The sequence below is a fragment of the Massilia sp. PAMC28688 genome, from assembly GCF_019443445.1.
GTDB lineage: Bacteria > Pseudomonadota > Gammaproteobacteria > Burkholderiales > Burkholderiaceae_D > Telluria_A.
On record NZ_CP080378.1, the window covers coordinates 3150884 to 3266226 of the forward strand.

Annotated in this window: 104 protein-coding genes and 2 tRNA genes (2 of these 106 running past the window's edge); 59 read left to right on the forward strand and 47 right to left on the reverse strand. The window is 61.5% G+C overall.

The annotated features are described in order from the left end of the window. The 5 genes from KY495_RS14040 to KY495_RS14060 form a co-directional block, all read right to left on the reverse strand. On the reverse strand, positions 1-679 hold the 5' portion of the coding sequence (locus tag KY495_RS14040) for a hypothetical protein (RefSeq protein WP_219880029.1). It extends 605 nt beyond the left edge of the window; the window shows 679 of its 1284 coding nt (coding positions 1-679); its start codon is at positions 677-679; its stop codon lies beyond the left edge, outside the window. Positions 680-834: 155 nt separating this feature from the next. After that, positions 835-910, reverse strand: a tRNA-Lys gene (locus KY495_RS14045). A gap of 82 nt (positions 911-992) precedes the next feature. Beyond that, positions 993-2819, reverse strand: coding sequence for a GspE/PulE family protein (locus KY495_RS14050; RefSeq protein WP_219880030.1), 1827 nt, complete (start codon positions 2817-2819; stop codon positions 993-995). Between the two features lie 17 nt (positions 2820-2836). Further along, positions 2837-3631, reverse strand: a complete 795-nt coding sequence (locus KY495_RS14055) for a spermidine synthase (RefSeq protein ID WP_219880031.1) — start codon at positions 3629-3631, stop codon at positions 2837-2839. A 118-nt stretch (positions 3632-3749) separates the two neighbouring features. Further along, the gene (locus KY495_RS14060; RefSeq protein ID WP_219880032.1) at positions 3750-4313 is read right to left on the reverse strand and encodes a glycine zipper 2TM domain-containing protein; all 564 of its coding nucleotides are present in this window, start codon (positions 4311-4313) and stop codon (positions 3750-3752) included. A 352-nt stretch (positions 4314-4665) separates the two neighbouring features. Between KY495_RS14060 and KY495_RS14065 the strand changes: the two genes are divergently transcribed. The 6 genes from KY495_RS14065 to KY495_RS14090 all read left to right on the forward strand — a co-directional run bounded on the left by KY495_RS14065 (position 4666) and on the right by KY495_RS14090 (position 11388). Next, positions 4666-5064 carry a barstar family protein gene (locus tag KY495_RS14065; RefSeq protein WP_219880033.1) on the forward strand — a complete coding sequence of 133 codons (399 nt, stop codon included), beginning with the start codon at positions 4666-4668 and terminating at the stop codon, positions 5062-5064. Positions 5065-5156: 92 nt separating this feature from the next. After that, positions 5157-5792, forward strand: coding sequence for a phosphoribosylglycinamide formyltransferase (gene purN / locus KY495_RS14070; RefSeq protein WP_219880034.1), 636 nt, complete (start codon positions 5157-5159; stop codon positions 5790-5792). A gap of 57 nt (positions 5793-5849) precedes the next feature. Next, positions 5850-7178, forward strand: a complete 1329-nt coding sequence (locus KY495_RS14075; RefSeq protein WP_219880035.1) for an RsmB/NOP family class I SAM-dependent RNA methyltransferase — start codon at positions 5850-5852, stop codon at positions 7176-7178. A gap of 8 nt (positions 7179-7186) precedes the next feature. Further along, on the forward strand, positions 7187-8428 hold the full coding sequence (locus KY495_RS14080) for a mechanosensitive ion channel family protein (RefSeq protein WP_219880036.1): 1242 nt from the start codon (positions 7187-7189) through the stop codon (positions 8426-8428). Between the two features lie 182 nt (positions 8429-8610). Continuing rightward, on the forward strand, positions 8611-9810 hold the full coding sequence (locus tag KY495_RS14085; RefSeq protein WP_219880037.1) for a fatty acid desaturase: 1200 nt from the start codon (positions 8611-8613) through the stop codon (positions 9808-9810). A 468-nt stretch (positions 9811-10278) separates the two neighbouring features. Continuing rightward, a complete protein-coding gene (locus KY495_RS14090; RefSeq protein ID WP_219880038.1) occupies positions 10279-11388 on the forward strand; it encodes a C1 family peptidase in 1110 nt (369 codons plus the stop codon). 78 nt (positions 11389-11466) lie between these two features. Here KY495_RS14090 and rpmG read toward each other — a convergent pair whose 3' ends face one another. Both rpmG and rpmB read right to left on the reverse strand, forming a co-directional pair. Continuing rightward, complete coding sequence (gene rpmG, locus KY495_RS14095) at positions 11467-11637, reverse strand: 50S ribosomal protein L33 (RefSeq protein ID WP_197422130.1); 171 nt, start codon at positions 11635-11637, stop codon at positions 11467-11469. A gap of 10 nt (positions 11638-11647) precedes the next feature. After that, complete coding sequence (rpmB, locus tag KY495_RS14100; protein WP_054264245.1) at positions 11648-11884, reverse strand: 50S ribosomal protein L28; 237 nt, start codon at positions 11882-11884, stop codon at positions 11648-11650. 256 nt (positions 11885-12140) lie between these two features. Here rpmB and KY495_RS14105 point away from each other — a divergent pair, with 256 nt between their 5' ends. Next, positions 12141-12641: an MgtC/SapB family protein gene (locus KY495_RS14105; RefSeq protein ID WP_219880039.1), complete on the forward strand. Its 501-nt coding sequence runs from the start codon at positions 12141-12143 to the stop codon at positions 12639-12641. On the opposite strand, the gene radC is transcribed toward KY495_RS14105, so the two are convergent. After that, positions 12589-13266: a DNA repair protein RadC gene (gene radC / locus KY495_RS14110; RefSeq protein WP_219880040.1), complete on the reverse strand. Its 678-nt coding sequence runs from the start codon at positions 13264-13266 to the stop codon at positions 12589-12591. The genes KY495_RS14105 and radC overlap by 53 nt on opposite strands. A 69-nt stretch (positions 13267-13335) precedes the next feature. Here radC and KY495_RS14115 point away from each other — a divergent pair, with 69 nt between their 5' ends. From KY495_RS14115 to KY495_RS14140, 6 genes are all read left to right on the forward strand, one after another. After that, positions 13336-13791 (forward strand): peptidylprolyl isomerase, encoded by a 456-nt coding sequence (locus KY495_RS14115; protein WP_219880041.1) that lies wholly within the window; start codon positions 13336-13338, stop codon positions 13789-13791. 11 nt (positions 13792-13802) lie between these two features. Beyond that, on the forward strand, positions 13803-14777 hold the full coding sequence (gene ispH, locus KY495_RS14120; protein WP_219880042.1) for a 4-hydroxy-3-methylbut-2-enyl diphosphate reductase: 975 nt from the start codon (positions 13803-13805) through the stop codon (positions 14775-14777). Between the two features lie 234 nt (positions 14778-15011). Continuing rightward, a complete protein-coding gene (locus KY495_RS14125) occupies positions 15012-15941 on the forward strand; it encodes a branched-chain amino acid ABC transporter permease (protein WP_219880043.1) in 930 nt (309 codons plus the stop codon). A gap of 17 nt (positions 15942-15958) precedes the next feature. Further along, on the forward strand, positions 15959-17161 hold the full coding sequence (locus tag KY495_RS14130; RefSeq protein WP_219880044.1) for an ABC transporter ATP-binding protein: 1203 nt from the start codon (positions 15959-15961) through the stop codon (positions 17159-17161). A gap of 10 nt (positions 17162-17171) precedes the next feature. Continuing rightward, positions 17172-17939: an ABC transporter ATP-binding protein gene (locus tag KY495_RS14135; RefSeq protein WP_219880045.1), complete on the forward strand. Its 768-nt coding sequence runs from the start codon at positions 17172-17174 to the stop codon at positions 17937-17939. Continuing rightward, entirely contained in the window at positions 17939-18661 is a 723-nt protein-coding gene (locus KY495_RS14140; RefSeq protein WP_219880046.1) for an ABC transporter ATP-binding protein, read from the forward strand. The genes KY495_RS14135 and KY495_RS14140 overlap by 1 nt, the downstream gene beginning before the upstream one ends. A gap of 654 nt (positions 18662-19315) precedes the next feature. On the opposite strand, the gene KY495_RS14145 is transcribed toward KY495_RS14140, so the two are convergent. Continuing rightward, positions 19316-19882, reverse strand: a complete 567-nt coding sequence (locus KY495_RS14145; RefSeq protein ID WP_219880047.1) for a phasin family protein — start codon at positions 19880-19882, stop codon at positions 19316-19318. 357 nt (positions 19883-20239) lie between these two features. On the opposite strand from KY495_RS14145, the gene KY495_RS14150 reads away from it, so the two are divergent. The 3 genes from KY495_RS14150 (at position 20240) to KY495_RS14160 (ending at position 23196) form a co-directional block, all read left to right on the forward strand. Further along, complete coding sequence (locus KY495_RS14150) at positions 20240-21145, forward strand: DMT family transporter (protein ID WP_219880048.1); 906 nt, start codon at positions 20240-20242, stop codon at positions 21143-21145. A gap of 8 nt (positions 21146-21153) precedes the next feature. Beyond that, complete coding sequence (locus KY495_RS14155) at positions 21154-21849, forward strand: nitroreductase (protein WP_219880049.1); 696 nt, start codon at positions 21154-21156, stop codon at positions 21847-21849. Between the two features lie 234 nt (positions 21850-22083). Further along, positions 22084-23196 carry a serine hydrolase gene (locus KY495_RS14160; RefSeq protein WP_219880050.1) on the forward strand — a complete coding sequence of 371 codons (1113 nt, stop codon included), beginning with the start codon at positions 22084-22086 and terminating at the stop codon, positions 23194-23196. On the opposite strand, the gene KY495_RS14165 is transcribed toward KY495_RS14160, so the two are convergent. Then, complete coding sequence (locus tag KY495_RS14165) at positions 23161-23943, reverse strand: IclR family transcriptional regulator (RefSeq protein ID WP_219880051.1); 783 nt, start codon at positions 23941-23943, stop codon at positions 23161-23163. The genes KY495_RS14160 and KY495_RS14165 overlap by 36 nt on opposite strands. A gap of 163 nt (positions 23944-24106) precedes the next feature. Here KY495_RS14165 and KY495_RS14170 point away from each other — a divergent pair, with 163 nt between their 5' ends. From KY495_RS14170 to KY495_RS14200, 7 genes are all read left to right on the forward strand, one after another. Beyond that, entirely contained in the window at positions 24107-24490 is a 384-nt protein-coding gene (locus tag KY495_RS14170) for a diacylglycerol kinase (protein WP_219880052.1), read from the forward strand. A gap of 184 nt (positions 24491-24674) precedes the next feature. Then, positions 24675-25313, forward strand: coding sequence for a peroxiredoxin (locus KY495_RS14175; RefSeq protein ID WP_219880053.1), 639 nt, complete (start codon positions 24675-24677; stop codon positions 25311-25313). 138 nt (positions 25314-25451) lie between these two features. Next, positions 25452-26225 carry a sulfite exporter TauE/SafE family protein gene (locus KY495_RS14180; RefSeq protein ID WP_219880054.1) on the forward strand — a complete coding sequence of 258 codons (774 nt, stop codon included), beginning with the start codon at positions 25452-25454 and terminating at the stop codon, positions 26223-26225. 122 nt (positions 26226-26347) lie between these two features. Next, a complete protein-coding gene (gene cysT, locus KY495_RS14185) occupies positions 26348-27187 on the forward strand; it encodes a sulfate ABC transporter permease subunit CysT (RefSeq protein WP_219880055.1) in 840 nt (279 codons plus the stop codon). Positions 27188-27195: 8 nt separating this feature from the next. Then, complete coding sequence (gene cysW, locus KY495_RS14190; protein WP_229518301.1) at positions 27196-28062, forward strand: sulfate ABC transporter permease subunit CysW; 867 nt, start codon at positions 27196-27198, stop codon at positions 28060-28062. Beyond that, positions 28059-29132: a sulfate/molybdate ABC transporter ATP-binding protein gene (locus tag KY495_RS14195; protein ID WP_219880057.1), complete on the forward strand. Its 1074-nt coding sequence runs from the start codon at positions 28059-28061 to the stop codon at positions 29130-29132. The genes cysW and KY495_RS14195 overlap by 4 nt, the downstream gene beginning before the upstream one ends. Next, the gene (locus KY495_RS14200) at positions 29129-30070 is read left to right on the forward strand and encodes a CysB family HTH-type transcriptional regulator (RefSeq protein ID WP_219880058.1); all 942 of its coding nucleotides are present in this window, start codon (positions 29129-29131) and stop codon (positions 30068-30070) included. Before KY495_RS14195 ends, KY495_RS14200 begins: the two co-directional genes overlap by 4 nt. Positions 30071-30104: 34 nt before the next feature. Here the strand turns inward: KY495_RS14200 and KY495_RS14205 are convergent, their stop codons facing one another. The 5 genes from KY495_RS14205 to KY495_RS14225 all read right to left on the reverse strand — a co-directional run bounded on the left by KY495_RS14205 (position 30105) and on the right by KY495_RS14225 (position 34384). Next, positions 30105-31151, reverse strand: coding sequence for an aldo/keto reductase (locus tag KY495_RS14205; RefSeq protein ID WP_219880059.1), 1047 nt, complete (start codon positions 31149-31151; stop codon positions 30105-30107). Beyond that, the gene (locus tag KY495_RS14210) at positions 31138-32190 is read right to left on the reverse strand and encodes a quinone-dependent dihydroorotate dehydrogenase (protein ID WP_219880060.1); all 1053 of its coding nucleotides are present in this window, start codon (positions 32188-32190) and stop codon (positions 31138-31140) included. Before KY495_RS14210 ends, KY495_RS14205 begins: the two co-directional genes overlap by 14 nt. Positions 32191-32262: 72 nt before the next feature. Then, complete coding sequence (locus tag KY495_RS14215; RefSeq protein WP_219880061.1) at positions 32263-32991, reverse strand: arginyltransferase; 729 nt, start codon at positions 32989-32991, stop codon at positions 32263-32265. Positions 32992-33071: 80 nt separating this feature from the next. Then, positions 33072-33800 carry a leucyl/phenylalanyl-tRNA--protein transferase gene (aat, locus tag KY495_RS14220; protein ID WP_219880062.1) on the reverse strand — a complete coding sequence of 243 codons (729 nt, stop codon included), beginning with the start codon at positions 33798-33800 and terminating at the stop codon, positions 33072-33074. Next, positions 33797-34384, reverse strand: a complete 588-nt coding sequence (locus tag KY495_RS14225; RefSeq protein ID WP_219880063.1) for an NUDIX hydrolase — start codon at positions 34382-34384, stop codon at positions 33797-33799. The genes aat and KY495_RS14225 overlap by 4 nt, the downstream gene beginning before the upstream one ends. A gap of 163 nt (positions 34385-34547) precedes the next feature. On the opposite strand from KY495_RS14225, the gene KY495_RS14230 reads away from it, so the two are divergent. Continuing rightward, positions 34548-34624: transfer RNA gene (locus tag KY495_RS14230), tRNA-Met, on the forward strand. Positions 34625-34690: 66 nt separating this feature from the next. On the opposite strand, the gene KY495_RS14235 is transcribed toward KY495_RS14230, so the two are convergent. The 17 genes from KY495_RS14235 to KY495_RS14315 form a co-directional block, all read right to left on the reverse strand. Next, positions 34691-35257 (reverse strand): manganese efflux pump MntP family protein, encoded by a 567-nt coding sequence (locus tag KY495_RS14235; RefSeq protein ID WP_219880064.1) that lies wholly within the window; start codon positions 35255-35257, stop codon positions 34691-34693. 154 nt (positions 35258-35411) lie between these two features. Beyond that, positions 35412-36290 (reverse strand): DNA-3-methyladenine glycosylase, encoded by an 879-nt coding sequence (locus KY495_RS14240; RefSeq protein ID WP_219880065.1) that lies wholly within the window; start codon positions 36288-36290, stop codon positions 35412-35414. A 7-nt stretch (positions 36291-36297) separates the two neighbouring features. After that, complete coding sequence (locus KY495_RS14245; protein ID WP_229518302.1) at positions 36298-37197, reverse strand: DMT family transporter; 900 nt, start codon at positions 37195-37197, stop codon at positions 36298-36300. A gap of 151 nt (positions 37198-37348) precedes the next feature. Then, positions 37349-38359 carry a M48 family metallopeptidase gene (locus KY495_RS14250; RefSeq protein WP_219880066.1) on the reverse strand — a complete coding sequence of 337 codons (1011 nt, stop codon included), beginning with the start codon at positions 38357-38359 and terminating at the stop codon, positions 37349-37351. Between the two features lie 16 nt (positions 38360-38375). Then, positions 38376-38825 carry a dUTP diphosphatase gene (gene dut / locus KY495_RS14255; protein WP_219880067.1) on the reverse strand — a complete coding sequence of 150 codons (450 nt, stop codon included), beginning with the start codon at positions 38823-38825 and terminating at the stop codon, positions 38376-38378. 23 nt (positions 38826-38848) lie between these two features. Beyond that, positions 38849-40066 (reverse strand): bifunctional phosphopantothenoylcysteine decarboxylase/phosphopantothenate--cysteine ligase CoaBC, encoded by a 1218-nt coding sequence (coaBC, locus tag KY495_RS14260; protein ID WP_219884250.1) that lies wholly within the window; start codon positions 40064-40066, stop codon positions 38849-38851. Between the two features lie 26 nt (positions 40067-40092). Continuing rightward, positions 40093-40605: a signal peptidase II gene (gene lspA, locus KY495_RS14265; RefSeq protein WP_219880068.1), complete on the reverse strand. Its 513-nt coding sequence runs from the start codon at positions 40603-40605 to the stop codon at positions 40093-40095. 17 nt (positions 40606-40622) lie between these two features. Further along, positions 40623-43550, reverse strand: coding sequence for an isoleucine--tRNA ligase (gene ileS / locus KY495_RS14270; protein WP_219880069.1), 2928 nt, complete (start codon positions 43548-43550; stop codon positions 40623-40625). Between the two features lie 73 nt (positions 43551-43623). Further along, positions 43624-44595 (reverse strand): bifunctional riboflavin kinase/FAD synthetase, encoded by a 972-nt coding sequence (locus KY495_RS14275; protein WP_219880070.1) that lies wholly within the window; start codon positions 44593-44595, stop codon positions 43624-43626. A 129-nt stretch (positions 44596-44724) separates the two neighbouring features. After that, complete coding sequence (locus KY495_RS14280; RefSeq protein WP_229518303.1) at positions 44725-45969, reverse strand: lipopolysaccharide assembly protein LapB; 1245 nt, start codon at positions 45967-45969, stop codon at positions 44725-44727. 67 nt (positions 45970-46036) lie between these two features. Next, entirely contained in the window at positions 46037-46468 is a 432-nt protein-coding gene (locus KY495_RS14285) for a biopolymer transporter ExbD (RefSeq protein ID WP_219880071.1), read from the reverse strand. Between the two features lie 73 nt (positions 46469-46541). After that, positions 46542-46979, reverse strand: a complete 438-nt coding sequence (locus KY495_RS14290; protein ID WP_219880072.1) for a biopolymer transporter ExbD — start codon at positions 46977-46979, stop codon at positions 46542-46544. Between the two features lie 5 nt (positions 46980-46984). Continuing rightward, entirely contained in the window at positions 46985-47941 is a 957-nt protein-coding gene (locus KY495_RS14295) for a MotA/TolQ/ExbB proton channel family protein (RefSeq protein ID WP_219880073.1), read from the reverse strand. A gap of 86 nt (positions 47942-48027) precedes the next feature. Beyond that, complete coding sequence (locus KY495_RS14300) at positions 48028-48693, reverse strand: energy transducer TonB (protein WP_219880074.1); 666 nt, start codon at positions 48691-48693, stop codon at positions 48028-48030. A 778-nt stretch (positions 48694-49471) separates the two neighbouring features. Next, a complete protein-coding gene (locus KY495_RS14305; protein WP_219880075.1) occupies positions 49472-50998 on the reverse strand; it encodes a SpoVR family protein in 1527 nt (508 codons plus the stop codon). 37 nt (positions 50999-51035) lie between these two features. Then, positions 51036-52304, reverse strand: a complete 1269-nt coding sequence (locus KY495_RS14310) for a YeaH/YhbH family protein (RefSeq protein ID WP_219880076.1) — start codon at positions 52302-52304, stop codon at positions 51036-51038. Between the two features lie 65 nt (positions 52305-52369). After that, positions 52370-54292, reverse strand: a complete 1923-nt coding sequence (locus tag KY495_RS14315; RefSeq protein WP_219880077.1) for a PrkA family serine protein kinase — start codon at positions 54290-54292, stop codon at positions 52370-52372. A 581-nt stretch (positions 54293-54873) separates the two neighbouring features. Between KY495_RS14315 and KY495_RS14320 the strand changes: the two genes are divergently transcribed. Both KY495_RS14320 and KY495_RS14325 read left to right on the forward strand, forming a co-directional pair. Continuing rightward, the gene (locus tag KY495_RS14320; protein WP_219880078.1) at positions 54874-55905 is read left to right on the forward strand and encodes an adenosine deaminase; all 1032 of its coding nucleotides are present in this window, start codon (positions 54874-54876) and stop codon (positions 55903-55905) included. After that, positions 55905-58436: an ABC transporter permease gene (locus tag KY495_RS14325; RefSeq protein WP_219880079.1), complete on the forward strand. Its 2532-nt coding sequence runs from the start codon at positions 55905-55907 to the stop codon at positions 58434-58436. Before KY495_RS14320 ends, KY495_RS14325 begins: the two co-directional genes overlap by 1 nt. 6 nt (positions 58437-58442) lie before the next feature. Here the strand turns inward: KY495_RS14325 and KY495_RS14330 are convergent, their stop codons facing one another. Both KY495_RS14330 and KY495_RS14335 read right to left on the reverse strand, forming a co-directional pair. Continuing rightward, positions 58443-59435: a response regulator gene (locus tag KY495_RS14330; protein ID WP_219880080.1), complete on the reverse strand. Its 993-nt coding sequence runs from the start codon at positions 59433-59435 to the stop codon at positions 58443-58445. Further along, positions 59432-60757 (reverse strand): HAMP domain-containing sensor histidine kinase, encoded by a 1326-nt coding sequence (locus KY495_RS14335; RefSeq protein WP_219880081.1) that lies wholly within the window; start codon positions 60755-60757, stop codon positions 59432-59434. Before KY495_RS14335 ends, KY495_RS14330 begins: the two co-directional genes overlap by 4 nt. Positions 60758-60920: 163 nt before the next feature. On the opposite strand from KY495_RS14335, the gene cqsA reads away from it, so the two are divergent. From cqsA to KY495_RS14350, 3 genes are read left to right on the forward strand one after another with little or no spacing between them, the layout of a single operon-like run. Continuing rightward, entirely contained in the window at positions 60921-62168 is a 1248-nt protein-coding gene (cqsA, locus tag KY495_RS14340; RefSeq protein ID WP_219880082.1) for an alpha-hydroxyketone-type quorum-sensing autoinducer synthase, read from the forward strand. 7 nt (positions 62169-62175) lie between these two features. Continuing rightward, the gene (locus KY495_RS14345) at positions 62176-62574 is read left to right on the forward strand and encodes a group II truncated hemoglobin (RefSeq protein WP_219880083.1); all 399 of its coding nucleotides are present in this window, start codon (positions 62176-62178) and stop codon (positions 62572-62574) included. Between the two features lies 1 nt (position 62575). Then, positions 62576-63883 carry a DNA recombination protein RmuC gene (locus KY495_RS14350; RefSeq protein WP_219880084.1) on the forward strand — a complete coding sequence of 436 codons (1308 nt, stop codon included), beginning with the start codon at positions 62576-62578 and terminating at the stop codon, positions 63881-63883. Here the strand turns inward: KY495_RS14350 and KY495_RS14355 are convergent. The 9 genes from KY495_RS14355 to KY495_RS14395 form a co-directional block, all read right to left on the reverse strand. Further along, the gene (locus tag KY495_RS14355) at positions 63813-64874 is read right to left on the reverse strand and encodes an SRPBCC domain-containing protein (RefSeq protein ID WP_219880085.1); all 1062 of its coding nucleotides are present in this window, start codon (positions 64872-64874) and stop codon (positions 63813-63815) included. The genes KY495_RS14350 and KY495_RS14355 overlap by 71 nt on opposite strands. Continuing rightward, positions 64871-65755, reverse strand: coding sequence for an acyl-CoA desaturase (locus KY495_RS14360; protein ID WP_229518304.1), 885 nt, complete (start codon positions 65753-65755; stop codon positions 64871-64873). The genes KY495_RS14355 and KY495_RS14360 overlap by 4 nt, the downstream gene beginning before the upstream one ends. 6 nt (positions 65756-65761) lie before the next feature. Continuing rightward, on the reverse strand, positions 65762-67042 hold the full coding sequence (gene glp / locus KY495_RS14365; RefSeq protein WP_219880086.1) for a gephyrin-like molybdotransferase Glp: 1281 nt from the start codon (positions 67040-67042) through the stop codon (positions 65762-65764). Beyond that, the gene (gene mobA / locus KY495_RS14370) at positions 67039-67641 is read right to left on the reverse strand and encodes a molybdenum cofactor guanylyltransferase MobA (RefSeq protein ID WP_229518305.1); all 603 of its coding nucleotides are present in this window, start codon (positions 67639-67641) and stop codon (positions 67039-67041) included. Before mobA ends, glp begins: the two co-directional genes overlap by 4 nt. Further along, positions 67638-68030: a type II toxin-antitoxin system VapC family toxin gene (locus tag KY495_RS14375; protein ID WP_219880087.1), complete on the reverse strand. Its 393-nt coding sequence runs from the start codon at positions 68028-68030 to the stop codon at positions 67638-67640. Before KY495_RS14375 ends, mobA begins: the two co-directional genes overlap by 4 nt. Before the next feature lie 13 nt (positions 68031-68043). Next, positions 68044-68271 (reverse strand): antitoxin, encoded by a 228-nt coding sequence (locus KY495_RS14380; RefSeq protein ID WP_219880088.1) that lies wholly within the window; start codon positions 68269-68271, stop codon positions 68044-68046. A gap of 53 nt (positions 68272-68324) precedes the next feature. After that, complete coding sequence (moaA, locus tag KY495_RS14385; protein WP_219880089.1) at positions 68325-69425, reverse strand: GTP 3',8-cyclase MoaA; 1101 nt, start codon at positions 69423-69425, stop codon at positions 68325-68327. After that, the gene (gene chrA / locus KY495_RS14390) at positions 69418-70755 is read right to left on the reverse strand and encodes a chromate efflux transporter (RefSeq protein ID WP_219880090.1); all 1338 of its coding nucleotides are present in this window, start codon (positions 70753-70755) and stop codon (positions 69418-69420) included. Before chrA ends, moaA begins: the two co-directional genes overlap by 8 nt. 63 nt (positions 70756-70818) lie before the next feature. After that, on the reverse strand, positions 70819-73986 hold the full coding sequence (locus tag KY495_RS14395; RefSeq protein WP_219880091.1) for an Rne/Rng family ribonuclease: 3168 nt from the start codon (positions 73984-73986) through the stop codon (positions 70819-70821). Between the two features lie 675 nt (positions 73987-74661). On the opposite strand from KY495_RS14395, the gene KY495_RS14400 reads away from it, so the two are divergent. The 4 genes from KY495_RS14400 to KY495_RS14415 are packed head-to-tail and all read left to right on the forward strand — an operon-like array spanning position 74662 to position 77734. Continuing rightward, entirely contained in the window at positions 74662-75678 is a 1017-nt protein-coding gene (locus KY495_RS14400; RefSeq protein ID WP_219880092.1) for an RluA family pseudouridine synthase, read from the forward strand. A gap of 1 nt (position 75679) precedes the next feature. Beyond that, positions 75680-76339: an HAD-IIIA family hydrolase gene (locus tag KY495_RS14405; protein WP_219880093.1), complete on the forward strand. Its 660-nt coding sequence runs from the start codon at positions 75680-75682 to the stop codon at positions 76337-76339. Next, on the forward strand, positions 76336-76713 hold the full coding sequence (locus KY495_RS14410; RefSeq protein ID WP_219880094.1) for a Rieske 2Fe-2S domain-containing protein: 378 nt from the start codon (positions 76336-76338) through the stop codon (positions 76711-76713). Before KY495_RS14405 ends, KY495_RS14410 begins: the two co-directional genes overlap by 4 nt. Positions 76714-76732: 19 nt before the next feature. Then, entirely contained in the window at positions 76733-77734 is a 1002-nt protein-coding gene (locus KY495_RS14415) for a S49 family peptidase (RefSeq protein ID WP_219880095.1), read from the forward strand. A gap of 343 nt (positions 77735-78077) precedes the next feature. Here KY495_RS14415 and KY495_RS14420 read toward each other — a convergent pair whose 3' ends face one another. Further along, positions 78078-78401 (reverse strand): hypothetical protein, encoded by a 324-nt coding sequence (locus tag KY495_RS14420; RefSeq protein ID WP_219880096.1) that lies wholly within the window; start codon positions 78399-78401, stop codon positions 78078-78080. Between the two features lie 252 nt (positions 78402-78653). On the opposite strand from KY495_RS14420, the gene KY495_RS14425 reads away from it, so the two are divergent. Continuing rightward, positions 78654-79382 carry a pseudouridine synthase gene (locus tag KY495_RS14425; protein ID WP_219880097.1) on the forward strand — a complete coding sequence of 243 codons (729 nt, stop codon included), beginning with the start codon at positions 78654-78656 and terminating at the stop codon, positions 79380-79382. Next, positions 79379-80386 (forward strand): fumarylacetoacetate hydrolase family protein, encoded by a 1008-nt coding sequence (locus KY495_RS14430; protein ID WP_219880098.1) that lies wholly within the window; start codon positions 79379-79381, stop codon positions 80384-80386. Before KY495_RS14425 ends, KY495_RS14430 begins: the two co-directional genes overlap by 4 nt. 1 nt (position 80387) lies before the next feature. On the opposite strand, the gene KY495_RS14435 is transcribed toward KY495_RS14430, so the two are convergent. Then, entirely contained in the window at positions 80388-80876 is a 489-nt protein-coding gene (locus KY495_RS14435) for a DUF6328 family protein (protein ID WP_219880099.1), read from the reverse strand. 210 nt (positions 80877-81086) lie between these two features. Here KY495_RS14435 and KY495_RS14440 point away from each other — a divergent pair, with 210 nt between their 5' ends. The 20 genes from KY495_RS14440 to KY495_RS14535 all read left to right on the forward strand — a co-directional run bounded on the left by KY495_RS14440 (position 81087) and on the right by KY495_RS14535 (position 109388). After that, the gene (locus tag KY495_RS14440) at positions 81087-83558 is read left to right on the forward strand and encodes an SLBB domain-containing protein (protein ID WP_229518306.1); all 2472 of its coding nucleotides are present in this window, start codon (positions 81087-81089) and stop codon (positions 83556-83558) included. Between the two features lie 63 nt (positions 83559-83621). After that, the gene (locus KY495_RS14445) at positions 83622-84812 is read left to right on the forward strand and encodes a GNVR domain-containing protein (RefSeq protein ID WP_219880100.1); all 1191 of its coding nucleotides are present in this window, start codon (positions 83622-83624) and stop codon (positions 84810-84812) included. Positions 84813-84877: 65 nt separating this feature from the next. Next, the gene (locus KY495_RS14450; RefSeq protein WP_219880101.1) at positions 84878-85921 is read left to right on the forward strand and encodes a polysaccharide biosynthesis protein; all 1044 of its coding nucleotides are present in this window, start codon (positions 84878-84880) and stop codon (positions 85919-85921) included. Next, on the forward strand, positions 85914-87011 hold the full coding sequence (locus KY495_RS14455) for a DegT/DnrJ/EryC1/StrS aminotransferase family protein (protein WP_219880102.1): 1098 nt from the start codon (positions 85914-85916) through the stop codon (positions 87009-87011). Before KY495_RS14450 ends, KY495_RS14455 begins: the two co-directional genes overlap by 8 nt. A 21-nt stretch (positions 87012-87032) precedes the next feature. After that, positions 87033-88169 carry a DegT/DnrJ/EryC1/StrS aminotransferase family protein gene (locus KY495_RS14460; RefSeq protein WP_219880103.1) on the forward strand — a complete coding sequence of 379 codons (1137 nt, stop codon included), beginning with the start codon at positions 87033-87035 and terminating at the stop codon, positions 88167-88169. Beyond that, a complete protein-coding gene (locus KY495_RS14465) occupies positions 88123-89031 on the forward strand; it encodes a hypothetical protein (RefSeq protein ID WP_219880104.1) in 909 nt (302 codons plus the stop codon). The genes KY495_RS14460 and KY495_RS14465 overlap by 47 nt, the downstream gene beginning before the upstream one ends. A gap of 72 nt (positions 89032-89103) precedes the next feature. After that, positions 89104-90609, forward strand: coding sequence for an oligosaccharide flippase family protein (locus KY495_RS14470; RefSeq protein WP_219880105.1), 1506 nt, complete (start codon positions 89104-89106; stop codon positions 90607-90609). Then, positions 90606-91910, forward strand: a complete 1305-nt coding sequence (locus KY495_RS14475; RefSeq protein ID WP_219880106.1) for a glycosyltransferase family 2 protein — start codon at positions 90606-90608, stop codon at positions 91908-91910. Before KY495_RS14470 ends, KY495_RS14475 begins: the two co-directional genes overlap by 4 nt. Next, the gene (locus KY495_RS14480) at positions 91897-93027 is read left to right on the forward strand and encodes a glycosyltransferase (protein ID WP_267876157.1); all 1131 of its coding nucleotides are present in this window, start codon (positions 91897-91899) and stop codon (positions 93025-93027) included. Before KY495_RS14475 ends, KY495_RS14480 begins: the two co-directional genes overlap by 14 nt. A gap of 7 nt (positions 93028-93034) precedes the next feature. Beyond that, the gene (locus tag KY495_RS14485) at positions 93035-94201 is read left to right on the forward strand and encodes a hypothetical protein (RefSeq protein WP_219880108.1); all 1167 of its coding nucleotides are present in this window, start codon (positions 93035-93037) and stop codon (positions 94199-94201) included. A gap of 1116 nt (positions 94202-95317) precedes the next feature. Then, positions 95318-96274: a polysaccharide deacetylase family protein gene (locus KY495_RS14490; protein ID WP_219880109.1), complete on the forward strand. Its 957-nt coding sequence runs from the start codon at positions 95318-95320 to the stop codon at positions 96272-96274. Continuing rightward, complete coding sequence (locus KY495_RS14495; RefSeq protein WP_219880110.1) at positions 96271-97029, forward strand: formyl transferase; 759 nt, start codon at positions 96271-96273, stop codon at positions 97027-97029. The genes KY495_RS14490 and KY495_RS14495 overlap by 4 nt, the downstream gene beginning before the upstream one ends. Next, positions 97029-98153 carry a glycosyltransferase gene (locus KY495_RS14500; protein WP_219880111.1) on the forward strand — a complete coding sequence of 375 codons (1125 nt, stop codon included), beginning with the start codon at positions 97029-97031 and terminating at the stop codon, positions 98151-98153. The genes KY495_RS14495 and KY495_RS14500 overlap by 1 nt, the downstream gene beginning before the upstream one ends. Positions 98154-98158: 5 nt before the next feature. Then, the gene (gene asnB, locus KY495_RS14505) at positions 98159-100120 is read left to right on the forward strand and encodes an asparagine synthase (glutamine-hydrolyzing) (RefSeq protein WP_219880112.1); all 1962 of its coding nucleotides are present in this window, start codon (positions 98159-98161) and stop codon (positions 100118-100120) included. Positions 100121-100527: 407 nt separating this feature from the next. Then, positions 100528-101466, forward strand: a complete 939-nt coding sequence (locus KY495_RS14510) for an NAD-dependent epimerase/dehydratase family protein (protein WP_219880113.1) — start codon at positions 100528-100530, stop codon at positions 101464-101466. A 9-nt stretch (positions 101467-101475) separates the two neighbouring features. Beyond that, positions 101476-102036 (forward strand): sugar transferase, encoded by a 561-nt coding sequence (locus KY495_RS14515; protein WP_219884255.1) that lies wholly within the window; start codon positions 101476-101478, stop codon positions 102034-102036. Between the two features lie 424 nt (positions 102037-102460). After that, on the forward strand, positions 102461-103492 hold the full coding sequence (locus tag KY495_RS14520) for an NAD-dependent epimerase/dehydratase family protein (RefSeq protein WP_219880114.1): 1032 nt from the start codon (positions 102461-102463) through the stop codon (positions 103490-103492). Further along, positions 103492-104673 (forward strand): glycosyltransferase family 4 protein, encoded by a 1182-nt coding sequence (locus tag KY495_RS14525; RefSeq protein WP_229518307.1) that lies wholly within the window; start codon positions 103492-103494, stop codon positions 104671-104673. Before KY495_RS14520 ends, KY495_RS14525 begins: the two co-directional genes overlap by 1 nt. Positions 104674-105208: 535 nt before the next feature. Further along, positions 105209-106372 carry a glycosyltransferase gene (locus KY495_RS14530; protein ID WP_219880116.1) on the forward strand — a complete coding sequence of 388 codons (1164 nt, stop codon included), beginning with the start codon at positions 105209-105211 and terminating at the stop codon, positions 106370-106372. A gap of 166 nt (positions 106373-106538) precedes the next feature. Further along, the gene (locus tag KY495_RS14535) at positions 106539-109388 is read left to right on the forward strand and encodes a YjbH domain-containing protein (RefSeq protein ID WP_229518308.1); all 2850 of its coding nucleotides are present in this window, start codon (positions 106539-106541) and stop codon (positions 109386-109388) included. 135 nt (positions 109389-109523) lie between these two features. Here KY495_RS14535 and KY495_RS14540 read toward each other — a convergent pair whose 3' ends face one another. Then, positions 109524-109808: a hypothetical protein gene (locus KY495_RS14540; protein WP_219884410.1), complete on the reverse strand. Its 285-nt coding sequence runs from the start codon at positions 109806-109808 to the stop codon at positions 109524-109526. Positions 109809-110117: 309 nt separating this feature from the next. Between KY495_RS14540 and flhB the strand changes: the two genes are divergently transcribed. Together flhB and flhA are read left to right on the forward strand one after the other, a co-directional pair. Beyond that, on the forward strand, positions 110118-111308 hold the full coding sequence (gene flhB / locus KY495_RS14545) for a flagellar biosynthesis protein FlhB (protein ID WP_219880117.1): 1191 nt from the start codon (positions 110118-110120) through the stop codon (positions 111306-111308). Then, positions 111305-113392 carry a flagellar biosynthesis protein FlhA gene (gene flhA / locus KY495_RS14550; protein ID WP_219880118.1) on the forward strand — a complete coding sequence of 696 codons (2088 nt, stop codon included), beginning with the start codon at positions 111305-111307 and terminating at the stop codon, positions 113390-113392. The genes flhB and flhA overlap by 4 nt, the downstream gene beginning before the upstream one ends. 29 nt (positions 113393-113421) lie before the next feature. Here the strand turns inward: flhA and KY495_RS14555 are convergent, their stop codons facing one another. Then, the gene (locus tag KY495_RS14555) at positions 113422-113682 is read right to left on the reverse strand and encodes a GIY-YIG nuclease family protein (RefSeq protein ID WP_219880119.1); all 261 of its coding nucleotides are present in this window, start codon (positions 113680-113682) and stop codon (positions 113422-113424) included. 234 nt (positions 113683-113916) lie between these two features. Here KY495_RS14555 and flhF point away from each other — a divergent pair, with 234 nt between their 5' ends. Further along, positions 113917-115251 (forward strand): flagellar biosynthesis protein FlhF, encoded by a 1335-nt coding sequence (gene flhF / locus KY495_RS14560; protein ID WP_219880120.1) that lies wholly within the window; start codon positions 113917-113919, stop codon positions 115249-115251. Beyond that, positions 115244-115343 carry the beginning of an antiactivator of flagellar biosynthesis FleN protein gene (locus KY495_RS14565; protein ID WP_219880121.1) on the forward strand. Its footprint extends 722 nt past the window's final position, so only the first 100 of its 822 coding nucleotides appear in the window; its start codon is at positions 115244-115246; the stop codon falls past the right edge of the window. The genes flhF and KY495_RS14565 overlap by 8 nt, the downstream gene beginning before the upstream one ends.

The following is a 115343-nucleotide window of genomic DNA, read 5'->3' on the forward strand; positions in this document are numbered from 1 at the left end:
CGGTGTTTATCTGAATCAGGCTCTGGGAATTGCCCTTGTACCAGTTGTAGCCGCTCCATGGTTTGTTGGTGACAAATTCAAGCGCAAAGTTTTCATTGGCCGGCAGCGTGATGTACCTGGCCGTGCGTTCGCGGCACGCCTTGATGGCCGCATCGAACACGGGCTTGAGCTTATCCTTTGGAATGACGAACTTGCTGCGGTACGCCGCCAGCCGCTCGCTGACCGTGCCACTGCCGGGCAGCATCTGGTCGATCTGCCTGACGATACGCTGATAGTAGGCGCGTTCGTGGTGCGGCGACACCGCGTCATACAGCTGCCTGCTTTCTTCGTCAAACTTGAACTTTTTGCCGCTCAACATGTCGATGCGGGTGAGCATGGACTGCAACTGCTTTGTCAAAAAAGCGATGCGCAGGGCCTCGTCGGCATTGGCCGGGCGCTGTGGCGCCAGTTCCTTCAGGGCCAGTGCGATCTGCGCGCGAATTGCCGGCAAACCCTGGCGCTCCTTCGTTACTTGCTCCTGTAATTGCGGCGGGCCGTAATACGCGTCCACGTAGGCCGGATCATGCACGCCGATGGCGAGAACCAGCTTGGTGTAGCGCTCAGCAATATCCTGAACAGTTGCGGCAAAAGCGCTGCCGGCAAATGCCATGGCGACGACGGCAAACAAGGATTTTTTCATGGACAAATCTCGAGTGGAGGTTGCGCCATTATGCATGAGGTTTTGGCAGGCGCTCTCGAAACTCGGGCGATGGCAGTCTTGGAACATGGCCGCCAGAGAGCGGGCAGAATGCAAAAAGCCCACGAACCGAAATTCGTGGGCTTCTTGTGTATTCGTGGTAGGCCGTGCGGGATTCGAACCTGCGACCAACGGATTAAAAGTCCGCTGCTCTACCAGCTGAGCTAACGACCCGAAGAGGCAGCATTATAGCCGACGTTTTCGATTTCCGCTAGGCAGTTTTTTTGCGCGTGCTGGGGCGCTCCCGCTCTGCCACTTAATTGGTCAGCTTGGCCGTGACCTTCAAGACTTCTTCGGCCGTGGTCACCCCTTCCATGATCTTGTAGGCACCGGCAATGCGCAGCGGCTTCATGCCGTCTTCCACGGCGCGGGCCCGCAGCGCGTTCAGGTCGGTCTGCGCGCCGATCATGCTGGTAAAGCCTTCCGAGACGGTCAGCAGCTCGTACAAGCCGGTACGCCCGCGGTAACCCGTCTGGCGGCATTCGGGGCAGCCGATTGGCCGGTACACTTTCTCCGGCTTGGGCAGCTTCCAGGCGCCGCCAATGCTGTCCCACACATCGTCCTTGACCTCGCCGTCATCCTTCTTGCAATGCGGGCACAGGGTGCGTACCAGGCGCTGCGCCATGATGCCGATCAGCGTCGCTTCCAGCAGGTAGTGCGGCACACCCAGTTCAAGCAGGCGCATCACGGCCGCCGGCGCATCATTGGTGTGCAGGGTGGACAGCACCAGGTGGCCGGTCAGCGCGGCCTGGATTGCCATCTCGGCCGTCGCCAGGTCGCGGATCTCGCCCACCATGATGATGTCCGGATCTTGCCGCATGAGCGCCTTGACGCCATCGGCAAACGAGAGGTCAATGCCCGGCTGCACCTGCATCTGGTTAAAGCTCGGCTCCACCATCTCGATCGGGTCTTCCACCGTGCACACGTTCACCTCCGACGTGGCCAGGGCCTTGAGCGTGGTGTACAGGGTGGTGGTCTTGCCCGAACCGGTAGGGCCGGTGACCAGGATGATGCCGTGCGGGCGCACCGTCAGGCTGTCCCAGCGCATCGCATCGTCTGTTGGAAAGCCCAGTTCCGGCAAGGTCTTGACCACGACTTCCGGGTCAAAAATACGCATTACCAGCTTTTCGCCAAAGGCGGTCGGCATGGTGGCCAGGCGCAGTTCCACTTCCTGCCCGCCCAGCGTGCGCGTCTTGATGCGGCCATCCTGGGGGCGCCGCTTTTCAATCACGTCCATGCGCCCCAGCAGCTTGATGCGGGCCGTCATGGCAATCATGACCACGGCCGGCACCTGGTAGACCTGGTGCAGCACGCCGTCGATGCGAAAGCGGATCGAGGCAATCTCGCGCTTCGGCTCCAGGTGAATGTCGGAAGCGCGCTGCTCGAAGGCATACTGCCAGAGCCAGTCAACAATGTTGACGATGTGCTGGTCGTTGGCGTCGAGCTTGTTCGACTTGCCCAATTCCACCAGCTGCTCGAAGTTGTTGCGCAGCGCCAGGTCCTGGCCCTTGGACTTGTTGGCGTCGCGGATCGACTTGGCCAGGCTGAAAAACTGGGAAATATACTGCGAAATGTCGAGCGGGTTGGCAATGACCAGTTCCACATCGCGCCGCGCGACCTTGGCAATCTCGCGTTCCCATTCGATGGCGAAGGGGTCGGCCGTGGCGACCACCAGCTTGGTCGGCGTCATTTCCACCGGCAAGATGTTAAAGCGCGCCGCGTAACTGGCTGACATCACGTCGGCCACCTTGGTGAAGTCGATCTTGAGCGGGTCGATCCGGATAAAGGTCAGCTTGACCTTGCCGGCAAACCATTCGGTGAGCACGTCCAGCGTCATCAAGCGGCCCGGCTCGCGTTCCGATACCAGCTTGCAGTGCGCCACGGCCGCCAGCGGGTGCATATTGCCCACCGCTGTCTTGAGGATGCCCTGGGCATGGGTGTAATGGGCCTTGACGGTGGACTTCTGGACGATGCCGTCTTCCAGCAGCCAGGTGAAGATGGTGTGCAGGTCGGTGGCCTTCGGGCGCGCCGGCCGCGCTTGCGGGGCAGCGCCAGGTGCAGCGGCGTGTGTGTCGACAGTCAAGCCAGTTCCTCCGGTTGTCACTGCATGGCGTCAAGCGCCGCCTTGATGCCCTTGACCCAGGTTTTCGCGGGCAATTTGGTGGCTGCGTGAATCTGCGCCGCGCGCGCGGCCAGGGCGTCCAGGTCCAGCACGGGACGCGACTGGAAGCAGATGGCCACTACATTACCATCATGCACCTCGGGCAGGCACAGCACATAGTCAAACGCGAATTTCATGGCCTTGATGTTGCGTGCAAAGCTGGGATGGTCGCCAAACAGGTTGACCGTCATGATCCCGCCCGGTGCCAGGCAGGCATGGCAGGCGCTGTAGAACTCGGGCGTGTCGAGCACCGGCCCGCGCGCGGTGGCGTCGTACAGGTCGCACTGCAGCACGTCAAAGGCGGCAAGGTTGGCCGGATCGCTGACAAAGTCAAGCGCATCCATTTCCAGCACATGTAGCCGCTCGTCGTTGGGCGGCAGCTTGAACATGGAGGCGCAGATGGCCAGCACGGACGGGTTCAGTTCCACAGCGCTCACGCGCGCTTGCGGAAACTGGCGGTAGCAGAATTTGGTGAGGGCGGCGGTGCCCAGGCCCAGCTGGGCGATGGCGCGCGGCTGCGCGATGAACAGCATCCACGCCATCATTTGCTGGGCATATTCCAGCTCGGGCCAGTCCGGTTTGCGGATGCGCATGGCGCCTTGCACCCATTCGGTGCCGAAGTGCAGGTAGCGCACGCCATCCTGTTCCGACAGGGTGACCGGGGCAAACTTGGGCTTGCGCGCCGGGCGGCGCGAGGATTCGACTTGTTCGATGGATTTACGTTTGATGAGCATAGAGTGACCTGGTTCGATCATCTATTATCCGGTGGGGGTTGCGTGCGTGCAAGCGAAAGCGCACGGCGCCTCCGCTCCTGCATGCCAAGGCCCCCGGCCAGCCAGCGCCTTGCCCGGATCAGTACACGTCCGGCTCGACCGTCACGCGCAGGCGGATGCGCTCGCCCGGATCGCGCTGGGTAAAGGTGGTGTAGCTGCGGCCGCGGTAGTCGTACGTCACGTCATAGCCGGTGGTGCGCGACTCCCACGCGTCCACCGTGCGGCACTGGCGGATTGCCTGTTCTTGCGGATAATCGTTGTAGCGCTCATCCTGGCGCCCATACCGGCGGTCATCGACGGGCTGGCCATTGTTGCTGATGCGGTCGCCCGCCATGGCACCGGCCACCGCGCCGATGGCCGTGGCGGCCGCGCGGCCGCTGCCGCCGCCCACCTGGTTGCCGATCACGCCGCCGGCAATGGCGCCAAGGATGGCGCCGCCGGCGTTGCGCTGGGGCTGCTGGTAGCCGCGCTGCTGATGCGGCACCGGAACGTATTCGGTGCGGCATTCCTCGCGCGGCTGGCGGATCTGTTCCACCCGCGGCTGGGCGCGGATGACGCGGCCATACTCTTCAAACTGGGCCGCCTGCGAGGGCAGGGCGGTGGCGCCAAGGGAGCAGAGAATCAATGCAGTGTGCAGTTTCATGGTGTGCCTTTCAGTCAGGACGGCGTGTGGGACATCTGGCTTTTCGCCATGGTGATATGGTATCGCTGCCGCCGCTGTTGTCACGATCTCCCTAGCAACAAGATGTAACAGCTGGCATGCATATGGGGAGGGCACCGCAAAATGGCGGGGCTTGTTCGTTTTCTGCCGCTAGTTTTAGGTAAAACCTTCTGATTATTAACAAATATTGCGTTTGAAATCACATTCGGGTTGATTCACGTTACACAAAACGTTACCCTTATACGCGTAGGGGGTATATTGGCGCGTGGCAACCATAAGTCACGGCATTCGCATCTTGAAAGCTGGCTCGACACACAGGACGACTGAGGGAATAATGAGTTTGTTGATAACAGTGCCGCCCAACCTAGTGCAGTCCATCCGTGCTTTCCGTGTCGTGGAATTGCAGGAGGAAGCCGTGCGCCTTGGCCAGCACTTTCTCTACGCTCATTGCGCCAATACCCTGACCAAGCAGCAAGTGTGCGCCCGCATTGGCGAAAGCTTTTACTTTCCCAAGCCGGCAGGCAAGAATTTTGATGCCCTGCGCGAGTCCCTGACCGAGACCATCAACAAGGCCGGTCCTCAGCCCGGTTTCATTGTCGTGATCGAGCAGTTACCCAACACCCAAAAGTTCGACAAGGAAGCGCGCGAAACCCTGCTCGACGTATTTCGCGATGCTGCCGATTTCTGGGCCGAAAAGAAGGTCCCGTTTCGCGTCTTTTACTCGTTCGAGTAAGGTCTCGCCCGGCGCGGCGCGCTCTGCTGCGCTGCAACATATTTAGTTCCTGAGGTTGGATCGGTCCGCTGCTCGGGGTACAATGCCGCCTTATGAAAAATATTGTCATCCTCATTTCCGGTCGCGGAAGCAATATGGAAGCCGTCGTGCATGCCGCGCGCAATGAGCAGTGGCCGGCCCGCATTGCCGCCGTGATCAGCAACAGGGCCGATGCCAAGGGCCTGGCGTTTGCCGCCGCCCATGGCATTCCGACTGCGGTGGTGGCCAATAAGGCGTACCCGAGCCGCGAACAGTTCGACGCCGCGCTGCAGCAGGTCATCGACGGCTTTGCGCCCGACCTGGTGGTACTGGCCGGTTTCATGCGCATCCTGACGCCGGCCTTTGTGGAACACTATGCCGGTCGGATGCTCAATATCCATCCCTCGCTGCTGCCCCTGTTTCCTGGCCTGCATACACACCAGCAGGCACTGGACGCGGGCGAGACGGTCCACGGCGCCACGGTCCATTTCGTGACGGCCGAACTCGATCATGGTCCCGTGGTGGACCAGGCGGTGGTGCCGGTGCTGCCGGGCGACACGGAAGCATCGCTGGCCGCGCGCGTGCTGGTACAGGAGCATGTGCTGTATCCGCGCGCCATCCGCATGTTTATCGAGGGCCGGCTCACGATTGACAATGGCACCGTGCAGATTGCAGCGGCGCCCGGGGTACCGGCCACGGCGAGCGCCTGAAGCACGGCTCACTACCGCAGATACAGCAAATACAGTACTACTAACCGAAGGAATTCCATGAGATTGCCACCAGCAATACTCGGCAATACAGAAGAAGTATTGCGCGAGATCTTGCGTTTCACGGCCCCGGCCGACACGACCTTGTCGCGCTACTTCAAGGACCACCCGCGCCTGGGCGCCCGTGAGCGCGGCGCTGTTGCCGAGGGCATCTACGCGATCCTGCGCAACAAGTCCTTCTTTACCGATTTTGCCGAAGCAGGGCAGAGCCCGACCATGCGCCGCCTGACCATCATGGGCCTGGCCGAAGCCGTGGGTGCCGAGTCGCTGGGCGGGCTGACGGAAGAAGAAGCTGCCTTCCTGGAACGCATCAAGGGCATCGACCGCAGCCTGATGCCGCCGCAAATGCGGGCCAACCTGCCCAAGTGGCTGTTCGACAAGTTCGTGGCCCAGTACGGCGAAGCCGAGACGCTGGCCCTGGCCGACGCCCTCAACAAGCCGGCGCCGCTGGACTTGCGCGTCAATTCCATCAAGGCCACGCGCGACGAGGTCGTGGCGGGACTGGGCGAAGCGCCGATTCTGGCCGAACCCATGCCGTATGCCCCGTTGGGCCTGCGCGTGCACAAGAAGCCCTCGCTGCAAAACCTGCCGCTGTTTAAAAGCGGCGCGATTGAAGTGCAGGATGAAGGCAGCCAAGTGCTGTCGCAGATCGTCGGCGCCAAGCGCGGCGAGATGGTGGTGGACTTTTGCGCCGGCGCCGGCGGCAAGACGCTGGCTCTGGGCGCGCTGATGCGCAACACGGGCCGCCTGTACGCTTTCGACGTGTCCGAAAAGCGCCTGGCCAAGCTCAAGCCGCGCCTGGCGCGCAGCGGCCTGTCGAATGTGCATCCGGTCCAGATTGCCCACGAGCGCGACGCCAAGATCAAGCGCCTGGCCGGCAAGATCGACCGCGTGCTGGTGGACGCACCCTGCAGCGGCCTGGGCACCCTGCGCCGCAATCCTGACGTCAAGTGGCGCCAGAAGCCCGACGCCGTGGGCGAGATGCAGCTCAAGCAGGCGGCCATCCTGGACGGCGCCGCGCGCCTGCTCAAGGGCGGCGGACGCCTGGTGTATGCCACCTGCAGCCTGCTTGATGAAGAGAATGATTTCATCGTGCAGCAATTCCTGGCTGCGCATCCCGAGTTCGAGCTGGTGCCGATGCACCAGGTGCTGGCCGAGCAAAAGATCGCGCTGGACATGGGCGACTACCTCAAGCTGCTGCCGCACAAGCACCAGACCGATGGCTTCTTCGCTGCCGTGCTGCAGCGCAAGGCGATCGAGAAGAAGGCCAAGGCAGTGCCGGCAGACGAGGCTGACGCCGACGCCGACGCCAGCAACGCAAGCAACTGAAGCGGTCCATGGCGTTCTCGAACCTGTTGGCCGACCTCATCAGCGACTTCAACAAGCCGAAAATTGTTTGGCAGGCGGGCATCATTGCTGCGTGCGCGCTGATAGGCTGGTTGCTGGCGCGCGTGGTGCGTGGCGCCTATGCCGATCCCAATGGCCGCACCATGGTGCATCTGGGTGTCAGCAGCTTCGGCGACGTCTTGAGTCCGGCCTTCATTGCCGGCCTCATTGCTGGTTCGCAGTGGTTTGCCAAGCCGTATATCGGCAACGCCCATCTCCTCAAGGCGGCCTTGCCCGTGTTCGGCTCGCTGGCCGTGATCCGCCTCGCGTTCTACCTGCTACGCGGTCCGGTGGCGCGCCGGGGCGCGGTGGGCGCTGCCCTGGTCACGTTTGAAAAAATCTTCGCCATGCTGGTCTGGTTCGGCGTTGCCTTGTATCTGACCGGTTTGTGGGTCGATGTGGTTGACTTCCTCGACAACACCACGCTGCCGCTGGGGAAGAACAAGGTGGCGCTGTCGACCATCCTGCAGGCCGCGGTCTCGGTGGGCGTGTTGCTGATGGTCGCCATGTGGGCAGGCGCGGCCATCGAATCCCGCCTGATGGGCATGGCCGGCCTGCACACCTCGCTGCGGGTGGTGATGGCGCGCATGAGCAAGGGCGTGCTGATCGTAGTGGCGGTGCTGGTGAGCCTGTCACTGGTGGGCATCGATCTCACCGTGCTGTCCGTATTCGGCGGCGCCCTGGGTGTGGGCCTCGGTCTGGGCATGCAAAAGATCGCCAGCAATTATGTGTCCGGCTTTGTCATCCTGATCGAGCGCAGCCTGACCATTGGCGACATGATTTCGGTGGACAAGTACACCGGCAAGGTGACCCGCATCAATACCCGCTATACCGTGCTGCAGGGCCAGGACGGGGTGGAAACGGTGCTGCCCAATGAAATGCTCATTTCCGGCGCCGTGCAAAACCAATCCTTGTCCCATTCGACCGTGCAGCTGTCGACCACGCTGACGGTGGCGTCCGATTGCGACCTTGACGCCGTCCTGGCGCTGCTCGAATCAGTACCGCGTGGCATGCCCCGCGTGTTGGAGCAGCCCGCCCCCAGCGTGACCATCAAGAAGCTCAGCGCTGCCGGCCATGAACTGGAACTGGGGTTTTGGATTGGGGATCCCAACAACGGCCGCGGCAGTGTGGTGTCTGAAGTCAACAAGGCCATTTACGGCCTGATCCGCGCTGGCCGCATCACCCTCGCTTAAGCGCCTCCATTGCCTGATGATTAAGGCACGCTCGTATTGCCCGCCATGATGATGTAAGGAACGGTAAATCATTCGGTCCATCGTGCCGTGCGTCACTGTATGCGCGTAAAATAGAGGCTGCCTTCGGTTTTGTCGGAGAAGGATGTTCCGGGTGCTTGCAGCGCCCCTATCTTGGAGTACTAATGGATTTGTTAAGTTCGATTGTTGATTTCCTCTCGAATGGACTGGTTGGCCTGACCGCCTGGCAGGTTGTCGGCTATACGCTGGTGGTGACGCACATCACCATCGCCAGCGTGACCATTTATCTGCACCGCCACCAGGCCCACCGCGCGCTCGACTTGCACGCGATTCCGAGTCATTTTTTCCGCTTCTGGCTGTGGCTGACCACGGGCCAGGTGACCAAGGAGTGGGCCGCCGTCCACCGTAAGCACCACGCCAAATGCGATACCGAAGAAGATCCGCACAGCCCGGTCACGCGCGGCATCCGCAAGGTCTTGTTTGAAGGCGCCGAGCTGTATCGGATCGAGTCGAAAAACCAGGAAACCATGGCCAAGTACGGCCACGGCACGCCGGATGACTGGATGGAGCGCAATGTCTACACCCGCTTCAGCTGGCAGGGCATTGTGCTGCTGGCAATCATCAATGTCGCCCTGTTTGGCGTGATTGGCATTACCATCTGGGCGATCCAGATGATGTGGATTCCCATTACCGCTGCCGGCATCATCAATGGCATTGGGCACTACTGGGGCTATCGCAATTATGATTGCGCTGATGCTGCGACCAACATCATCCCGTTTGGCATCTTGATTGGCGGCGAAGAGCTGCATAACAACCATCACACCTTTGCCACTTCGGCCAAGCTGTCGTCGAAATGGTATGAATTCGATATTGGCTGGTTCTACATCCGTGTGCTGGAAACGCTGGGCCTGGCCAAGGTCAAGAAAGTCGCGCCCAAGCCAAGCTTTGAGCACGGCAAGCTGGTGGCCGACCTGGACACGCTGCAGTCGGTGATTGCCAATCGCTACGACGTCATGGCCAAGTATGCCAAATCGGTCAAGGCAGCCTGGCACGAAGAACTTGAACACCTCAAGACCAAGGCGCAGCTCGAGTCGCGCTTCCTGAAGTCGTCGCGCAAGCTGCTCCAGCGCGAGCCTGCCAAGCTGGAGGCATCGCACCAGCAGCAGCTGGTGGAGCTGTTCCAGCATAGCAAGGCGTTGGAAACCATGCATCAGATGCGGGTCGAGCTGGGCGCCATCTGGGAGCGCTCGCATTGCACCCGCGACCAGTTGCTGCAGCAATTGCAGGACTGGTGTGCCCGCGCGGAAGCGTCGGGTATCAAGTCGCTGCAAGAGTTTTCCATGCGCCTGCGCAGCTACGCATAAGCTGTCAAATTTGCTGATCAACGGCTCCCGCGGGAGCCGTTTTCACGATCAACGGCTCCTGCGGGAGCCGTTTGCACATCTGTCTGCCGCAGGAGAAACGGGCGCGCGTTCTGCCGACAGCCGATCAATGGGCCACGCCGCATTGCGCCGCCTTGCCGGAAAGGTCTTGTTGTTTTTATGATCTCTTTTTTGACGATGTGACAATCCGCGAGTATTTACGGCAGAAATCGGCGCAGTATAGATTGGCTCGACCGTAGAACTTTCAACCTGACACTTGACGAGGGAGCGGACATGAAGAGACGTGACTTTCTTACGATAGCAGGGCGCATTGCTGCGACTGGATTGGCCGTACCCCTGGTCGGATGTCCCGGCCCGACGCCGACACCCACCCCGGCGCCGGGTCCAGCGCCGGCGCCCACCCCGGCTCCAACCCCGACGCCAGCGCCCAGAACAGCCAGTTACGGTGCCTTGCTGCGCACCCCCACGGAGCTGGCGGCAGTGCCCGCGGTGTACGGGAAACTGTCGGCCGCCGCGACGCTGCCGCCCGTGGTCGACTTGCGCTCCTCCGGCTTCCTTCCCCCTGTCGGCGATCAGCGCAGCCAGCCTTCGTGCGTGGCCTGGGCCGTCGCCTACACCACGGCGACATATTTGTCCGCGCAAATTTCCTCTGTGGCGCCCAGCGCGGCGTCGCAGCAGGCCAGTCCGGCCGACCTTTACGCAAAATTGCAGCGGCTCAGGCCAACTGCTTGCCGGGAAGGGACCCTGATAACGGATGCCTTTGACATCATGATCCGGGATAAAGTTGCCAGCCTTGTGGCAGCCCCGTACAGCGATGCGGTCTGCAGGGCACCGCTGGACGTGCGCCAGTTTGGCCTGGCCGGCTACCGGCGTATTGAAATAAGCAATCCTCAGGGGATCAAATCCGCGCTGGCAAACAATAAGGTTCTGGTGATCGGCGCCAGGATCTACTCGGATTTCGAAGCATTCGGCTACGGGCCGGCGAAAACATCGGTCTACCAGATTCGGGGAGCGGCCACCAATGGTGGCCACGCCATGGCCCTGGTGGGCTACGACGATGCGAAACAGGCTTACCTCGTCATGAACAGCTGGGGTAGCGAATTTGGTGATCGCGGCTATTTCTGGATGGATTACCAGTCATTCAATGCATCGGTGGCCGAAGTCTATGAAACGGATGGCATCGGATCCGGTCCCGTTAACCCGACCCCGGCGCCCAGTCCGACCCCGCCGGCAAGCGTGGCCATTACCAGCCTGATTGCAACGACACAAACCAATCCGTTTTATAACGTCGAGCTCATTTTCATGAACTTCGCCCTGACCGAACCCTTGTTCGTCACCAGCGTGGCCTTCATGTATGAAGACGTCACCGGACTGGGCATTCCTCCGTTCCAGAGCCAGTCCTTTCCCGTCGGCGTGTGGATGCTGCAGTCGTATGTGCAATTTTGGTACGGTCTTCCATACCGCTGGCCGCCTGGCCGCTACACGCTGGTGGTCGATGGGACCCGGCAATCCGGTCAGGCAGTGCGCGTTGCAGGTACTACCCTGTACGGAACCCGTTAGCACACGCTGAACGGGAGGCCATAACAAAAAAGCCGCTCACTGACGTGGCGGCTTTTTTGGTACTAACGCAAGACCGAATTACTTGATCTTGGTTTCTTTGTACATGACGTGCTTGCGTGCCTTGGGATCGAACTTCATGATCTCCATTTTGGCAGGCATGGTGCGCTTGTTCTTGTCGGTGGTGTAGAAGTGACCCGTGCCTGCAGTCGATTCCAGCTTGATTTTGTCGCGGCCAGTTTTTGCCATGATAGCTCCCTAATTAAACTTTTTCGCCGCGGGCACGCATGTCGACCAGCACGGCATCGATGCCGACTTTATCGATTACGCGCAGACCGGCGTTGGACAGGCGCAGGGAGACCCAGCGGTTTTCCGATTCTACGAAAATACGGCGATTCTGCAGGTTAGGCAAAAAACGACGCTTCGTTTTGTTGTTAGCGTGGGAGACGTTGTTACCAACCATCGGACCCTTGCCAGTTACTTGGCAAACACGTGCCATAGCGCACTCCTTGAAATAGTTCCAAACTTGGAAAAGAAAGAGTATAGCGTGAAAAGCGTCACCGAATCAATGACTTGTGAAAAACAATTGTGTCACAGGAATTTACGATATTTTACATTGTCCATGGTGCCGATTGCCGTGCATCACCATCGCGCCCATCGTTGACGGCCTCGCTTCCTTGCTCGCCAGCGGTGCCGCGGGTCCGCGCTCCGCTGCACTACAATTGACTGGGTAGCAACAATGACTGGAGGGCGCGATGTGGGAACAGGTATGGGCAACGATAGTGAAGGAATTTTCCGATCTCGGCGACGTGGGGGACATCACTCAGGTGTGCGTGCGCCTGACCATGGCGGTCCTGCTCGGCGCCGTACTGGGCTATGAACGGGAATCGGTCGGTGCCTCGGCCGGCCTGCGCACCCATATGCTGGTGTCACTGGGCTCGGCCTTGTTTGTCCTGATCCCTTTGCAGGCCGGCATGGAGCTGATCGATATCTCACGTGTCCTGCAAGGGATCACCGCCGGCGTTGGTTTCCTGGGCGCAGGCGCCATCTTGAAGTCGCATAGCGAAAACCAGATTACCGGCCTGACGACGGCGGCCGGCGTGTGGCTCACGGCTGCTGTCGGGGTGGCGGCCGGCATGGGCCGCGAAGGCACGGCCGTGCTCAGCGCGCTGTTTGCCCTGTTCATCCTCTCGTTGCTGCGTTTTAGCAAAGTTGACCATGATCAGCAAAAGAGTGAACATGAGGACCAGCGATGACGAAATGATCAACCACGCGCACGTCCACCAGGGCCAGGGCCTGCATCAGCGCGCGCGTGAGCTGCATGTCGGCCGCGCTCGGCTCGGCCACGCCGGACGGGTGGTTATGGGCCAGGATGACGCTGGCGGCGTTATGGCGCAGGGCAGCCTTGACGATTTCGCGCGGGTAGACGCTGGTGTGGGTGAGCGTGCCGCGCGACATTTCCTCGCTGGCGATCAAGCGGTTCTTGACGTCCAAAAACAACACAACAAACGATTCATGGGGTTGCCTTCCAATGCTCATACGCAAATAGGTGCTGGCCGCGTCGGGCGACGCCAGCGTGCTGCCTGCCTGGAGCTGTTCGGCAATGGCGCGCCGCGCCAGTTCCATGACTGCCTGCAGCTGCGCGTATTTGGCCGGTCCCATGCCGTGCACGCCGGCCAGCGCCGGCAGGCTGGCGCCAAACAGGCCCTGGATGGAGCCGAAATGCCCCAGCAGATCGCGCCCGAGCTCAACGGCGCTCTTGCCGGCCACCCCCACGCGCAGGAACAGGGCCAGCAACTCTGCATCCGACAGCGCCGCCGCCCCCTCCTTGATGAGCCGCTCGCGGGGGCGCTGCTGCGCCGGCCAATCCTTGATTGCCATTCCACCTCCCGATGAAAGCGCCAGCCCGCGACGCGGTACAATATCGGTTTGCACGCGCGAACCATCATCATGTCCATTGATTCCCCGGCCGTTGTCACGCCCACGGCCTACCTCACGCTTCATTATCGGCTTGCCACGGCCGACGGCACTGATCTTGTCACGACATTTGGCGGGAACCCGGCCACGCTGATGCTGGGCCAGGGCCAGCTCGCACCGTTTCTCGAGGAAGCGCTGCTGGGCATGCCCGAGGGCAGCCACCAGACCTTCCAGCTCGCGCCCGAGCGTGCCTTTGGCCAGCGCAACAATGAGCTGGTGCGCGATGTCTCGCGCGCCACGCTGGACGAGAATTCCGCGCCCGGGGCCGAGTATCGGGTGGGCGACCTGGTCGACTTTGCCGCCCCGGGTGGCGGCCGCTTTGCCGGCATCCTGCGCCAGTTGCGCGATGACGGCGCCACCTTCGACTTCAATCATCCGCTCGCCGGCCAGGCGCTGACCTTTGAAGTCAAACTGATCTCGGTGTTGTAAAGGAATTAGCCATGAATGAAGTCATTTTCGAGCGGCCCGGCGCGGCCACCTCGTCGAGCGAGATCCTGCTGGCCCAGCCGCGCGGCTTTTGCGCCGGGGTCGACCGTGCCATTGAAATCGTCGAGCGTGCCCTGCAGCAGTTTGGCGCGCCAATTTATGTGCGCCACGAAATCGTGCACAACGCGTACGTGGTGGACGACTTGCGCAGCAAGGGCGCCATCTTCATAGAAGACCTTGACGACGTCCCGGCCGGCAATACGCTGGTGTTTTCGGCCCATGGGGTGTCGAAGGCGGTGCGGGCCGAGGCGGAAGCGCGCGGCTTGACCATTTTCGACGCCACCTGTCCGCTCGTGACCAAGGTCCACGTGGAAGTGGCCAAGATGCGCCGCCAGGGGGCCGAGATCATCATGATCGGCCACGACGGGCACCCGGAAGTGGAAGGCACCATGGGCCAGACGGAAGAGGGCATGTACCTGGTGGAAACCGTGGCCGACGTGGCCCGGCTGCAAGTGCGCAATCCCGACAACCTGGCCTACGTTTCCCAGACCACGCTGTCGGTGGACGACACGGCCGACATCATTGCGGCCATCAAGGCGCGCTACCCGAATGTGATCGAGCCGAAAAAGGGCGACATCTGCTATGCCACCACCAACCGCCAGGAAGCGGTCAAATTCATGGCACCGCAGGTGGAAGTGGTGGTGGTCGTGGGTAGCCCCAACAGTTCCAATTCCAACCGGCTGCGCGAAGTGGCGGAAAAAATGGGGACGCCGGCTTACATGGTCGACAATGCCACCCTGATCCAGCCCCAGTGGATCGACGGCAAGCTGCGGGTGGGCGTGACGGCCGGGGCCTCGGCGCCGGAAGTGCTGGTCCAGGCCGTGATTGACCGCCTCAAGGAATTGGGCGCGCGCAGCGTACGCGTGCTCGAGGGCGTGGAAGAGAATGTCACCTTTCCCCTGCCCAAGGGCCTGACCGGGGCAGCTTAAGCCAAAAAGCGTGCTGTTTGGTAAATTAAATTTGGAACAGTTGTAATTTTCCGATATTACTTTTTACCAAACCTCGCTATCATGATGGCGCTCGGATTTATTGTCGCCGCAGAACTGTAAATATCTGCGGCGGTGCGCGGTTTGTTGTAGAACCATGAAACAAGGAGCGGCACCTCGGGGATATTTCCTCGGGTGCCGTTTTTGTTAGAACGACATAAAAGAGGCGCCTTCAACATGGATACCTTTATCCAACAGATTATCAACGGCCTGGTGCTGGGCAGCATGTATGCCCTGGTCGCACTGGGCTACACCATGGTCTACGGTGTACTGAACCTCATCAACTTTGCCCACGGCGACGTGCTGATGGTTGGCGCCATGGTGGGCCTGTCCATTCTCAAGCTGCTGGAAATGGTAGCGCCCGGCATGCCCGGCTATGTCAACCTGGCCATTGCCATCATCGGCGCCATACCGGTGTGCATGATCGTCAACGTCATCATCGAGCGCGTCGCTTACCGCCGCCTGCGCAATGCGCCGCGTCTGGCGCCGCTCATTACCGCCATCGGCGTGTCCTACCTGCTCATGACGTTTGCCCAGATGATCTGGGGCCGCGCACCGCTGTCGTTCCCGCAACTGCTCTCACCCGAGCCGATCGCCATCGGCGGCGCCCTCATTTCGCAAACCCAGGTCTTGCTGCTGTCCCTGGCCCTGCTGTCGATGGGCGCGCTGGCGCTGCTGGTCGAGCGCACCAAGCTGGGCCGGGCGATGCGGGCCACGGCGGAAAACCCGCGCGTGGCCGGCCTGATGGGAGTGGACGCCAACAAGGTCATCGTCGCCACCTTTGCCATCGGCGCCGCCCTGGCCGCCATTGCGGGGGTGATGTGGGGCGCGAACTATTCCTCGATCCAATACGCCATGGGTGCCCTGCCGGGCATGAAAGCCTTTTCGGCCGCCGTGCTGGGCGGGATTGGCAACATCTATGGCGCCATGATCGGCGGCATCGTGCTGGGCCTGATCGAAGCGCTCGGCGCCGGCTATATCGGCGACCTGACCGGCGGCTTCCTCGGCAGCCATTACCAGGACATCTTTGCCTTCGTCGTGCTGATCATTGTGCTGACCATTCGTCCATCCGGCATCATGGGTGAGCGTGTTGCCGACCGCGCCTGATTCATTAGAGGAATAACATGCTCACTTTCGACGTCGAACATAACCGGAAGAAGGCCTTTATCAGCATGGGTGTCGTGCTGGTCGTTGCCCTGATCTTCCCCTTCATTGCCCAGCTGTTCGGTAACGCCTGGGTCCGCATCATCGACATGGCCCTGCTGTACATCATGCTGGCGCTGGGCCTGAACATCGTGGTCGGCTTTGCCGGCCTGCTCGACCTTGGCTATATCGCCTTTTACGCGGTGGGCGCCTACCTGACCGGACTGCTGGCCTCGCCCCAGTTCGCGGCGCTGCTCGAATCGGTGATCTACCTCAATCCCGAACTCGGTGACGCCCTGGTGGCGGTGCTGGGCGAAGACATCCGCGACAACGGCATCCATCTGTCGGTATGGGTCATCGTGCCGCTGGCGGCAATCATGGCCGGCATCTTTGGCGCCCTGCTCGGCGCGCCAACGCTCAAGCTGCGCGGCGACTACCTGGCCATCGTGACGCTGGGCTTCGGCGAGATCATCCGCATTTTCATGAACAACCTGAACGACCCCATCAATTTCACTAATGGTCCCCAGGGCATCAACGGCATTGATCCGATCCGCGTGTTCGGCACCTCCCTGGGCGGCGAGGCCGGCTCCAAGGCCACCGTCTACATCGGCGAATTTGCCATGCCGTCCGTAAACGCCTACTACTACCTGTTCCTGCTGCTGGTCATCGCCACCGTCTTCATCACATCGCGCCTGCAGCACTCGCGCCTGGGCCGGGCCTGGGTCGCGATCCGCGAAGATGAAATTGCCGCCAAGGCCATGGGCATCAATACCCGCAACGTCAAGCTGCTCGCTTTTACCATGGGCGCCTCGTTCGGCGGCGTGGCCGGTGCCATGTTCGCCTCCTTCCAGGGCTTCATTTCGCCGGAATCGTTTTCGCTGACCGAATCGATTGTCGTGCTGGCCATGGTGGTACTGGGCGGTATCGGCCATATTCCTGGCGTGATCGTCGGCGCCGTGCTGGTCGCCGCCTTGCCTGAGGTGCTGCGCTACGTGGTCGATCCGGTCCAGATGTTCTTGTTCGGCAAAATCTACATTGAAGCCGAAGTGATGCGCCAGCTGCTGTACGGCCTGGCGCTGGTGCTGACCATGCTGTACCGCCCGGCCGGACTGTGGCCCGCGCCCAAGCATGAAGACCGTCCCGAAGCGGCCGAAACCAACAAGCAAGGTGCGTTCGACGCTTGAGGAAAAGAACATGACCCAGACCATTTTGCACATTCAAGGCGTAAACAAGCGCTTTGGCGGCCTGCAGGCGCTGACCGACGTGGCCCTCACGATTGAAAAAGGCCAGATTTACGGCTTGATCGGCCCCAACGGTGCCGGCAAGACCACCTTCTTCAATGTCATTACCGGGCTGTACCAGCCTGACACGGGCACCTTCGTGCTCGATGGCAAGCCGTACTCGCCCTCGGCGCCGCACAAGGTGGCCAAGGCCGGCATTGCCCGTACCTTCCAGAATATTCGTCTGTTCGGTGAAATGACGGCGCTGGAAAATGTCATGGTGGGGCGGCACGTGCGCTCTCACCAAGGCGTGTTCGGCGCCATTTTCCGGCATCCCGCAGCCAGGCGCGAGGAAGCGGCCATCAAGGAGCGTGCCCAGGAACTGCTCGACTTTGTGGGCATTGGCGCGTTTGCCAGGCGCACGGCGAAATTCCTGTCGTACGGCGACCAGCGGCGCCTGGAAATTGCGCGCGCCCTGGCCACGGACCCGGTGCTGCTGGCGCTGGACGAACCGGCCGCCGGCATGAACGCCACCGAAAAGCTGGCCCTGCGCGAGCTGCTGGTCAAGATCAAGAACGAAGGCAAGACCGTGCTGCTGATCGAGCACGACGTCAAGTTGATGATGGGGCTGTGCGACCGCATCAGCGTGCTGGAATATGGAAAGTTAATTGCAGAAGGCTTGCCGGCAGAAATCCAGAAAAATCCGGCCGTGATTGAAGCCTATCTGGGAGGTGGCCATTAATGACTGACACAATTCTCAAGATCCAGGGGCTGAAGGTTGCGTACGGCGGCATCAAGGCCGTCAAGGGCATCGACCTGGAGATTAGCAGGGGCGAGCTGGTGACGTTAATTGGCGCCAATGGCGCCGGCAAGACCACCACGCTCAAGGCCATCACCGGCACCCTGCCAAGCTGCAAGATCGAGGGCACGATCACCTACAAGGGCCAGCCGCTGAAGGATGTGCATTCCTTCCAGCTGGTCGAGCGCAAGCTGGCCATGGTACCGGAAGGGCGGGGCGTGTTTACTCGCATGACCATCCAGGAAAACCTGATGATGGGCGCCTACACGCGCAACGACAAGGCTGGTATTGCGGACGACGTCGACAAGTGGTTCACCGTGTTCCCGCGCCTGAAGGAGCGGGCAGGGCAGCTGGCCGGTACGCTCTCGGGCGGCGAGCAGCAGATGCTGGCCATGGCGCGCGCGCTGATGAGCCATCCGGAGTTGCTGTTGCTGGACGAGCCCTCGATGGGCCTGTCGCCGATCATGGTCGAAAAGATCTTCGAAGTGATCCGCAAGGTGTCATCGGAAGGCATCACCATCTTGCTGGTGGAACAAAACGCCAAGCTGGCGTTGGAAGCGGCGCACCGTGGCTACGTGATGGATTCTGGCGCGCTGATCATGAGCGGCAACGCGGCCGACATGCTGCACGACCCGCGCGTCAAAGCCGCCTATTTGGGCGAATAGCTCGTCCCAGCGCACCACCATCAGGCCCGCGCGGCCTGACCGCCCGCCCCAAATCAATTTCCCTATTCCAGGGTCAGACCACTTAAACGGGCCAAAATCAATTTCCCAACACCAGGGTCAGACCACTTAAACGGGCCAAAATCAATTTCCAACTCCAGGGTCAGACCACTTGGCACGCCGTCAGGAAAGTCTTTCGCCAAACTTCTGGAACATTAGTCTGAGCGGAGATCGCGGCGAATGGAATTAGGCGCAGACGCACACTGACCAAATTCCAGTGTTGCAAAATCATCGATTAAGTGGTCTGACCCCGAAGGTAATGGCGAGATCAATTTCTTATAGCCAGGGTCAGACCACTTCGGAGCGTCTTTGGAAAGTTTTTGGGCGAACTTGGTGAAAATTCGTGTCTAGAATTGCTGAGCCAAATTTGATTCATGCTAGCGGCGCCAGGGCCAAATCGCAGTGTTGCAAATTCATCGTTTAAGTGGTCTGACCACGAGGGGGAAGTGAGGTGTTGCAGATTCCTCGTCTAAGTGGTCTGACCACGAGGGGAGGCCTGACCACGAGGGGAGGCCACGCCGGGAAGGCAAGCCTGGCGTCACGACGTAAAAAAGCCGCGTACACGACGCGGCTTTTTGGGGACCAGCAAGCGGACGATTACTGCTTGGTGGCGCGGGCGGCGGCGCCCTGGGCGGCTTGCGCGAACTGGTTCATGGCGGTCGTGACGTTGGTCTCGACAGCTTCTGCAGCTTGCTTGGCAGTCTTGCTCAGGTGCTCGTAACCAGCGTTGGCGTTGGTCAGTGAAGCCTTGACCACGGCAACCAGGTTTTCGCTGCCGGCTGGCGCGTTCTTGGTCACTTCGTCCACCAGCGAGATGACTTTGCGGCTGGTTTCGGCAACTTGCTGCTCGGCGGCACGGGTGAATTCTGCCTGGGTGCCAGTGGCAATGGCCGCGACCTGACGACCGTAGGACATCGCCTTTTCAGCCGTTGGCTGCGCCTGGGCGCTGGTCAGCGAGAAAAATTCTTGTGGGTCTTTTGCCGACAGCAGCTGACGCGTGGTGGCAGCCGATTCTTCCAGCGTGGCCTTGACGGCAGTCATGTTCAACTCGACCAGCTTTTCCATGCCTTCGAAGGCTTTCGAGGTCAGGTTCGAGAACATGGCGAACTGCGATTCGAAGTTGGCTTTGGTGGCGTTCGAAAACTGCTCAGGGATTGCAAACATATGGTTTCTCCAATGTAGACATCGTTGTTGACAACTGCTTCTAGCGTTTCACGGCGGGCAGCGTGCCCAGGTGCATCAAAATGCATGGCTGACGGTGGATTGTGCAGCGCAACAAGGTCCATTCTACGCAGTTTGTTCAATGAGTCAAGCGAATCTTGTGCGGTGCACCATGGCGTGACGCATCGAATGTTTCGGGCGTTTTAAAGGTATTTTCGCTCGGCAATCGCCAGTGACAGATTGCATCGATGGCCTGTGGAAACGTCTTTCGGAAGGGCGTGCTAGACTGGGCTGTCCCGCCTGAGCACTCTAAGTGATCCAGTGCAATTTCTCATCAGCAGAACCGCCATCGCTTGATCTATGTCAATCTTTATCGCTAAAAATGTTGCGGCGCGACAATCGAACTTGGCCCGTGGTGTGATTCCCCTGTTTTTCGTTTTATTGTGGAGTACCGGCTTTATCGTGGCCAAATTCGGCCTGCCGTACGCGCCACCGCTGACCTTTATCCTGCTGCGCTGCCTGTGTGTGCTGTTGCTGCTGATGCCGGTCGTGTTGTTCTGGAAGGCACCGTGGCCGACGGGCCAAGTGGGCCACATTGCCGTGGCCGGATTGCTGCTGCAGGCAGGCTACCTCGGCGGCGTGTGGTGTGCGATCAAGCTCGGCATGCCGGCCGGCTTGACGGCCCTGATCGTCGGCATGCAGCCCATTCTGACTGCCGCTGCGGCGCCCCTGATCGGTGAATCGGTCCGCGCCCGCCAGTGGATCGGTCTCGTGCTGGGCCTGGCGGGCGTGGCCCTGGTGGTGTATGCGAAAATAACGCTGGTGGGCTTGTCCACGCTGGCCATTGTCTATTGCTTGCTGGCGCTGCTGTGCATCACGGCCGGTACCATGTACCAGCGCCATTATTGCCCTCGCTTCGATCTGCGTAGCGGGACCGTGATCCAGTTTGGCGCCACGGCGCTGCTGATGCTGCCCCTGGCCATGGCCTTCGAGCAGCTGGACTGGCGCCTGTCCTCGGTGCAGTGGACACCGCGCTTCATTGGCGCACTGTTGTGGTCTGTACTGGCGCTGTCGATCGGGGCATTGTTCCTGCTGTTTAAGCTGCTGCGGCGCAGCGAGGCGACGGTCGTGACCAGCCTGATGTACCTGACCCCGCCCACCACGGCCGTCATGGCCTGGCTGATGTTTGGAGAAGCGTTCAGTCTGCTTGGGGCGGCCGGCATGGCCGTCGCCGTGCTGGGCGTCGTGTGTGTTGTAAAAAAATAGGAGTAGCAATGATCGTGAGTCAAGAGCAGGACATTGTCGATGCGGCCATCACAAGCCGCCGGTCCATCCGCGCCTTTCTGCCCGACCCGGTGGCCCGCGAAGATATCGAGCGCATCCTGGCAGTGGCGGCACGGGCGCCGTCGGGCACCAATACCCAGCCGTGGAAAGTCCATGTTCTCACCGGCCAGCGCAAGGCTGACTTGTCGGCCGCAATCCTGGCCGCGCACGACAATCCGGCCGTCGCTGCCACCCACACCGAAGAGTACGCCTATTATCCGCGCGAGTGGGTGTCGCCCTATATTGACCGGCGCCGCAAGGTGGGCTGGGATTTGTATGCCCTGCTGGGTCTCACGCGTGAGGACAAGGCTGGCATGCATGCCCAGCATGGCCGCAATTACCGCTTTTTCGATGCACCCGTGGGATTGATCTTTACCATCGACCGGGTGCTGGAGCAGGGGTCCTGGCTCGACTATGGCATGTTCTTGCAAAACGTCATGATCGCCGCGCGCGGCAGGGGGCTGGCCACTTGTCCGCAGGCCGCCTTTACGCAATATCACAAGATCATTGAGGCGCAGCTGGCCTTGCCGGACAGTGAAATGGTAGTGTGCGGAATGGCGCTTGGCGTAGCCGATCCGTCCAGAATTGAAAGCACGCTGGTCACCGAGCGCGCAGCCGTGAGCGAATTCGCCCGCTTCCACGGCTGAGTGCTGATCGAACGGCCCGCCGCATGCGTCACGTCGGCGGCTTGCCATGTTCACCAGGAATGAGGTTGACCTTGGACTCAATCAATATGATTGCGATCACATAAAATATCGCTTCCATAATGAATCGTTGCGCTGCTGCAAAATTCGTGTCCCACACGATTGGATTCGCTTGCGCTCATCTGCTGCTTTGTTAGACTGCGATGAGCCTGCACCACTGCCGTAAAGGATTCCCCGATGTACAAGCTTGTTCTGAGCGCCCTCGTTTCCATGATGTTTGCCCTGACGCCACCGGCCAGTGCAGCGCGCGCTGACAGCGGTGTCAAGGTAACAAAAGTCAAGAAGGCCACTGCCGGCAAAGCCCGTTTCAAGCGGCGCGAGGCAGTTGCGCGCCAGTCGGCCGCACCGCGCGGCGAGAAAATTCGCCGCGTGATCACGGTGCGCGGCAAGCGCAAGGTGGTCTACCAGCGCGCCGAGAGCACCCGCACCTATGCGGCGCCCGTGGTGCGCATGACCGCTGGCGACCGCGCCGGCCTGAACCTGACGCGCGATCCGCTCGACCTCGCGTCGAGCGTGGCGCTGGTGCTGGACCAAAACAATTCTGAAGTATTGTTTGAAAAGAACGCCAATATCGCCTTGCCGATCGCGTCGATCACCAAACTCATGACCGGCCTGATCGTGGTGGAAGCGAACCAGGACATGGACGAAGTGCTGACGCTGACCGACGACGATGTCGACCGTGAAAAGTTCACCGGCTCGCGCCTGCGGCTGGGCACGCGCATGACGCGGGGCGAATTGCTCCATCTCGCATTGATGAGTTCTGAAAACCGCGCGGCCGCAGCCCTGGGGCGCAATTATCCGGGCGGAGTGCAGGGTTTTGTTGCAGCCATGAATGCCAAGGCGATCGAGCTGGGCATGATGGATACCCGCTACGTCGATTCCAGTGGCTTGTCGAGCCGCAATGTCGCCAGTGCGCGCGACCTGGGCAAACTGGTATCGTATGCTTATCAAAAGCCCTTGCTGCGCCAGTATTCGACCGATCCGAATTCGGTGGTCCATGCCGGTGGCCGCACCCTGCAGTACAACAATACCAACTACCTGGTGAAGATGCCGGACTGGGACATTGGCTTGCAAAAGACTGGCTTCATCAATGAAGCGGGACGCTGCCTGGTGATGCAGGCCATGATCCAGGGCCGCGCCGTGATCATGGTATTCCTCGATTCAAAGGGCAAGCAGTCACGCACGGCGGACGCCGGCCGCGTCAAGCGCTGGCTGGAGGCGTTCGTGCCCGAAAGCAGCATGAGCATTATCCGCTCACAGCCCGCCTCCGGTATAACCGAGGGTGGCTGAAATCTGGCGGGCGGTCGTCACCAGGTCGTCCAGCCATTCTTCCTGCAAGCGGTCGGCCGGCGCCGAGATCGACAGGCCCGCCACCAGCTTGGCCGAGTCATCATAAATGCCTGCCGCCATACAGCGCACACCCAGTTCCAGTTCTTCATTGTCGCGCGCATAGCCGCGCGTGCGCACCAGGCTCAGCTCCCGCTCGAGCTTGCCCAAATCCGTGATCGAGTTCTTGTTATGTCCCGCCAGCCCGGTACGGGTGGCGTAGGCGCGAATGGCTTTTGGTTCGTCCACCGACAGGAACAGCTTGCCCGTGGAAGTCAGGTGCAGCGGCCCGCGCCCGCCAATGGCGCGCACCACCTGCATGCCGGAGCGCTCCGAAAACGCACGGTCGATATACACAATTTCGTCGCCCTGGCGCACCGACAGATTGATGGTCTGCTGGGTCTTCTTGTGCAGCGAGCGCATGAAGTCGAGCGCCGCTTCGCGCACCGACAGGCGGCTCTTGACCACGTTGCCCAGCTCCAGCAGGCGCATCCCCAGGCGGTAGGTGCCCGGTTCGACCCGGTCCACAAAACGCGTGATCACCATGTCATTGAGAATGCGGTGCGCCGTCGATGGATGCAGTCCGGAGACCTTGGACAACTCCTTGAGGCTGACGGGGTCGGTATAGTTGGCCAGGGCATCGAGCAGGGCGACCATGCGTTCGATGACCTGGATCGAGGTCTTTGGCGCTTCTAGGTTGTCGATTTTCATAATGTGGTTGGTGCGGTGCGGTATTTAATTTACTTTATACCATAATGTGAAAATGTGCGACAGATCCGGCTGCGGACCGCTGGTCCGGCAACTCTCTTGTGGCTGCCGGTGCACAGGCCGGGCATAATGCGGCATTGCATGTCAAATTGAAAACGAGATCCCGATGGAACCTGTCAGCGAATTCAAAAGCAAACGAGGCCTGGGCCGTATCCTGCCTGCCGCCGGCTATGCCATGGACGGCTTGAAAGCGGCGTACCGCAACGAACACGCCTTCCGCCAGGAAGTGGTGGTGGTCGTGATTGGCGTGATCATCGCCATGTCGCTCAGCATTTCCGGGTTCCAGAAGCTGCTGCTGATTGGTTCCTTGCTGTTTGTGCTGATCGTGGAGCTGTTCAATTCCGCGATCGAAGCCATCGTCGATCGTATCTCCCTGGAACGCCATCCCTTGTCCAAGAATGCCAAGGATATGGGCAGCGCTGCGGTGATGCTCGCTATCCTGTTCGCCGCCGCCGCCTGGGCAGTGGTGCTGTACAGCCGCTTCTACTAAGTACGCCCGCCCACGGTCCGCCCGTTCAGCACTGGCGTGCCGGCGTGCCACATACTCCCATGAACGCCCGGGCGCAAGCCATGCAAGTGAGGTGTTGCGCTGCCCTGCGCAACAGGACACAATAGGTGTCTGGCTTTTTCGGCACGATTGCATTCTTTCATTCATTCATTTAACGGAGAAACATATGTCATTACGCCTTGGTGATACCGCCCCGGATTTTGAGCAAGATTCCTCTGTCGGGCCGATCAAGTTTCATGAATGGGCAGGCAATTCGTGGGTGGTCCTGTTTTCGCATCCCGCCGATTTCACGCCCGTGTGCACCACCGAGCTGGGCCTGACCGCCAAGCTCAAGCCGGAATTTGACAAGCGCAACGTCAAGGCAATTGCCCTGTCGGTTGATGCGACCGAGAGCCACCTTGGCTGGATCAAGGATATTGAAGAAACGCAGCAGACGGTGGTGGGTTTCCCCATCATTGCCGACGCCGACCGCAAGGTGGCCACGCTGTACGACATGATCCACCCCGAGCAGTCGGCCACGGCCACCGTGCGCTCGCTGTTCGTGATCGATCCGAACAAGAAGATCCGCCTGTCCATTACCTATCCCATGAGCACGGGACGCAACTTCGACGAAGTGCTGCGCGTCATCGACGCCCTGCAGCTGACCGATGCCCATACCGTGGCCACGCCGGGCAACTGGAAAGATGGCGATGACGTCATCATTCCGCTGACGGTGCAGGACCCTGACGTGCTCAAGCAAAAGTATCCGAAAGGTTTCACCGCTGTCCGTCCCTACCTGCGCGTGACACCACAGCCAAACAAATAAGCCCATCGGCGGACGGGCCGGGCAGTCCCGGTCCGGCCCCGGGAGACTGTTTCTGTCCCGCGCATAAGCAAATAAGCTTTCTGTCGTTTGCAATACTGCCGAGCCCCTTTACCCTTGCAGCTACTTTAGGGGCTTTGCATGAACACCACTTACATCATTTCCGGTTTCGCCGTTGGCCTGCTGGTCGGCATGACCGGCGTGGGCGGTGGTTCCCTCATGACGCCCATCCTCACGCTGATGTTCGGTGTCTCGCCCTCGGTTGCCGTCGGCACCGACCTGGCCTTTGCCTCCATTACCAAGACGGCGGGCACCTTCACCCACCGCCTGCGCGGAACGGTTCACTGGGATATCGTCAAGCTGCTGTGCATCGGCGCCTTGCCCGCTGCCGTGGCGACCACCCTGGCATTGAAATATTTCGGCACGGTCGACCAGCGTGTCGGCCAGTTCATCCGCTATTCCATTGCCGTGTCGGTGATGCTGACCGTGGTGGCCATCCTGTTCAAGGGCAAAATGCTGGCCTGGCTCAATGCCCATCCCGAGCGCCAGCTGCACGGGCAGTCGCTCAGCCGCGCCACCGTCATCGCGGGGGCCGTGCTGGGCATACTGGTCACGATCTCGTCAATTGGCGCAGGCGCGGTAGGCGCGACCTTGCTGGTCATGCTCTATCCGCGCCTTTCTTCAGCAGAGGTGGCGGGCACCGACATTGCCTATGCCGTCCCGCTGACCGCCATTGCCGCCTTCGGCCACTGGTGGCTGGGGTCGATCAATTGGGCCCTGCTTGGCATGCTGCTCATCGGTTCCCTGCCCGGCATTACCATCGGCTCGTGGTTTGCCCGCGCCGTGCCGGAAAAATTCCTGCGGGGCTTGCTGGCCATGACCCTGACCGGCGTTGCGTTCAAGCTGATGCACTAGCAGGAATTCGGTCGCCTCCTCATACAAAAACCGACTATGGAAATGAGGAAAGCTTCGTTTCCTTTATGACTTCTTAGTGCGAATATTAGATCTCATTAGATCAATACGTTATAAGAGGTCGTATGCCCACCATTCCACGCAAGCCGCCCCGGGTTCTTCCCGGTTTTGGCTTGTCCCTCGGCTTCGCTATTTTTTACCTGGCCCTGATTGTCCTGATCCCGCTGTCGGCGGTGTTCTTGAAAACCTTCACCATGACCTGGGAAGCGTTCTGGAGCGCTGTGACATCCGACCGCGTCATGGCCTCCTACCGCCTCAGCTTTGGCGCGTCCCTGATTGCCGCTGGCATCAACGTCATCTTTGGCGCCATCGTGGCCTGGGTGCTGGTGCGCTACCGGTTTCCCGGCAAGCGTCTGGTCGATGCGCTGGTGGACCTGCCGTTCGCGCTGCCGACCGCGGTCGCCGGCATCACCCTGGCGGCACTGTATTCGGCCAATGGCTGGATTGGCCGGTACCTGGAAGCGGTGGGCTGGAAGGTGGCATTCACGCCCGTGGGGGTAGTGGTGGCGCTGACCTTCATTGGACTGCCGTTCGTGGTGCGTACCGTGCAGCCGGTGCTGGAAGACGCCGAACGTGAACTGGAAGAAGCGGCGGCCAGCCTCGGGGCTACGTCGGGCCAGACTTTCGTGCGCGTCATCTTCCCGGCAATCATGCCGGCCATGCTCACCGGTTTCGCGCTGGCCTTTGCCCGCGCCACGGGCGAATACGGCTCCGTGATTTTCATCGCCGGGAATATGCCGATGGTCTCCGAAATCACACCGCTTTTCATTATCACCAAGCTGGAACAGTACGATTATGCGGGAGCGACCGCGATCGCGGTGGTCATGCTGGTTGCCTCCTTCCTCATGCTGTTGACGATCAACCTGCTGCAGGCCTGGACGCGCAAACGGGCGGGCAAGAAATGAGCGCCGCCATGAACAAACCATCGACCGTGCTCGAACCGGCGTGGGTCAGGCGCACGCTGCTCGCCATCGCTTTCGCTTTTCTCACGCTGTTCCTGCTGGTGCCCCTGGTGGCGGTGTTTGCCGAGGCGCTTGACAAGGGATGGGAAGCCTACGTGGCAGCGATTACCGATCCAGATGCCGTCTCGGCCATCAAGCTCACCTTGATTGCCGCCGCTATCGCGGTACCGCTTAACCTCGTGTTTGGTGTGAGCGCCGCGTGGGCGATCGCAAAGTTCGACTTCCGCGGCAAGAGTGTGCTGCTGACGCTTATTGACCTGCCGTTTTCGGTCTCGCCGGTGATTTCCGGCTTGATTTACGTACTTATCTTCGGCGCCCAGGGCTGGTTCGGGCCGTGGCTGGAAGAGCATGACATCAAGATCCTGTTTGCGGTGCCTGGCATCGTGCTGGCGACCGTGTTCATCACCTTCCCGTTCGTGGCGCGTGAACTGATTCCGCTCATGCAGTCGCAGGGTACCGAGGAAGAAGAGGCGGCGCTGGTGCTGGGCGCCTCCGGCTGGCGCACCTTCTGGCATGTCACCCTCCCCAACATCAAGTGGGGCCTGCTGTACGGCGTGATCTTGTGTAACGCCCGCGCCATGGGCGAATTCGGCGCGGTATCGGTGGTGTCCGGGCATATCCGCGGCCACACCAACACCATGCCGCTGCACGTGGAGATCCTCTACAACGAGTACCAGTACGCGGCCGCCTTTGCCGTCGCCTCGCTGCTGGCGCTGCTGGCGCTCGTGACGCTGGCACTGAAATCTTTGATCGAATGGCGCCTGCGCCAGACCGACCCGGTCCAGGCAGAGGCGCGCAATCTGGAGCACGCATCATGACCATTGAAGTACGCAACATCAACAAGCGTTTTGGGGACTTTGTCGCCCTCGACGATGTGTCGCTGCAGTTCCCGCAGGGTGAACTGACAGCCCTGCTTGGGCCGTCCGGCTGCGGCAAGACCACGCTGCTGCGCATTATCGCAGGCCTGGAGCATCCGGATGCGGGCCAGGTGCTGCTCGACGCACAGGATGCGTCGGCACGCCATGTGCGCGAGCGCCAGGTGGGTTTCGTGTTCCAGCACTATGCACTGTTCAAGCATATGAGCGTGTTCGAGAATGTGGCCTTCGGTCTGCGTGTCAAGCCGCGCAAGGACCGCCCGGGCGAGGCCCAGATCAGGGAAAAAGTCATGAAGCTGCTGGAGCTGGTGCAGCTGGACTGGCTGGCCGAGCGCTTCCCGCCGCAGCTCTCGGGGGGGCAGCGCCAGCGTATCGCCCTGGCCCGCGCACTGGCGGTGGAGCCACGCGTCCTGCTGCTCGACGAACCCTTCGGCGCGCTCGACGCCAAGGTACGCAAGGAACTGCGGCGTTGGCTGCGCCGCCTGCACGACGAACTGCATGTCACCAGCATTTTCGTCACGCACGATCAGGAAGAGGCGCTGGAAGTGGCCGACCAGGTGGTCCTGATGAACAAGGGCAGGGTGGAGCAGCTTGGCGCGCCGGACCAGGTCTACAACCACCCCGCTTCGCCCTTCGTGTTCGGTTTCCTGGGTAATGTCAATCTGTTCCATGGCCGGGTACACGAGGGAGTGCTGGCCAGCGGCGACGTCAGCTTCACCGTGCCCGATCACGCCGGCGTGCAGGATGGCCGCGGTATCGCCTACGTGAGGCCGCACGAACTCGATATCGACCGCTACACCCCTGGTGCAGAGGGCGTGGTCGTCAAGCTGCGCCGCGCGCATGCAATTGGTCCGCTGGCGCAGCTGGACCTGGAGCGCGCCGACAACGCCGAGCTCATTGAAGCGGTCATCCCGAACGAGCGCTTCAGCCAGCTGCAGCTGAGGGAGGGCGACACCCTGGTGGTGCGGCCGCGGCGCATGCATGTATTCGTGGACCAGGGAGCATCGATATGAACTTTCAACAACTGCGCTCAATACGCGAAACGGCACGCCGCGGCTATAACCTGACGGAGGTGGCCAACGCGCTGTTTACGTCGCAGCCAGGCGTGAGTCGCCAGATCCGCGAACTGGAAGAAGAGCTGGGCGTCGTTATATTCGAGCGCAACGGCAAGCGTCTGACCGGTCTCACGGAGCCGGGCAAAGGCATCCTCAAGATCATCGAGCGCCTGCTGGTGGAGGCGGAAAACCTGCAGCAGGCCAGCCTCGATTACGCGGGGCAGGACAGCGGCACGCTCACCATCGCGGCCACCCACACCCAGGCACGCTACGCCTTGCCGAAAGTCGTGCAGTCATTTCGCCAGGATTTCCCCGAAGTGCGCATCGCGCTCCAGCAAAGTTCTCCCGAGCATATCGCGCAATGGGTTTTATCGGGCAAGGCCGACATCGGCATCGCCACCGAGGGCCTGTCGCAGTTCCCGGATCTGGTGTCGTTCCCGTGCTATCGCTGGAGCCACCTGGTGGTGGTGCCGGACGGGCATCCCCTGTTGAACCGCACGCCGATCCGGCTCGAAGACCTGGCCGCATTCCCGCTCATTACTTACGACGTCGGCTTTACGGGCCGCGGTCATATCGATGCTGCGTTTGCAGCGGCGGGCGTGACCACCGACATCGTGCTGACGGCCATGGATTCGGACGTGATCAAGCAGTACGTGTCGCTCGGACTGGGGGTGGGGATTGTCGCTTCGATGGCGTTTGACCACGGCCGCGACAAGGGCCTACGCGCGGTGGAGGCTTCGCACCTGTTTGCGCCCAATGTCACACGGCTGGCGCTGCGGCGTGGAGCATACCTGCGCAAGTACGCCTACCATTTCATTTCGCAGTTCGCACCAGAGGTCTCGCGCGCCGAGATTGACCGGCTGGTGAACGAGGAAGCATTGCCGGGCCGCGATTGAAAGGGCGGCGTGGGTGTATCGCTGCCCTCAGGTCTCACGCGCCGGGATTGGTGATGCGCGCGTGAATCGCGCCGATCGCGTCTTCAACCTCCGCTGACAGCAGCGTATCGGCGGCATCGATGTTTTCCTTCAGCTGCGCCATGGTGGTGGCGCCGATAATGGTCGAGGCCACGAACCAGCGCGAATAGCACCACGCCAGTGCCATCTGGGCCGGGGTCATGCCATTGGCGCGCGCCAGCGCCGCGTACTCGGCCACCGCCGCCAGCACGGCGGGACGCACATAGCGCGGGCTCCAGTTGGCGGGAAAAATGGTCAGGCGCCCGTGCGCCTTCGGATTGTCAAGGTACTTGGCCGACAGCTGCCCGAACGCCAGCGGGCTGTAAGCGAGCAGGCTGACCTGTTCGCGATAGCAGGTCTCGGTCATCAGGCTCGACTCGAAGGTCCGCGCCGTCAGGTTGTACAGGTTCTGCACGGTGGCGATGCGCGGCAGGCCGTGCATCTCGGCCTGCTTGATGTATTCCGAAATCCCCCACGCGCTTTCGTTGGACACGCCCACGTGGCCGATCTTGCCTTCCTTGACCAGGTCTGCCAGTACCGCCAGCGTGTCTTCAATGGCCACGCAGTTGCGCTCGCGCGCGGGATCGAAATCGCTGGCCCCGAAGATCGGCACGTTACGGCTGGGCCAGTGCAGCTGGTACAGGTCGATATGGTCGGTCTGCAGGCGCTTCAGGCTCGCCTCCAGGGCGGCGCGGATGTTGGCCGCGTCCAGATTGTTCTTGCCGTCGCGGATCCAGTACATGGCCGGATTCGGGCCCGCCACCTTGGTCGCCAGTACCACCTCGCCACGACGCCCGCTCTTCTTGAGCCATGTGCCGATAAAGGTTTCGGTGCTGCCCTGGGTGGACGCGCGCGGCATCACCGGGTACATCTCGGCCGTGTCGATGAAGTTGATGCCGCGTTCGAGCGCGTAGTCAAGCTGACTGTGGGCGTGCGCTTCGCTGTTCTGTTCACCGAAGGTCATGCTGCCCAGGCAAACCTTGGACACCTTCAGTTCAGTGCTGCCGAGCTTACGCTTTTCCATGCTGCTCCCTCAGCGCCCTGGCGCAGTCGCGTACCAGTGCCGGCCCTGCATAAATGAGCCCCGAGTACAGCTGCACCAGCTGCGCACCGAGGCGAATCTTGGCCGCCGCATCGCGCCCGCTCATGATGCCGCCCACGCCGATGATCGGCACCGCATCACCCAGCTCCGCCTTGAGCGCGCGGATGACGATATTTGACAGCTCAAACACCGGCTCGCCCGACACGCCGCCCTGTTCGTTCCCGTGCTTGACGCGGTCGACCTTGTGGTGGCTGAGCGTGGTATTGGTGGCGATGACGCCGTCGATCTTGTGACGCAGGAGGGTGTCGGCAATGACCTTGATCTGGTCGGCCATCAAGTCTGGCGCGATCTTGAGCGCCAGCGGCACGTAGCGCTTGTGCTGGTCGGCCAGGCGCAGCTGCGCCGCCTTGAGAGTCGAGAGCAAAGCATCGAGTTCCGATGCGCCCTGCAGTTGGCGTAAATTGGCCGTATTGGGCGAGGAGATGTTGACCGTCACGTAGCTGGCGTAGGGATAGACCTTGTCCAGGCAATGCAGGTAGTCATCCACTGCATTCTCGATCGGGGTCGATGCATTCTTGCCGATGTTCAGGCCCAGGATGCCTTCCTTATTCTGGTAGAACTTCGAAGCCTGCACGTTGGCGACAAAGGCATCCACCCCGCCATTGTTAAAACCCATGCGGTTGATGATGGCGCGCTTGGACGGCAGGCGGAACATGCGCGGCTTGGGGTTGCCCGGCTGGGCGCGCGGGGTCACGGTGCCCACCTCAATCGAGCCAAAGCCCAGCGCGGCCAGGCCGTCAATGTAGGCGCCATCCTTGTCCAGGCCCGCCGCCAGTCCCACCGGATTGGGGAATGTCAGTCCCATCACGGTGCGCGGATCGGGGGCGATCTTCGGCACTGCCGCCGTCAGGCCAAGCGCGTGAGCGCGGCGCAGGGCGGGCAGGGTGATGTTATGGGCCGCTTCCGCGTTCAGCGAAAACAGCAGGGGACGGGTCAGCGCGTACAACAATTTGTCGGACATGGAGTGCTCAATTGGAAACTGGTGCGGCATTTTACCGTGCGCGGGCGGTAGCGGCACAGCTTCCGGTGGCCGTCAGCGCCGCAGCATGGTCCAGATCCCGCCCATGCGCGCTTCCAGCGGCTGGAAGTTGGTCTTGTAGGCCATCTTGGGACTTTGCTCGATCCAGTAGCCCAGGTAGACGTAAGGGAGCTTCAGCGCGCGGGCCTGGTCGATCTGCCACATGACGTTGTAGGTGCCGAAGGAGGCGCCGGGTACGTCCGGGTCGAAAAAGGTGTACACCGACGAGAGACCGTCGGAGAGCACGTCGATGATGGACACCATGCGCAGCACGCCTTCCGGGTCGCGGAACTCCACCAGGCGCGTGTTGACCCGGCTTTGCAGCAGGAACTGGGCGTACTGGTCGCGGCTGTCCTGGTCCATGCCGCCGCCCACATGGCGCGTGGTCTGGTAGCGCAGGTAGAGCGCATAGTGCTCGTCCGAGAAGCTCAGGTTGGCGACAGTGGTGACCAGGCTGGCGTGGCGTGTCCAGGCGCGGCGCTGGGCGCGGCTGGGCTGGAAGTCGGCCGCGCGCACGCGCACGGGAATGCAAGCCTGGCAGCCATCGCAATACGGCCGATAGGTGAAGATGCCGCTGCGGCGAAAGCCGTTTTGCACCAGTTCGGAATACACGTCAGCGTTGATCAGGTGGGACGGCGTGGCCACTTGCGAACGGGCCTGGCGCGCGTCGAGGTAGCTGCACGGGTAGGGCGCGGTGGTGTAGAACTGCAGCGTCGAGAAGGGCAGGTCGTTTAAATGCGTCATGCATGGCTTCCAGTGGTGTCCGTGTGCGTGCTGCTGGCGGCGACTGCGTCAGGGTCCATTGTAGCGAAACTTTGCTGTCTTTACCGCGTGCCTCGCAAGCGTGGCGGGGCATCCCAGCCCGTCACCGGCTGCTCGTGAATGGCCTTGCCGAGGTGTTCCAGGAATGCCGAGCGGGAAATGGGCGCGGCCCCGAGCGAGGCCAGGTGGTCAGTCTCTTGCTGGCAATCGATCATCTGCACGCCCTGGCTGCGCAGAAAGTCGACCAGAAAGGCAAGCGCGATCTTGGAGCCATCGGTCACGCGGGCAAACATCGATTCGCCATAAAACATGCGCCCGATACATACGCCGTATGCGCCACCGACGAGCTCGCCATCGAGCCACAGTTCCGAGGAATGGGCGTAGCCCATCTCGTGCAGACCGGTATAACCGTCGATGATGGCTTCCGAAATCCATGTTCCGGGCTCGTCCTTGCGCGGCGCCGCGCAGGCCCGCATGACAGTTTCAAACTCGCTGTCGAAGCGCACTTCCCAGCATCCCTGTTGCTCCATGCTGCGCTGCACCCGGCGCAGGGCCTTGCGCAGGCTGGCGCTGACGCGGAAGTTGTCCGTCATGAGGACCATGCGCGGGTCGGTGCTCCACCACAAGATAGGCTGGCCCTCGGAAAACCAGGGAAAGATGCCGCGCTGGTAGGCTGCCAGCAAACGCTGCGGCGACAGGTCGGCGCCGGCGGCCAGAAGGCCCGGCGCATCCACGGTCAGCGCATTGGACACATCGGGAAACGGTGTATGACGCTCAAGCCAGGGAATCATGAGTCGGACGGGTCCGGGAGGCGCATGGGACGCGCAATGTCCTGGGTGTGGAAATTGAAGCGCGCACCCGTTTCGCGCACTTTGACCTCGTCAGCGAAGAATAGTTCGAGCGTGGTGCGGATGGTGGGAAACGCCAGCTCGTCCCAGGGGATCTCGTGTTTCGAAAACAGTCTCACATCGAGGCTTTCGATGCCCGCTGAGAAATTCAGATCACGCAGGCGGGCCAGGTAAAACAGGTGGACCTGGTGCACCTGGGCCACGTTGAGCAGGCTGAACAATGCGCCGATGTCGATATTGGCCCCGGCTTCCTCTTCCGTCTCGCGCACTGCCGCCTGCGCCGTGGTCTCGTTGTTTTCCATGAAGCCTGCCGGGAGGGTCCAGTAGCCAAGGCGCGGTTCAATGGCACGTTTGCACAGCAGCACGCGCGTCTGGCCGTCGACATCCCACACGGGTATCGAGCCGACGACCAGTTTTGGATTGTGATAATGAATGGTCTCGCACTGGGCGCACACATAGCGCGGCCGATTGTCGCCCTCGGGAATTTTTAACGCGACCGGGGAGGCGCACTCGGAACAAAATTTCATGGCAAACCGTAAGATTGAATATATGCCTACTTTACACCGATTGCGCTCGGGGTGGCGGTTCCGGAAAGCCTTGCCTGCGGCCATTTATCTGCTGCTATCGCACATGAACTATAGATTGATATTGCCTAAATCGGCGGGAGTCCCTATAATAGCGACATACAGACGCGGGGTGGAGCAGTCTGGCAGCTCGTCGGGCTCATAACCCGAAGGTCACAGGTTCAAATCCTGTCCCCGCAACCAGATTCCAAGGCCGTCAATCCTGCAAAGGATTGGCGGCTTTTTGATTTGCGCCTGGCAGGCGAATGTTCAAGCGGCCCGCGTGTGCTCGTACAGGATCAGTGCGCCGATGACAATCAGGATGATGCCGCCCACGATCTCGGCGCGCTTGCCCGCCAGCGCGCCCAGGGCGCGGCCGACCATGACACCGATGGTGACCATGATGAAGGTGGACAGGCCGATGGCGGCCGCCGTCAGCAGGATGTTCTCCCCCAAAAAGGCGAGGCTGGCGCCGACCGCCATGGCATCGATGCTGGTGGCAAACCCGGTGATGGCCAGGGTCCAGAATCCATGCGTGGCCGGTTTATCCTGTTGTTCTTCCTCGGGCGAGATGCCGGCGGCGATCATGTGCAGGCCCAGCGCCACCAGCAGGCCGAAGGCAATCCAGTGGTCCCAGGCCTGCACGTACGGCGCCGCCACCCGCCCCATGGCCCAGCCCATGATGGGGGTGATCCCTTCGATGACGCCGAATATCAGGCCGGTGCGCAGCGCCTCTTTCAGGTTGGGCCGGTGCAGTGCCGCGCCTTTGCCGACCGCCGCCGCAAAGGCGTCGGTGGACATGGCGAGGGACAGGGCGAAGGTGGCGGCAAGATTCATGGGAACACTTTAAAAAAACGCAGGCTGCCCTGCATTGGCGCTGACCGCACCGGGCATGCAGCGCGCACCCGGTCGGTAGCGCACCGAATTTTCGCACGAGTGGCCCGGTTGGTGTCCGCATATTCGCAACGGCTTGCCGGGCAGGCGCGTCTGGTCAGGCAGCTGACTGCAGGCTGGCCCACAGGTGGGCCGCTGCCATGGTGCGATGCGGGGTGTAGCGCGCCAGCAGTGCTTCGGTGCGCGCCACATCGGGCTTGCTGTCCTCGCCCAGCAGGCGCTGAAAGGCGCTGCGGATGGCGACGTCGCCGTGCAGCGAGCAGTCCGGATAGCCGTAACCGCGCAGCAGCGTGTAGTTGACGGTCCAGGGGCCGATGCCCTTGATGGCCAGCAGGGCTGCGCTGGCCTCGTCCACGGGCGTGTCGCGCGAGAGGGTGAGGGCGCCGCTGTCGACCATCTGCGCCAGGCGCAGCAAGGTCTCGGCCTTGGCGCGCGAAAATTTGCGGCTGGTGAGTTCTTCCAGCGCGAGCTGCGCGGCGCCCGCCGCTTCCGGGTAACACAGCATTCCACTGCTGTGCGCGCGCCCCGCGCGCTCGATGAAGGTGCGGCGCAGGGAAATGGCGAAGGGCAGGTTGATCTGCTGCCCCATGATGGCCCAGGTCAGCGCCTCGAAAATCGTGGCCGATTGCATGATGCGCAACCCTGAGTTGGCCGCTGCCACCGGCCCGAGCAGGGGATCGTCGGCCACCGCTTCCAGAAAGGGCGCGGGATCGATGCGCAGGCCGAGCGTGTTGAGCAGGGCATCGTCCGCCAGCTGCTGCGCAGCGGCCGTGAGCACGCCGTCGGCATCGATGCGGCAACTGGCGCTGTGCTGATCGAGTCTGATGTCCAACAGGACCGCGACCCCGTCCAGGATGACGCCTTTGCGAATGCGGTTGCTCTCGACCCGTTCGGCCACGCCTTCGGCATCGCGCCCATGGAAGGCAAGCAGGTCGGCGCGGCGGTAGCCGGGTGGCAGGGTGATAGTCCGGATCACGCCGCACCTACGGGGCGTTGGACGAGCCGGCGGCAAGACCACGCCCGAAGCGCGGTAGGAAGCCGGTGACCATGGCAGTACCCGTCAGTACGATGGCAGCGCCCACCAGCGTGTACCATCCCACCACCTCGCCCAGGAACAGCGCGCCCCAGAGAATGCCGAACAGGGGATTGAGGAAAGTGACCGTCAGCGCGGACGTCGCCCCCACTTCTTCCACCAGCCTGAAATAGATGATGTAGGCCACGCCGGTACACAGGATGCCCAGCGCCAGCGCGGCGGCCATGATGCCCGGCGTGGCCGGCCCCTTGGCAGGAAAGAAGAACAGCGCGGGCAGCACGAACAGGGTGGCGCCCCACATGCTGCCATGGGCGTTGGCGAACGGCTCGACCTGGCGCGCGGCCTTGGAGTAGGTGCTGGCCACACTGTAGGAAAGCGCGGCCACCAGTCCTGCGGCGATGGCGAGCATGGCGCCGGGCCGGGTGGCCACCGCATCGAAGCCGACCAGCACGGCCACGCCGCAGGTGCCGAGAATGAGGCCGGCGACCGTTTTCATGGCGATCGGCTGGCGGGTCCAGACGGCGCCGATGATGGCCCCGAACATGGGGGCGGTTGCATTGAGCACCGACAGGACGGAAGCGGTCAAGGTGCTGGCCGCGTAGGCAAACAGCAGGAACGGCAGGGCGGAATTGAAAAAGCCGAGGATCAGGAAGTGCTTCCAGTTTTGCGCCAGGTGCAGCCGCTTTTTCAGGACCACGGCCACGATGGCGAGAAACACGGCCGCCAGCGCCACCCGCGTTTCAATCAGCACGGCCGGTCCGAGCACGGGCGCACTGATGCGCATGAACAGGAACGAGCTGCCCCAGATGGCGGCAAGCAGCACAAGGCGCAGCATGTTGGCGGTGGTCATGGCGTGTCGTTAAGAAGTTGAAGGTGCCAGTATGCGTTGGGTGCCCCAATGGCACCATCCGTATCTTGCGCCGCTATTGGGCACCGCTGCGCGGCCGGCAGCAAGAGAAAAGGGCAGGGAAGCAGCTGGGCTTCCCCGCCCCGTCCCGCTATTACTTCTTGCCGGTCGCCGGGTGGTTGGCGACGTAGCCGTTCAGGACGGTGGCCGGATAGGTCGATGCCAGGCGGCGCCAGAAAGGCGCTGCCGCGTCGGTCCGGTAGCCGGCGCGCGTAAGCAATTGCATGCTCAGTTTTTCGGCCGCCATGTCCATCTCGGCGGGCATCGCCTTGATGCCGGCGCTGCCGATCATCATGGAGGTGTCCGGCCGCACGCGCGCCAGGTTGTCGATCACGCTGCTGAGGGTGCCGGTGCTGCGCGTGAGCGTGGCGTGGTTGAGGATGTTGTGCGCCATGCCCTTGGCCAGGATGACCGCCAGCTCGGCGTCGTTTTCGGCGAACTCGTACATGCCCCGGGTGACCAGGATGCGAGAGCCATCGGCATACGAGTTGACGTGGTCGGCATTGCCGATTTCGATCTGAAAGGCGCAGGCGCGGGTGACGGGGACGGTCAGTTCGCGCTGCCGGGAGTCGCGTTCGATCAGCAAGGGCAAGCTGGCCTGCGAGGCCACCAGCGGGCCGAAGACGGCGCCGGCCGATGTCGATGCATTGGGTCCGACCGGCAGCTGTTTGCCGCCGGCGGAGATCAGATTGTCGCCGCGGCGCAGTCCCGCGCGCGCCGCGCCGCTGCCGGCCAGCACGCCCGTCACTTGCAGACGCTCGCCCATCCCAAAGGCCACGACGGCCGCTTCGTTGTAATCGCCCGGATACCAGTAGCGGTTACGCGCCGTAAAACCGAGCAGGTTGCGCGCCTGGTTCTTGCACAGCTCCGCATTATTGATGAGCAGCGGGGAAGCAACGCGATACAGGCGTTCCTGCATGCCTGCCATGCGGGTCAGGACTTCGGCGGCAGCGGCCACGCGCGGTGACACTGCCGGCGCGGTGTCAACCGGCTTGGGAACGATGGCAGGGCCGGACGGAACGATTGCAGGGGTTTGACATGCCGATAAAAGAAGGGCAGTGATAAGCGCCGGCCCAGCCGTGCGCAGACCGATGTTGCGGGTCATAGATTTCTCCATATTTTTATTGTTTGCCAGTGCTGCCGAAACCGCCGACACCGCGCTCGCTGGTGTCGAACTCGTCGACAATATTGAATCCAACCTGCAGGACCGGTACCACGATGAGCTGGGCCAGGCGTTCCATGGGGTTCAGCGTGAACGGCAACTGGCCGCGGTTCCAGGTCGATACCATCAGTTGTCCCTGATAGTCGGAATCGATCAAGCCTACCAGATTCCCCAGAACGATGCCGTTCTTGTGGCCCATGCCACTGCGCGGCAGGATCATGGCGGCGTAGCCCGGATCGGCTATGTGGATCGCCAGGCCGGTGGGAATGAGGACGGTGGCGCCGGCCTCGATGATGATCGGCGCATCGATGCAGGCACGCAGGTCCAGGCCCGCGCTGCCGGGAGTGGCGTAGGCCGGCAGCACGTCCTTCATGCGGGCGTCGAGAATTTTGATGTCGATGGTTTTCATGGTGCTGTTTGGCTTGCGATGTCTTATTTGAGCAGGGAGCGCTGTTCCAGCCGCTTGGCGATTTCGGATACCAGCTGGCGCGCCAGGGTGAGCTTGTCGGCCTTGGGCAGCACGGTGTGCCCATGGTCGTCGAACAGGACGATGGTGTTTTCGTCCTGGCCGAAGGTATGGTGGCCAATGTTGCCGACCAAAAGGGGGATGCCTTTTTTCTCGCGCTTGACGGCGCCGTATTCCACCAGGTTTTCCGACTCCGCTGCAAAGCCTACACAGTAAGGCCAGCCGCTCAGGGACGTGGTGGCTGCCACGGATGCCAGGATGTCGGCATTCTGTTCGAACTGCAGGCTGGGGGTCTCGCCATCGTGCTTCTTCATTTTCTGCTCGCTGGCATTGACCACGCGCCAGTCGGCCACCGCCGCCACGCCGATGAAGATGTGCTGGCCGCCCACGGCCGCCATCACCGCGTCGTGCATCTGCTGCGCGCTTTGTACATTGGTGCGGCGCACGCCGTGCGGCGTGGGCAGGGCCGTCGGGCCGGAGACCAGTTGCACGTCGGCCCCGGCTTCGCGCGCAGCGCGGGCAATTGCATAGCCCATCTTGCCGGACGACAGATTGGTGATGCCGCGCACCGGATCGATCGCTTCAAAGGTGGGGCCGGCCGTGATCAGGACGCGCTTGCCCGCCAGGACCTTGGGCTGGAAGGAAGCGACCAGTTCTTCGAGCAGGTCTTCCGGTTCCAGCATGCGGCCCAGGCCTGTTTCTCCGCAGGCCTGTTCGCCGGCAGCCGGGCCGAAGATGCAGATGCCGTCGGCGCGCAGCTGGCGTGCATTGCGCGCCGTGGCCGGGTTCTGCCACATTTCCACATTCATGGCCGGGGCAATCAGCAGCGGCAGCTGGCGCGGGCGCGCCAGGCACAACGTGGAGAGCAGGTCGTCGCATACGCCGTGCGCCAGCTTGCGCATGAAATCGGCCGAGCAGGGCGCAATCAGGATCGCGTCGGCCCCGCGCGTCAGATCGATATGGGCCATGTTGTTGGCTACGCGCGAATCCCACTGGTCGTTGAACACGGTGTTCCCCGACAGCGCCTGCATGGTGACGGCGGTGATGAAGTGGCCCGCCGCCTCGGTCATGACCACATGCACCTCGGCGCCCACGCGGGTGAGGGCGCGGCACAATTCGGCAGCCTTGTAGCAGGCTACGCCCCCGGACAGGCCGAGGACGATTTTCTTACCCTTCAGTTCCATTGGCATGGCAGCTCCGCTGTCGCTTTTCAGTTCTGGTTGACGCGCCGCAGCTCATCGTAGATGAAGAGGATGGCGCCAAGGCTGATCGCCACGTCGGCGATGTTAAAGGTCGGGAAGTGAATACCGGCCGCATGGAAGTCGAGGAAGTCGACCACGTGGCCGTGCCACAGGCGGTCGATCAGGTTGCCGATCGCGCCGCCCATGATCAGCGCCAGGGCCCAGCAGAACAGGCGCTGGCCAGCGTGCTTCTTGAGCAGCACCAGGATGAAACCGACGGCAAACACGGCGATGCCCGTGAACAGGTAGCGCTGCCAGCCGCCCGCGTCGCCCAGAAAGCCGAACGAGGCGCCCGGGTTGTAGGTCAGGTGCAGGTTGAAGAACGAGGTGACGACCTTCGTCTCCCGAAACACGAACAGCTTTTCCACCACGATCTTGGTCAGCTGGTCGAGCAGGATGATGATGGCTGCAATGCCCAGCCACGGCATCATGCTGGCGTGGCTGCTGGAGGTCGAGAACAGTTGTTTTTTCTTGGTTGCCATGGAGTCGATCGTGATGGTTATGCGAAGGTGCGCTTTTCGCCGCCGCCAAACAGGTTGGCCACGCAGCGTCCGCACAGGGTGGCGTGATCCGCATGGCTTCCCACGTCCTTGCGGTAGTGCCAGCAGCGTTCGCACTTCGGTGCCTGGGACGCGGTGACGGCGATTGCTTCTTCCGCTTCGTTGTCCACCTTGACCGCCTCGGCCTGCGAGGTGATGAAGACGAACTTGAGGTCATCCTCAAGGCTCGCCAGCAGGTCGTATTTGGGGCCGGCGGCCTTGATGGTCATCTCGGCCTGCAGCGACGAGCCGATGGCACCGGACACGCGCAAGTCTTCCAGCTCCTTGGTCACTGCGGCGCGCACGGTGCGCAGGTCGGCATATTTGGCCAGCAGGGCTTGTGCATCCGGCACCTGCGGCAGCTGCCAGTAGGTCTGGGTAAAGATGGTCTCGTCGCTGGCCGCGTAGGCGTCGGCGCCGGCAAAGATGGCCCACGCTTCTTCGGCCGTGAAGGAGAGCATGGGAGCCATCACGCGCAGCAGGCTTTGCGTGATGTGCCACAGCGCGGTCTGGGCGGAGCGGCGGGCCGGCGAATCAACGGCCGTGGTGTACAGGCGGTCCTTGAGGATATCGAGATAAAAGCCGCCCAGGTCTTCGGAGCAGTAGTTCTGCAGTCTGGCCACCACGGGATGGAATTCATAGCGCTCGTAGTGGGCCAGGATGTCGGCCTGCAGCTCGGCCATGCTGGCCACGGCGTAGCGGTCGATTTCCAGCATGTCGGCCACGGGCACGGCCTGGGTGGCGTGCTTGAAGTCGGACGTATTGGCCAGCAGGAAGCGCAGCGTGTTGCGCAGGCGGCGGTAGGACTCGGTCACGCGCTTGAGAATCTCTTCGGAGATCGACAGCTCGCCCGTGTAGTCGGTGGATGCCACCCACAGGCGCAGGATGTCGGCACCGAGTGAATCGGAGATCTTTTGCGGCGCCAGCGTGTTACCGAGCGACTTGGACATCTTCTTGCCTTCGGCATCGACCGTGAAGCCGTGCGTGAGCAGGGCCTTGTAGGGCGGGCGGCCATTGAGCATGGAGGACGTCAGCAGAGACGAATGGAACCAGCCGCGGTGCTGGTCCGAGCCTTCCAGGTACAGGTCGGCGGCAATGTCGCCTTCGCGCGCCGACTGCTCGGCGTGCGAGCCGCGCAGCACGGTCTGGTGGGTGCAGCCGGAGTCGAACCAGACGTCGAGCGTGTCGCGGTTTTTCTCGTACATGTCGGCCTCGTCACCGAGCAGGTCCTTCGGTTCGATGGTGAGCCAGGCCTCGATGCCTTTTTCTTCGAAAAGCTTGGCGATGGTTTCCAGCAGCTCCGGGGTGCGCGGGTGCAGCTGGCCGGTCTCCTTGTGCAGGAAGAAGGCCATCGGCACGCCCCACTGGCGCTGGCGCGACAGCGTCCAGTCAGGACGGTTCTCGATCATGCCGTGCAGGCGGGCCTGGCCCCAGTCCGGGAAGAACTTGGTCTCTTCGATGCCCTTGAGGGCGCTCTGGCGCAGGGTGGGGCCGCCGTCTTTCGGCGTGATGTCCATGCCGGCAAACCACTGCGAGGTGGCGCGGTAGACGATCGGGGTCTTGTGGCGCCAGCAGTGCATGTAGCTGTGGTCGAACATCTTCACTTCAAACAGGGCGCCGGCCGCGGTCAGGGCCGCGCAGATCGGCTTGGACGCTTCCCAGATCGTCATGCCGCCAAACAGGGGCAGGGTGGAGGCAAAGCGGCCGTCGCCCATCACGGGCGTGAGGATGTCGGTGTCCTTCATCCCATGCGCCTTGCACGAGATGAAGTCGTCCTGGCCGTAGGCAGGCGCGGAGTGGACCACGCCGGTGCCGCTTTCGGTGGTGACGTAGTCGGCCATGTAGACGGGCGAGAGGCGGTCGTAGAAAGGATCAGCCGCGTGGAGCGGGTGCCTGAAGCTGATGCCCTCGAACGCCGCCCCTTTGCAGGTAGCCACTACCGCCCCTTCGAGCTTGTAGCGTGCGAGGCATGCCGGCACCAGATCCTCCGCGAGGATGAGCTGCAACGGTGTCCCGTCACGGCTCGCTTCAACCAGGGCATAGCTGACCTCTGGATTCACGTTCAGCGCCTGGTTGGACGGAATGGTCCATGGGGTGGTGGTCCAGATGACGATGAAGCCTTCGCCTGCAGGGAGGGACCGCAGGCCGAACGCCGTCGCCAGCTTTTCCGGTTCCGCAAATGCGAAGCCGACGTCGATTGCCGGGTCACGCTTTTCCTGGTATTCCACTTCCGCTTCGGCCAGGGCGGAACCGCAGTCGAAGCACCAGTTGACGGGTTTGAGGCCGCGGTACACATAGCCTTTTTCGAGCAGCGTGCCGAGGGCGCGCAGTTCATCGGCCTCGTTGCGGTAGGCCATGGTCATGTAGGGGTTGTCCCATTCACCGAGCACGCCCAGGCGGATGAAACCGGCGCGCTGGCTGTCGATCTGGGCGGTGGCGTAGGCACGCGCGCGGGTCAGCACTTCTGCCGTCGGCAAGCCCTTGCCGTGCAGTTTTTCGATCTGAATCTCGATCGGCATGCCGTGGCAGTCCCAGCCCGGCACGTAGGGCGCATCAAAGCCGGCCATGGAGCGCGACTTGACCACCATGTCCTTCAGGATCTTGTTGACGGCGTGGCCGAGGTGGATTTCGCCGTTGGCGTATGGCGGGCCGTCATGCAGGATGAATTTGGGGCGGCCCTTGGCGGCGCGGCGCACGCGCTCGTAGATTTTCTTGTCCTGCCATTGCTTGACCCAGCCCGGCTCGCGCTTGGCGAGGTCGCCGCGCATCGGAAATGGGGTGTCGGTCATGTTGACCGGGTATTTGCTGGCGGGTTTGGCCTCCTGCTTTTTATTCTGCTTCTGGCCTGGCTGCGCGTTCTGCTTTTGCTCTGGTGTGGTATCGGACATATATTTCTTCAATAAGTGGATCTGTATTCTTGCGTGCGGCTCGCCGGGCCTTGCGTGGGCGGATGGTGCCGCGTCAAATTCGGTCGGTGGCGGTAAGCGCCCCGGCACGCTGGCTGAACCAGTCGCGCGCCGTGTCGCAGTCGCGCGCGATGGCGGCGGTGAGGGTGGCCAGGTCGGTGTATTTTTCCTCGTCCCGTATCTTGGACAGGAATTCAACGCGCACCATCTTGCCGTAGCAAGCCTGGGCATAGTCGAACACGTGCACTTCGAGCAGCACGCGCCCGCTGTCGGTCACTGTCGGGCGTACGCCCAGGCTGGCCACGGCGGGCAGGGGCTGGGCTGCCAGGCCATGGACCTGGACCACGAATATGCCTGACAGGGCCGGGCGGTGCGCCACGCGCAGATTGAGGGTCGGAAAACCCAGGGTGCGGCCCAGTTTTTCGCCGTGGATCACATGGCCGGACATGGAATAGGAATGGCCAAGCAGGGCGCGGGTGCGTGCAAAGTCGCCATCGGCCAGCGCCGCCCGCACGGCTGAGGATGACACACGCTGATCGCCCAGCATCACGGTGGGCAGCGTTTCGACATGGAAGCCGTGCTTGGCGCCGGCGGCCATCAGGGTGGCGATATTGCCGGCGCGCCGGGCACCGTAGCAAAAATCGTCGCCGACCATCAGCCACTTCACATGCAAGCCGTCGACCAGGATGCGGTCGGTGAAGTCTTCCGGCGTGATGCTGGCAAAGTGGGCGTTGAAGTGTTCCACGATCACGCGGTCGATGCCGGCGTTGTCGAGCGACTGCAGCTTGTCGCGCAGGCTGGCAATGCGGGTGGGCGCGCGCGACAGGTCGCCTGACTTGCGCGCGAAATATTCACGCGGATGGGGCTCGAACGTCATCACGGCCGCTTCGATGCCCAGGCCGGCGGCGGCACCGCGCACCCGTTCGAGCAATGCCTGGTGGCCGCGATGGACACCGTCGAAATTGCCGATCGTGAGCGCGCAGGGCGCCCGGGCCCGGTCATTGGGAAGTCCGCGAAATACCTTCATGGGCAACGGGGGGAAACCTTGTGTTGAGAATGTGGAAAGACAGATTATACGGTCAAAGCTAAAAAGCGCTGCCTGCAAGCATGCAGACAGCGCTTTTGTCTTACCGCACCAGTGGCAGAAACCGGGCGATCAAGCCATTGGCTTGTTGATGGCCATGATCCAGTAGCGGGCCAGGTCGGCTGCGCCATCCTTGCCGCCCACGGTTTTCAGGGTGGCAATGGCTTGCTGCTTCTTGCCCGCCGTCGCGTATGCCTGGCCGAGGTGCAGCTTGGCATCTTCAGGATACTTCAGGCCGCCTGCCTTGATGGCCGCTTCCATCATCTTCAGACCCTTGTCGGCCTGGCCGGAATGCACCAGCGAGTAGCCAAGCTTGACCAGTCCGTCCTGGTCGTTGGCTTTGATCAGGGCCGCTTCGGTTGCCGCCAGGTCGCGCGTCTGCTCGGCCAGGCTCTTGTCAGCCAGGTCCTTGAGGCGCTGGTGACGGGCCGCGTCGCCGCCCACACCCAGCACCTTGTCGTCATAACCCTTCTTGATGATCTTGACCGCTTCGCCAGGGGCGCCATCGCGCAGGGCCAGCTGGGCCAGCTCCATGTACTCGTTCGGCTTTTTCAGCTGATTGTTGGCCAGGCGCAGACGCAGCACGTCAGCGCTCAGGCGCGAGGAAAAGCCCGCCTTGCCGGTGACGCGGTTGAGCAGGTCAGCCCAGTAGCTTGGCTGTGGATAGTGCTGGGCCAGCTTTTCAATGGTCTTGACGTAGCCTTCCTTGTCGCCTTTCATGTTTTGCAGATTGGCCAGCATCTTGAGCTGGTCTTCCTGCGGCGCGCGTCCGGATTTTTCAGCCCGTTGCAGATCGCTCTGGATCAGGCGCATGGCTTCGTTGTTGTTACCCATCGAGATGTAGTTCTGGACCAGGTAGCCGCGCAGGCGGGCGTCATCGCCCTTGGCCAGTGCTTTCTGGATGGCGGCGTTGGCCTTGCCGTATTCCTTGGCGCGCATGTAGATGCCCACCAGGCCTTCGGAGAATTTGGCGCTTTCGCTGGCCGACAGGCGGCCCGAGGCGATCAGGGTTTCAAAGGAACGGGCTGCGGTGTCATAGTCGCCGGCCGAGGAGGCAGCGCTGGCGCGCACGCGTTCGATCAAATAGGATTCGTTGGCCGATTTGCCGCTGACACCATCGAGCTTGCGCAGTTCCGACAGGGCGCCGCGGGCATTGCCCTGGCTAATCATCTTCTGGGCAGCTTGCAGGGGACGGCCGATTTCCGGGCGCAGCGTTTCGGCTGCATGCGCGGTGGACAAGCCGATGACCGGGCTGACGGCGGTAAAACCGAGTGCGGCCATGGCGAGGCCGAGTTGTGCGAGGCGGGACTTGATCATTGGAAATCTTTCAATTTAAATGACAAACGGCAGGGGATACCTGCCGTTTTTGATTCAACAATAACGCTTACTGGAACTGCTCGTTGCCGACCATGCCGATCTTGGTTACACCAAGACGCTGCGCGGTCGCCATCACGCCAGCAACATATTTGTACTCAACCAGCTTGTTGGGGCGCAGGTGAACTTCAGGCTGTTCAGCCATCGCGGCCACACCAAGCATCTTTGCTTCCAGAGCCTTGCGGTCAGGAACCACTTCGCCATCCCACAGAATCGTTCCGTCAAAGTCCACGTCGATGGTCATGACGATGGGTTCAACGGTCGGTGGCGGTGGGGTACCGACTGGCATGTTCAGATTGACCGAGTGGTTCTGCTTCGGAATGGTGATAATCAACATGATAATCAAGACCAACATTACGTCGATCAAGGGGGTCATGTTCATTTCCATCATCGGTTCCGGATCCGCGTTCGGCGACGCGGACGATCCGACACTCATACTCATGGTATTTCCTTTCTAATGTTGGGACCCGCGGCCGGCGGGCGTAGTGCGGTCCCGCCGGCTGCTGAAGGAGACTTTATTTGGGCGCCATCTTATCTGGCGGTTCCGTAATAAAGCCAACCTTCTGGATACCAGCACGTTGTGCCGTGTAGACCACTTTGCCAACAAACTCATACCGAGTTCCCTGGTCACCACGCACGTGTACTTCCGGCTGCGGCAGCTTGACCGATTCCTTCTTCAGGAACTCGAACAGTTCCGTCGTATCAGCCAGGCGCGTCTGGTTGAAGTACATATCGCCGTCTTTATTGACAACGATATTGACCGTGGTCGGGCTTGGCTTCAATGCCTGGTTGGTTTCCGAAGGCAGGTTCACACGTTGCAACTTCAGAACAACCGGGCTCGTAATCAGGAAGATGATCAGCAGAACCAACATGATGTCGACGAGCGGCGTCGTGTTGATTTCTGACATGACTGCATCTTCGTCTCCGCTTTCGGAGCCGACGCTCATACTCATGGCAATTATCCGATCTTCTTAGCGCCGGCTGCGCGGCCAGCTTCGCTGGTGGACATGGCGCCCGAAATCAGTACCGAGTGAACGTCAGCGCTGAACGAGCGGACATCTTCCATGGCGGTCTTGTTGCGGCGAACCAGCCAGTTGTAACCCAGAACGGCTGGAACGGCGACCACCAGACCAAACGCGGTCATGATCAGCGCTTCACCCACTGGACCTGCAACCTTGTCGATCGATGCGTTACCCGACATACCGATGGCGGTCAGTGCGTTGTAAATACCCCAAACGGTACCGAGCAGACCGATAAACGGTGCGGTCGAACCAACGGTTGCCAGGAACGACAGGCCATCTTGCAGACGCGACTGAACTTTCTCAACAGCGCGCTGGATCGACATGGTGACCCAGGTCGACAGGTCGATCTGCTCGAGCAGGGCGCCGTCGTGGTGCACGGTAGCCTTGGTGCCGGTTTCAGCGATGAAGCGGAATGGGCTGCCTTCTTTCAGTGCGGCCGAACCAGCTGCGATCGAGGAAGCTTTCCAGAATTTCTGCTGGACTTCGGCAGCTTGCTTGCCGATCTTCATCTGGTCGATCAGCTTGGTGATGATGATGTACCACGAACCCATCGACATCAGGGCCAGGATGATGGCGGTACCCTTGGTCACGAAGTCGCCTTCGTTCCACATCGCTTCGATACCGTACGGGTTGTGCACTTCTTCCATTTCGCCTTCGGCAACTGCAGGTGCTGCCGGATCGACGGCTGGCGCGGCAGCGTCAGCGGCTGGCGCTTCGGCCGGTGCTGCAGCGTCAACTGCTGGCGCTGCTGCATCGGCGGCAGGAGCGGTAGCGTCTGCTGGGGCTGTCGCAGGAGCGTCAGCGTAGGCTGGGGCGGAAACCAGCGCCGAAGCTGCCGTAACCGAGAACAGGACAGCCGCCAAAACAGCGGACAAACGGGTATTCTTAAACATGCTTCCTCCAAATTTATAAAATAATCAGTTCGCTGAACATGATGACAACGAAAATCACGGTGTGAGGCTGAACTTCACCTCGGTTTTTATTCCAGCGTCCAGACGTACTGTACTGGCTGCCAAGCTTGTTCCGGCTTACCGTCGACCATCGCAGGCTTGAAGCGGCACTTGCCGATTGCTTGCTGCGCGGCCCGGTCCAAGTCACGGAAACCGCTTGACTTGGTGATCTTGGAGTCGACCACACGGCCGTCTACGCCGATCAGGAACGACACGGTGACCACGCCAGTTTCTTCATTACGCAACGAAGCTTTTGGGAACTCCGGTTTTGCGCACGTGTTGAAGTCTGCGACTGCTGCCTGGCGCACTGGTGCTGCTGGCGCTGCGGGAGCAGGTGGTGCGGGTGGTGCCGCCGGTGCCGGCTTCTGCAGTTCGGTGGTGGCCGGCTTGACGTTGGTGGCGCTGGCGATCACGTTTTGCGGAGGCGGCGGCTGCTGCACGTTCACTTCCACTGGCGGAATGAATGGAGGCGGCGGGGCCTTCATTTCCGGCGGTGGCGGAGGTGGCGGCACTTCCTTTGGTGGCGGAGGCTTGACTTCCTCCACAATCTTGGTTTCCACGGCTTCAGCAACCTTAGTGACCATGCGCGTGCCCAGACCGCTGACGATCCCCCAGGCCAACAACGCGTGAATCAATACGACGACTGCAATGCCAGTGAAATTCTTCCCGGGTTGCTTCTCATGCGAAAAATTCATGCCTGCTTTCTCCAATACCTACTCTTTTTTGTAGCGACTAAACCCACAAAACACGACGAAACATTGAGCCGTATCCGGGACGTCGGCGAATTATACCTACGTATTCATTTTTTACCATCCCTTTTTACCCCTTCCAAATCGGTTCGATTCATAGGTAAAAAGTCAGTCTGGAAGATGGTAATTCGGCCTGCCTGCACTGAATGTTAAAAAATGCAATACATCCTATCCCCATTTTTCTGGAGTAAAGCTTCTAACTGCAGAAAATACGACAATTTTTGGGGTGGATCGATGATTCAATGGGTCTTGCCAAGCTTAACCGAAGAATATTTACAACCGCCGTGGCGATTATGCTAACTATATCCAAAAATATTAAGCGTGCCCGTTCTATTGGAATAGCACCAATTTGGCCCGGCAGTACGCCTTGTCAGCGACCGCGCACTGGTGTCGCCACCTGGCAGTGCGCTTCCACCGGAAGGCAGCGATGCCCTCAGCTATGCGGCTGGGGAATGACCGTCATCACGTTCGCAATATAGCATAAGCTCGTCCGAAGACTAGCGTTTTTTTGCTAGGGGATGGCAAAAGAATTGCCGGTCACTGGCATGCACTGGGAAGGGGGGCACGGTAGTGTTGTTGCTAAGCCATATTGACAAGCAAGATGTTGCTTTGGACAGGGATGTTGCTGCCGCCACTACGCCGGGATGGCGCGGGCGCCACCCCGCCAACGGTGGGTTGGTGGGGCGGGTGGGCGGGGAAGGCGGGCCCGACGGCCCGCAAGAACTCAGTCGCGGTGCCGTTTTTCGCGCTTGCACTCGAGCGTGCTCACGATATTGCCGTCCGGGTCGACCGTATCCAGGCGCACATCGAAGCCCCACAGGCGCGCCACATGCTTGAGCACTTCCTGGGCCTGCTGGTTGAGGGGGCGCCGCAGATACTGGGTGTGGCGCAGGGTGAGGGCGCGGTCATCGCGGGTATTGACCTGCCATACCTGGATATTCGGTTCGCGGTTGCCCAGGTTGTACTGGTCGGCCAGCTTCTGGCGCACCTCGCGGTAGCCGCGTTCGTCGTGGATGGCGGAAATGGTGAGCTTTTCGTTCTGGTCGTCGTCGAGCACGGCAAAGAAGTGGAAATCGCGGATCAGCTTGGGCGAGAGGTACTGGGCAATGAAGCTCTCATCCTTGAAGTTGCGCATGGCAAAATCAAGCGTCTTGCGCCAGTCGCTGCCGGCAATGTCGGGGAACCATTCACGGTCTTCGGGCGTGGGGTCTTCGCAGATGCGGCGGATGTCCGTCATCATGGCAAAGCCAAGCGCATACGGGTTGATGCCGCTGTAATACTGGCTGGTGGCCGGCGGCTGGTAGACCACGTTGGTATGGCTTTGCAGGAACTCCATCATGAAGCCGTCGCCCACCACCCCTTCCTTGTACAGCTCCTGCAAGATGGTGTAATGCCAGAAAGTGGCCCAGCCTTCATTCATGACCTGGGTCTGGCGCTGGGGATAGAAATACTGGGAAATCTTGCGCGTGATGCGGACCATTTCGCGCTGCCAGGGTTCCAGCAAAGGCGCGTATTTCTCAATGAAGTACAGCAGATTTTCCTCGGGCTCGGGCGGAAAGCGCGGCACCACGGCGTCTGCCACTTCCTCGTCGCGCCGCGGCACGGTGCGCCACAGGGCATTGACCTGCGACTGGGCGTATTCCTCGCGTTCCTTCTGGCGCGCGTTCTCCTGGGCCATGGACAGCTTGGCCGGGCGCTTGTAGCGGTCCACCCCATAGTTTTGCAGCGCATGGCAGGAATCGAGCAGCAACTCGACTGCATCGATGCCATGCCGGCGCTCGCATTCGGCAATGTAATTCTTGGCAAACACCATATAGTCAACAATGGCGTCGGCATCGGTCCAGGTGCGGAACAGGTAGTTACCCTTGAAGAAGGAATTGTGGCCGTAGGCGGCGTGGGCAATGACCAGCGCCTGCATGGTCAGGCTGTTTTCCTCCATCAGGTAGGCGATGCAGGGATTGGAATTGATGACGATCTCGTAGGCCAGGCCCATCTGCCCGCGCTTGTAGCTTTTTTCCGTGGACAGGAAATGCTTGCCGAAGGACCAGTGGTTGTAGGACACGGGCATGCCGACCGAGGTGTAGGCATCCATCATCTGCTCGGCGGTGATGATTTCGAGCTGGTTGGGATAGGTGTCGAGGCCGAAGTTGGCGGCCACGCGGCGGATTTCTTCGTGCGCGTGCTCGATCAGGTCGAAGGTCCACTCCGACTGTTCGGGCAGGGCGCGCGGATGTTTCGGGTCTCTTGGCATGGTGTGCCTCTCTATAACTGCCCCGGCGTCAGGATGGCTACTTGGGCTGCTTCTTGAACAGCTCGCGGAAGACCGGGTAAATGTCGGCCGGGGTCACGATTTTTTGCATGGCAAAGTGTTGATGGTGCTCGCCCACTTCACTGTATTGCTCCCACAGGTTCTGGGGCGGCCCGTCCGTGATCTCCACATACGTGTAGTACTGGACGGCAGGCATGATGGTGTCGACCAGCAGCTGCTTGCACAGGACCGAGTCATTGTCCCAGTTGTCGCCGTCCGAGGCCTGGGCCACGTAGCTGTTCCATTCGCCGCTGCCGTAGCGCTCGCTGATAATCTTGTGCAGCAGGTGCAGGGCCGAGGACACCACCGTGCCGCCCGACTCGCGCGAATGGAAAAAATCGTCCTCGTCCACTTCGGCCGCTGCCGTGTGATGGCGGATGAAGACGACCTCAATCTTGTCGTAGGCGCGCTTGAGGAACAGGTAAAGCAGGATGAAGAAGCGTTTGGCCGTATCCTTGCGCTGTTCATCCATGGAGCCGGACACGTCCATGATGCAAAACATCACGGCCTGGGTCATGGGCTTGGGCACCTTGATGCGGTTGCTGTAGCGCAGGTCGAACGGGTCAATGAAGGGGATCGCCAGCAGCCGCGTGTGCAGATGGTGCACCAGGCGCTTGAGTTCGACCACGCGTGGCGCGTCCAGCGGCTCGCCATCGAGCAGCAATTGTTCCAGCTCGCGTTCGGCCTCGGCCAGTGCCTTGCGCGAACTGCCGCCCACGGCAATGCGGCGGCCCAGCGCCCCGCGCAGCGAACGCAATACATGGATGTTGGACGGCGTGCCCGACATGTTGTAGCCGGCGCGCTGGTTCTTGAATTCGGTGGTGGCGGTCAGCTGGGTCTTGACCATATTGGGCAGCTCGAGGTCTTCGAAGAAATAATTCATGAATTCTTCGCGCGAGAGCTCGAAGATGAAATCGTCTTCGCTGGTCTGGTCACTGTTGCCGGCCTTGCCGCGGCCCGCGCCGCCGCCGCCGCGCGGACGGTTGAACTGGTCGCCCTTCTGGTATTCCTTGTTGCCGGGGTTAATGGTTTCCCACACGCCGCCATGGGCGTGGCCGAAATTGGGCTCGTTCACGTCCTTGACGGGAATCGAGACCTTTTCGCCATTTTCAATGTCGGTGATGGAACGGCCCTTGATGGCGCGCCCCACCGCATCCTTGATCTGGCCTTTGTAACGCCGAAGGAAGCGCTCGCGGTTAATCGCAGACTTGTTCTTGCCTTGCAAGCGTCGATCGATGAGATAAGTCAAAACGGGCCTCCTGCTTCAAACCTGCCGCGCCGCCCCTCCCGGCAGGGAAGGGCGGGTGCGCCGCGTCAGGACGACTTGCGTACGCGCAGATACCACTCGCACAGCAGGCGTACTTGCTTTGCGGTATAACCTTTTTCCACCATGCGGGCCACGAAGTCGGCATGCTTGTTGGCGTCTTCGGCGCTGGCCTTGGCATTGAACGAAATGACGGGCAGGAGTTCCTCCGTATTCGAGAACATTTTTTTCTCGATGACGGTGCGGAACTTTTCATAGCTGGTCCAGGCCGGATTCTTGCCGCCGTTGGTGGCCCGGGCCCGCAGCCCGAAATTGACGATCTCGTTGCGGAAATCCTTGGGATTGCTGATGCCGGCCGGCTTTTCTATCTTTTCCAGCTCGCTGTTCAGGGCGTCGCGGTCGAAACTCTCGCCCGTGTCGGGATCGCGGAATTCCTGGTCCTGGATCCAGAAGTCGGCAAACGTGACGTAGCGGTCGAAAATGTTCTGGCCATATTCGGAATAGCTTTCCAGGTAAGCGGTCTGGATTTCCTTGCCGATGAATTCGACATAGCGCTGGGCCAGATGTTCCTTGATGTACGAGAAGTAGCGCTGCTCCGTTTCCGGCGGAAACTGCTCGCGTTCGATCTGCTGCTCGAGCACGTACAACAGGTGGACCGGGTTGGCCGCCACTTCTGTATTGTCGAAGTTGAAGACCTTGGACAAGATCTTGAAGGCAAAGCGGGTCGACAAGCCATTCATGCCCTCATCGACCCCGGCGTAATCCACATACTCGTGCATGGACTTGGCCTTGGGATCGGTATCCTTCAGGTTTTCACCGTCATAGACAAGCATTTTCGAGAAGATGCTGGAGTTTTCCGGGTCCTTCAGGCGCGACAGGATGGCGAACTGGGCCATCATCTTCATGGTGCCGGGCGCGCACGGTGCGTTTTCCAGCGACGAGTTGCGAATCAGCTTGTCGTAAATCTTGATTTCATCGGACACGCGCAGGCAGTACGGCACCTTCACTATATAGATACGGTCAAGGAATGCTTCATTGTTGCGGTTGTTGCGGAAGGTTTTCCATTCCGACTCATTGGAGTGGGCCAGGATGATGCCGTCGAAGGGAATGGCGCCAAAGCCTTCCGTGCCCTTGTAATTGCCTTCCTGGGTGGCCGTGAGCAGGGGATGGAGCACCTTGATGGGCGCCTTGAACATTTCCACGAATTCCATCAAGCCCTGGTTGGCCAGGCACAGGCCGCCGGAATAGCTGTAGGCGTCCGGATCGTCCTGGGCGTAGTCTTCGAGCTTGCGGATGTCGACCTTGCCCACCAGCGAAGAAATATCCTGGTTGTTTTCGTCGCCCGGCTCCGTCTTGGAAATGGCAATCTGCTTGAGCACCGACGGGTAGCGCTTGACCACGCGGAACTGGTTGATGTCGCCGTTAAATTCGTGCAGGCGCTTCACAGCCCACGGGCTGGGGATGGTGCGCAGGTAGCGGCGCGGGATGCCATAGTCTTCTTCGAGGATCGTGCCGTCTTCTTCCTCGTTAAACAGGCCAAGGGGCGACTCGTTCACAGGCGAGCCCTTGAGGCAGTAGAACGGCACCTGTTCCATCAGGACCTTGAGTTTTTCCGCAATGGACGACTTGCCGCCGCCAACGGGGCCGAGCAGGTAGAGGATTTGCTTGCGCTCTTCCAGGCCCTGGGCAGCATGGCGGAAGTAGGAAACCACCTGTTCGATCACTTCCTCGGTACCGTAGAACTCCTTAAAGGCAGGATAGATCTTGATGACCTTGTTGGCAAAGATGCGCGACAGGCGCGTGTCGTTGCGGGTATCGACCAGGGTGGGTTCGCCAATGGCGGCCAGCATGCGTTCGGGCGCGCTGGCATAGGTCAGCCGGTCCTTCTTGCACAGTGCCAGATATTCTGAGAGGGAATATTCCTCTTCCCGGGTACGCTCGTAGCGCGCTGCGTAGTTGTCAAAAATGGTCATTTGAATGTCCTTTAATGGTCAAACACTACATCAATGTCACCGGCCGTCGTACCGTTGGCATCCCGGGCTGTGTGCCCATTGCGCCGTTGCTTGTCGCTCCTCGTTGTCTTGACAATCATTTTTGTTCCCATTAATGCGAAACAAAACTTATTGCAAAGATGATTATTTTTATGCCGGAAAGACTGGGTTTCCTGCCGGTGATTTGTGCGGCTGCAAGGTATTCTTACGCCTATGAAATTTATTATGTGCCTAATAGTTCCCGAAGTCAAAGCAATGTCGTGCAAGCGTTTGTAACGAATTTAAGCGTTTGATTTATAACGAAAAAACTGCAAATTAATGTGGAGAAATGGTGACGAAACGGCGCTTTGATAGCGCTTTATTATGCTTGTGAAGCGATGACTTTTGCGTTAATTCAAACCTTCCGCCGTATCTCCACGCTTGATTGGATATTGCATGATCTTGATGCGGTACGGCGCACGTGTTTGTGCCGGGCGCGAGGATTTTATGGCGCTCCCGATGCCCGCCGCAGGCTTGCGCTACACTGCGGGTTAGCCATTTTTTTCACCGCCAGGGAGCACTGCATGCCGAACCACGCGATCCGGGATATTGTCCAGCGGATGCCGAAAGCAGAGTTGCACATCCATATCGAGGGCTCGCTCGAACCCGAGCTGATCTTTGAGCTGGCGCGCCGCAATGGCGTCGCGCTGGCCTATCCCTCGGTCCAAGCCTTGCGGGCGGCATATGCATTTACCGATCTGCAATCGTTTTTGGATATTTATTACGCGGGCGCCAGCGTGCTGCTGACCGAGCAGGATTTCTACGACATGACGGCCGCCTACCTGGCCCGTGCGCATGCCGACAACGTCTTGCATGCAGAAATTTTCTTCGATCCCCAGACCCATACCGACCGCGGCGTGCCGTTCGAGACCGTGATCAATGGCATCTGGCGTGCCTGCCAGGAAGGTCCCATCAGCGCGACACTCATCATGTGCTTCCTGCGCCACCTGTCCGAAGAGGACGCCATGGCCACCTTGGAGCAAGCCCTGCCGTTTCTGGACAAGATCATTGGGGTGGGACTGGACTCGTCCGAGCGCGGCCATCCGCCCGAGAAATTCGCGCGCGTATTTGCCCGCTGCCGCGAGCTGGGCCTGCACCTGGTGGCCCATGCGGGCGAGGAAGGGCCGCCTGCCTACATTGAAACGGCGCTTGACGTGCTGCAGGTCGAGCGCATCGACCACGGTGTGCGCTGCCTGGAAGACCCGGCCCTGGTGGCACGGCTGGCGCGCGAGCAGGTGGCGCTCACCGTATGCCCGCTGTCCAACGTCAAGCTGCGCGTGTTTGGCGAGATGAACCAGCACAACCTCATCGCCCTGCTCGACGCGGGACTGGCCGCTACCGTCAATTCGGACGACCCCGCCTACTTTGGCGGCTACATGAATGCCAATTTCCTGGCGGTATGTGACGCCCTGCCCCTGACGGCAGGGCAGGCCAGACGCCTGGCGGCAAACAGTTTCCAAGCCTCCTTCCTCGCGCCTGCTGCAAAGCAAGCTTTCCTGGAACAAGTTGATCAATTTTTCACGGCCCTGCCTGGCCACGCTGAAGCGCTCACCTGATGCTTATCCAATCCCTCCGCATGACCGCGCGCGACTGGCGCGCCGGCGAGCTGCGTTTCCTGCTCATTGCCCTCATCGTGGCCGTGTCGGCCATGTCCGCCGTCGGCTTCTTCATTGACCGCATGCGCACCGCGCTCGACCGCGATGCCCACCAGCTGCTGGGCGCCGACCTGCTCATCAATGCAGACACACCGGTCACGCCCGACTGGCGGGCAGAGGCGGCGCGGCGCGGCCTGGTGCTGGCCGACACCGTGACTTTCCCCAGCATGGCGCAAAGCGGTGAAGGCGAGCTGTCGACAGCGCAGCTGGCCTCGGTCAAGGCAGTCTCGCCAGGCTACCCTTTGCGCGGCCAGGTCAAGATCACCACCAATGCTGACCAGGCGTCCCTGGCCCAGGGCCAGGCAACCGACACCACGCCCGCGCCCGGCACGGTGTGGGTAGACCCTAATATCTTAACGGCCCTCAAGACGGACGTTGGCAGCAAGCTGCGCATTGGCGAGCGTGAATTTACGATCGCCCAGGTCATTGCCACCGAGCCCGACCGCGGCCCCTCGTTTGCCAATTTTGCCCCGCGCGTCATGCTGGCCCTGACCGACCTCGACGCCACGGGCTTGCTGGGCACCGGTTCGCGCGTGACCCATCGCCTGCAAGTGGCCGCGCCGCCGGGCGTCGACATTGGCAAGGTGCGCGAATTCGAAGCCTGGGTAAAACAGAAAATTGTCGACGGCAAGATCAAAGGCGTGCGGGTGGAATCGCTGGAAAACGGCCGCCCGGAAATGCGCGCCACGCTTGACCGCGCCGACCGCTTCCTGTCGCTGGTGGGCTTGCTCTCGGCCATGCTGGCGGCGGTGGCCGTGGCCATGGCCGCGCGCCGCTTCATGCTGCGCCACCTGGATGCCTGCGCCATGCTGCGCTGCCTGGGCCTGACCCAGAACCAGGTGACGGCCCTGTACCTGATCGAATTTGCCCTGGTGGGACTGGTGGGCAGCCTGCTGGGCGTGCTGGTGGGCTTTGCCGGCCATTATGTGCTGCTAGAACTGATCGGCTCGCTGCTGGCGACCGATTTGCCGCCGGTCTCTTTCCTGCCTGCCTTGCAGGGTGTGGCCACCGGCATGCTGCTGCTGATTGGCTTCGCCTTGCCGCCAGTGCTGCAGCTGCGCAATGTGCCGCACAACCGCGTGATCCGGCGCGAGCAGGCCGCGCCCAAGCCGCTGGCGCTGGCCACCTATGGCATGGGCGTGTGCGTGTTCGTGCTGCTGCTGTTGTGGCAGGCGGGCGACGTCAAGCTGGCGCTGGCCACCGCGCTCGGTTTCCTGGGCGGCTTTGCCGTTTTCGCACTGGTGGCCTGGCTGGGCATTGCTTCGCTGCGCCGCTTGCGCGGCCTGATCAACCACCAGAGCTGGCGCTTTGCCGTCACGTCCCTGCAGCGGCGTCCCGGTGCCACCGTGGTGCAGGTGGTGTCGCTGGCGCTGGGCCTGATGGCGCTGCTGCTGCTGACCGTCGTGCGGGGCGACCTCATGAGCGCCTGGCGCAGCGCCACGCCGCCGGACGCCCCCAACCGCTTCGTGATCAACATCATGCAGGACCAGAAGGCCGACATCGAGCGCCGCCTGGCCGCCGCCGAGGTGCGCGACGTGCTGCTGTACCCGATGATCCGGGGCCGCCTGACGGCCGTCAATGGCCAGCCGGTCACGCGCGAGAGTTACCAGACCGATGATGCCCGGCGCCTGTCGGACCGCGAATTCAATCTCTCCACCACCGCCGACCTGCCGCCCACCAACGAAATCATTGATGGCAAGTGGTACCAGGATGGACCCGGCGTGGCCGAGGCGTCGGTGGAGCAGGGCATTGCCAAGACGCTGGGCTTGAAGCTGGGCGACACGTTGCGCTTCAATGTGGGTGGTCTGGATGTGGACGCAAAGGTCACCAGCCTGCGCAAGCTGGAGTGGGGATCGATGCGCGCCAACTTCTTCGTCATCATCAATCCCGCCGCCATGCAGGATGCGGCCCAGACCTACATGACGGCGTTCCACCTGCCGCAGCAAGCGCAGGCCCTGCCCAATGCCCTGGCGCGCGAGTTTCCCAACCTGACCGTGATCGATGTCAGTGGCATCATCCGCCAGCTGCAGGATGTGCTGGACCAGGTGGTGACGGCGGTGGAATTCCTGTTCGCCTTCACGCTTGCCTCGGGCGTGCTGGTGCTGTATGCGGCGCTGATGGGGTCGCAGGATGAACGCACCCGCGAGGCGGGATTGCTGCGCGCGCTCGGGGCCACCCGGCGCCAGTTGTCGCAGGCGCAGTGGATCGAGTTTTCGCTGGTGGGCGGCCTGTCCGGCCTGCTGGCAGCGTCCGGCGCCGCGGCACTGGGCTGGGCCCTGGCCACCTACCAGTTCAAGTTCCCGTGGACCTTCAGCCCCGTGGTGTGGCTCGCCGGGCTGGTGGTGGGCGCACTGTGCGCCATCATTGGCGGCTACCTGGGCCTGCGCAATGTGCTGCGCCAGCCGCCGCTGCAGACACTGCGCGAAGCGTAATCAGCTTCAGCCGGCGCTGGCGCGCTCGCGCAAGAATTGGGAGAACGAGCTGGCCGGTTCCGCCAGTTCGCCCGGCGCCAGGTCGAACAGCGCCCAGTAATAATCCTGCTTGCCGCGGCAGATCTGGGCCGGCGCGATGTACTTGTGCCACCCTTGTGAAAAGTCGCGCGAGAACATGCCGTCGCCATCGCGGAACCAGGGGATGATGCAGCGCTCGCGCAGCGCGTCCAGCAGGGAAGTGGGGGCGTCGTTGTCGCAGGCCACCTCGTAGTGCGAATCCATGCTCGCTTCGGTCTCCACCACCAGCAGCTTGGCCGCGCCATCGCTGTTGTACATGAGGATGCCGGCCGGGCTGGAATACACGTAGTGCTCGACGATGCCGTGCTCCCGGATCAAGTCCCGCACCAGCGCCACAAAGGCCGGATCGCTCACGAAACCATAGTTGTTCACGGCCAGCATGTCGCGCAGGGGGCCGGAGCGGGCAGCGAAATATTCATCCTGCAGTGCTGTGATTTCGCTTTCCAGCCGGTCGAGCGCATCGTCGTCGCTCTTTTTGATATAGCGGTCGATCAGGCCACGGTTGAAGGCATCGACCGCCACCTTTTCGTCGGCCACGCCTGTAAACAGGATTTTTTTGCAGGGCAGGGCGCGCAGCGCCTCGCACAATTCCACGCCATTCATTTGCGGCATCGAGTAGTCAACGACCACCACCGAGGGCGTGAGGAAGCGCTGGCGCTTGAAGCTGATACGGTGGATCTGGTCGATGTCAAAGGCGACGCTGCATTCTTCGTGCGAGCGCGGATAGGTGTCGTAAGTCGGATGCAGGCCATTGCCGAGTTGTTCGCCCCGTTCCTGCAGCCATTCCAGGGCGGCGCGGGTATCGTGAAAGGCCTTGCTGGCCAGGGCCGGGTCAAGCTGGAATGAGAGGCTTTTCAAAAAGCTGTCGCTGTCGTCAATCAGGACGGTCAGGCTGGGATGATGGTAGATCGGGAGACTCATGAAAGTGGTTCCTGGTGGGGGAATACGCGGGGTGCAGGGGCGGGGCGCGGCCTGGGAAATTCGAGCACGAACATGGTGTAGGCCTGTTCGCGCGACTTGCAGATGATGCGGGCATGCCAGGCATCCATGATCTCCTTGCACAGCGCCAGCCCGATGCCGGAACCGGAATTGGCCGGATACGAGTAGAAGCGCTGGAAAATCAGCGGCAGCCGGGCCGCCGGGATTCCGCACCCGGTATCGATAAAGAGCAGGCGCGGCCTGGCATGATTGCCGTCGATGATGATGCGGATGCGTCCCTTGCCCGCCCGCTGCAGCGCCTTGAGCGAGTTGCGCAGCAGGTTCAAAAGGATGACCACGGACAGTTCATGGCGGCCTGCGAAAGTAAAGTCGGCGCGCACGTCGACCCTCACCGCGTCGCGCTGGGACTGGGTCGCAAACGGGTAGCGCCTGATCACCGCTTCGACCACCGATTGCATCGATACCTGTTCATCGGCTTCGAGCTGCTGGCGCACGGCGCTGGCGGAGAGCAGGAACAGGTCCACCATGTGGTTCATGTGGCGCACTTCATGCTGGATGCGGCCCATCGCTTCAGCCAGCGCGTGCCAGTCGGCAGCTGATGGGTCACGTCCTGAAGCGATGCGGCGGTTAATTCCGCGCACATTGGCGTCCACGCTCACCAAAGGCGTGCGCAGTTCGTGCGACACGGTGGCCAGCGCCTGCGCCATGCCGGCCAGCTTTTCATTGGCCAGCACGCGCCGCCCTTCCTTGGCCAGCGAAATGACGACGATGGTGAAGGCATAGATTGGCAGATGCTCGAGTACTTCGCGGCGTAGCAGAAAGGCCGGGTCGCCCAGCACCGCAAACAGCGCGCAGGCGGCGGCCACGCCGGCGGCCAGGCTGAAGAGAGCACAGCGAAACGGGAAATGAAACAGGACGATCAGGGAAATGAGCAGCGACTGCGCCCACACGAGCGAGCCAGCATTCATCAGGTACAGGAAGGTGAACTGAAACGGCAGCACGTAGGTGACGGCAAAGGCAAAGTAAGCATCGCGCCAGCGGCCCTTGAACAGGTCATTGGCCCACGGCGCCGGCAGGCACAGGGCCATGCCCACCAGGCGCAGCAGCAGATTGTCGTAGGGCTGGGGGAACCAGTAAGTCCAGATCAGGTAATAGGCGGGCATGCCAATGCAGCCAACCCACGACAGCACGATGAAGCGCCAGGTCTCGCGGTCAAATTTGCGTTCGTGGCGCAGGAAGGCGCGCACAAAATTTTGCTGCAGCGCCAGGACGGTCTGTCCGGGAAAGCGGGTCAATGTGCCCATGAAGCCGTCTCGTATGTTCTTGATATTTCTCAATTGATTCGCATCAAACGCCATATTGTAGCGGTGAGGAAAGGTTCGGTTTGATCTAGATCAACACCTGTTGATGTTGCTCGGAAGCTAATGATCTCCGGCAGAAAATGAAAATTTTTCTGGAGAGAAAACCATGACCCATACTGCCGCCAAACCCGCCTTTTTCCCTATGCCAGCCGAGCAGCGCATGCCTGCTTTTGTCACCCGCCGCATGGATGAGCACTATGTGACGCGCGTACAACAGCTGCTCGGCGGCGAGCACATGCATGTCTGGCAGCCGGCCGGCGCCGGCGCGATCATGCTGGCCGGGAATGACTACCTGTGCATCGCCCAGGAGCCCGCTCTGCTGGCGGCCCAGGCCCGCTGCCTGCTGGGCAGCCAGACGGGCATGCTGATGTCCTCCGTCTTCCTGCAGGAAGGTAGCACCCAGCACAGGCTGGAAGCCAAACTGGCCGCCTTCATGGGCGCTGAAAATGGCGTGCTGGCCCAATCCGGCTGGGCCGCCAATGTCGGCCTGCTGCAAACAATTGCCGGGCCCGGCGTGCCGGTCTACCTGGATATGCTGGCCCATGCCTCGCTGTGGGAAGGCGTGCAGTCGGCCCAGGCCATCGGCGTGCCCTTCGTTCACAACGATCCCGAGCACCTGGCGCGCCAGGTGGCAAAGCACGGCGCCGGCGTGATCGTGGTGGATGCCCTGTACAGCACCAACGGCAGCATCGCGCCCCTGCACGCGATGGTGGAAGTGGCCGAGCGCAGCGGATCGATCCTGGTGGTGGACGAGTCCCATTCGCTGGGTACCCACGGCCCGCGCGGCGCCGGCCTGGTGGTGGAGCTGGGCCTCGCCGAGCGCGTGCATTTCCGCACCGCGTCCCTGGCCAAGGCATTCGCCGGGCGCGCAGGGCTCATCACCTGTTCCAGCCACTTCAAGGGTTACTTCCTGTCGGCCTCACGCCCTGCCATTTTCAGCTCCTGCCTGCTCGAGCATGAACTGGCCTGGTTCGACGCGGCGCTTGACTTCATCGCCACTGCCGATGAACGGCGCGCTGCCCTGCACGCGAGCGCACGCCGGGTACGGGCCGGCCTGCGCGAGCTCGGTTACAACGTCGACGATGGCACCGAGCAGATCATTGCGCTGGAAGCGGGGCCGGAGCCGAAAACGCTGGCGCTGCGCAAGGCGCTGGAAAGGCGGGGCGTGTATGGCGCCGTGTTCTGCGCTCCCGCCACCGCGAAAAACCGCTCGCTGGTGCGCCTGACGCTCAACGCCAGCCTCACGCGCGACGAAGAAGCGCGCCTGCTGCGCGCCTGCGCCGACATGCGCGAGGAGGTGGACCTGGACAGCTGGTCCTCGACCCGGCGCGGGCGGCGTCTCACGCTGGTATGATGGCGGCATGGACGAATCGAGCAATCAACAGACTTTATACAGTGTAATCGGCGGCGAGGCGCGCGTGCGCGAACTGGTCGACCGCTTCTACGACCTCATGGAACTGGAGCCGGAGTTTGCCGGCATCCACGCCCTGCATCCGAAGCCCAACGACAGTTCGCGCGACAAGCTGTTCATGTTCCTGTCGGGCTGGATGGGCGGGCCGGACCTGTTCGTGGAGCGCTACGGCCACCCGCGCCTGCGCGCGCGCCACCTGCCGTTTGCCATCGGTTCGTCCGAGCGCGACCAGTGGCTGCGCGCCATGGCCTGGGCCATGGAAGATATCGGCATCGAGGAAAACCTGCGCCTGCGATTGATGGAATCGTTTTACCAGACGGCCGACTGGATGCGCAACAAGGCCGACTGAGATGACCAACACGCAATTTCTGCTCTTGATGGGGGCACTGGTGGTGGCGATTGCGCTGCTGCTGGTGTCCATGCTGCGTGCGCGCATGGGGGCGCCTTTGGCAAACCTGGAGCGCGAACTGCGCCGCGAAATGCAGGGTGGGGCGCAGGGCACGCGCCAGGAGCTGGCGGCCACCCTGGCGCAGTACCACGGCGCCACGGTGCAGCAGCTTGACAGCATGCGCCAGCAGATCCACCTGGCGGGCACCACCAGCCGCGAAGAGCAGTCGCTGGCGCTGAACCGCTTTGCCGAGACCATGCAGCACACTTTGCATGCGCTGACGGAATCGAATGCGCAGCGTATGCAGGAAGTACGCTCCACGCTGGAAGTGAAGATCCGCGACCTGCAGACCGACAACGCCATGCGCCTGGAAGAAATGCGCAAGACGGTTGACGAAAAACTGCACGCCACGCTGGAAACGCGTCTGACCGAGTCATTCCGCCATGTCTCCGACCGTCTGGAAAAGGTGCACCAGGGCCTGGGTGAAATGCAGCAGCTGGCCATCGGCGTGGGCGACCTCAAACGCGTGCTCACCAATGTCAAGACGCGCGGCACCTGGGGCGAAGTGCAGCTGGGGATGCTGCTCGAGCAGGTGCTGACGGTCGATCAATACGCCGCCAATGTGGAGACGGTGGCAGGCAGCGGCGCGCGGGTGGAATTTGCGATCCGGCTGCCGGGGCAGTCCGACAGCGGCGTGCCGGTGTGGCTGCCGATTGATGCCAAGTTCCCCAAGGAGCAGTACGAGCGCCTGGTCGATGCGGCAGAACGGGCCGATGCCGAAGGCGTCGCCGCTGGCGGGCGCGAACTGGAACGCGCGGTGCGGCTGGAAGCAAAAACCATCTGCGAAAAGTATGTGTCGCCGCCCCAGACGACCGACTTTGCCATTCTGTTCCTGCCGACCGAAGGCCTGTACGCGGAAGTCATGCGCAGGCCCGGCCTGGCCGACGATTTGCAGCGTTCATTGCGGGTGTCGATTGCGGGGCCGTCGACCTTGTCGGCCATCCTGAACAGCTTGCAGATGGGTTTCCGTACGCTGGCGCTGGAAAAGCGTTCGTCGGAGGTGTGGCAGGTGCTGGGCGCTGTCAAGACCGAGTTCGGCAAGTTTGGCGACGCGCTTGCGCAGACCAAAACCAACCTTGAACGTGCGGCCAAGAGTATCGAATCGGCCCAGACCCGCACGCGGCAGATGGAGAAAAAACTCAAGTCCGTGGAAGCGCTGCCTGCCGAGGCAAGCCAGCAGATGCTGGGTGTGGAGCAGGAAGACTGCTAGCGCGCGTGAATGCCGCTTCGGCCCGGCGCGCGTAGAACTCCAGGATCACTTTTTCAAAATTGTTGAACAGCAGGTCGGCCACACGTGTGGCGTACCAGTTGAACTGGGTGCTCACGCGGTAGTGCATGCTGATGGTCAGTTCCGTGGCATCGCCTTTTGGTGTGAGCGTGTAGATGGTATCGACCACGTCAAAATAGTGGCCGCCGATTTTCACGTGGTCGTCCAGGGCGCCGGCTGGAATGGAGTCCGGTTCGAAGCGGTAATGCCACTTGACGTAGCTGTTTTCGCGCCACTCGCTGGCCACCTGCGCGAAATGAATCGACTTGCCCATCCTGACGTCGCGCACCAGCGTCTCGCCGACCTGGCGGGTGACGCCCGATTCGGGCAGCGGTACGCCGATTCTGTACATCCATGCCCTGTCCACTTCATCTGCTTCGATGGCGGCGGCGTTATGCAGCTCATGCCATACCTGGGCAGCAGGAGCCTTGATCACGACACTGCGCATGCTGTGGCCGATGTGCGTATCGCCGGCGCCTGCCGGCAGCACGACTGCGAGGATCAGCGGCAAAGCTGCGAATCCATAGACTGAGCTGCGCGGCCAGTTGGTGCGCTGACAGATCGCGCCCATGGCCAACCCACCTGCCGCCCCAATCACCATGAACAGCGGGACGATGACGATGGCGCAAATCAAGCCTTCGATCGTGACGGCCAGCGCCGCAAGGACCGCCCAGCCATTGGCGCGCGACCCAAGCCACGCGTAGTATTTCCAGCTGCGCCGCGCCTGGCGCTCCGCCACATACACGGCAACTGCGCTGATGGCCAGCGGGCCGGCATAAATAAAGGCGGCGGCCATCGCGCTCATCATTTCACCCGGCGCGTCGTTAAATAATCCTATGCGCAGGATCAGACCAGTCACGGCTCCCGCGATCACCGGATACCAGCGGCTAAACGGCCATAGGCGGGCGTCGGGATTGATTTCGGTGTCGATCATCGTCGTGCTTTCAGTTGGTCAGGTGTGATCAGGTTCCACGCGAGGCCGGCGCCTTGCAGCAAGCGCAGCATCCACCAGCCTGGGTCCCATTCACCTGGTGCCATCCCAAGCCGGGCGGATTCGGGGAAGGCGTGGTGATTGTTATGCCAGCTCTCGCCCATTGTCAGCAGGGAGACGAAGCGCAGGTTCCTGCCCTGAACGGCCGCGCCTTCGAGCGGGAAGGGCAGGGCGCCGTGATTGTGGGCGAAGTAGCCGATCAGCCAATGGCCAAGCACCCCGGCCGACACACGTGCGCACACGCCCCAGAAGACAAAGCCCCAGCCGCCCCAGGCAAAAAAGAGCAGGGCGACCGGCAGCTGCTGCAGCATCCAGGTGCGTTCCAGGAACTGGTAAAAACGATTGTTGGCAATCACGGGCTCGATGTCAATGCGCGGCGCATGGCGCAGATGCAGGTCGCAATGGAGCTGCCACCAGGCGTCACGCAGCATGCCGCTGCCGTGGCGCAGATAGTCGTGGCAGCGCGGGTGGCGCTGCGCAAAGTCGCGCAGCTCGTGCTGGCGCAGCATGCCAAGTGGTCCCGCCAGGCCCACCAGCACGCCGAGGTAGACGAACAGGTACTCCAGCCATTGCGGGCAGTCATAGCTCCCGTGGATCAGGCGGCGGTGATGGCCCAGCGAATGGCCAAACAGGAGCACCACAGCGGTGGTGACCACGAACAGGACCATAGCGCCCGCGCTGATGGTGAGGGCGCCTCCCATGACCGCCGCCAGCACCATCGACGTAATCCACACGGACTTGAGGGGCGCATAGCGCACCTCGCCTACGACAACATCGCTGGCTTGCCGGGCGTGGGCCCGATGGCGCTGGAGGTCCGCCGTCACGCGCGGTTACATCAGGCCGGAGAACAGGATGATGTCGACCATGTCCCCGGCGCTGACGTTGCCTTGCTCATCATGCAGCACCACCATGCAGTTCGCCTCGGTCATGGAGCGCAGGATGCCGGAGCCTTGCGAGCCGGTGATGCGCACGGTTTGATTGCCCCCGGCATCGGTGGACATGATGCCGCGCTGGTACTCGGTGCGGCCAGGCTTCTTGCGGATTGCCGCTGCCGACTTCACTTTCACCATCTCGACCGGTGCGTTGGCGCCCATCATGCGCAGCAGCGCGGCGCGCGCAAAAAAGTAGAACGACACCATGACCGCTACCGGGTTGCCCGGCAGGCCAAACAGGAAGGCGCTTTTGCCATCGGAGCTGATGCGGCCAAATGCCAGCGGTCGGCCGGGCCGCATGCCGATTTTCCAGAACGTGACGTCGCCCAGTTCGGCCATGATCTGGCGCGTATAGTCAGCCGCGCCAACCGACACACCGCCGGAGGTGACGATGGCGTCGGCGCTGGCGCAGGCGCTGCGAAGCGCGTCTTCCAGCGCCTGCGGTTCATCGCGCACGATGCCCATGTCGATGATCTCGCAGCCCAGGCGCGTCAGCATGCCAAACAGGGTATAGCGGTTGCTGTCGTAGACGCAGCCGGCATCGAGCGGCTCTCCGATGGAACGTAGCTCGTCACCGGTGGAGAAGAACGCCACGCGCAGGCGCCGTGTGACGGGAATGGTGGCGATGCCCAGTGACGCCAGCAGGCCCAGGTCGGCCGGGCCGATGACGCGGCCGCCTTCCAGTGCAGGGCGCCCGGCCATCAGGTCTTCGCCGGCAAAGCGGCGGTTGTCGCCGGTGGCCAATGTGCCCGGCCTGATTGTCACGCTGTCGTCGCTGATCGCGGCGCAGTGCTCCTGCGGGATGACGGTGTCGCAGCCGGCCGGCATGACGCCACCGGTCATGATGCGCACGCACTGGCCGGCCTGTGGCGCGGCGTTCGACGGCCGGCCTGCATACACCGTGCCGACGACTGCCAGTGTGGTGGGAGCGGCCGGGTCCAGGTCGGCGCCGCGGAAGGCAAAACCATCCATGGCCGAGTTGTCGTGCGCCGGCACGCTGATGGGCGAGATGATGTCCTGGGCCAGCACGCGGCCCAGCGCTGACAGCAGTGCCACCGTTTCAGTCTCGCGAACGGGCTCAAGAAAATCGTTGATGATGCGTTGGGCATCGCGCACCGGCAGGGCATCAGGGTCGTAGGAAGACAGGCAGCTGGTGACGTCTGAAAGGAGGGGCATCATTCTTCTTCGAATTGCTGCAGCTCGCGCAGCGTGTTGATGTTGCGAAAGGCGCTGGCGTCATCAAAGCGCACGTGAACCACGCGGATGCTGCCGTACCAGCCGTCCATGCGCCGGCCGCCCTGCTGCAGGTAGGCCGAAAGCTGCGGCAGCACCGCGCGCCGTACCAGGGCGAACACCGGGTGCGGCTGGATGCGCAGCGCGCCATCCTCATCTGCTTCTTCGGTTTCGGCCAGCGCGAGATCGGCGTTTTCCCTTGTCATTGCCGCGTGCAGGCGCGCCACCAGGTCGTGTGGCAGAAATGGCGAGTCGCACGGCGCCGTCACCATGAGGTCCGTAGGGCAGCGGCGCAAGCCGGTTTCCAGGCCGGCGAGCGGGCCTTCGAATCCGGCCAGGTCGTCAGCCCACACGGGCACGCCGAAGGCTGCGTAGGCGTCGTGATTCTGGTTGGCGTTGATGGCGATGTGCGCGACCTGCGGCGCCAGGCGGGCCACCACATGCGCGGCCATCGGCATGCCCCGAAACGGCTGCAACCCCTTGTCCACGTGGCCCATGCGGCTGCCGCGGCCGCCGGCCAGGATCAGTCCGGTAACATTGCTCACGCCTTTGTCCAATCCTCAATCAAGAGGCCGGGCACCCGTGAGAACTCCCTGACATTATTGGTGACCAGAGTCATGTCCAATGCCATTGCATGCGCGGCAATCAGGGTATCAAGCGGACCGATCGGTGTACCGTTTGCTTCGAGTGCAGTGCGGAGGAGACCGTAGGTATGCGCAGCATGGTCGTCAAAAGCTGGCCGATGCAACAGTTGCAGCCACCCATGAAGCGCTTCCTGATTGCGCGTTGAGCCACTTTTCGTCACGCCAAATTCCAGTTCGGCAACTGATATGCTGGACACGCTGATATCTGTCAGCGCGTGGGTGGAGAATCGTCGCATCACCTGTGCAGGCTTTTGCTTGATCAGGTAGATGAGAATATTGGTATCGAGCATAAATTTCACTTGACTACCAGTCTCGCTGCTGTTGTTCCTGGGGCTGATTACGTTCGACAGGCGCAGTGTCGTCAAAGTGCTGCAGCATGTCGAAGAAATCGGACCACTGGGGATCTTTCGGTGTGAGGACCAGCGACCGGCCGATTCTTGTGATGGCGAGTTCGGTCACGCCCACGCGAAATTCCTTCGGCAAACGCACAGCCTGGCTTCTACCTGACATAAACACTTTTGCTGTTGCCATCACATGTCCCCACGGTTGATATATTACGATGATATATACCACATCTGCACAAATCAACCGCCGATGTAGGACATTTCGACCTTGCGTTCCAGCCCGGCCGTGTTGATGGTGCGCGTTTCGGAATAGCGGTCGGAGCGCACGCGCCATAGCGCGCCAATCGCTGCCGACATCTCGGCATCGCTGTGGCCGGCGCGCAGCAAGGCGCGCAGGTCGTGGCCGCGGGTCGCGAACAGGCAGGTGAACAGCTTGCCTTCGGTGGACAGCCGCGCGCGCGAGCAGTCGCTGCAAAAAGCCTGGGTGACGCTGGAGATCACGCCGATTTCCCCGCCGCTGGCATGGCGCCAGCGCGCCGCCGTCTCGCCTGTGTAGTTGGCGCCGATGGCCGTGAGCGGCATGCCGGCGGCTGTGATGCGGCGCACCACTTCGGCCGAGGGGATGACTTCAGCCAGGTTCCAGCCATTGGAGGCGCCCACGTCCATGTACTCAATGAAGCGCAGCACGTAGGGTGTTGCCATGAAGTGGCGCGCCATGGGGATGATTTCCTGGTCGTTCATGCCGGCCTTGACGACCATGTTGACCTTGATGGGGCCGAGCCCTGCAGCGTGCGCGGCTTCGATACCCGCCAATACGTCGGCCACGGCGAAGTCCACATCATTCATGCGCCGGAAAATGGCGTCGTCCAGCGCGTCGAGCGAGACCGTGACGCGATTCAGGCCCGCATCCTTGAGCGACTGCGCCTTTTTGGCCAGCAGCGAGCCGTTGGTGGTGAGCGTCAGGTCCAGCGGCCGCCCGGATGGTGTGCGCAGCGCCGCCAGCATGCCGACCAGCCGTTCCAGGTCCTTGCGCAGCAGCGGCTCGCCGCCCGTCAGGCGCAGCTTTTCCACCCCATGGGCCACGAACAGGGAGGCGATGCGGGTGATCTCCTCGAACGAGAGCAGGGCCGCATGGGGCAGGTAGGCATAATCCTTGTCGAATACTTCCTTGGGCATGCAGTACACGCAGCGGAAGTTGCAGCGGTCGGTGACGGAAATGCGCAGGTCGTGCAGGGGCCGGGCCAGGGCGTCGGCCAGCAGGCCGGTGGGCGGCTCCAGGTGCGCCGGGATGGGCGGCATGGGCGAACGGGCGTCGCCCAGCATAATGATTTTTTCAGCCATGCCAGTACGATAGCACGAGGCCCGCAAGGGCACAGGCGGCGATCAATTTGATGGTCCCCACCTTAAAACGGAACAGCGCGATGCAGGCGGCGGCGCTGATGGCAATCGCGGTCCAGTCGGGGACGATGCTGGCGAAAAACACGTGCCTGCCGAAGAAGACGGCGAGACTAACGATCACGCCCACCACCGCCGCCGAAATGGCGGTCAGTGGCGCCGTCATGCGCACATTGTCGCGCGTGGCTTCCACCATGGGGCCGCCCGCGAGAATAAACAAAAACGATGGCAAGAAGGTGAAAAAGGTGGCCACGCTGGCACCCACGGCGCCGGCCAGCAGCACATTGGCGCCGAACACCTGGTGGGTCCAGGCGCCCACAAAGCCGACAAAGGCGACGATCATGATCAATGGGCCAGGCGTGGTTTCGCCCAGTGCCAGGCCGTCAATCATTTGCGTGGCCGTGAGCCACTGGTAGTGCTCGACCCCGCCCTGGTACACATAGGGCAGCACCGCGTAGGCGCCGCCGAAAGTCATCATGGCAGCCTTGGTGAAGAACCAGCCCATCTGGGCCAGGGTGCCGTGGGCGCCGAAGTGCTGCGCCAGGACCAGCCAGGCGCCACCGCCCAGCACCAGCCCGACCAGCGCTACCTTCGCCAGGCCGGTCCAGGAAAAGACGGCGTGGGCCGGTGGGGGAGTGTTGTCGTCGATCAGGGCGAGACCGTATGACACCTGCTTTCCGGGATGGTGACCGCCCACCTGGAAATACTTAGGCAATAGTCGTCCACCCAGCATGCCGATCATGGCCGCCGTCAGCACGATGAGCGGAAACGGGATGGCCAACACGGCAATGGCGAGAAATGCCAGGACGGCAATGGCGATCAACACCGGGTTCTTGAGGCTGCGTGTGCCGATTCGCCACGCAGCAGCAAGCACCACGGCAACAATGGCCGGCTTGATGCCGTACAGCACGCCCGCCACCGCTGGCAGGCTGCCGTAGACCAGATAGATCCACGCCAGGGCCACGATGATGAGCAGGGAAGGCAGCACGAACAGCACGCCTGCCATGATGCCGCCGCGCGTCTTGTGCATGAGCCAGCCGATGTAGATGGCGAGCTGCGTGGCTTCGGGACCGGGCAGCAGCATGCAATAGTTGAGAGCGTGCAGGAAACGCTGTTCCGAGATCCAGCGGCGGCGCTCGACCAGCTCGGTGTGCATGAGGGCAATTTGCCCGGCCGGGCCGCCAAAGCTGATGAAGCCGAGTTTTAGCCAGTACCAAAAAGCTTCTGCCAGGGAAACGGGAGCTGGCTGCTTGTCGCGGGCGATGATCGTTGTCATGGAGGGGATGGTTGCGAAAAAAAGGGAAGCACACGGCTTCCCTTTTGTAACACGCCGCTGTGATTACTGGCGGGTATCGATCTGAACCAGCGGCTCGTCCACCGGCGGCGGTGCCGGCTTGCGCTGGCGCGGCACGCGAACCGGCTGGGCCGCCTGGGCCGCCGCTTCCTGGGCTGCACGCAGCTTTTCAGGATCGGTGGCAGCCAGGGTCAGGCCAGCCGAGCTCAGGATTTCGTTCAAGTCCTGGGCTGGTGCGGCAGCTGGCGCAGGTGCCGCCGCCGGTGCAGGTGCCGGCGCCGGTGCAGGTGCAGCCACCTGTGCTGGTGCCGGTGCGGGTGCCGGTGCAGCCATTGGCGCAGGGGCTGCAGCAACCGGTGCCGGCGTTGGCGCCGGCTCCGGATCCGCTTCCGCATCTGGCGTGAACATGGTCTGCTCCACAATCGGTGCAGTAGCGTTGACCTCGTCACCACCGTCAGGGGTAAAGATCGTCTGTTCCACCACCGAGCTGGCCGGCGCCATGGCTGCCGGCGCGGCTGGCTCCTCGGCCGCCGGTGCAGGTGCCGGTGCAGCAACCGCGACAGGAGCAGCCTGCATCGCTGCTTGGGCCGCGACCGGCTCGGCACGTTGCGGCGCAGCTTCCGGTGCAAACTCGGCGTCGACGCGGCGAAGCTCTGCGGCAGGCGATGCGGCGTTGGCGGCCTCGGCTGTCCCCTGTTGCTGCGTAACGACCGGCGCGGCAGCAACTGGTGCTGGGGCACCGTCATCGGCCGGGCTGACGGTGAAGCTGGCAACTGCCGGGGCTTCATTGTCATTGTCGGCGCTGTCGTTGTCGCCAGCTTCCATGCCCTCGGCGCCTTCCACGCCTTCGCGCTCGCGGCGGTTACGGTTGCGGCCACCGCGGCGGCGGCGGCGGCGCGGTTCTTCCCCGCCAGCTTCCACTTCGATTTCCTCACCGTTCGGTCCGATGGTGGTGATCATCTTTGGCACTGCAACAGCATCGTCCGCTACGGGTGCAAAGCCTGTTGTCGCTGCAACGACGGGCTCAACGGCCAGCTCATCGCTCTTGGTCTCGGCCACCGGCGTGCGGTAATCGGCACGCTCGCGCGGTGCGCGTGGTGTACGTTCAGCACGTTCGCCACGCTCAGGACGCTCGGCGCGTTCCGGGCGCTCAGCGCGCTCGCCACGCTCGGCCCGTGGTGCGGCCGGTGCTGCAAGGTCTGCGCCTTCGCGCGGCTCGCGTGGCTCACGCGGTGGACGTGGAGTACGTGGCGGACGGGCTGGCTTCTCGGCATCGGCTGCCTTGACGGTCTCGTCCTGGCCAGCCTTGGCCGGCTCGCGTTCTTCACGCTCGCGGCCACCCGGCTTGCCATTGCGGTTGCGCCCGCGCGGACCACGGTTGCTGTTGCGTTCGCCATTGCGTTCCGGAGCGGGGGCCGCGGCAGCGGGCGCCTTGACCAGGGCCGGTACGGCAGGCTTTGCCACCGGCTCGTCATCCTTGCCAAAGAAGAAGCTCTTCATCTTGGCAAAGAAACCTTGCTCCACGGGAGCTGCCTGGACGGGCGCAATCACGGGGGCAGGTGCCAGCACCGGTTTCGGCGCTTCGGTACGGTCAACCACGGGTGCCGGCTTGGCCGGGGTGATGGTCTTGACAACGGCTTCCTGGCGCGGCTTGGCTTCTTCCTTTTCGCGCTTGGCGTAACCCATGTCGGTCTCGGCCTTTTCAGCCAGACTGTAGCTGGCCTGGTCGTCTTCAAGGCGCGGATCGTCATGCTTGATACGCTCGAGCTTGTAGTGCGGCGTGTCCAGATGCTTGTTCGGGATCAGGATCACGTTGATGCGGTGACGCGTTTCGATCTTGAGCACTTCGCCGCGCTTTTCGTTGAGGAGGAAAGCGGCAACATCGACGGGCACCTGCACGTGGATGGTGGCCGAATTTTCCTTCATTGCCTCTTCCTGGATGATGCGCAGCACTTGCAGGGCGGACGATTCCGTGTCACGGATGTGGCCGGTGCCGGAGCAGCGCGGGCAGGTCACGTGGCTGCCTTCGGACAATGATGGACGCAGGCGCTGGCGCGACAGTTCCATGAGGCCGAAGCGGGAAATCTTGCCCATCTGGACGCGCGCACGGTCGTGGTGCAAGGCATCCTTCAGGCGCTGTTCTACTTCGCGCTGGTTCTTGGCCACTTCCATGTCGATGAAGTCGATCACGATCAGGCCGCCCAGGTCGCGCAGGCGCAACTGGCGGGCCACTTCTTCGGCCGCTTCGCAATTGGTGTTAAATGCCGTGGTTTCGATGTCGGAGCCGCGCGTGGCACGGGCCGAGTTGACGTCGACCGAGACGAGCGCCTCGGTGTGGTCGATCACGATGGCGCCGCCCGATGGCAGTGGCACGGTGCGCGAATACGCGGTTTCAATCTGGTGTTCGATCTGGAAACGCGAAAACAGCGGCACGTCGTCGCTGTAGCGCTTTACACGGTGCACCATGTCGGGCATCACGTGATCCATGAACTGGTGCGCCTGCTCGTAGATATCGTCGGTATCGATCAGGATTTCGCCGATATCGGGCTGGAAGTAATCGCGGATGGCGCGAATGACGAGCGACGATTCCTGATAAATGAGGAAAGCGCCGTGTCCCTGCTTGCCGGCGCCTTCAATGGCACGCCACAGCTGCATCAGGTAATTCAAGTCCCACTGCAGTTCTTCCACATTGCGGCCAATGCCGGCGGTGCGGGCAATGACGGACATGCCTTGTGGCAGATCGAGTTTATCCATCGTTTCGCGCAATTCCTGGCGCTCTTCGCCTTCGACCCGGCGCGATACGCCGCCGCCGCGCGGGTTATTCGGCATCAAGACCAGATAACGGCCGGCCAGGGAAATGAATGAGGTGAGGGCCGCGCCCTTGTTGCCGCGTTCTTCTTTTTCGACCTGGACCATGATTTCCTGGCCTTCGCGCAGCGCATCCTTGATGGACGCATTGCGCACATCGACGCCTTCGCGGAAATAGGTGCGGGCCACTTCCTTGAATGGCAAAAAGCCGTGGCGGTCTTCGCCGTAGCTGACAAAACACGCTTCGAGCGATGGCTCGATGCGGGTGATGACGCCTTTGTAGATATTGGACTTGCGCTGTTCGCGACCTGCGGTTTCGATATCGATATCGATCAGTTTCTGACCGTCGACAATCGCTACGCGCAATTCTTCCTGCTGCGTAGCGTTAAACAACATGCGTTTCATTTTTATTAACTCCGCGACCCGTGGGCCGTTCCAGTGCCGCTCTGGTAGCTAGCGGCGAAAAGTACAGGGAATGTACGCGGGACAGGGAGCCTGGGGAGGGTATGCCTTTTCGCACGGCGCAGCGACGCAAAAGCATCGCGGCCGCAACAGGGCGCTAGTAGCGGTCGATCGACATGCCGAGTGCACGCATCACCTGCAACTTCTCTGGATCAAAACCGGTCAAAACCGGGGCACAGACCAAGCCAGGCGGTGAGCAAATCAGTGAGCCAAACCGTAGCCAGCAATCGCACCGCGAGCGATATGCGGCATCGTCCATCGCATATCCCCGGGAGCGAGGCTTACATCGGGTCGGGCGAAAACGACAAGCGTTATCGACGCCAACATCCGGCGAGCCGGCCAATCGCGCCAGCTTGCCAGTACTTATCCTTAAATATCCAGACTTTCCAATTCCGCAGCCATGTGCCTGATCCGATTACAACAACGGTGCAACCTTGAACGGCGCAGGACTGTGCATACACATATTTTCCATCGAATTTGCAATTTGGCGAGGCCGATGGATACGCCCCTGTGTAAAATATCGTTTTAATTCTTACACCAGCAGAGGTTTGACCGCCGCCTGTCGATTATATATTCAAAATGAAGGACTTAGAGAGAATTTCTGGGAAGACAGAAGAAATGAAGATGCAAAACCATGTTGTTCCCCCTTCATCACAGGCGACACCCCAAGCTTACTTTGTAACCATCGCCGAAGAAGATGCCGGCCAGCGGATTGATAATTTCCTGCTCCGGGTCTGCAAAGGCGTCCCGAAAAGTCATATTTACCGCATCCTGCGCTCTGGAGAAGTGCGCGTCAATAAAGGCCGCATCGACCAGCTGTACCGCCTCGAAAGCGGTGACATCGTGCGCATTCCCCCGGTGCGGGTGGCGGAAAAAAACAACGCGGCAGTACCGGCGGCCGAATTTACCATCCTGCACGAAGACAGCCAACTGCTGGTCATCGACAAACCCTGCGGCGTGGCCGTGCATGGGGGCTCGGGCGTATCGTTTGGGGTGATCGAGCAATTGCGCGCGTCCCGGCCCGATGCCAAGTTCCTGGAGCTGGTGCATCGCCTGGACCGGGAAACCTCGGGCCTGCTGATGCTGGCCAAGAAACGATCGGCGCTGACCAACCTGCACGAGCAAATGCGCGACGGCCTGACCGACAAGCGCTATCTGACGCTGGTGGCGGGCGACTGGAAGAATGCCCGTCAGCACGTCAAGCTGCCCTTGCACAAGTTCACCACGCCGGACGGCGAGCGGCGCGTGTGCGTGCAGGCCGGGGGCATGGAGTCCCATACCGTCTTTAGCCTGTTGCGCAAATTCAACGAGTTTGCCTTGCTGGAAGCGGAACTGAAGACCGGTCGCACACACCAGATTCGCGTTCATCTGGCTTCCTCAGGCTTTCCCATTGCAGGTGATGATAAATACGGCGATTTTGCGCTCAATCGCGCTCTACTCAAGGCCACCGACAAGCGCGGCGCCCTCAAGCGCATGTTCCTGCATGCGCACCAGATCACCTTTACCCATCCCGAGTCCGGCAAGCAAATGACGCTCAAGGCGCCGCTGGGCGACGATTGCCAGCGTTTCTTGTTAAGCTTGGGAAAACCACTAACCACCGGTGCGCGCCCTGGCGCCGCCGCCGAGAAGTCCTGATATGCCACGCAAGCAATTTGATTTAATCGTCTTTGACTGGGACGGCACGCTGATGGACAGCACCTCCACCATCGTCAAGTGCATCCAGGGCGCCTGCCGCGACCTGGGCTTGCCGATTCCGCGTGACGAGGCCGCTTCCCACGTCATCGGGCTGGGGCTGTTTGAAGCGATGCAGGCCGTCATGCCAAACGTGGACCCGGCCATCTACCCACGCATGGTGGAGCGGTATCGCTATCATTTTCTGTCAAAAGACCACGAACTGGTGTTATTTGACGGTGTGCGGGAAATGCTGGCTGAACTGGTGCAAGAAGGGTATTTTCTCGCCGTGGCAACCGGCAAGAGCCGTGTGGGCTTGAACAGGGCGCTCAATGCCGTCGGCCTGCTGTCGCTGTTTGACGCGACACGGTGCGCGGACGAAACCTTCTCCAAGCCCCATCCAGCCATGCTGCAGGAACTGACCCGGGAGTTGGGTCAGGACATGAAACGCACCGTGATGATCGGCGACACCTCGCACGACCTGCTTATGGCCAGTAACGCCGGCGCGGCAGGCATTGCGGTTCAGTATGGGGCTCATCCGGTGGCACAACTCGACGCCTGCATGCCACTCTATTCGGCAGCCTCGGTCCACCAGCTGCACGGCTGGCTGAGCGTGAACGCATGACGCTCGATCCGCAGGCGCTGCGCATCTGCGATGCGGCAGCCGTGGTGGAAGGCGGCAAGGGTGTGCGCTTTCCCGTCCTCGCTTTTGGTGACAAGGCCACCGGTTTTGTGGTGCGCTATGACGGCAAGCCCTATGCTTACCTGAACCGCTGTGCCCACGTGCCCATCGAACTGGACTGGGCAGAAGGGGAGTTCTTCGAGTCGAGCGGCCTGTACATCATGTGTGCCACCCATGGCGCCATCTATGTTCCGGAAAGTGGCTATTGCGCCGGTGGCCCCTGCAAGGGGGCACGCCTGCGCAGTATTGCCGTAACCGAGCATGAAGGGGGAATCTACTGGATCCCCGACGAGTTCATCGCGCCGCCAGCGGCGTAACTTCAATGTGCGTGACACCATGAGCGAGCTTCCGGGCACTGATTACTCCGACGTCAAGATCCAGGCCCCACTGCCGAGCGCGGTGGCATGGGAACGCGACACGCTGGAAAAGCTGGTTTTTGCCACGGTGCACGAACGGCGCGCTGCCCGGCGCTGGAGCATCTTTTTCAAGCTCAGCTTCCTGTTGCTCGCGTTTTTCGCCTTATGGTCACTGTCCGATTTTAATTTCACCGGCAGTGACGGCGAACTCATCGGCACCCACACGGCCCTGATTGAAATTGAAGGGAGCATCGAGGAAGAGGGCAATGGCGCTGCCGATGTCGTCATTCCTTCTCTCAACAAGGCATTCAGCGACCGTGAATCACGGGCCGTTGTGCTGAAGATCAACAGCCCGGGCGGCAGCCCGGTCCAGGCCGGCGCCATCGTCGATGAAATCCTCCGGCTGCGCAAGGCCTATCCCGCCAAGCCCGTCTACGTGGTGGTGGACGAGATCTGTGCCTCGGGCGGCCATTATATTGCGGCCGCGGCCGACCGAATCTACGTTAACAAGGCCAGTATTGTCGGTTCCGTGGGCGTGCTCATGGACGGTTTTGGCTTTACCGGAGCCATGGACAAGCTCGGCGTGGAGCGGCGCCTGCTCACGGCCGGCGAAAATAAAGGTTTCCTCGATCCCTTCAGCCCCCAGTCAGACACGCACAAGGCGCATGCCCAGGCCATGCTCAATGAAATTCACCAGCAATTCATCGCCGTCGTGCGCAGCGGGCGCGGCACACGCCTGAAGGAAACACCGGAAACTTTCTCGGGACTGTTCTGGAGCGGCGCCAGGGCAGTGGACATGGGCCTGGCCGATGGCTTTGGCACGATCGAGAGCGTCGCGCGCGATGTCGTCAGGGTCGAAGATATTGTCGACTATACGGCCCAGGAAGGGTTGCCCGAGCGGGTGCTGAAAAAATTCGGGGCGGCGGTGGGACAGGGGGCAATGCGCACCTTATATGCCGGTACCAGGCCCGCTGTGCGGTAGTCGACAGTGGTTAATTTTCCCCTTGCATGTTCGCCCCGGTGTTCTATAGTGGACCTGTAGTTCTTTGCAAGGGGGGCGACATCAATAACAAGCGTTATCTAAGCACAACAATTTGCATGAACGGCTAACTGCGTTGAACACGCGGTATTAGAGTGAATTTCAATTCCTCGCACATTCCCGCTCAGGGAGTGGAAAAACGACGGCTGATGCCGTCGTTTTTCATATTAACGGGCAATGTGCGGGAACATTAACTCTCAGGAATGCGGGACGGGATGGTTTGCTAAGCAGGCCGGGCTTCCTGGCGGTAAGGGGCCCATGCTGCTCAGCATGGGCGCGAGACTAGCTAGTTGGCGAAGGCCTTGGCGGCACGCTGAGCTGGGCAATGCGCGGACGGGCTGTACATGACGGGACGCATCATAGCTGGCAAGGGTTCGCCGGCGCCTTCCGCCTGGGCAAAGCCGCCGTGGGCAATCCACTGTGCCAGATTGCGCTGGGCTTGGTCGACCCAGCGTGCCTGAGGGGAAATACGCGAGATATCCTGGGGTAGCTCGGCCGAGGGGCGCACACCGCCGGTCCAGCGGGCAATGGCAGCGCGAGCTGTTTCCAGCGCCGACAAGGCATCAGATTCGGAAAACTCAGCGGTGCAGATCAGGTCGTTCGAACTCATTGTGCGCATCCTCTCGTTTTACTGTCTATTTGTCTTGATTTCTTTGGTAAGGAATCCTTGTTGCCATTCAGCCGATTCCTAACGATGGCTCAGTGTAACAATCACTCTCTCGCCACCCTTGATTTTTCTCAAACCGGGCCAAAACCCCTTCATAATTTCCGTAGGCTGTAGGGAAATTCCTATCTGGCTGCTAGCTAGTTGCAGTACCAGCTATCTGGCGCCCGGTGTGGCGCATCTGGTACAGTCTCGCCCATGAGTAAATTATCCCTGGACCGCATCCTGCAATCGCAGGGCTTTGGCACGCGCAAGTACTGTCGTGCATTGATTGAAGATGGTGAAGTGAGCATTGCTGGCGAAGTCCAAACCAGCTACAAGACCAGCCTGGAGACCGACGGCCTGGTGCTGGATGTCTTTGGCGAGCAATGGGTGGTGCGCGAGCATGTCTATATTGCCCTGCACAAGCCCGCCAATTTCGAATGCTCGCGCAAGCCGAGCCACCATCCTGGCGTACTGACCTTGTTGCCAGAGCAATTTACCTGGCGCGACGTGCAGCCGGTGGGACGACTGGATCACGACACGACCGGCATGCTGCTCATGTCCGACGACGGGCCTTTTATTCACGCCCAATCCTCGCCCAAGCGCCACATCCCCAAAATTTATCAGGCTACGACGGCCGATCCTGTGACGCCGGAACTGGTGGCGCAGCTATTGTCGGGCGTGCAATTGCATGACGAGCCGGCACCACTCGCGGCCCAGCGCTGCGTGCAACTGGGCGAGCGCCAGCTCGAAATCGTGCTGGAGCAAGGCAAGTATCATCAGGTCAAGCGCATGCTGGCCGCCGCCGGCAACCATTGCGCGGCCTTGCACCGCGCCGCCATCGGCGGCCTGACGCTCGACTCGCTGGGTCTGGCCGAAGGAGAGTGGTGTTACCTGGAGAAAGAGCAGCTGGCCTTGCTGGTACCGGCCGAGGCGCAGCCATGAAGCTGGCCACGCTCAAGGACGGCACCCGTGACGGCCAGCTGGCAGTGGTTTCGCGCGACCTCAAGACAGCTTGCGTGGCTGACGGCATCGCGCCCACGCTGCAGGCGGCGCTGGATGACTGGGGCTTCATCGCGCCTCAGCTCAATGAAACGTACCAGCTATTAAATAGCGGACGGGCGCAGCGCAGCTTCGAATTTGAACCGGCGCGCTGCATGGCGCCGCTGCCGCGCGCTTTCCAGTGGGTCGATGGCTCGGCCTATGTCAACCATGTGGAGCTGGTACGCAAGGCGCGCAACGCCGAATTGCCACCGTCATTTTGGGAAGATCCATTGATGTATCAGGGCGGCAGTGACGATTTCCTCGGTCCTACCGACGATATTGTGCTCGCGTACGAGGAATGGGGCATCGATTTCGAGAGTGAGGTGGCCGTCATCACGGGCGACGTGCCCATGGGAGCGACTCCGGACCAGGCTCACCAGCAGATCCGCTTGCTGATGCTGGTCAACGATGTTTCGCTGCGTAACCTGATTCCGCCGGAATTGGCCAAGGGCTTCGGTTTTCTGCAGTCCAAGCCGGCCACCAGCTTCTCGCCGGTTGCCATCACCCCGGATGAACTGGGTGACGCGTGGCAGGGCGGCAAGGTGCACCTGGCACTGCGTTCGACCTTGAATGGCAAGCTGGTGGGGCAGCCGCACGCCGGTGAGGACATGGTTTTCAATTTTCCGCAGCTCATCGCTCACTTGTGCAAGACGCGCAATGCCCGTGCCGGTACCATTGTCGGGTCGGGCACGGTGTCGAATAAAGAAGAAAAGCGGGGCTACTCGTGCATTGCCGAGAAACGCTGCCTGGAAATGATGGCCGATGGGGTGGCCAGCACGCCGTTCATGCTGTTTGGCGACACTATCCGCATCGAAATGCTCGATGCAGCCGGCAAGTCGCTGTTTGGCGCTATCGCGCAGCGCGTGGTCCAGGCTGGCGCACGCAAGGAGGCGCCCAGTGCTTGAGTCAGAATCCGTGGCGACGCTTGAGGTAGAGGGGCAGCATCCACCAGACCGACAAGATGAGGCTGGCCATGATAGCCCCCGATACGATACCCAGCAGGGGGCCGAACACTTCTGAGATAACCATATTGGTGCCCAGAATGAATGCCACGCCAAGGGCACCTGACCCGGCCACAATCTGGCGGCTGGCCATGCGTTTGAAGCGGGCCTTGCTGATCAGTGGGCGCATCAGGCGGTGCTGGATAGCAGGGGCGCTCAACAGGACCAAGCTGGTCAGCGCGCAGAAAAACGTCGCGAGAAAAACGTAGCGTTGGGCTTCGATCACGCCGCGCGCGCCGCCATTGAAAGGTAGCAGGATCAGGAAAGCAGTCAGCATCTGTGCGCCTGGCAGCAAGATCCGTAGTTCGCTGAGCATGTCGCTGAGGTCGCCGTCACCGTGTAGTTCAGAGCGTACGGTTGTTTCAAGTGGCAGCTGAGGCAGATTTTTGGACATGGCGGATAAGTAAGGTGTTGTAACAGGGCGGCAGCGGTCGGCCCGAAATGGGTATTATGATGCAAGGCGGAAATATAGGGCTGTCCGTTCGCAAGAATTCCTCCAATCACGACGCGCGTCACGGTTCACAAGAAACCCTCGACTTGAATTGTTTTAATGTAAAATGCGGGCGGTATTTGTAGGCCCACGTTCTTCCACCTCTAACATCCGATGCTAAAATTTTCCCGCCTGATCATTACTGGCCTGCTGGCCGCGGCTTGCGCATCCGCAGCAAGTCAGGATAAATCGGACTACTTCGGGCAGAGCCCATCGCAGGGCGACATCCCCAATGCGTCTGCTCCGTCCAAGCGCGTCATTATTACCAACAGCGGCGAAGAGCGGTTCCAGGAAGGTGATGTGAGCCGGGAAACCGGTCTTCAGCGTGAACGCCGCGTCGATAGTTATGTTGAGCCGGTGGAAACGGATTTCGGTGAGGAGGAGCCAGTCATTCGCCGCCGTGATGAGTCGGGATCTGTTCCATTGACTCCGCAGCAAATGCAACAGGCCGAACGCCAGCAGGAATTGCAACAGCAGCGCCTGAAGCGCCAGCGCGCCAAGAAGCCGGCTACTGCTTTTCAGAAATTTGTGTTTGACAGCTCGGGCCTGAAATTGCCCGTGTTTGGCGCTGACTTTTTTAACAAGCCCGCCTCGACCGTTGCGCCGGCCATCGGCGCTCCTGTGCCAACTGACTACATTTTAGGGATCGGCGACGAGTTGCTGATCCGCGGATGGGGCAGCATCGATATTGACCTGCGCGCCAAGATTGACCGCAATGGCCTGATTTCCATTCCGACGGTGGGTTCGGTCGTGCTTGCTGGCGTTCGCGCAGGCGATGCCGAGGCAGTTGTACGGGCCGCCGTGGCCCGCCTGTACAAAGGCGTAACGATTAACGTCACGTTCGGCAAGCTGCGTGCGATTACCGTCTATGTCGTAGGGCAGGCCAACCGTCCGGGCACCTATACTGTCTCGAGTTTGTCGACGCTTGTCACGGCTGTCTTTGCCAGTGGCGGACCGAATGCCAACGGCAGCCTGCGCCAAATTCAGGTCAAACGCGGCGGCGTGGTGGCGGCTGAACTGGACTTGTACAATTTCATTGCTCGTGGCGATAAATCAGGCGACATCAAGCTGCGCGACGGCGACACCATCTTTATTCCGAGCGCCAGCGGCCATGTGGCCTTGGTGGGCAAGATCAATTCCCCTGCCATCTATGAGTTACGCGGCAAGGGCGACACGGTCGCGTCCTTGCTCGAAGTGGCTGGCGGCATGCCGGTAGTGGCGGATCCGCGCAGAGCTTTCCTTGAACGCATTGACCCTTCACGTAACCAGCCGCGCAGCGTCGAACAATTCGCGCTTGACAGCGATGGCTTGGGTCGCACCCTTAAGAATGGCGACCTGCTCCACATAACGTCGATTACGCCGGAGTTTTCCAATGGCGTGATCTTGCGTGGCAATGTGGACCAGCCGGTGCGTGCCCCTTACCGCCCTGGCATGCGGGTAAGCGACTTGATTCCGTCGCGCGCTTACCTCATGACGCGTAAATCACTTAACCGTCAGAACCGCGCAGTCAGTGAAGATGAGAAAAAATTTAGCTCAGGCGAACCCGGTACCCCGGAGGACGATCTGCAGCAGGATCAGGAGAAGGTCGCCGCGCGCATCGGCAGCATGGTCGACGAGGTGAATTGGGAATATGCCGTGATTGAGCGGCTAAATCGCGACACTTTGACCATCTCGCTGATTCCGTTTAACCTGGGGCGGGTGTTCACTGCGCCGGGCAGCGCTGATAATGTATTGCTACAACCTGGCGATACCGTGACCGTGTTTTCCCAGAATGACATGGCCGTTCCCCTCGACAAGCGGCGGGTGTTCGTGCGAGTTGAAGGTGAAGTCAACGCGCCAGGGGTATACCAGATGACGGCAGGCGAAAACTTGCAGTCGCTGCTGGCGCGCGCTGGTGGACCGACTTCCAATGCCTATCTGTTCGGCACAGCCTTTTATCGAGAACAGGTTCGCAAGGAGCAGGAAATGAACTTGGAGAAAGCCGCGAATCGGCTTGAGACCCAGTTGCGCAATGAGCAGTCGCGTCTCGTTGCCAACGTGCGAGGCACGGTTGACCCTGCATCCATCGAGGCGCGCCGCCAGGCAGACCTGGCCTCCGGCCGCGAAGCCATCGCCCGCTTGCGTGCGCTCAAGCCGACCGGACGTATTGCCTTCGGCTTGGATCCGAAAGCTACGGCTTTCCACCGTCTGCCAGCGCTGAAGCTGGAGGATGGCGACCGCCTCGTCATCCCAGCCAAAGTCGAGTTCGTGCATGTGTTCGGTTCGGTAAATGCTGAGGCCTCGCCCCTGTGGCGCCCCAATGGCCGCGTCAGCGATTATCTCAAAATGGTGGGCCTGACCCCGGAGGCCGATGTCGACAATGTATTCATCCTGCGAGTGGACGGCAGCGTGGTCTCGCGCGATTCCGGACGTTGGCTGTTTGGCGGCTTTGGCGGTGTGTTGGTGATGCCGGGCGATAGCATCGTCGTGCCAGAGAAGTTCGACAAGGAAACCGGGTGGACCAAGTTTGTTCAGGGCACCAAGGAATGGGCCCAAATTTTCGCCAATCTCGGCCTTGGCGCCGCCGCGATTCAGGTACTCAAATAACAGGGTGGCGGGGCGTCCCTCCGCGGCCGCCCCCCTTCTGCGCCACACTAACTTAATACAATCATGAGCGAAACTTCGTTGACGATTTCGAATGAACCGACTCGCGCGGTACTCGGCATGGGCTTAATCGACATGCTCATCGCTCTTGCGCGCCGCAAGAAGCTGGTGCTCGGGCTCCCGCTGGCCAGTGCTTGCGCTGCCGCCCTGATTTCGCTCGCCCTGCCCAACACTTATCGCGCCGATACCAAGCTCTTGCCGCCGCAGCAATCACAAGGTGGTGCAGCCGCACTGTTGGCGCAACTTGGCGGCGTGGCTGCGGCTGCCGGGAGTGCTGCCGGCATCAAAAATCCGGGCGACCTGTATGTTGCTATGTTGCGTAGCCGTACCGTTACAGACAAGCTGGTCAACCGTTTTCAGCTTAAGACGGTCTATGGTGCCAAAATGCACGAGCAGGCACGGGAAGCTCTCGACGGCAACACTGTTATCGCAGCCGGCAAGGATGGCGTAATCCGGATTGACGTGGAAGACCGCGACCCCAAGCTAGCGGTGGCGCTCGCCAATGCCTATGCGGCCGAGCTGCTGAACTTGACCAAGTCGCTCGCGGTCAGCGAAGCATCGCAGCGGCGCTTGTTTTTCGAGCGCCAGTTCGAGGCGGCCAAGGACAATCTGGCCGGCGCCGAGGTCGAGCTGAAGCGCGCACTTGATACACGCGGGGTCATCAGCGTCGATGGGCAGAGCAGGGCGATGGTCGAAACGGTCGGAAGGCTGCGCGCCCAGATCGCTGCCAAGGAAATTGAATTGGCGGCCATGGCGGCATTTGTTACGCCGCAAAACCCCAACTACCAACGGGTGCAGCAGGAACTTGCGAGCATGAAGGGTGAGTTGGGACGCCAGGAAAATGGCAGCAGCGACAAGGGGACGGCGGGAAATATGCCCCAGACCGGCTTGGAAAACATTAAGATATTGCGCGACGTCAAGTATTACCAAATGTTGTATGAACTGCTGGGCAAGCAATACGAACTGGCACGTCTGGACGAGGCCAAGGAAGGGGCGATCGTGCAGATACTCGATCCGGCCGTAGAGCCCGAGCGAAAGTACAAGCCGCGGCGCTCCATCATTGTCATCAGCTTCTTCATGCTTGGCTTGCTCCTGGCAATGCTGATCGCCATTTTGTTGGAAGGACTCGACAACCTGAGAGATTCACCGTTGCGGTTGAAATGGATGGCCCTGAAATCGGCACTGAAGTTTCGTTAAATTAAAGGCATAGGTCCGCTACGCCGCGTTGGCGGATCGGTTGTGTCGATCTATAGGGAAAATGAATGTTAGACGAAAAAGAAATCAGATCAGTTATTTCCGGAAAGCGGATATTGGTTACCGGTGGAACCGGAAGTTTTGGTCATGAGATATTGCGCGAACTGATCAAGTATGATCCCGCGTCGATTACCGTCTTCAGCCGTGACGAAAAGAAACAGCATGATCTGCGCTTGCTATACGCGCACATCAGGCAAATTGGCTTCATGATCGGCGACGTGCGTGACTACGCGCGTGTACGCGAAGCGATGCGCGGTCAGCAAATCGTGTTTCACGCCGCCGCCCTGAAGCAGGTGCCGGCCTGCGAGAACGCGCCTTATGAGGCGGTGCTGACAAATATCGTGGGCGCCGAAAATGTGCGCCGTGCAGCTATCGATGCCGATGTCCATACGGTTGTTTCGGTGAGCACCGACAAGGCCGTCAAGCCAGTCAATGTGATGGGCATGTCAAAGGCGATTCAAGAGCGTATCATGCAGCAGCCGCTCGACTGTGGCACGAAGTTCATCTGCGTGCGTTATGGCAACGTGCTCGGTAGCCGTGGCAGTATTGTGCCCCTCTTCGTCGAACGCATCATGGCCGGTTTGCCGATCCCGATCACACATCCGGGTATGACACGCTTCCAGCTGTCGCTGTCTGAAGCGGTCAAGCTGGTTTTTTGGGCAACGGTGCGGGGAACATCGGGCGATATGTGGGTCAAGAAGATGCCTTCGATAAATATCGTAGATCTGGGCGCGCACCTGGCGTACGGACTGACGGGCAAAGAAGAGTATCCAAGCACCATCATCGGTACCCGGCCTGGCGAAAAGCTGCACGAGGTTCTAGTGTCGGAAGAGGAAATGTGGCGCGCCGTCGAGTACCCAGGCCACTTTCTCATTCCGTCCTGGCGCGAGTCGTTCGAGGTCAACGGCAGCGTCGTACCGAATCTGACGGAATATTCATCAGCATCGGTGGACTTCCTCACTCGCGAGCAATCCCTGGCCATGCTGCGCGATGATGGCTGGATTGCCGAAAGTGGATATGGTCCCGGTCCCAAACTGGCGCTCTATGACTGAGCCGGCGATTCCCTTGGTGAGGGTCGCCATGGCGCCCGAGGAGGTACTGTGGCCGCTCCTGCGCGAGGTGCTCTACAGCGGCCAGATTGGCGAGGGCGCCACTGTGGCCGAATTCGAAAGCCGTTTTGCCGACAATTTCAAGCTGCCCCGTGCATTTTCGTTTCATAGCGGTACCGCCGCATTGCACTGTGCGCTGGTACTTGCCGGTGTCCGGCACGGGGACGAAGTTATTTCAACCCCGATGACGGCCGAGCCAACTAATCTCGCCATCTTGCATGCTGGTGGGCGCGTTGTGTGGGCCGACGTCGACCCGTGCTCGGGCAATATGGATCCTGAATCGATCGCCGCCCGCATCACGCCGCGCACGCGTGCCATCCTGGTGGTGCATTATGGCGGGCTGCCGGTGCGGCTGGCCGAAATACAGGCCATCGCCGCCCGGCATGGAATTCCCGTCATTGAGGACTGCGCACATGCACTGGGGGCAAGATATAATGGTCAGGCTATCGGTACACTGGCCGAATTTGGCATGTACTCGCTGCAGGCAATCAAGCACATGACCACCGTCGACGGGGGGATGCTTACGATGCGCGACTCGGATCTGGTGACGCGCACCAAGACGTTCCGCTGGTTCGGCATGGAGCGCGGGGTCGACCGTTCCAAGGTCGATATCACGGAGGTGGGTTACAAATATCACATGAACAACGTCACGGCTGCCATCGGTCTGGCGCAGTTGACCATCATCGATGACTTGATCGGCCGCCACAAGGCCAACGGTCGCTGGTTCGATACTACCCTGCCGGCCATTGCGGGCATCGAAGTCGCTCGTTTCGATCCCGCCGCCGATCCCTCTTACTGGTTCTATACTCTGCTCAGCGACGACAGCGCGGCCGTGCTGGCCCGTCTCGCCGAGCGCGGCATCAGCGCATCGAAGCTGCATCGTCCCAATAACCAGCATTCTATTTTTGCCGACGCCGCGCGCGAACTGCCTGGCCTCGATGCGTTCTATCGCCGCATGCTGCATATCCCGTGCGGCTGGTGGGTGGGTGACCTAGAGCGCGAGCGCATTGCCGATGCGCTGCGGGCTGGATAACTACTGTTTGCCAGGTTCCACATGATTGCTCTGTATAAAGTGTTTAACGATGGCGCCTGCGAGGCTGCAGCGTTGTCCGTGCTGCGTTCGGGCCAGGTGGCAAGCGGGCCCGCGGTCGAACAGTTCCGCCAGGGCGTGGGGCGTATGCTGGGTAATGAGCGGGTGGTTACCACTGACAATATGTCCTCGGCCATGACGCTGGCGTTGCGGCTGGCCGGGGTGGGCGAAGGTGACGAGGTGCTGTGCTCACCGTTTGCCTGCATGGCCACCAATTCGCCCATTGCGCACGCGGGCGCACGTCCGGTCTGGGTTGATATCGATCCCCGCAGTGCTGTACCTATGATCGACTCGGCGCTCGCCGCCATCACGCCGCGCTCGAAAGCCATCATCATCTACCATTTCGCAGGCTTTCCTGCCTGGAATGAGCCTCTCGTGCAGGCCTGCCGCAAGCGCGGGATTGCCGTGATTGAGGACTGCGACAATGCCCTCGGCGCCACCGTCGACGGACGTCCGGCCGGCAGTCTGGGTGATTATGCAGTGCTGTCGTTCTCGCCTATCCGCCAGCTCAGCTGTATCGAGGGCGGGGCGCTGGTCTGCCGCACAGAGGATGACTTCCAGCGTGCGTTGCGGCTCAAGCGCTTTGGCTACCACCCGGTGATGTTTCGCGATGCAAGCGGAGAGATCAATGAGGCCGAAGACGTGGCCGAGATTGGCTGGTCGGCCGGCTTGAACAATCTGTGCTCGGCCATTGGCGCGGCCCAGTTGCCCACTTATGCACAGCGGCTGGCTCAGGCCAGGCGCCATGTAGCGATGCTGCGCGAAGCCCTGGCCGGCTTGGCCGGCATCGAACCAATGCACGCACAGCCGGGCTGCGAGCCTGCTCCGTGGGTGTTGCCTTTGCTGGCGCAGCGGCGTGATGCGCTACTGGCCTGGCTTAAATCCAATGGGATCGCTGCCTCTAAGATGCACTACCGTAATGATCGCTATTCTGGCTTCAGTGCCGCCTCGCGCGACTTGCCCGGCGTAAGTGCCTTCAGTGCACGCATGCTTGGTATTCCCTGTGGCTGGTGGCTGGACCCGCAGCAGCTTCAGTTTATCATCGAGCGCCTGCATGCGTTCGTCGCACAAGGCATTTCGGAGGGAGATATCCATGAATGACGTCAGTATCAGCGGCCCCGGTCGGGTCGAAATTGGCCAACATTGCAGCATCGGGCGCAATGTCCGGGTCATATTTTCCGGCCCTGACAGCGTGCTTGCCCTGGGCGACTGTGTAACCTTAGGCGACAACGTCAAGCTCATCGTGGCAGCGGGCAGCGTTCGCATTGGCGACTGGAGCGCGCTACATGAAAATACGCTGGTGCTGTGCACCGGCGGCGTCGATATCGCCCAGCATTGCTGGTTCGGCCAAAACACCATCCTTGACGGCACCGGCGGGCTGCGAATCGACGATGGCGTCAGGGTCGGCATGTATTCGCAAATCTGGTCGCATGTGGGCGCCGGCGAGTTGATCGAGGGCTGCACCCTGCTGGCCGAGCGTCCTGTGCATATCGAGTCCGATGTATGGCTCGTGGGCAGCTGCATCGTCTCGCCAGGCGTCGTGGTGCGGCGGCGCACGGTTGCCTTGATCGGTTCAAACTTGACCAAGGACACTGCCGCCAGCAGTGTGATGGCAGGGGCGCCAGCCAAGCCGAAGGAACAGATGGCTTTCTACACCCCGCTGACGTTGGAGGCCAAGTTTGCCATGCTCACCGTCTGGCTTGCCGAGTTTGCGGCTAACTCAGGTTATGTGCTCCTAAGCGCCACTGACGAGCTGACCGTACATGGCGAGGGCGAGTGGGTGCGCTTCGTACGCACCGCCGAGCAGTTCGCGCAGGCCGCGGCAGGGGCGCGCAGCCCCGGGGGGACACTATGCTGTGTTGAGAACAAGCTCTACCTCAAGTGCCTTGGCATGCTTGAACGCCGCCTATTGAAGTTTTTAGGCGGCAATAAGGCGCGCTTTTACACTGCGCCGCGCCTCTGATCGACTTGCATGTGTCATGCGAGCTGCAGTGTTGCAGCGGTGGCGCATGCCTATTTTTAGCGTAAGGATTCCGTGATTCGTCGAAATGCGATCGCCAATATGCTGGGCCGCGCATGGGGAGTGCTATCGGTCTATCTCTTCCTCCCCGTATATGTTGACCTGCTGGGGGTTTCCGCGTTCGGCCTGGTGGGCTTTTACACGACCTTGCTGGGGGTGCTGGCATTTGCCGACCTGGGCTTTACAGCGACCTTGAACCGGGAGATGGCGCGCCTGGCCGTCCTGCCCGACGCCGGCCAACAAATGCGCACTCTGGTGCGAACCTATGAAATGTGCTATTTGGTGCTGGCTACCGGGATCGGTGCGCTCATCTGGCTGCTGGCGCCAGCCATTGCTGCTGACTGGCTCAACACAGGTACACTGGCACACGCCGAGGTCGTTCTCGCCATTCGCGTCATGGGGCTGGCGGTGGCCTGCCAGCTGCCCACCTCGTTGTATATCGGCGGTCTGACAGGCCTCCAATTGCAGGTCAACGTCAATCTGCTGCAAGTGTTGTGGGGTATCTATCGAGGAGTGGGCAGCGTGCTGGCGCTGTCAATACTATCGCCCACCATCGTCGTTTTCGCGTTTGCCCAGTTGCTCGCCAATGCGGTGTATCTGCTGGCGGCGCGACGCGCCATCTGGCACTGCGGTGCGCTGGATGGACCGGAGCGGGCGCGCTTTTCCTGGGGCGCCTTGACTTCGAGCTGGCGTTATTCGGCCGGCATGGCAGGAATGGCCGTGATCTCGATCAGTCTGACCCAGCTCGACAAGCTGGTGGTAAGCAAGATGTTGCCACTGGCAGATCTCGGATATTACACGCTCGCCGGCACTTTAGCCGCCGTGCCCATGATGCTGGCAAGCCCGCTCGCCGTGGCGGTGTTTCCACGAATGACTGCGCTGGTGGCCGTTGGCGACAGCGTGGCTTTTGCCACCCTCTACATGCGCACCAGCACGCTCGTGGCAGCCCTGGTGGTCCCCGGCACACTGGCCATTGCCTTGTTTGCCGCAGAGTTCTTGAGTGCCTGGACCGGCAACCCAGCAGCTGGAGCGGCGGCCGGGCAAGCCGGTGGCCTTCTGTTACTGGGCCAGCTCCTTCAAGCGTTGACCATCGTCCCATACTATGTGGCGCTGGCCCATGGCAATGTGGCACTCAACTTGCGCATTGGCGTCATTTCGGCCGTGCTGCTGCTTCCTTTGCTGCTCCTGACGGTGCGCCACGGCGGTCTGGACGGCGCCGCGCTGGCGTGGCTGTTGCTCAACTTGTGTGTCTTCCCTCCGTATATGTATTTTCTGCACCGCCGTTTTGTGCCAGGCTACCTTGGACCTTGGCTGGCCCGGGTGGTACTGCTACCAACTGCAACGGCCTTGCCACCACTGCTGCTGGCCAGGCTGGTGTATCCGGCAGGACTCAACCGCTTCAGCGTGATCGCTTACATCATCGTCGCAGCCGGCGCCGCGTGCGCCTGTACCCTGGCGGCCATGCCTGCCGCGCGCCAGTTTATCATTCAACAGTTCCCTTTTTCCTGGAGACGCGCGTGACCGCCTCGATCCATCTTGACCCCGCCGCCCCTCTGTTGAGCGTGGTGATTGCGACCCGCAACCGGGTGATCTACTGCCAATCGGCCATCGAAAGCATCTTGGCCATTCCTGATACCCGCCTCGAGCTGGTGATCCAAGATAACAGCGACACCCGGGAACTGGCCGATTGGGTGGCTTGCCGGGCTTCGGACGCACGTCTGCGCTATCGCTACACGCCGCCGCCCCTGTCGTCGATCGGTAATTTTAACGCGGCCTTGGAACTGGCAAGCGGAGAATACGTGTGCCTCATTGGCGACGACGATGGCATCAATCCGGAAATCCTCGACGCCGCCGCCTGGGCCCAAGCGCATCATATCGATTCCATCGGTGGGCGCTGCCGTGTGAATTATCTGTGGGGGGGCAGTGGTGCCCCATCGACCCTGTTTACCCGTGTGGGCGGGGCGGAGATGGCAATCGAACCGTTCGTCGACACGATCAGCCTTGTTGATGTGCCGCAGCAAATGGCCGCGCTGATGGATAACGGCGGCGTGTATTATCTTGATTTCCAACTGCCGAAGATGTACCACGGTCTGGTACGGCGTGCCTGCCTGGAGCAGATCCGCAGCCGCACGGGGCACTACGTGGGCGGCCTCAGTCCTGACATCTATTCCTCGCTGGCGGTGGCGTGCGTGGCACAACGCGTCGCGGTAACGGATTACCCATTGACCATTCCAGGCGCCTGTGGCGCCAGCACGTCAGTCGTGGAAGGATCGATCAAAAGGCACTCAAAACGGATTGAAGATGCACCGCACTGGCGTGCGCGTGAAGATTACCAATGGTCCCCTATGGTGCCGCGCCTGTATTCGGTGGAGACCATCTGGTCCGAATCGGCGCTCGTCGCGCTCGCGGAGATGGGACGTGACGATCTCGTGGCGCGCTTCAACCTGCCCAGGATGGCCGCCTTCTGCTTTGCCAACAACCGCGCTGTGGCTGACATCCTCCGGCGCGAGCTACCGGCAGCACTGCGCGCACGAGGCGAAAATCTGGCCTGGGGCGCCTTGCGCTTTGGCGCTGGCCTGGCCAGCGGGCCGGGCCCAGCCTTTGTGCGGCGCGTCTGGAACCGGGTGCTGCTCAGTGCAGGAGTGCGTACCAGGCTCAAGCTTCACGACCTGCCGGATATGCAGGCGGCCAGTGCGGCGCTGGGCGCCTACCTGCGCGCCCATAACCACAGTTTTCAACATTGCATGCGCCACTTCGGCGCAAGCGACGCGGCCCGCAGCGTCCCGGCCTCGCATCTCGCGGGCGGCCATGCACCGCGCTGATAGCCAGCCGCGCCCGCTTGCTTTGTATCTGCCAAGCCTCGAGGTGGGCGGGGCGGAAAAGGTGATGGTAACGCTTGCCAATGCCCTGTGCGCGCGCGGGCACCGGGTTGATTTGCTCTTGGCGCGGGCTCAGGGGCCTTATCTGGAACTGGTGCAGGCCGGGGTCAACGTGGTCGACCTGCGAGCGGCGCGCGTGATGCATAGTTTGCCCCCACTGGTGCGCTATTTACGCCGGGAACGGCCGCTGGCCTTGCTGTCGGCGCTTGACCACTGCAACGTCATCGCGCTGCTGGCCAGGATGTTGGCCAGGGTGCCGCTGCGCGTGGTCATTTCCCTGCATTCGAACTTCACCCATAATGCGGCGCACGATCCGTCGCTCAAGACCCGGCTGTCACGCCACTGGGTACGACCCTTTTACCGGCGCGCCGATGCCGTCGTTGCCGTGTCGCGGGGTGTGGCCGAAGACGCCTGCACTACCACTGGCATCGCGCCGGAGCGGGTATCGGTCATTTACAACCCCGTGGTGTGCGCCGACTGGGATAACCGCTTTAATGCTCCGCTGAACCATCCCTGGTTCGGTCCTGGCCAGCTACCAGTGGTGCTGGGCGTTGGGCGCCTGACTGATGCCAAGCATTTCGATCTGCTCATCGGCGCCTTTGCCAGGCTGCTGTCAAGCCGGCCGGCACGCCTGCTGCTGCTCGGTGAAGGAGGAGAGCGCCCCAAACTTGCCGCGCTGATCGGGCAACTCGGTCTGAAGGATAGTGTCGAGCTGCTCGGTTTTAGCGACAATCCTTATCCGTACATGCGCGAAGCGGCGCTGACGGTTCTGTCGTCTAAGTGGGAAGGTTTTGGCAACGTGCTTGCCGAAGCCCTGGCCTGCGGCAGCCGTGTCGTCAGTACTGACTGCCCCAGTGGACCGGCAGAAATTCTCGAACAGGGGCGCTGGGGGGAACTGGTCGTCGTCGGCGACGCCGCTGCGTTAGCGGCGGCCATGGCGCGCGCGCTGGCCGCACCGCCCCGCGCTGGCGCCGCTGGCGCCGCACGCAGCCGGTTTGGTATCGATACCATCGTTGCGCAGTATGAAGGCGTCCTGATGCCGGCATCGCGCGTAGGTTGAGGAACTCATGGATTTCAGCTTAAGCATAGAACTCCTGCTGGGAACCCTCGCCATTTTCTTGTTTGGCGTCGTGGTGGCGGCGCGCGTGGTCTCCATACCCGTGGCCGTGGCTGTTGCGCTGGCCAAGGCCGTGCTGCCGTTCGCTTATTTCGGTTTCTTTTTCAATCCCGACTGGGCCCTCATTGACGGCATCAAGTATTACGAGTCGGGACAGCACTTCTTGGCAGAGGGGTACACGCCGCTGTCCCTATTTGACCAGGATGCGATCATCTATTCGTTTACCAACAGCGGCGGCCAGCACATTCTCTACGACTGGTACAACCTGATTGCGCAATGGCTGTTCGGCGGCTCCTATGCCGCCCCGGTATACATGAATGTGGCGCTCACCTTTGTGTCGGCCAACTTGCTGCATGGCATTGCTCGCCGCCTGCAGTTTGGCCGCCTGTACTGCAGTGCCTTGTTCGTGATGTTTGCCCTGCACTGGGAACTGCTCAGTTGGTCGAGTATCGCCAACCTCAAAGATTCCCTGGTGTTGCTGCTCACGGTTGCCACGTTTTACGCCGGCCTGGCGCTATTCCAGCAGCGCAGGCTGCGCCATGCACTGGCGTTGCTGGTGCTGCTGTTCCTGTTTTACTGGATCCGTTTTTATGTGCCGCTGCTTATGTTGTGCGCAGTGTTACTTTATGTGTTTTTCGCCAACAGTGGGCGGGCGCGGCTGTACATCATCGCTTCTGCCGCCCTTCTTGCTGGCGTGTATGTTGCGGTGATGGGATGGGCGGCTATCGCCGAGGGCATCGGGCGCCTAGACGCCGGTGCGGGGATGCTCTCTGGCGCCGTCAAAGTGATGCTGATCCCGCGCCCGTGGTCATTGGAGCCGGAGTACACCTTTCTACTGATCCCGTCTCTGCTGCATTGGGCGTTCTTGCCAGCGCTGATCGCCGGCGCCGTGATGCTCTGGCGCCAGGCGCCTGTGTACCGGCTGCTACTCATCTATTTCCTTACAATGTTGTTGTTTTACGGGGCTTTTGAGGAGTTGCAGGGGGCGCGCCAGCGAGTGCAAGTACTGTTTATCTATGCTTGGGCGCAGTTTCATTGCCTGTGGGTTGTATTGGAACGCTTCGGACTGCGCGCAAGCGAGATGCATGGCCCAGCGCCGCGCGCACCAGTACCGTGAGCGGTCCGGCGCACGGCCGTCGCCGCTGCCAGCCTGGGGGGGTATTGCAGGTGGCAGGCGCTGGGCGAACCGAACGCCGACAATTCTGGCCGCGCTGGGCCAAACTTTGCACGCATGCGCAGCATTGTGGTTTGCGGGGAAGGAGGGGTTTGTTTAGGTCATTGCGCCAGGTGTGTGCTGCCCGGACTGCGGGCAACGCCGTGTTCGCTATACTCTGCAGGCACCGGCTTTGCCGCCTGTTTCAGCCTGCTGCGGAAGTGGGGGCGGGAGCAGCTCGCGTGACTGTGATGGATAGCTGGGAAGGGCGGGACCGGCATTTTGTACGCCTGACACTTGGACGCGCCGCGTGTACCTGCACGCGAAGGGCGATCGTTCCGGCCTACTTCGCCTTTTAATGCCAGATTTCCAAGGACGCAGTGGCGCGCCCGGGCACACCCCCGGGGTCGCGTTAGAAAGTGGCAACATGCTATAATTCGTAGTCGATTTGCCTGCGCGGCTCCGCGGCAGGAAGTGGAACCCGGAAATAAGGTAGCGATGGTGGAATGCTGTATCCGCACTATCGCCCGGATCCAACGAAGGCGCAACCGGCCTGTGAGGCTCATTGTGCCTGTGCCTTTTCCCAAGGATCTTGTGCGCGAGCGGTATGATACCGGCGGGCCTTCGGTTACGCCCGGCTGGCGCGGCGTGTCGGTTCATGTTGGCGCGCGCCTCGTCTGGGCATCGCTTGGCATGACTCTTGCGCAGCGGGCTGAACATGGCGCAGCTGGAGCTCGCGCTCCTGGCAGTCGGCCCAAGCTGACCCGTTGCACTCGCCGATGCTGACCTGATGGCCGCAAGCGCTGCGCTTGGCGGCATTGCCGCGGCACCAGCGCTTATCGCCCGGCGCCGTTGTCGCTTGCCTGCAGGCGACTTGCCTCTGACCGAGCCCACCGTGATGGCGGGGCGGTCATGGTGCTCAATTTATTGTTGGGCTAGGCTCAGGCCACAGCCGAGCAAATGCTGTAGCTCTACAGCTGGCAGAGGTCAGCTTGTACGGCACGAACAAAATTTGGTGAGTTTGACCAATATCGACCACATCCGTCAGGTCACCCCCACTGCTCAAGAAGGAAAATGCGTTTGTCAAATTTCATCATATCGCTTGATTTCGAGATGTTTTGGGGTGTTGCCGATGTCCGTACCGTGGACGAGTATGGCGACCATATCCGGGGGGAGCTCGAAGCCATTCCGGCTATGCTGGCGGCGTTTGGACGGCACCGGGTGCGTGCCACCTGGGCCACCGTCGGGATGCTGATGTGCCGTGACCATGCCCATTGGCGGGCCGTGGCCCCGGAACGGCTCCCCGCTTATGCGCGCTCCGGTTGTTCGCCTTACGCGATGGATGCCACAGTGCGGAAGTATCCAACATTGTTTTTCGCCCCCGAGCTGGTTAAGCGGATACGCGACAGCGAGGGGCAAGAGGTAGCCACCCATACTTTTTCGCACTTTTATTGTGGCGAGCCGGGCGCCACGCCCGAACAATTCATGGCCGACATGCAGTGCGCCCGCGCCGTTGGCGCAGACTTGGGCCTGGCCTTCACCAGTATAGTGTTTCCGCGCAACCAAGTGCTGCCGGCGTATCTCAGGGTGCTCCCTGAAACCGGAGTCAAAATCTACCGCAGCAATCCGGACCACGTGCTATACCGCGACGGCCACCAGGTGCCCGGTGGCGCACTGGGCCGTCTGGTGCGCCTGGCTGACGCCTGGCTGCCGCTGGCCGGCGCCATGGCCGCTTACCCGGCCCATGGCCCGGGCGCCCTGGTAGCGCTACCGGCCAGCCGCTTCCTGCGGCCGTTCTCGCCTTCACTCGCTGCGCTCGAGCCACTGCGGCTGCGCCGCATCAAGGCGGCGATGACGCAGGCTGCCATTGCAGGCAGCGACTTCCACCTATGGTGGCATCCGCATAACTTTGGCTGCCATACAGGGCGCAACCTGGTCATGCTCGAAGCGATCCTGAACCACTTCGGGCAGCTGCGCGAACGCTACGGTATGCGCTCAGCCAATATGGCAGACTTCGCTGGCAGGGCGAAAGCATGAAGCTGATCGTGCTCGCCACCGACAGCGACAGCACATGGATGCTGGTCAACAGCCTGATGCCTTATTTCCCCGACCTAAAAGTGGTGCTGGAAACCCCGATCGGCCGCGCAACCTTGCTAAAGCGCCGCCTGGCCCGGCTCGGCTGGTGGACCGTGGCGGGGCAGGTGCTGTTCATGCTGCTGCTGCCGGTGTTGCGCCGTAGCGGCCAGCAGCGCCGTGAAGCTCTGCTGGCGGCAGCTGGACTGGCATGCCAGGCTCCTGCCATAGCCTTGCAGCGCTTTGCTTCCGTGAATGATCCGGACTGCCGCCAGTGGCTTGCAGCCCAGGATCCCGACGTGGTGATTCTCAACGGCACCCGGATCGTCAGCCCCCAAGTGCTCGATAGCTGCCGCGCCGTGTTCCTCAATACCCACTGCGGCATTACCCCAGCTTACCGGGGTGTGCACGGCGGTTACTGGGCGCTGTACCAGGGCCAGCCGCACCTGGCTGGGGTGACTGTCCATGTGGTCGATCGCGGCATCGATACTGGCGACATCATTTACCAGTCCACCTTTACGGCTGAGCCTGGCGACAATTTTCTGACCTATCCGGTTAAGCAATATATTGCCGGGATTCCGCTAATGCAACGTGCGCTGGAGGACATTGCCGCCGATAAGCTAGTGCGGCATAGGCGTGCTGATCTGACGTCGGCAGTCTGGTACCATCCGACCCTGTGGCAATACCTAGGTGCGCGCTGGCGCCGCGGCGTGGCCTGATGCTGGTTCTCCATATCATCAGCGGGATGAAGGTCGGGGGTGCCGAAATGGCACTGCAGCGTCTGGCCAGTCATGCCCGTGGCGGACGCTACGAGCACGTGGTCGCCTCGCTCAGCCCGGGCGGCGCGATGCGTGAACGCTTCCTCGACGCCGGCATCGAGCTGCTGGTTTTTGATTTCAAAGGTGCCCCGCTGTCGAGCTTGTTGCTGCTGTTCCGGACCCTGCGCCAGCGCCGCCCGGTAATTGTTCAGACCTGGATGTACCATGCTGACTTGATCGGTGGCGTGGTGGCGAAGCTGGCCGGTGTGCCTCACGTCATTTGGGGCATTCGCAGTACCGATGTGCCGGGGCACGGTGCGCGCGCGCTGCGTCTGATCCGCGCCGCCTGTGCCCGCCTTTCCCGCCGCGTTCCCTCGGTGATCGCCTGCGTGGCCGAAGCGGCGCGGCGTACCCATGTCAGCTTGGGCTACGATGACGCGCGCATGCGCGTCGTACCAAACGGTTTTGGCACCGATGTGCTGGCCGGGCGGGCCGCGGCCCGTGCCAGCCTGCGCGGCCAACTCGGCCTGAATGCAGATGCCATCGTCATCGGATGTGTCGGCCGCTTTCATCCTGACAAGGGGCAAGACATTTTCGTACTGGCCAGTGCCGTGGTAGCACAGGCCCTGCCTGGCGCGCGGTTTCTGATGGTGGGGCGCGATGTTACCGACGCCAACCCGGAGCTGATGGCCTGGATTGCCGAAAGCGGAGCTGCTGAACGCTTTTACCTGCTCGGCGAACGCAGCGACATGCAATCCTGCCTGGCGGCGATGGACGTGTTCTGCCTCGCTTCGCGCACAGAGGGTTTTCCAAACGTGGTGGGCGAAGCCATGGCTCTACAAGTGCCGTGCGTGGTCACCGACGCTGGCGACGCCGCTTTGCTGGTCGGCGATACGGCCGCAGTGGTCCCGGTGGCCGATCCGCCAGCGCTGGGGCAGGCATTGCTGGAACTGGCGCGGATGGCGCCGGCCCAGCGCAGCGTAAGCGGGCAGGCGGCACGGCAGCGCATCCTGGCGCACTATACGATGACGCGGGCAGGCGAACGCTTCACCGCGATTTATGACGAATTAACAATGCAAGGATAGAGCTAATGTGTGGTTTTGTCGGGATATTCGGAGGCGGTGCGCAAGAGCGGGCCAGTACCCTGGCGTTGCTTGGACGCATGAGCGACGCCATCACCCACCGCGGGCCTGATGACGCAGGTCTGTGGTGCGTTCCCGAGCACGAGATCGGATTTGCTCACCGCCGCCTTGCTATCGTGGACCTGTCACCGGCTGGGCACCAACCCATGGCGTCGGTAAGTGAGCGCTACACGCTGGCTTTCAATGGCGAAATTTATAACCACATGGCGTTGCGCCTGGCTCTGGAGCGGGAAGGCAGGGCGCCACAGTGGCGTGGACACTCCGATACCGAAACGCTGCTCGCTTGCATTGACGCTTGGGGCGTGCGGGGCACCGTGGAAAAGGCGATCGGCATGTTCGCCTTCGCCTTGTGGGACGCGGCCCAGCGTCGGTTAACGCTCGGGCGTGACCGGCTGGGCGAAAAACCGCTGTATTACGGCTGGATGGGGCAAGGGCGCGATGCGGTTTTTCTGTTCGGTTCAGAACTGAAGGCGCTGCGCCAGCATCCGCGTTTTGAACCTGCCATTCACCGCGGCGCCATCAGCCTGCTGCTGCGCCACAACTACATTCCAGCGCCCTACTCGATCTACCAAGCAGTGAGCAAGCTTGGCGCCGGCAGCTTACTGACGGTATCCCAGGATGCACCGGCGCCCATCATTGAAACCTTCTGGTGCGCAGCGAGGGTGGCCAGACAGGGAGTAGCCGAACCGTTCGCAGGTAGTCCTGCGCAGGCAGTAGACGCGCTGGAGGTTCTGCTCAAGGATGCGGTCCGGCAGCAAATGATGGCCGACGTGCCGCTGGGGGCCTTCCTGTCCGGCGGCATCGACTCATCGACCGTGGTGGCGCTGATGCATTCCCAGGCCGTGCGCCCGGTCAAGACCTTCACCATCGGTTTCCATGAGGCGGGATATGACGAAGCTGAACACGCTGCTGCCGTGGCGCGCTATCTTGGTACCGAGCACACAGAGCTTTATGTGACACCGGAACAGGCGCGCGCCGTCATTCCGCGCCTGCCGGCCCTGTACGATGAACCGTTTGCCGATTCCTCCCAGATCCCCACGTTTCTGGTATCGCAGTTGGCGCGCAGCGAGGTGACAGTCGCGCTATCAGGTGATGCCGGAGATGAGCTGTTCTGCGGCTACAACCGCTATGCCTTGACCAGCCGCCTGTGGGGCAAGCTGGGCGCCATGCCGCTGGGGCTGCGGCGTCTTGTCGCCAGCGGCCTCACCAGTGTGCCGACCTCGGCCTGGAACGGCCTGGCATCGGCCTTGGCTCCCGTGCTGCCGCGCGCCGCACGCATGGCCAATACAGGCGACAAGCTGCACAAGGGGGCCGGGGTGCTCGACAGCGAGTCAGTGGAAGCGCTCTACCTGCGCCTGGTGTCGCACTGGCCTAATCCGGCAGCCGCGGTGCTGGATGGAAAGGAACCGCCGACTTTGCTCAACGGGGCGGCCCCGGCCTTGGACGGGCTCGATGATGTGCAGCGCATGATGGCCTTGGACATGATGACGTATCTGCCCGACGATATTCTGGTCAAGGTGGACCGCGCAGCAATGGCGGTCTCGCTTGAGGGCCGGGTGCCGTTTCTCGACCACCGCGTGGTGGAGTTTGCCTGGCAATTGCCGCAATCGATGAAGCTGCGCGATGGCCAGACGAAATGGGCGCTGCGCCAGGTGCTTTACCGTCACGTGCCGCAGCATTTAATCGAGCGTCCGAAGATGGGGTTCGGCGTGCCGATCGGCACCTGGCTGCGTGGCCCGTTGCGGCCCTGGGCCGAGGAGCTGCTGGGCGCGTCACGCTTGCGCGAGGAAGGGTTTTTCGATGCTGCCCTGGTACGTAAGACCTGGGATGAACATGTGTCGGGCCAGCGCAACTGGCAGTATCAGCTGTGGGATGTGCTGATGTTCCAGGCTTGGCTCGAGCAGCAGTAACCATCCCCGCAGAAGCTGACGATGAATATCGACACACGATTTGCCTGCGCTGGCAGCCCAACTGCGAGGGAAGCCGATCTGCCCCCTCCGGAGCGTGCCAACGCTGACTATCCCAGCGGCTACCCGAGCATGCCAGTGGTCGCTGGCAACACGCGCCGCTCATCTATTGTCCGTCCGCTTTGTAATGTGCCAAAGGGTTGTCCTGTTTTGCACCCGGGCTTGGCGATTACCGCCGCGGCAGGGCCCCTCCTCGGAAATGCTGCCTCGCGCGTTCGGCCGGGCCGGGCCGGCCCGCCCGGGCGAACGCTGCCGTGCCTCAAGGGGAACATTACTACGTCGCCTGATATGGGCCATGCCCGGTCGCCGGGAGGGTTGCCTCCAACCGCGCCGTCGACGGTGGCAGTGTCATGAGCGGCATTCTGGTCACCGGCGCTACCGGTTTCGTTGGCAGCGCCCTGTGCGCGGAACTGGAAGCGCGCGGCATCGGTCACCGCGGCGCGGTGCGTGCCGGTCCCGCGCCGGGACAGGTCGCAGTGGGCGACCTGGGCGCCAGCGCCGATTGGACCAGGGCGCTGGCGGGTATCGATTGCGTGGTGCACCTGGCTGCGCGGGTGCATGTCATGCAAGAGCAGGCACCTGACCCCCTTGAGAATTTTCGCCAAATGAATGTCGCCGCAACGATGCACTTGGCCCGTCAGGCCCATGCAGCCGGGGTGCGCAGGTTCGTATTTGTCAGCAGTATCAAGGTCAATGGTGAAGCCACGCACGGTATGCCCTTCAGGGCCTGTGACCTGCCCCGGCCCGAGGATCCTTATGGCCAGTCCAAGCTGGAAGCCGAGCAAGCCTTGTTCGCTTGGGGCCGCGGCAGCGGCATGGACATCGTAGTGGTTCGCCCACCGCTCGTGTACGGGCCAGGGGTCAAAGCAAATTTCCGGCAGCTGATCGTGCTCGCTGCACGCGGCTGGCCCTTGCCATTCGGGCGGGTCGACAACCGGCGCAGTATGGTCGCCTTGGCCAATCTGGTCGACCTGCTGATCGTTGTGACACAGCATCGGGAGGCGCCTGGACGGGTGTGGCTGGTGTCGGACGGCGTCGACCTCAGTACCCCGGAACTGATCAGGCTGCTGGCCGCGGCGGCCGCGCGCCGTGCGTACCTGCTGTCGGTGCCGCCCGGCCTCCTACGCCTCGGCGCCCGCATAATTGGCAGGCAGGCCATGGCCGAGCGTGTTCTCGGTTCACTCCAGGTTGATATCGCTCAAACCCGCGAAGCGCTAGAGTGGACACCAGTCATCGATCCGCCCACGGCACTCGCCCAGACGATGGCCGCGTATTTAGCCGACAGCTGATCGACCATGATGAAACGTCTCCTCGACCTGACACTTGCCGTCGTCGCCGCGCTGTTCCTGTTTATTCCCGTCTGCCTACTCGTCTTGCTCGTCAAGCTCACCTCAAGGGGCCCAGCCCTGTTCTGGTCCGACCGGGTAGGCCAGGACAATCAAATTTTCTCCATGCCCAAGCTGCGTACCATGCGCGTCGCTACCCCGGTCGTAGCGACCCATCTGCTGGTTGAGCCGGGTGCCTACCTGACCCCGGTGGGCGGGTTCCTGCGCAGGTGGAGCCTTGATGAACTGCCTCAGCTGTGGTGTATTCTGAAGGGGGAGATGAGTCTGGTGGGCCCGCGTCCGGCGTTGTACAACCAGCACAATCTGATTGCGATGCGCACCGGCTGTGGTGTCCATGCCATCCGCCCGGGCTTGACGGGCTGGGCGCAGGTGAATGGGCGCGATGAGTTGCCTCTGCCGGAAAAGGTGAAACTGGACCATGAGTACCTGTATGTTCAGTCGCTTGCTTTCGATTGCAAAGTCATCTTCCTGACTATCATGAAGGTTTTCCGGCGCGACGGTATCGCGCATTGACCCCAAGCAGGCGCTTAAGCGTCGTTGCTCGTCGCCATAGCTGTAATGTAGCGGGGCCGAGATGTCAACGCGCTGCATGCGCCGTCGGCGTCACAGTCACTGTGGGCGAAGGGCGATGGAATCGACCGGTGTCCCACCTGGCTGCTGCAGGGGACCGGCGGCCGTCGTGCTGCAGCGAATAAAACATCACCAAGGTGGGAAGTGAGCCGTTGGTTGCCCCGCTACCCCCCCATTTGCGCCTCTGCCGATAGCGCAAGCGCGCGCGAGTGCGTTTTTTTGTATAATAGCCGACTTGCCATCGTGGCATTGTGGCAATCTCATCTTCTAAAAGGGCAGTCGCGCCCCGTGGGGCGACCCTTATTAACTACTTCACATAAGAGATAAGCGGTCCTTGGCCATTGGCGCGACCGCAAAAGGTAACAGTATGACGACATACGAGCACGTGCAGCAGATGCTGCGCTCCCAGCCACGCACCTGGCTGATCACCGGCGTGGCTGGTTTCATTGGATCAAACCTGCTCGAGGCACTGCTCATGCTGGACCAGCGCGTGGTCGGGCTGGACAATTTTGAAACTGGCCACCGGCGTAATATGGACCTGGTCCGGGCCCAGGTCGGTAGTGCCAGGTGGGCCCGCTTTCAGTTTCACGAAGGCGACATCCGAGATGCAGCAAGCTGTGCACGCGCCTGCGAGGGCGTGGACGTGGTCTTGCACCAAGCAGCATTAGGCAGTGTGCCTCGCTCTTTGGCCAATCCAGGTCGCAGTAACGACGCTAATGTCACCGGTTTTTTGAACATGCTCACCGCCAGCCGCGATGCCAAGGCGCAGCGCTTCGTGTATGCCGCATCGAGCTCAACGTACGGCGATCATCCGGCTTTGCCTAAGGTGGAAGACCGTATTGGCAAGCCTTTGTCACCATATGCAGTGACGAAGCTGGTGAACGAACTGTACGCCGACGTATTTGGGCGGTGCTATGGCATGCAGACGGTGGGACTACGCTACTTTAATGTGTTTGGTCCCCGGCAAGATCCGGAAGGCGCGTATGCTGCCGTCATTCCGAGATGGTTCAAGGCGCTGATCGAGGGCGAGACAGTGCAGATCAACGGCGATGGAGAGACCAGCCGCGATTTCTGCTACATCGCCAACGTTGTGCAGGCCAACATCCTGGCCGCCACTGCGACCGATGAGGCTAGCGTCAACCAGATCTACAACGTGGCCCTGGGTGATCGCACTACACTGACGGAATTGTACTGGCTGATCCGTGAGCTTGTCAGCGGCCGATTCCCCGGGGCTCGCACGCAGGCACCCGCCTACGGGCCATTCCGTGCGGCCGACGTTCGTCATTCGCAGGCAAGCATCGACAAGATATCGACGCTGCTCGGTTACGCGCCGACCCATCGGGTCGCTGACGGCTTGGCGGAGGCTGCCCGGTATTACCTGGAAGCGGGGCGCAGCTGATGGCGGACGCGCGATCGAGAGCGCCGAAACTGTTGTTCGTGGTGACCGAAGACTGGTATTTTTGCTCGCATAGGCTTCCATTGGCGATTGCTGCACGGACTGCGGGATACCACGTAACGCTGGCGGCGCGTATGAGCGAGCACGGCGAGCTGGTGCGCTCTCATGGCATTGACGTGGTTCCATGGCAGGTCGAGCGCGGTTCGACCAACCCTTTTGGTGAGTTGTTGGCCTTATATCGCCTGTGGAACATCTATCGCCGGGTCCAGCCAGATCTACTGCATCAAGTGGCCTTGAAGCCTGCGCTGTACGGGAGCTTTCTGGCGCGCTTAAGCGGCCGGGCAGTCGTGGTCAATGCACTGGGCGGCATGGGTTCGGTGTTCACCTCCGCTTCCCGCTCCAAGGCCTTGCTCAAGCGTGCGCTCACATTCAGTTTTCGCTGGCTACTTTCTGGAGACCGCAAGCGACTGATCCTCCAGAACGAGGACGACGCCGCCCTGTTTGAGCAGGTTGCGCGTTTGCCCCGCACTGGTATCCGCATCATTCGCGGCGCAGGCGTGAACCTCGCGCATTTTTCAGTGCAGCCCGAACCCGCGGGGCTCCCACTAGTGGTATTACCTGCGCGCCTGTTGTGGGACAAGGGAATTGGCGAATACGTTGAGGCGGCGCGCATACTCCGCCGGCGCGGCGTTACGGCGCGCTTTGCCATTGCCGGCAGGATTGATCGCGATAACCCGACCGGCATTGCGCCCGAACTCGTCCAGGGCTGGGTCGAGGAAGGCGTGGTCGAATGGTTCGGCTTGCGTAACGACATGCCGGCCTTGTTAAGCGCTGCCAATATCGTCTGCCTTCCATCATACCGTGAGGGTCTGCCGAAGGCCCTGCTTGAGGCGGCAGCTTGCGCCCGCGCTATTATTACTACCGACGTTCCTGGCTGTCGCGAAGTAGTACGCCACGGTGAAAACGGTCTTCTGGTGCCCGTTCGTGACGCGGGCGCGCTAGCCGACGCGCTCGGTCAGTTGTTGGAATCGCCCTCGCAGCGTAGTGCGATGGGGGCTGCGGGACGCCGCATGGCCGAGCAGGAGTTCTCGGAAGGAGGCGTCATTGAGCAGACCCTGGCCATTTACAGGGAGTTGCAGGTTTACCCCCTCGCCGCTGGGACTATGGTTACGGGCACGCCCTGACGCCAGCGCAGTGGCAGTGCGTCACGGAGGTATTCTTAGACTGCAGCTGGAGCATAAGGCGCGAATGTTGTATAGATGCGACAAGGGCATGCATGGCCGCCTGTCGCTGTCACACCGTCAGGGCGGGCATTTTCATGACAATGTCGCGACAAACTCAGTCCGTCATTTAGGATATTCTGCGTTAGAATAGCGGCCCATTCATATGGCTCAAGGAGATTAGGCTGGCGGTCGTTTTTTTGTCAGCGTTGCGAAAGCGCAGAGAGCGCCGAGTTCGGTATCTGCAAGCTCCGCGAGGGCGACGGTGGCCAATGTTAAAATCGGTATTTGCACTGTTGCCACCACTGAGCGGCTCATTCGTCGCCGATTGTGACCGCTTGAGTGGTATGGGTGTTTAGCTACCCCTGATTTGTTGCGCAGGAGCCCCAGCTTTGGACAGCGCTCGAGCCGCCGCGCCGGTGCGTGATACCGGTGTGTGGGAGTGCTTTCAGCATCCCCCGCGCTGCGGCGCTTTTATAGGAATCCTTGGGTGAGCCTAATGTTGTCTATTATTGTTAGTTTCTTTGTTGCTCTTATCGTTACGCTCTACATTGTCCGATTTTCTCATAAGAATCGGAAGATGCTAGATTTCGATATGGAGGGCGTGCAGAAAATTCACGCTTTTCCCGTGGCGCGTGTCGGTGGTCTCGGTATTTTCCTGGCTGCCCTGGCAGGCACCTGCGTTCTGTACCTGCGCGCGCCGGAAAGCGGTTTATGGGCAGTGACACTGCTCTTGTCAGCCCTTCCTGCGTTTGGCTGCGGCATTGTAGAGGACTACACGAAAAACGTGAGCCCGCGCCGGCGCCTGTTCTTCACGATGATTTCAGCGACTGCCGCATTTTTCCTGCTCGACGCGGCCGTCGTGCGCTTTGACATTCCCATGGTCGATGCTGGACTGGCGGTCGTCTGGATTTCGCTGCCATTGACCATTTTTGCAATTGCCGGCGTGGCCAATGCGGTCAACATCATCGACGGCTTCAACGGCCTAGCCGGTGCTGTCACCATGTTTATGTTCGCCTCGCTGGCCTATGTCGCCTTTCAGGTTGACGACATGTTTGTGATGAGCACCGCGCTGTTGATGGTCGGCGCCATTGCCGGTTTCTTTCTCTGGAATTATCCCCACGGCCTCATCTTCATGGGCGATGGCGGGGCCTACTTTATTGGCTTCATGCTGGCCGAACTGGCGGTTTTGTTGGTGGCGCGCAACCCCGCGGTATCGGCGTGGTATGCAATCCTGCTCCTGATCTATCCCGTGGTCGAGACGGTCTTTTCCATCTATCGCCGCAAATATATCCGCGGCGTGTCGCCCGGCCTGCCTGACGGGGTCCACCTGCATATGCTCATCTTCAAGCGCGTGGTCCGCTACACCATCGGTGTGCGTGATGCGCGCGCCGTCACGCGCCGCAATTCTCTGACGTCACCTTACCTGTGGCTGCTTTCACTGATGGCCGTGGTTCCGGCCACTTTGTGCTGGTCGAACACGCTGGCGCTAGGCGCGTTCTGTTCCATGTTCGTCATGACCTACGTCTGGCTATACGCCCAGATCGTGCGCTTCAATGTGCCTACTTGGTTGATCCTAAATACCTGGCTCGGCAGCCGCGCAGGACAGGGCCACCCCAGCCCAGCCGGCCTGATCGAGGGCAAGGGTGAGTCCTCCCTGTAAGCCTGCAGTGCCGCACATGATTGCTGCCATCGAAGAGCAGTGTTGTGGCCCGAATCGGGTATAGTTTCGGCAATCGCTCCGGGCTATGTAGCAGCCCCGGTTTTCCGTTCAATCACCTGTTGCCTGGCCAGCGGCCGGCGCATTAGGACATCTACAGGTATTCCCCTTGCTTTCTGTACTGAAAAATACCATTACTTATTCGTGGTGCGGATGCGTGTTGCTCAGCGCGACTTGGGCGCAGGCCGCCACGCCCGCCACGACTGGCCAGTCCGGCTATATCAACATGCCCAGCGCTGCCGTCCAAGCCGATGGCACTTTCAGCCTTGGTTACAGCTATGACCAGCCTTACGGCACGCTGTGGGCGACCGCGACGATCCTGCCTTTCATTCAGGTCACAGGCCGCTTTGTTTCCGTCAGTGGAATACCCGGTTTTACTAATGTGCCTGGCGAATTTGGTTATGAGTATGGGCGCTACAAGGACAAGGTGATCGATTTCAAGGCCAGGCTTCTGGCCGAAGGGCGTTGGGTGCCCGCGGTGGCACTCGGGGCCAGCGACATCGAGGGAACCGGGCTGTTCAAAGGACACTATCTAGTTGCCACGAAGACCCTGGGATCGGCCAGGAATGTCGAAGTTAGTGCCGGACTCGGCAGAGGTCGGCTGGATGGCGCTTTTGCCGGTGTGCGATGGCGGTCCACAGCTACTCCGGCCTGGTCCGTGGTGGCTGAGTACGATGCCAACAAATATGCCAATGATTTTAACGCGGCGCTCACTGATGCAGGGGCGCGGCGCAAGGGTGCGGTGCTCGGGCTTGAGTATCGCTGGGGCTGGCTCGGCGCCCAAGTGGCGCGCCACCGCGATCACTTTAGCGCCAATGTCTATGCCAGTGTGCCAATGGCCGCGCGCGAATTCATTCCCAAGATCTACGAACCGCGGCCCCACAATCCCAAGACGCCCCCGTCACGGCTCACGGTGGCAAGCTTGCGCAACGACCCTGCCAGTGCCGCCCCCCTGATAGCAGCATTGTCGCGCCAAAACTTTAAGAATATCCGAGTGGCCTACGATAGTGGTGTTCTGCGCCTGTCTCTGACCAATGCGCGCATTTCTGAAATGGGCAGGGCGGTGGGACGGGCCAGCCGTACGGCGCTGGCCTTCGCGCCGGCAGAAACGCGGGCGATCTACCTCACCTATACACGCCTCGAGCAGCCCGTGGCGACTTACGAGCTGCATGACTTGGCTGCGCTGACGCACTACCTGACCGGGGCGGGCAAGCGCGACGAGTTTTTGAAAACCGTGGTGGTGCGCTACTCCGGGCCGCACGATTCCCTGGACGTCGACAAGGCAACCCTTGGGGCGGGGGTGGACGAAGGCACCGGGGTCGGTTTGCATGTCGGACGCGACGGCAACCTGATTCAGGTCAGCTCAGAGGACCGTGAATCGAACCGCCTGCGCATTGCACCCAAGGTCAATTTCTTTTTCAATGACCCCAGCGGGGCACTGCGCTATGACCTGGCGGCAGTGGGCAGCTACGACCGACGCCTGGGCAGCGGCCTGTATCTGAACGGCGCGGTTCGCCTTAGCGTGCTGGAGAATATTTCCGGGGTAACCCAGCCGTCGAACAGCGAACTACCGCACGTGCGCACCGATGTGGCGGAATACAAGCGCGGCGGGCGTTTTAAGCTCAACCGGTTAATGCTCAACCAGTATTTCAATCCTGCCGAGCGCATATACGCGCGCCTGTCGGCTGGATTTTATGAGGAAATGTACCGCGGCGTCGGGGGGCAGATTCTGTATGTGCCCAACAATTCACGCTGGGCCACCGACCTTAGCGTGGATGCGCTCCAACAGCGCGGTGTAAAGGGCTGGCTCGACAAGCGCGATTACCGCACCGTGACGGCTATCGGGGCCCTGCATTACAAGCTGCCCTACGATATCACCGTCACCGCGCGCGCCGGGCGTTTTCTTGCAAAGGATACCGGCGTGCGTATTGAAATGAAGCGGCGCTTCCGTTCCGGCATCGAGGTCGGTGCTTGGTACACCAAGACCAATGGCAACGATATCACCAGCCCAGGCACACCATTGAGCCCTTACAACGACAAGGGCGTGTTCCTGTCGATCCCGCTGCGCACCATGCTGCCTAGCGACAGCCAGGCCGGTGCGGGTTTTGCTCTGTCTCCTTGGACGCGGGATGTCGGTCAGATGGTCGCTTCGCCGGGCGATCTATACAGCCTGGTGGAGCAGCCGCGGCGTGACCTGCACCACTACGACGGCCTGGGTGATTTCGCCGAGCGGCCGGACGAAGCGAGCCTCCCGGTAATAAGCAATCCGGTGCGCCCACTGGTTAATCCCTGGCCCAACTTCCGCGCCCGCCTGGAAGGCTCGGCGGCTGCCTCGCCATCGCTGCCGACCTGGGCCTATGGCGGGGCCCTCGCCAGCGCCGCAGTGCTCACCAGTGCCGCTTTGGACAAACCTGTTGACAGATTCGTGCGCAAGCACGAAGACCGGCGCCTGACCAATTCCTTGGGCAATTTTGGCAAGAACATGCCGGTCGCGCTGGTGGCGACCTCCGGCATCGCGGCGGCATTGGGTGACGCCCGTATGCAGAACACCGGCATCATTGCGCTACAGTCGGTCGCCGGGGCAATTGGTGCCACAGCTATCGGCAAATATTCAACCGGGCGTGCACGACCTGAAGAGAACTTGGGGACGTGGGCCAGTACCGACCGCAGGCGCAGTGACTCTTCCTTCCCTTCGGGGCATAGTGCCGTTGCCTTTGCGGCGGTGACTCCATTCGCCCAGGAATATGACGCTCCCTGGCTGTATGGGGTTGCCGCCATCAGCGCAGCCGGCCGGGTCGCGAACCGCAAGCATTTTGTGTCGGACACTGTGGCGGGCGGCCTGATTGGCTATGCGGTAGGCACGCTGCTGTGGGAAGGCCAGCGCAACATGGTTAATTCGCAGCTGTCGGTGGTGCCCGGCCCTAAGTCGATTGCCGTGGCCTGGCAAGGCAGTTATTGATGTGGGAAAACCCCGGAGGCACAGCGCTGGGGTCTGCGGTGCCGCTGGTAAGGGCGCAACCTCAGGCATAAAAAAGCCGCCAGACCCTTACAGGGTTGGCGGCTTTCAAACAGGGCGCTGAAGTGACCGGTCGAATTAATGGTGGGTTGCGGCGCCGTGGTGAACCGTAGCGGTCTCGCTATCATCCGAAGCAACGGCAGCGATAGCAGCCAGAGCAACACCAACGGAAACCATGGCAGCGACCGACAGGCCGGTGCCGGTACCTGCGCCCATTGCTGGCTCAGCTGGGGTTGCTGGCGTAGCAGCGGTTTCAGCCGTTGCTGGGGTTGCTGGATCAGCTGGGGTTGCTGGTACGGTCTGGGCAAACACCTGGCCCGATACGAACGCCATGGCGGCGAATACGGAGATAATTTTCTTCATATGAATTCCTTAGGGGTTAAAAACAGTCATCAAATATAACACCATCCGTATTTTATTATAGCAACGCAATGTTTGCTTACAATAATGTGATGTCGCATATCGTGAGTGGTTCCGGGATCATAACAATCTTTTCAACTGTCAGGGCAAACTTCGGTATCGAATCGGCTTGTTTGTGTCTCAAAAGTGGTTTTCTGATAACAATGTGTGTCTGCGCTCCCAGGATTAGCCCCACTTCCTGCCCTTATTCGCACGATCGTTACTGCTGCAGTTAGACAATAATGGTCGCTGTTAATAAGGAGCCGACGCACGATGGCTGACAGCGACGCAGAAAAAACAGAAGCGGCCACTTGGAAGCGTCTTGACGACGCGCGCAAGGAAGGCGACGTGCCGCGCTCCCGCGAGCTGGCCACTTTCGTCGTGCTCATGGCTGGCGGTGCCGGCCTGTGGTTCACCGGCTCGGGCCTGGTACGCCAGCTCAATGCCAGCATGGTCTCGGGCCTGTCGCTCACCCGTGAACAGGCAACCGATGCCAACGTGCTCATCATGCGCGTGGCCAGCGACATTGCCCAGGTCATGCTCGCCTGCCTGCCTCTGGCCGCCGCCATCATGTTCGTGGCCATTGCCGCGCCACTCGCCATTGGCGGCTTTCTGTTTACCGCCAAGGCATTCATGCCGAAGTTCTCCAAGCTCAACCCCATCAAGGGACTGGCCAATCTGGTCTCTCCCAACGCGCTGGTGGAATTGTTGAAAGCCATTGCCAAGACCATTGTGGTGGGCACCATTGCCTACCTGGTGATCATGAGCCAGCAGGACGATGTGATGTCGCTGGCCCTCCAGCCAATGCATACCGGGATTGGACACACGATGGACATGATTGGTTCGGCCTTTCTGTTCATTGTCGGCGGCCTGGGCTTGATCGCCGCCATCGATGCCCCGTACCAGCTCTGGCACTACGCCAACAAGCTGAAAATGACGCGCCAGGAAGTGACCCAGGAAGCAAAAGAGGCGGAAGGCAATCCCCAGGTCAAGGGCAAGATCCGCCAGCTGCAGCGCCAGATGGCCCAGCGCCGCATGATGGCCGATGTGCCGACCGCCGACGTGGTGGTGACCAACCCGACCCACTATGCGGTGGCGTTGAAGTACGCAGACGGGCAGGGCGGGGCGCCGCGCGTGGTGGCCAAGGGCTCGGATGCGATGGCCGCCAGGATTCGCGAACTGGCCGCCGAACACAAGGTGCCGCTGCTGGAAGCGCCACCCCTGGCGCGTGCCCTGCACCAGCACACGGAAATTGGCGACGAGATTCCCGAAGCGCTGTACTCGGCGGTGGCCGAGGTGCTGGCCTATGTGTTCCAGCTGCGCGCCTACGGCAAGGGTGACGGCAAGTATCCTGACCGCCCCGGCAGGCTGGCCGTACCGGCCGAGCTGGACCCGCAGGACCCGGCCTATCAAAAACCCGGCAAGAAGACCAGAAAACCTGACAACGAGGGAGCAGCAGAATGAACAGGATGAATATGCCAGCGTGGATGTCGGGAATGAAAGGCGGCGCCGGCGCCGCCGCCGCGCCAATCCTGATCGTCATGCTGCTGGCCATGATGATCCTGCCGCTGCCGGCCTTCCTGCTGGACGTCTTCTTCAGCTTTAACATCGCCCTGTCGGTGATCGTGCTGCTGACGGCCCTGTACACGGTCAAGCCGCTCGACTTCATGGCTTTCCCGATCATCCTGCTGGTGTCGACCATGCTGCGCCTGGCGCTCAACGTCGCTTCCACCCGTATCGTGCTGACCGAAGGTCACACCGGCGGCGCTGCCGCAGGCAAGGTCATCGAAGCCTTCGGCCACTTCCTGATCGGCGGCAACTACGCTGTCGGCCTGATCGTGTTCATCATCCTGACCATCATTAACTTTACCGTTGTCACCAAGGGTGCCGGCCGTATCGCTGAAGTGGGCGCGCGCTTTGCCCTGGACGCCATGCCCGGCAAGCAGATGGCGATCGACGCCGACCTCAACGCCGGCCTGATTGGCGAAGATGAGGCCCGCAAGCGCCGCCTGGAAGTTGGCCAGGAAGCGGAATTCTACGGCGCCATGGACGGTGCTTCCAAATATGTGCGCGGCGATGCCGTGGCCGGCATCATGGTTACCGTTATCAACGTCATTGGCGGCCTTCTGGTCGGTATCCTCCAGCATGACCTGCCATTCGGCCAGGCGCTCGAGGTCTACACCCTGCTGGCCATCGGTGACGGCCTGGTGGCCCAGATTCCTTCCCTGATCATCTCGGTGGCCGCCGGTATTGTCGTGTCGCGCGTCTCGAGCGACCAGGACATCAGCGGCCAGCTGGTCGGCCAGCTGTTTGCCAAGCCTGCCGTGCTGTATATTACTGGCGCCATCATTGGCGGTCTCGGCCTGATTCCCGGCATGCCGAACCTGGTGTTCCTGCTGCTGGCAGGCATCCTGATCGGTGGCGGCTACTTGCTGGCAAAGAAAGCCAAAGAACCCAAGCCGGTGGCGGAGGAAGCGCCGCCTCCCGCGGCCACGCCCGAAAGCGAAGAAGCAAGCTGGCAGGACATCATGCCGGTGGACACGCTGGGTCTGGAAGTGGGTTACCGCTTGATTCCCTTGGTCGACAAGACCCAGGGCGGCGAGCTCCTCAAGCGCATCAAGGGCATCCGCAAGAAGTTTGCCCAGGAAGTCGGCTTCCTGGCGCCGCCGGTCCACATCCGCGACAACCTGGAATTGAAGCCATCGGCGTACCGCATCACCCTCAAGGGCGTGGAAGTCGGTTCCGGCGAGGCACTGTCGGGCCAGTACCTGGCGATCAATCCCGGCATGGCGAGCGGCTCGCTGCCGGGCCTGGAGACCACCGATCCCGCCTTTGGCTTGCCGGCCGTGTGGATCGACAGCGGCCTGAAGGACGAGGCGCAGAACATGGGCTATACCGTGGTCGATGCCGGCACGGTCGTGGCCACCCACCTGAATCACCTGATCACGACCCACGCCTCGGAGCTGCTGGGCCGGGCAGAAGTGCAAGCCTTGCTCGACCATATCGCCAAGGAAACGCCGAAACTGGTGGAAGACCTGGTGCCCAAGCTGGTGTCGCTGTCGACGCTGCAGAAAGTGCTGCAAAACCTGCTCATCGAAGGCGTGCACATCCGCGACATGCGCAGCGTGATCGAATGCCTGGCTGAATTTGCGCCCCAGACCCAGGATCCGAATGACCTGACCTCCGTGGTGCGGGTGGCGCTGGGACGGGCCATCGTGCAGCAACTGTTCCCGGGCACCAATGAGCTGTCGGTGATGACGCTCGACAATCGTCTTGAGCGCCTGTTGATGCAGGCCCTCGGCAATGGCGGTGATGGCGCCGGCATCGAGCCGGGCCTGGCCGACACCATTGCCCAGCAGGCGGCGCACGCGGCCAACCAGCAGGAGCAGATGGGCTTGACGCCCGTGCTGCTGGTGCCCGGTGCCCTGCGCATCATGCTGTCGCGCTTCTTGCGGCGCGCGCTGCCCAACCTCAAGGTCCTCTCACATAACGAGATCCCTGAGACCAAGACGATCCGCGTCACCAGCCTGGTGGGCGCCGGCATGTAAGAAAAGCGCAGGCGGCCTTCACCCTTTTCCTATCCCGGCGGCGCCACGAAATCGTTATACAGGTCGCGCCACTCGGGATTGGTATTGCTCACCAGCTTGGCTTTCCAGGCCCGGTTCCATCTCTTGAGCTGCTTTTCGCGCTCGATGGCGGTGACCATGTCGGCATGCGGTTCGCAATAGACCAGTTTGCGGCGCTGTGACTGCGCCACCCGTTTTTCGACGTCGTCGGTCACCCCGATGAACAGGTGGGGCGCACTGTCGAGTATATACACGTAGTTGAGCTTATCCATGTGCTAATCATGGCCGCTTTTTGGAAAGCGCGGCGCCCGATATTGTTTTTTTGCTATCGGGAAATGACTATGTCAGGGAAGGCTCATCCGCCCCATGTGTAAGCGAATGTGAAATGAAGGCCTTTTCCCCGCCTCCTCGCCAGATCGTTTCCCCACTGCATCGTCAATAATTGATCCTGTAAACCGGTCAATGCCTCATGTGAGCGCACACCAGCAGGAACCCAGGAGTCGGCGATGAATGTCAAAAAATTTACTGCACCAACGTCCAGAGAAGCGCTGCGCAAGGTGCGCGATGCGCTCGGGCCCGATGCCGTGATTCTGTCCAACCGCCCGGTCGACGGCGTGGTGGAAATCCTGGCCCTGGCCAATGATGATGTCGCTTCCATGGCCGCCCCGGCCCATGAGACGGAAATGGCCCAGCCCAAGCCGAGCCTGTCGCTGCCGCCTGAAAACTACGCCAACCGCCGCGCCCCGGCCGTCCACAGCGCCCCGGCAGCACCGGAGCCTGCCTTCGACATGTCGCTGATGGCCTCGCAAATGTCGTCCATGATGCAGCAGGCCCTGGTGCAGGCCCAGGCGCAGGCACAAGAAGCGGCCGCCGCCGAAATGAGCGGCATGATGCATGAAATCCGCGCCATGCGCGGCCTCATGGAAACCCAACTGGCCGAAATCTCCTGGGGCACCACGCAGCAGCGCGAACCGCAAAAGAATGCCGTGCTGCGCGAAATGCTGGCGGCCGGCTTTTCGGCCAGCCTGTCGCGCTACCTGATTGAAAAGCTCCCGTCCGGCAAGGACGAGGCGCAAAGCATGGCCTGGATCAAGACGGTCCTGTCGCGCAACCTGCAAACCATCAGCAATGAAGACGCCATCCTGGAAAACGGTGGCGTGTTCGCCCTGGTTGGCCCCACCGGCGTGGGCAAGACCACCAGCACGGCCAAGCTGGCCGCGCGCTGCGTGATGCGCCATGGCCCGGAAAAGCTGGCCCTGATCACCACCGACGCCTATCGTATTGGCGGCCACGAGCAGCTGCGCATCTACGGCAAGATCCTGGGCGTGATGGTGCACTCGGTCAAGGATGAATCGGACCTGCGCATCGCCCTGAAGGAATTGCGCAACAAGCACACGGTGCTGATCGACACGGTCGGCGTGTCGCAGCGCGACCACAACGTGGCCGAGCAGGTGGCGATGCTGTCCGAGTCCGGTGCCGACGTCAAGCGCCTGCTGTGCCTCAATTCCACGTCGACCAACGAAACGCTCAATGAAGTGGTGCGCGCCTACCAGGGCAGCGGCCTGGCCGGCTGCATCATGACCAAGCTCGATGAAGCGGCATCGATGGGCAATGTGCTCGACGTCGTGATCCGCCAGAAGCTCAACCTGCACTACATCTCCAACGGCCAGCGCGTGCCGGAAGACCTGCACCTGCCGGACCGCGCCATGCTGATCGACCGCGCCTTCCGCCTGAAAAAGGATGCCGCCAGCCAGTTCGCCGACAGCGACCTGCCACTGGTGATGTCCGGTGCCGCCACCGCCAGCAACGACCGTACCCTGCGCGAGGTGTACCTTGGCTAATTTCGATTTTGACCAGGCCGAAGGCCTGCGCCGGATGCTGGCCGGCCCCAAGCCGCGCATCATCACCTTTCTTTCCGCCACGCCTGACGACG

Coding starts and splice junctions, on each gene's coding strand:
- KY495_RS14055 (WP_219880031.1), bottom strand. CDS start 3,631: ATGCTCATCAAACGTAAATCCATCGAACAAGTCGAATCCTCGCGCCGC.
- KY495_RS14060 (WP_219880032.1), bottom strand. CDS start 4,313: ATGAAACTGCACACTGCATTGATTCTCTGCTCCCTTGGCGCCACCGCC.
- KY495_RS14065 (WP_219880033.1), top strand. CDS start 4,666: ATGAGTTTGTTGATAACAGTGCCGCCCAACCTAGTGCAGTCCATCCGT.
- purN (WP_219880034.1), top strand. CDS start 5,157: ATGAAAAATATTGTCATCCTCATTTCCGGTCGCGGAAGCAATATGGAA.
- KY495_RS14075 (WP_219880035.1), top strand. CDS start 5,850: ATGAGATTGCCACCAGCAATACTCGGCAATACAGAAGAAGTATTGCGC.
- KY495_RS14080 (WP_219880036.1), top strand. CDS start 7,187: ATGGCGTTCTCGAACCTGTTGGCCGACCTCATCAGCGACTTCAACAAG.
- KY495_RS14085 (WP_219880037.1), top strand. CDS start 8,611: ATGGATTTGTTAAGTTCGATTGTTGATTTCCTCTCGAATGGACTGGTT.
- rpmB (WP_054264245.1), bottom strand. CDS start 11,884: ATGGCACGTGTTTGCCAAGTAACTGGCAAGGGTCCGATGGTTGGTAAC.
- KY495_RS14105 (WP_219880039.1), top strand. CDS start 12,141: ATGTGGGAACAGGTATGGGCAACGATAGTGAAGGAATTTTCCGATCTC.
- radC (WP_219880040.1), bottom strand. CDS start 13,266: ATGGCAATCAAGGATTGGCCGGCGCAGCAGCGCCCCCGCGAGCGGCTC.
- KY495_RS14115 (WP_219880041.1), top strand. CDS start 13,336: ATGTCCATTGATTCCCCGGCCGTTGTCACGCCCACGGCCTACCTCACG.
- ispH (WP_219880042.1), top strand. CDS start 13,803: ATGAATGAAGTCATTTTCGAGCGGCCCGGCGCGGCCACCTCGTCGAGC.
- KY495_RS14125 (WP_219880043.1), top strand. CDS start 15,012: ATGGATACCTTTATCCAACAGATTATCAACGGCCTGGTGCTGGGCAGC.
- KY495_RS14130 (WP_219880044.1), top strand. CDS start 15,959: ATGCTCACTTTCGACGTCGAACATAACCGGAAGAAGGCCTTTATCAGC.
- KY495_RS14135 (WP_219880045.1), top strand. CDS start 17,172: ATGACCCAGACCATTTTGCACATTCAAGGCGTAAACAAGCGCTTTGGC.
- KY495_RS14140 (WP_219880046.1), top strand. CDS start 17,939: ATGACTGACACAATTCTCAAGATCCAGGGGCTGAAGGTTGCGTACGGC.
- KY495_RS14145 (WP_219880047.1), bottom strand. CDS start 19,882: ATGTTTGCAATCCCTGAGCAGTTTTCGAACGCCACCAAAGCCAACTTC.
- KY495_RS14150 (WP_219880048.1), top strand. CDS start 20,240: ATGTCAATCTTTATCGCTAAAAATGTTGCGGCGCGACAATCGAACTTG.
- KY495_RS14155 (WP_219880049.1), top strand. CDS start 21,154: ATGATCGTGAGTCAAGAGCAGGACATTGTCGATGCGGCCATCACAAGC.
- KY495_RS14160 (WP_219880050.1), top strand. CDS start 22,084: ATGTACAAGCTTGTTCTGAGCGCCCTCGTTTCCATGATGTTTGCCCTG.
- KY495_RS14165 (WP_219880051.1), bottom strand. CDS start 23,943: ATGAAAATCGACAACCTAGAAGCGCCAAAGACCTCGATCCAGGTCATC.
- KY495_RS14170 (WP_219880052.1), top strand. CDS start 24,107: ATGGAACCTGTCAGCGAATTCAAAAGCAAACGAGGCCTGGGCCGTATC.
- KY495_RS14175 (WP_219880053.1), top strand. CDS start 24,675: ATGTCATTACGCCTTGGTGATACCGCCCCGGATTTTGAGCAAGATTCC.
- KY495_RS14180 (WP_219880054.1), top strand. CDS start 25,452: ATGAACACCACTTACATCATTTCCGGTTTCGCCGTTGGCCTGCTGGTC.
- cysT (WP_219880055.1), top strand. CDS start 26,348: ATGCCCACCATTCCACGCAAGCCGCCCCGGGTTCTTCCCGGTTTTGGC.
- cysW (WP_229518301.1), top strand. CDS start 27,196: ATGAACAAACCATCGACCGTGCTCGAACCGGCGTGGGTCAGGCGCACG.
- KY495_RS14195 (WP_219880057.1), top strand. CDS start 28,059: ATGACCATTGAAGTACGCAACATCAACAAGCGTTTTGGGGACTTTGTC.
- KY495_RS14200 (WP_219880058.1), top strand. CDS start 29,129: ATGAACTTTCAACAACTGCGCTCAATACGCGAAACGGCACGCCGCGGC.
- KY495_RS14205 (WP_219880059.1), bottom strand. CDS start 31,151: ATGGAAAAGCGTAAGCTCGGCAGCACTGAACTGAAGGTGTCCAAGGTT.
- KY495_RS14210 (WP_219880060.1), bottom strand. CDS start 32,190: ATGTCCGACAAATTGTTGTACGCGCTGACCCGTCCCCTGCTGTTTTCG.
- KY495_RS14215 (WP_219880061.1), bottom strand. CDS start 32,991: ATGACGCATTTAAACGACCTGCCCTTCTCGACGCTGCAGTTCTACACC.
- aat (WP_219880062.1), bottom strand. CDS start 33,800: ATGATTCCCTGGCTTGAGCGTCATACACCGTTTCCCGATGTGTCCAAT.
- KY495_RS14225 (WP_219880063.1), bottom strand. CDS start 34,384: ATGAAATTTTGTTCCGAGTGCGCCTCCCCGGTCGCGTTAAAAATTCCC.
- KY495_RS14235 (WP_219880064.1), bottom strand. CDS start 35,257: ATGAATCTTGCCGCCACCTTCGCCCTGTCCCTCGCCATGTCCACCGAC.
- KY495_RS14245 (WP_229518302.1), bottom strand. CDS start 37,197: ATGACCACCGCCAACATGCTGCGCCTTGTGCTGCTTGCCGCCATCTGG.
- KY495_RS14250 (WP_219880066.1), bottom strand. CDS start 38,359: ATGACCCGCAACATCGGTCTGCGCACGGCTGGGCCGGCGCTTATCACT.
- dut (WP_219880067.1), bottom strand. CDS start 38,825: ATGAAAACCATCGACATCAAAATTCTCGACGCCCGCATGAAGGACGTG.
- coaBC (WP_219884250.1), bottom strand. CDS start 40,066: ATGGAACTGAAGGGTAAGAAAATCGTCCTCGGCCTGTCCGGGGGCGTA.
- lspA (WP_219880068.1), bottom strand. CDS start 40,605: ATGGCAACCAAGAAAAAACAACTGTTCTCGACCTCCAGCAGCCACGCC.
- ileS (WP_219880069.1), bottom strand. CDS start 43,550: ATGTCCGATACCACACCAGAGCAAAAGCAGAACGCGCAGCCAGGCCAG.
- KY495_RS14275 (WP_219880070.1), bottom strand. CDS start 44,595: ATGAAGGTATTTCGCGGACTTCCCAATGACCGGGCCCGGGCGCCCTGC.
- KY495_RS14280 (WP_229518303.1), bottom strand. CDS start 45,969: ATGATCAAGTCCCGCCTCGCACAACTCGGCCTCGCCATGGCCGCACTC.
- KY495_RS14285 (WP_219880071.1), bottom strand. CDS start 46,468: ATGAGTATGAGTGTCGGATCGTCCGCGTCGCCGAACGCGGATCCGGAA.
- KY495_RS14290 (WP_219880072.1), bottom strand. CDS start 46,979: ATGAGTATGAGCGTCGGCTCCGAAAGCGGAGACGAAGATGCAGTCATG.
- KY495_RS14295 (WP_219880073.1), bottom strand. CDS start 47,941: ATGTTTAAGAATACCCGTTTGTCCGCTGTTTTGGCGGCTGTCCTGTTC.
- KY495_RS14300 (WP_219880074.1), bottom strand. CDS start 48,693: ATGAATTTTTCGCATGAGAAGCAACCCGGGAAGAATTTCACTGGCATT.
- KY495_RS14305 (WP_219880075.1), bottom strand. CDS start 50,998: ATGCCAAGAGACCCGAAACATCCGCGCGCCCTGCCCGAACAGTCGGAG.
- KY495_RS14315 (WP_219880077.1), bottom strand. CDS start 54,292: ATGACCATTTTTGACAACTACGCAGCGCGCTACGAGCGTACCCGGGAA.
- KY495_RS14320 (WP_219880078.1), top strand. CDS start 54,874: ATGCCGAACCACGCGATCCGGGATATTGTCCAGCGGATGCCGAAAGCA.
- KY495_RS14325 (WP_219880079.1), top strand. CDS start 55,905: ATGCTTATCCAATCCCTCCGCATGACCGCGCGCGACTGGCGCGCCGGC.
- KY495_RS14330 (WP_219880080.1), bottom strand. CDS start 59,435: ATGAGTCTCCCGATCTACCATCATCCCAGCCTGACCGTCCTGATTGAC.
- KY495_RS14335 (WP_219880081.1), bottom strand. CDS start 60,757: ATGGGCACATTGACCCGCTTTCCCGGACAGACCGTCCTGGCGCTGCAG.
- cqsA (WP_219880082.1), top strand. CDS start 60,921: ATGACCCATACTGCCGCCAAACCCGCCTTTTTCCCTATGCCAGCCGAG.
- KY495_RS14345 (WP_219880083.1), top strand. CDS start 62,176: ATGGACGAATCGAGCAATCAACAGACTTTATACAGTGTAATCGGCGGC.
- KY495_RS14350 (WP_219880084.1), top strand. CDS start 62,576: ATGACCAACACGCAATTTCTGCTCTTGATGGGGGCACTGGTGGTGGCG.
- KY495_RS14355 (WP_219880085.1), bottom strand. CDS start 64,874: ATGATCGACACCGAAATCAATCCCGACGCCCGCCTATGGCCGTTTAGC.
- glp (WP_219880086.1), bottom strand. CDS start 67,042: ATGATGCCCCTCCTTTCAGACGTCACCAGCTGCCTGTCTTCCTACGAC.
- KY495_RS14375 (WP_219880087.1), bottom strand. CDS start 68,030: ATGCTCGATACCAATATTCTCATCTACCTGATCAAGCAAAAGCCTGCA.
- KY495_RS14380 (WP_219880088.1), bottom strand. CDS start 68,271: ATGGCAACAGCAAAAGTGTTTATGTCAGGTAGAAGCCAGGCTGTGCGT.
- moaA (WP_219880089.1), bottom strand. CDS start 69,425: ATGGCTGAAAAAATCATTATGCTGGGCGACGCCCGTTCGCCCATGCCG.
- chrA (WP_219880090.1), bottom strand. CDS start 70,755: ATGACAACGATCATCGCCCGCGACAAGCAGCCAGCTCCCGTTTCCCTG.
- KY495_RS14395 (WP_219880091.1), bottom strand. CDS start 73,986: ATGAAACGCATGTTGTTTAACGCTACGCAGCAGGAAGAATTGCGCGTA.
- KY495_RS14400 (WP_219880092.1), top strand. CDS start 74,662: ATGAAGATGCAAAACCATGTTGTTCCCCCTTCATCACAGGCGACACCC.
- KY495_RS14405 (WP_219880093.1), top strand. CDS start 75,680: ATGCCACGCAAGCAATTTGATTTAATCGTCTTTGACTGGGACGGCACG.
- KY495_RS14410 (WP_219880094.1), top strand. CDS start 76,336: ATGACGCTCGATCCGCAGGCGCTGCGCATCTGCGATGCGGCAGCCGTG.
- KY495_RS14415 (WP_219880095.1), top strand. CDS start 76,733: ATGAGCGAGCTTCCGGGCACTGATTACTCCGACGTCAAGATCCAGGCC.
- KY495_RS14420 (WP_219880096.1), bottom strand. CDS start 78,401: ATGAGTTCGAACGACCTGATCTGCACCGCTGAGTTTTCCGAATCTGAT.
- KY495_RS14425 (WP_219880097.1), top strand. CDS start 78,654: ATGAGTAAATTATCCCTGGACCGCATCCTGCAATCGCAGGGCTTTGGC.
- KY495_RS14430 (WP_219880098.1), top strand. CDS start 79,379: ATGAAGCTGGCCACGCTCAAGGACGGCACCCGTGACGGCCAGCTGGCA.
- KY495_RS14435 (WP_219880099.1), bottom strand. CDS start 80,876: ATGTCCAAAAATCTGCCTCAGCTGCCACTTGAAACAACCGTACGCTCT.
- KY495_RS14440 (WP_229518306.1), top strand. CDS start 81,087: ATGCTAAAATTTTCCCGCCTGATCATTACTGGCCTGCTGGCCGCGGCT.
- KY495_RS14445 (WP_219880100.1), top strand. CDS start 83,622: ATGAGCGAAACTTCGTTGACGATTTCGAATGAACCGACTCGCGCGGTA.
- KY495_RS14450 (WP_219880101.1), top strand. CDS start 84,878: ATGTTAGACGAAAAAGAAATCAGATCAGTTATTTCCGGAAAGCGGATA.
- KY495_RS14455 (WP_219880102.1), top strand. CDS start 85,914: ATGACTGAGCCGGCGATTCCCTTGGTGAGGGTCGCCATGGCGCCCGAG.
- KY495_RS14460 (WP_219880103.1), top strand. CDS start 87,033: ATGATTGCTCTGTATAAAGTGTTTAACGATGGCGCCTGCGAGGCTGCA.
- KY495_RS14465 (WP_219880104.1), top strand. CDS start 88,123: ATGCGTTCGTCGCACAAGGCATTTCGGAGGGAGATATCCATGAATGAC.
- KY495_RS14480 (WP_267876157.1), top strand. CDS start 91,897: ATGCACCGCGCTGATAGCCAGCCGCGCCCGCTTGCTTTGTATCTGCCA.
- KY495_RS14485 (WP_219880108.1), top strand. CDS start 93,035: ATGGATTTCAGCTTAAGCATAGAACTCCTGCTGGGAACCCTCGCCATT.
- KY495_RS14495 (WP_219880110.1), top strand. CDS start 96,271: ATGAAGCTGATCGTGCTCGCCACCGACAGCGACAGCACATGGATGCTG.
- KY495_RS14500 (WP_219880111.1), top strand. CDS start 97,029: ATGCTGGTTCTCCATATCATCAGCGGGATGAAGGTCGGGGGTGCCGAA.
- asnB (WP_219880112.1), top strand. CDS start 98,159: ATGTGTGGTTTTGTCGGGATATTCGGAGGCGGTGCGCAAGAGCGGGCC.
- KY495_RS14510 (WP_219880113.1), top strand. CDS start 100,528: ATGAGCGGCATTCTGGTCACCGGCGCTACCGGTTTCGTTGGCAGCGCC.
- KY495_RS14515 (WP_219884255.1), top strand. CDS start 101,476: ATGAAACGTCTCCTCGACCTGACACTTGCCGTCGTCGCCGCGCTGTTC.
- KY495_RS14520 (WP_219880114.1), top strand. CDS start 102,461: ATGACGACATACGAGCACGTGCAGCAGATGCTGCGCTCCCAGCCACGC.
- KY495_RS14525 (WP_229518307.1), top strand. CDS start 103,492: ATGGCGGACGCGCGATCGAGAGCGCCGAAACTGTTGTTCGTGGTGACC.
- KY495_RS14530 (WP_219880116.1), top strand. CDS start 105,209: ATGTTGTCTATTATTGTTAGTTTCTTTGTTGCTCTTATCGTTACGCTC.
- KY495_RS14540 (WP_219884410.1), bottom strand. CDS start 109,808: ATGAAGAAAATTATCTCCGTATTCGCCGCCATGGCGTTCGTATCGGGC.
- flhB (WP_219880117.1), top strand. CDS start 110,118: ATGGCTGACAGCGACGCAGAAAAAACAGAAGCGGCCACTTGGAAGCGT.
- flhA (WP_219880118.1), top strand. CDS start 111,305: ATGAACAGGATGAATATGCCAGCGTGGATGTCGGGAATGAAAGGCGGC.
- KY495_RS14555 (WP_219880119.1), bottom strand. CDS start 113,682: ATGGATAAGCTCAACTACGTGTATATACTCGACAGTGCGCCCCACCTG.
- flhF (WP_219880120.1), top strand. CDS start 113,917: ATGAATGTCAAAAAATTTACTGCACCAACGTCCAGAGAAGCGCTGCGC.